The sequence below is a fragment of the Rhodococcus sp. NPDC056743 genome (assembly GCF_042790355.1).
Classification (GTDB): domain Bacteria; phylum Actinomycetota; class Actinomycetes; order Mycobacteriales; family Mycobacteriaceae; genus Rhodococcus_F.
In genome coordinates this window covers 1-113326 of the sequence record NZ_JBHTZI010000012.1, presented here as the reverse complement: position 1 = coordinate 113326, position 113326 = coordinate 1, and the positions used below count along the sequence as shown (strand labels likewise).

Annotated in this window: 112 protein-coding genes, 5 tRNA genes, 1 other RNA gene and 1 pseudogene (1 of these 119 cut by a window edge); 74 read left to right on the top strand and 45 right to left on the bottom strand. The window is 61.5% G+C overall.

The features are described from left to right. From ACFRFQ_RS26475 to ACFRFQ_RS26405, 15 genes are all read left to right on the top strand, one after another. Positions 1-473: the end of an alpha-hydroxy-acid oxidizing protein gene (locus ACFRFQ_RS26475; protein WP_378664457.1), read on the top strand. 772 nt of this gene lie to the left of the window's left edge; 473 of the gene's 1245 nt are visible here — the last part of the coding sequence; its start codon lies beyond the left edge, outside the window; it ends in the stop codon at positions 471-473. 205 nt (positions 474-678) lie between these two features. Further along, positions 679-1149, top strand: a complete 471-nt coding sequence (locus ACFRFQ_RS26470) for a MarR family winged helix-turn-helix transcriptional regulator (RefSeq protein ID WP_378664654.1) — start codon at positions 679-681, stop codon at positions 1147-1149. Positions 1150-1202: 53 nt separating this feature from the next. Further along, positions 1203-1292, top strand: a tRNA-Ser gene (locus ACFRFQ_RS26465). A gap of 577 nt (positions 1293-1869) precedes the next feature. Continuing rightward, on the top strand, positions 1870-3582 hold the full coding sequence (locus ACFRFQ_RS26460) for an ammonium transporter (RefSeq protein ID WP_378664455.1): 1713 nt from the start codon (positions 1870-1872) through the stop codon (positions 3580-3582). A gap of 19 nt (positions 3583-3601) precedes the next feature. Beyond that, positions 3602-3904 carry an urease subunit gamma gene (locus ACFRFQ_RS26455; protein WP_378664453.1) on the top strand — a complete coding sequence of 101 codons (303 nt, stop codon included), beginning with the start codon at positions 3602-3604 and terminating at the stop codon, positions 3902-3904. A 63-nt stretch (positions 3905-3967) separates the two neighbouring features. After that, positions 3968-4405: an urease subunit beta gene (locus tag ACFRFQ_RS26450; RefSeq protein WP_378664451.1), complete on the top strand. Its 438-nt coding sequence runs from the start codon at positions 3968-3970 to the stop codon at positions 4403-4405. Positions 4406-4440: 35 nt separating this feature from the next. Further along, complete coding sequence (locus ACFRFQ_RS26445; RefSeq protein WP_378664449.1) at positions 4441-6159, top strand: urease subunit alpha; 1719 nt, start codon at positions 4441-4443, stop codon at positions 6157-6159. Positions 6160-6168: 9 nt separating this feature from the next. Next, positions 6169-6828, top strand: a complete 660-nt coding sequence (gene ureE / locus ACFRFQ_RS26440) for an urease accessory protein UreE (RefSeq protein ID WP_378664447.1) — start codon at positions 6169-6171, stop codon at positions 6826-6828. Further along, on the top strand, positions 6812-7525 hold the full coding sequence (locus tag ACFRFQ_RS26435) for an urease accessory protein UreF (protein ID WP_378664446.1): 714 nt from the start codon (positions 6812-6814) through the stop codon (positions 7523-7525). Before ureE ends, ACFRFQ_RS26435 begins: the two co-directional genes overlap by 17 nt. A gap of 10 nt (positions 7526-7535) precedes the next feature. After that, complete coding sequence (ureG, locus tag ACFRFQ_RS26430) at positions 7536-8177, top strand: urease accessory protein UreG (protein WP_378664445.1); 642 nt, start codon at positions 7536-7538, stop codon at positions 8175-8177. Next, complete coding sequence (locus ACFRFQ_RS26425; protein ID WP_378664443.1) at positions 8174-9133, top strand: urease accessory protein UreD; 960 nt, start codon at positions 8174-8176, stop codon at positions 9131-9133. The genes ureG and ACFRFQ_RS26425 overlap by 4 nt, the downstream gene beginning before the upstream one ends. Positions 9134-9168: 35 nt before the next feature. Next, on the top strand, positions 9169-10212 hold the full coding sequence (gene yut / locus ACFRFQ_RS26420; RefSeq protein WP_378664441.1) for an urea transporter: 1044 nt from the start codon (positions 9169-9171) through the stop codon (positions 10210-10212). 104 nt (positions 10213-10316) lie between these two features. Continuing rightward, positions 10317-10838: a gluconokinase gene (locus tag ACFRFQ_RS26415; RefSeq protein ID WP_378664439.1), complete on the top strand. Its 522-nt coding sequence runs from the start codon at positions 10317-10319 to the stop codon at positions 10836-10838. Continuing rightward, positions 10835-11617, top strand: a complete 783-nt coding sequence (locus tag ACFRFQ_RS26410; protein ID WP_378664437.1) for an SDR family oxidoreductase — start codon at positions 10835-10837, stop codon at positions 11615-11617. Before ACFRFQ_RS26415 ends, ACFRFQ_RS26410 begins: the two co-directional genes overlap by 4 nt. Positions 11618-11665: 48 nt before the next feature. Further along, a complete protein-coding gene (locus tag ACFRFQ_RS26405; protein ID WP_378664436.1) occupies positions 11666-12592 on the top strand; it encodes a D-isomer specific 2-hydroxyacid dehydrogenase family protein in 927 nt (308 codons plus the stop codon). On the opposite strand, the gene nac is transcribed toward ACFRFQ_RS26405, so the two are convergent. Further along, the gene (gene nac, locus ACFRFQ_RS26400) at positions 12586-13509 is read right to left on the bottom strand and encodes a nitrogen assimilation transcriptional regulator NAC (protein WP_138871407.1); all 924 of its coding nucleotides are present in this window, start codon (positions 13507-13509) and stop codon (positions 12586-12588) included. The genes ACFRFQ_RS26405 and nac overlap by 7 nt on opposite strands. Before the next feature lie 176 nt (positions 13510-13685). Here nac and ACFRFQ_RS26395 point away from each other — a divergent pair, with 176 nt between their 5' ends. The 6 genes from ACFRFQ_RS26395 to ACFRFQ_RS26370 all read left to right on the top strand — a co-directional run bounded on the left by ACFRFQ_RS26395 (position 13686) and on the right by ACFRFQ_RS26370 (position 19495). After that, a complete protein-coding gene (locus ACFRFQ_RS26395) occupies positions 13686-14489 on the top strand; it encodes a LamB/YcsF family protein (RefSeq protein WP_378664433.1) in 804 nt (267 codons plus the stop codon). Then, positions 14486-15193 carry an allophanate hydrolase subunit 1 gene (locus ACFRFQ_RS26390; protein WP_378664427.1) on the top strand — a complete coding sequence of 236 codons (708 nt, stop codon included), beginning with the start codon at positions 14486-14488 and terminating at the stop codon, positions 15191-15193. Before ACFRFQ_RS26395 ends, ACFRFQ_RS26390 begins: the two co-directional genes overlap by 4 nt. Next, on the top strand, positions 15186-16259 hold the full coding sequence (locus tag ACFRFQ_RS26385; RefSeq protein ID WP_378664426.1) for a biotin-dependent carboxyltransferase family protein: 1074 nt from the start codon (positions 15186-15188) through the stop codon (positions 16257-16259). The genes ACFRFQ_RS26390 and ACFRFQ_RS26385 overlap by 8 nt, the downstream gene beginning before the upstream one ends. Further along, positions 16256-17590 (top strand): MFS transporter, encoded by a 1335-nt coding sequence (locus ACFRFQ_RS26380; protein WP_138871411.1) that lies wholly within the window; start codon positions 16256-16258, stop codon positions 17588-17590. The genes ACFRFQ_RS26385 and ACFRFQ_RS26380 overlap by 4 nt, the downstream gene beginning before the upstream one ends. A 94-nt stretch (positions 17591-17684) precedes the next feature. Then, positions 17685-18440 (top strand): SDR family oxidoreductase, encoded by a 756-nt coding sequence (locus ACFRFQ_RS26375; RefSeq protein ID WP_378664424.1) that lies wholly within the window; start codon positions 17685-17687, stop codon positions 18438-18440. An 11-nt stretch (positions 18441-18451) separates the two neighbouring features. Further along, entirely contained in the window at positions 18452-19495 is a 1044-nt protein-coding gene (locus ACFRFQ_RS26370) for an L-idonate 5-dehydrogenase (RefSeq protein ID WP_378664422.1), read from the top strand. A 59-nt stretch (positions 19496-19554) separates the two neighbouring features. Here ACFRFQ_RS26370 and ACFRFQ_RS26365 read toward each other — a convergent pair whose 3' ends face one another. The 4 genes from ACFRFQ_RS26365 to ACFRFQ_RS26350 form a co-directional block, all read right to left on the bottom strand. Continuing rightward, entirely contained in the window at positions 19555-20223 is a 669-nt protein-coding gene (locus ACFRFQ_RS26365) for a 4-carboxy-4-hydroxy-2-oxoadipate aldolase/oxaloacetate decarboxylase (protein ID WP_378664420.1), read from the bottom strand. A 25-nt stretch (positions 20224-20248) separates the two neighbouring features. After that, positions 20249-21457, bottom strand: coding sequence for an aspartate transaminase (locus ACFRFQ_RS26360; protein ID WP_378664418.1), 1209 nt, complete (start codon positions 21455-21457; stop codon positions 20249-20251). A 160-nt stretch (positions 21458-21617) separates the two neighbouring features. Continuing rightward, positions 21618-22022, bottom strand: coding sequence for a DUF4259 domain-containing protein (locus tag ACFRFQ_RS26355; protein ID WP_033235119.1), 405 nt, complete (start codon positions 22020-22022; stop codon positions 21618-21620). Between the two features lie 26 nt (positions 22023-22048). Then, complete coding sequence (locus ACFRFQ_RS26350) at positions 22049-22663, bottom strand: LysE family translocator (protein ID WP_378664416.1); 615 nt, start codon at positions 22661-22663, stop codon at positions 22049-22051. 351 nt (positions 22664-23014) lie between these two features. Between ACFRFQ_RS26350 and ACFRFQ_RS26345 the strand changes: the two genes are divergently transcribed. After that, positions 23015-23995 carry an alpha/beta hydrolase gene (locus ACFRFQ_RS26345; RefSeq protein WP_378664414.1) on the top strand — a complete coding sequence of 327 codons (981 nt, stop codon included), beginning with the start codon at positions 23015-23017 and terminating at the stop codon, positions 23993-23995. A gap of 4 nt (positions 23996-23999) precedes the next feature. Here ACFRFQ_RS26345 and ACFRFQ_RS26340 read toward each other — a convergent pair whose 3' ends face one another. The 3 genes from ACFRFQ_RS26340 to hisC form a co-directional block, all read right to left on the bottom strand. After that, the gene (locus tag ACFRFQ_RS26340) at positions 24000-24869 is read right to left on the bottom strand and encodes an MYG1 family protein (protein WP_378664412.1); all 870 of its coding nucleotides are present in this window, start codon (positions 24867-24869) and stop codon (positions 24000-24002) included. A gap of 36 nt (positions 24870-24905) precedes the next feature. Further along, positions 24906-26603, bottom strand: coding sequence for a bifunctional metallophosphatase/5'-nucleotidase (locus tag ACFRFQ_RS26335; RefSeq protein WP_378664410.1), 1698 nt, complete (start codon positions 26601-26603; stop codon positions 24906-24908). A gap of 100 nt (positions 26604-26703) precedes the next feature. Further along, positions 26704-27780, bottom strand: coding sequence for a histidinol-phosphate transaminase (gene hisC, locus ACFRFQ_RS26330; RefSeq protein ID WP_378664408.1), 1077 nt, complete (start codon positions 27778-27780; stop codon positions 26704-26706). 61 nt (positions 27781-27841) lie between these two features. Between hisC and ACFRFQ_RS26325 the strand changes: the two genes are divergently transcribed. The 3 genes from ACFRFQ_RS26325 (at position 27842) to ACFRFQ_RS26315 (ending at position 28901) form a co-directional block, all read left to right on the top strand. Next, on the top strand, positions 27842-28558 hold the full coding sequence (locus tag ACFRFQ_RS26325; RefSeq protein WP_378664407.1) for a dienelactone hydrolase family protein: 717 nt from the start codon (positions 27842-27844) through the stop codon (positions 28556-28558). A gap of 96 nt (positions 28559-28654) precedes the next feature. Next, positions 28655-28746: transfer RNA gene (locus tag ACFRFQ_RS26320), tRNA-Ser, on the top strand. 82 nt (positions 28747-28828) lie between these two features. Beyond that, positions 28829-28901: transfer RNA gene (locus tag ACFRFQ_RS26315), tRNA-Arg, on the top strand. A gap of 139 nt (positions 28902-29040) precedes the next feature. Here ACFRFQ_RS26315 and ACFRFQ_RS26310 read toward each other — a convergent pair. Beyond that, on the bottom strand, positions 29041-30276 hold the full coding sequence (locus tag ACFRFQ_RS26310; protein ID WP_378664405.1) for an amidohydrolase family protein: 1236 nt from the start codon (positions 30274-30276) through the stop codon (positions 29041-29043). Positions 30277-30645: 369 nt separating this feature from the next. Between ACFRFQ_RS26310 and ACFRFQ_RS26305 the strand changes: the two genes are divergently transcribed. The 3 genes from ACFRFQ_RS26305 (at position 30646) to ACFRFQ_RS26295 (ending at position 33441) form a co-directional block, all read left to right on the top strand. Further along, positions 30646-31464: a MurR/RpiR family transcriptional regulator gene (locus ACFRFQ_RS26305; protein ID WP_378664403.1), complete on the top strand. Its 819-nt coding sequence runs from the start codon at positions 30646-30648 to the stop codon at positions 31462-31464. Between the two features lie 80 nt (positions 31465-31544). Continuing rightward, complete coding sequence (locus tag ACFRFQ_RS26300) at positions 31545-32186, top strand: dihydrofolate reductase family protein (protein WP_378664401.1); 642 nt, start codon at positions 31545-31547, stop codon at positions 32184-32186. A gap of 67 nt (positions 32187-32253) precedes the next feature. Next, complete coding sequence (locus tag ACFRFQ_RS26295) at positions 32254-33441, top strand: cation:proton antiporter (protein WP_378664399.1); 1188 nt, start codon at positions 32254-32256, stop codon at positions 33439-33441. Here the strand turns inward: ACFRFQ_RS26295 and ACFRFQ_RS26290 are convergent. From ACFRFQ_RS26290 to ACFRFQ_RS26270, 5 genes are read right to left on the bottom strand one after another with little or no spacing between them, the layout of a single operon-like run. Then, positions 33438-34676 carry an alpha/beta hydrolase family protein gene (locus ACFRFQ_RS26290; RefSeq protein ID WP_378664397.1) on the bottom strand — a complete coding sequence of 413 codons (1239 nt, stop codon included), beginning with the start codon at positions 34674-34676 and terminating at the stop codon, positions 33438-33440. The genes ACFRFQ_RS26295 and ACFRFQ_RS26290 overlap by 4 nt on opposite strands. Positions 34677-34705: 29 nt before the next feature. Further along, positions 34706-35401, bottom strand: a complete 696-nt coding sequence (locus ACFRFQ_RS26285) for a DUF998 domain-containing protein (RefSeq protein ID WP_378664395.1) — start codon at positions 35399-35401, stop codon at positions 34706-34708. A gap of 9 nt (positions 35402-35410) precedes the next feature. Further along, entirely contained in the window at positions 35411-35815 is a 405-nt protein-coding gene (locus ACFRFQ_RS26280) for a very short patch repair endonuclease (RefSeq protein ID WP_378664393.1), read from the bottom strand. Between the two features lie 21 nt (positions 35816-35836). Next, positions 35837-36700 (bottom strand): hypothetical protein, encoded by an 864-nt coding sequence (locus ACFRFQ_RS26275; RefSeq protein WP_378664392.1) that lies wholly within the window; start codon positions 36698-36700, stop codon positions 35837-35839. Between the two features lie 30 nt (positions 36701-36730). Beyond that, on the bottom strand, positions 36731-37876 hold the full coding sequence (locus ACFRFQ_RS26270; RefSeq protein ID WP_378664652.1) for a DNA cytosine methyltransferase: 1146 nt from the start codon (positions 37874-37876) through the stop codon (positions 36731-36733). 248 nt (positions 37877-38124) lie between these two features. Between ACFRFQ_RS26270 and ACFRFQ_RS26265 the strand changes: the two genes are divergently transcribed. Further along, on the top strand, positions 38125-38712 hold the full coding sequence (locus ACFRFQ_RS26265; protein ID WP_138871429.1) for a putative glycolipid-binding domain-containing protein: 588 nt from the start codon (positions 38125-38127) through the stop codon (positions 38710-38712). 14 nt (positions 38713-38726) lie between these two features. Here ACFRFQ_RS26265 and ACFRFQ_RS26260 read toward each other — a convergent pair whose 3' ends face one another. After that, positions 38727-39698 carry a prephenate dehydrogenase gene (locus ACFRFQ_RS26260; protein WP_378664650.1) on the bottom strand — a complete coding sequence of 324 codons (972 nt, stop codon included), beginning with the start codon at positions 39696-39698 and terminating at the stop codon, positions 38727-38729. 48 nt (positions 39699-39746) lie between these two features. Between ACFRFQ_RS26260 and ACFRFQ_RS26255 the strand changes: the two genes are divergently transcribed. The 4 genes from ACFRFQ_RS26255 to ACFRFQ_RS26240 all read left to right on the top strand — a co-directional run bounded on the left by ACFRFQ_RS26255 (position 39747) and on the right by ACFRFQ_RS26240 (position 41229). Next, complete coding sequence (locus tag ACFRFQ_RS26255) at positions 39747-40286, top strand: tRNA adenosine deaminase-associated protein (RefSeq protein WP_378664390.1); 540 nt, start codon at positions 39747-39749, stop codon at positions 40284-40286. Further along, positions 40287-40748 (top strand): nucleoside deaminase, encoded by a 462-nt coding sequence (locus tag ACFRFQ_RS26250; protein ID WP_378664388.1) that lies wholly within the window; start codon positions 40287-40289, stop codon positions 40746-40748. Positions 40749-40890: 142 nt separating this feature from the next. Continuing rightward, on the top strand, positions 40891-41082 hold the full coding sequence (locus ACFRFQ_RS26245; RefSeq protein ID WP_138871432.1) for a CsbD family protein: 192 nt from the start codon (positions 40891-40893) through the stop codon (positions 41080-41082). 56 nt (positions 41083-41138) lie between these two features. After that, positions 41139-41229, top strand: a tRNA-Ser gene (locus tag ACFRFQ_RS26240). Between the two features lie 401 nt (positions 41230-41630). Here ACFRFQ_RS26240 and ACFRFQ_RS26235 read toward each other — a convergent pair. The 8 genes from ACFRFQ_RS26235 to ACFRFQ_RS26200 form a co-directional block, all read right to left on the bottom strand. After that, a complete protein-coding gene (locus ACFRFQ_RS26235) occupies positions 41631-43196 on the bottom strand; it encodes an AMP-binding protein (protein ID WP_378664385.1) in 1566 nt (521 codons plus the stop codon). Between the two features lie 226 nt (positions 43197-43422). After that, positions 43423-44856 carry an aldehyde dehydrogenase family protein gene (locus ACFRFQ_RS26230; RefSeq protein ID WP_378664383.1) on the bottom strand — a complete coding sequence of 478 codons (1434 nt, stop codon included), beginning with the start codon at positions 44854-44856 and terminating at the stop codon, positions 43423-43425. A 19-nt stretch (positions 44857-44875) separates the two neighbouring features. Continuing rightward, positions 44876-45979, bottom strand: a complete 1104-nt coding sequence (locus ACFRFQ_RS26225) for an NAD(P)-dependent alcohol dehydrogenase (RefSeq protein ID WP_378664380.1) — start codon at positions 45977-45979, stop codon at positions 44876-44878. Further along, positions 45976-47220, bottom strand: coding sequence for an NAD(P)/FAD-dependent oxidoreductase (locus tag ACFRFQ_RS26220; protein ID WP_378664377.1), 1245 nt, complete (start codon positions 47218-47220; stop codon positions 45976-45978). Before ACFRFQ_RS26220 ends, ACFRFQ_RS26225 begins: the two co-directional genes overlap by 4 nt. Beyond that, positions 47217-47411 carry a ferredoxin gene (locus ACFRFQ_RS26215; RefSeq protein WP_378540649.1) on the bottom strand — a complete coding sequence of 65 codons (195 nt, stop codon included), beginning with the start codon at positions 47409-47411 and terminating at the stop codon, positions 47217-47219. Before ACFRFQ_RS26215 ends, ACFRFQ_RS26220 begins: the two co-directional genes overlap by 4 nt. 30 nt (positions 47412-47441) lie before the next feature. Next, a complete protein-coding gene (locus tag ACFRFQ_RS26210) occupies positions 47442-48725 on the bottom strand; it encodes a cytochrome P450 (protein WP_378664374.1) in 1284 nt (427 codons plus the stop codon). 96 nt (positions 48726-48821) lie between these two features. Then, on the bottom strand, positions 48822-49979 hold the full coding sequence (locus ACFRFQ_RS26205; protein WP_378664371.1) for a thiolase: 1158 nt from the start codon (positions 49977-49979) through the stop codon (positions 48822-48824). Next, complete coding sequence (locus ACFRFQ_RS26200) at positions 49976-50389, bottom strand: Zn-ribbon domain-containing OB-fold protein (RefSeq protein ID WP_378664368.1); 414 nt, start codon at positions 50387-50389, stop codon at positions 49976-49978. The genes ACFRFQ_RS26205 and ACFRFQ_RS26200 overlap by 4 nt, the downstream gene beginning before the upstream one ends. A gap of 443 nt (positions 50390-50832) precedes the next feature. Here ACFRFQ_RS26200 and ACFRFQ_RS26195 point away from each other — a divergent pair, with 443 nt between their 5' ends. The 6 genes from ACFRFQ_RS26195 to ACFRFQ_RS26170 all read left to right on the top strand — a co-directional run bounded on the left by ACFRFQ_RS26195 (position 50833) and on the right by ACFRFQ_RS26170 (position 55228). Beyond that, positions 50833-51681 (top strand): MaoC/PaaZ C-terminal domain-containing protein, encoded by an 849-nt coding sequence (locus ACFRFQ_RS26195; RefSeq protein WP_378664365.1) that lies wholly within the window; start codon positions 50833-50835, stop codon positions 51679-51681. Positions 51682-51764: 83 nt separating this feature from the next. Next, positions 51765-52676, top strand: coding sequence for an SDR family NAD(P)-dependent oxidoreductase (locus ACFRFQ_RS26190; protein ID WP_378664362.1), 912 nt, complete (start codon positions 51765-51767; stop codon positions 52674-52676). A gap of 125 nt (positions 52677-52801) precedes the next feature. After that, on the top strand, positions 52802-53461 hold the full coding sequence (locus tag ACFRFQ_RS26185) for a TetR family transcriptional regulator (RefSeq protein ID WP_378664359.1): 660 nt from the start codon (positions 52802-52804) through the stop codon (positions 53459-53461). Positions 53462-53719: 258 nt separating this feature from the next. Further along, positions 53720-54403 carry a YceI family protein gene (locus ACFRFQ_RS26180; RefSeq protein WP_378664357.1) on the top strand — a complete coding sequence of 228 codons (684 nt, stop codon included), beginning with the start codon at positions 53720-53722 and terminating at the stop codon, positions 54401-54403. Between the two features lie 110 nt (positions 54404-54513). Further along, on the top strand, positions 54514-54864 hold the full coding sequence (locus ACFRFQ_RS26175; RefSeq protein ID WP_378664354.1) for a YidH family protein: 351 nt from the start codon (positions 54514-54516) through the stop codon (positions 54862-54864). Between the two features lies 1 nt (position 54865). After that, positions 54866-55228, top strand: coding sequence for a DUF202 domain-containing protein (locus ACFRFQ_RS26170; RefSeq protein WP_378664351.1), 363 nt, complete (start codon positions 54866-54868; stop codon positions 55226-55228). Here ACFRFQ_RS26170 and ACFRFQ_RS26165 read toward each other — a convergent pair. Further along, positions 55200-56135: a sterol desaturase family protein gene (locus ACFRFQ_RS26165; RefSeq protein WP_378664648.1), complete on the bottom strand. Its 936-nt coding sequence runs from the start codon at positions 56133-56135 to the stop codon at positions 55200-55202. The genes ACFRFQ_RS26170 and ACFRFQ_RS26165 overlap by 29 nt on opposite strands. Before the next feature lie 112 nt (positions 56136-56247). Here ACFRFQ_RS26165 and ACFRFQ_RS26160 point away from each other — a divergent pair, with 112 nt between their 5' ends. Continuing rightward, positions 56248-56703: an RrF2 family transcriptional regulator gene (locus tag ACFRFQ_RS26160; protein WP_378664349.1), complete on the top strand. Its 456-nt coding sequence runs from the start codon at positions 56248-56250 to the stop codon at positions 56701-56703. 17 nt (positions 56704-56720) lie between these two features. On the opposite strand, the gene ACFRFQ_RS26155 is transcribed toward ACFRFQ_RS26160, so the two are convergent. Next, a complete protein-coding gene (locus ACFRFQ_RS26155; RefSeq protein ID WP_378664346.1) occupies positions 56721-57833 on the bottom strand; it encodes a GGDEF domain-containing protein in 1113 nt (370 codons plus the stop codon). Between the two features lie 240 nt (positions 57834-58073). Between ACFRFQ_RS26155 and ACFRFQ_RS26150 the strand changes: the two genes are divergently transcribed. From ACFRFQ_RS26150 to ACFRFQ_RS26130, 5 genes are all read left to right on the top strand, one after another. Next, a complete protein-coding gene (locus ACFRFQ_RS26150) occupies positions 58074-58688 on the top strand; it encodes a TetR/AcrR family transcriptional regulator (RefSeq protein WP_378664343.1) in 615 nt (204 codons plus the stop codon). 56 nt (positions 58689-58744) lie between these two features. Next, positions 58745-61093 (top strand): MMPL family transporter, encoded by a 2349-nt coding sequence (locus tag ACFRFQ_RS26145; protein WP_378664340.1) that lies wholly within the window; start codon positions 58745-58747, stop codon positions 61091-61093. A 131-nt stretch (positions 61094-61224) separates the two neighbouring features. Next, positions 61225-62958, top strand: coding sequence for an ABC transporter ATP-binding protein (locus ACFRFQ_RS26140; protein WP_378664337.1), 1734 nt, complete (start codon positions 61225-61227; stop codon positions 62956-62958). Further along, positions 62955-64886 carry an ABC transporter ATP-binding protein gene (locus ACFRFQ_RS26135; RefSeq protein WP_378664335.1) on the top strand — a complete coding sequence of 644 codons (1932 nt, stop codon included), beginning with the start codon at positions 62955-62957 and terminating at the stop codon, positions 64884-64886. Before ACFRFQ_RS26140 ends, ACFRFQ_RS26135 begins: the two co-directional genes overlap by 4 nt. A 70-nt stretch (positions 64887-64956) precedes the next feature. After that, on the top strand, positions 64957-65700 hold the full coding sequence (locus ACFRFQ_RS26130) for an IclR family transcriptional regulator (protein WP_378664332.1): 744 nt from the start codon (positions 64957-64959) through the stop codon (positions 65698-65700). Between the two features lie 5 nt (positions 65701-65705). Here the strand turns inward: ACFRFQ_RS26130 and ACFRFQ_RS26125 are convergent, their stop codons facing one another. Both ACFRFQ_RS26125 and ACFRFQ_RS26120 read right to left on the bottom strand, forming a co-directional pair. After that, positions 65706-66887: a multidrug effflux MFS transporter gene (locus ACFRFQ_RS26125; RefSeq protein ID WP_378664329.1), complete on the bottom strand. Its 1182-nt coding sequence runs from the start codon at positions 66885-66887 to the stop codon at positions 65706-65708. A 7-nt stretch (positions 66888-66894) separates the two neighbouring features. Next, entirely contained in the window at positions 66895-67746 is an 852-nt protein-coding gene (locus tag ACFRFQ_RS26120) for an alpha/beta fold hydrolase (RefSeq protein WP_378664326.1), read from the bottom strand. A 101-nt stretch (positions 67747-67847) separates the two neighbouring features. Here ACFRFQ_RS26120 and ACFRFQ_RS26115 point away from each other — a divergent pair, with 101 nt between their 5' ends. The 15 genes from ACFRFQ_RS26115 (at position 67848) to ACFRFQ_RS26045 (ending at position 81563) form a co-directional block, all read left to right on the top strand. Continuing rightward, positions 67848-68333, top strand: a complete 486-nt coding sequence (locus tag ACFRFQ_RS26115) for a hypothetical protein (protein WP_378664323.1) — start codon at positions 67848-67850, stop codon at positions 68331-68333. Then, positions 68330-68728, top strand: coding sequence for an acyl dehydratase (locus ACFRFQ_RS26110; RefSeq protein ID WP_378664320.1), 399 nt, complete (start codon positions 68330-68332; stop codon positions 68726-68728). Before ACFRFQ_RS26115 ends, ACFRFQ_RS26110 begins: the two co-directional genes overlap by 4 nt. Positions 68729-68809: 81 nt before the next feature. Further along, a complete protein-coding gene (locus tag ACFRFQ_RS26105) occupies positions 68810-70099 on the top strand; it encodes a Rieske 2Fe-2S domain-containing protein (protein WP_007731634.1) in 1290 nt (429 codons plus the stop codon). A 122-nt stretch (positions 70100-70221) separates the two neighbouring features. Continuing rightward, entirely contained in the window at positions 70222-71565 is a 1344-nt protein-coding gene (locus ACFRFQ_RS26100) for a M20 family metallopeptidase (RefSeq protein ID WP_378664316.1), read from the top strand. Beyond that, complete coding sequence (locus ACFRFQ_RS26095; RefSeq protein WP_378664313.1) at positions 71565-72521, top strand: catechol 1,2-dioxygenase; 957 nt, start codon at positions 71565-71567, stop codon at positions 72519-72521. The genes ACFRFQ_RS26100 and ACFRFQ_RS26095 overlap by 1 nt, the downstream gene beginning before the upstream one ends. Before the next feature lie 29 nt (positions 72522-72550). Further along, a complete protein-coding gene (locus ACFRFQ_RS26090; RefSeq protein ID WP_378664310.1) occupies positions 72551-73423 on the top strand; it encodes an alpha/beta fold hydrolase in 873 nt (290 codons plus the stop codon). Positions 73424-73532: 109 nt separating this feature from the next. Continuing rightward, positions 73533-74489, top strand: a complete 957-nt coding sequence (locus tag ACFRFQ_RS26085; RefSeq protein ID WP_378664307.1) for an NAD(P)-dependent oxidoreductase — start codon at positions 73533-73535, stop codon at positions 74487-74489. Between the two features lie 204 nt (positions 74490-74693). Then, a complete protein-coding gene (locus ACFRFQ_RS26080) occupies positions 74694-75677 on the top strand; it encodes an ABC transporter substrate-binding protein (RefSeq protein WP_378664302.1) in 984 nt (327 codons plus the stop codon). Further along, positions 75674-76537, top strand: a complete 864-nt coding sequence (locus ACFRFQ_RS26075) for an ABC transporter ATP-binding protein (RefSeq protein ID WP_378664300.1) — start codon at positions 75674-75676, stop codon at positions 76535-76537. The genes ACFRFQ_RS26080 and ACFRFQ_RS26075 overlap by 4 nt, the downstream gene beginning before the upstream one ends. Beyond that, positions 76534-77370: an ABC transporter permease gene (locus ACFRFQ_RS26070; RefSeq protein WP_378664297.1), complete on the top strand. Its 837-nt coding sequence runs from the start codon at positions 76534-76536 to the stop codon at positions 77368-77370. Before ACFRFQ_RS26075 ends, ACFRFQ_RS26070 begins: the two co-directional genes overlap by 4 nt. 13 nt (positions 77371-77383) lie before the next feature. Next, positions 77384-78169, top strand: coding sequence for a class II aldolase/adducin family protein (locus ACFRFQ_RS26065; RefSeq protein WP_378664294.1), 786 nt, complete (start codon positions 77384-77386; stop codon positions 78167-78169). 150 nt (positions 78170-78319) lie between these two features. Further along, positions 78320-79330 carry an NAD(P)/FAD-dependent oxidoreductase gene (locus ACFRFQ_RS26060; RefSeq protein ID WP_378664291.1) on the top strand — a complete coding sequence of 337 codons (1011 nt, stop codon included), beginning with the start codon at positions 78320-78322 and terminating at the stop codon, positions 79328-79330. A gap of 3 nt (positions 79331-79333) precedes the next feature. Continuing rightward, positions 79334-79654, top strand: a complete 321-nt coding sequence (locus ACFRFQ_RS26055; RefSeq protein WP_279162962.1) for a DUF362 domain-containing protein — start codon at positions 79334-79336, stop codon at positions 79652-79654. Next, positions 79654-80478 (top strand): alpha/beta fold hydrolase, encoded by an 825-nt coding sequence (locus ACFRFQ_RS26050; protein WP_378664287.1) that lies wholly within the window; start codon positions 79654-79656, stop codon positions 80476-80478. Before ACFRFQ_RS26055 ends, ACFRFQ_RS26050 begins: the two co-directional genes overlap by 1 nt. 167 nt (positions 80479-80645) lie before the next feature. Beyond that, on the top strand, positions 80646-81563 hold the full coding sequence (locus ACFRFQ_RS26045) for an IclR family transcriptional regulator (protein WP_378664284.1): 918 nt from the start codon (positions 80646-80648) through the stop codon (positions 81561-81563). Between the two features lie 11 nt (positions 81564-81574). On the opposite strand, the gene ACFRFQ_RS26040 is transcribed toward ACFRFQ_RS26045, so the two are convergent. From ACFRFQ_RS26040 to ACFRFQ_RS26020, 5 genes are all read right to left on the bottom strand, one after another. Next, positions 81575-83098, bottom strand: a complete 1524-nt coding sequence (locus ACFRFQ_RS26040; RefSeq protein ID WP_378664281.1) for an AMP-binding protein — start codon at positions 83096-83098, stop codon at positions 81575-81577. A 15-nt stretch (positions 83099-83113) separates the two neighbouring features. After that, positions 83114-84061 (bottom strand): zinc-binding alcohol dehydrogenase family protein, encoded by a 948-nt coding sequence (locus ACFRFQ_RS26035; RefSeq protein ID WP_378664278.1) that lies wholly within the window; start codon positions 84059-84061, stop codon positions 83114-83116. Between the two features lie 49 nt (positions 84062-84110). Beyond that, entirely contained in the window at positions 84111-86447 is a 2337-nt protein-coding gene (locus ACFRFQ_RS26030) for a CoA transferase (RefSeq protein WP_378664275.1), read from the bottom strand. 119 nt (positions 86448-86566) lie between these two features. Further along, positions 86567-87538: an ABC transporter substrate-binding protein gene (locus ACFRFQ_RS26025; protein WP_378664273.1), complete on the bottom strand. Its 972-nt coding sequence runs from the start codon at positions 87536-87538 to the stop codon at positions 86567-86569. 26 nt (positions 87539-87564) lie between these two features. Then, positions 87565-88356 (bottom strand): enoyl-CoA hydratase/isomerase family protein, encoded by a 792-nt coding sequence (locus tag ACFRFQ_RS26020; protein ID WP_378664270.1) that lies wholly within the window; start codon positions 88354-88356, stop codon positions 87565-87567. A 193-nt stretch (positions 88357-88549) separates the two neighbouring features. Between ACFRFQ_RS26020 and tgt the strand changes: the two genes are divergently transcribed. Next, a complete protein-coding gene (gene tgt / locus ACFRFQ_RS26015; RefSeq protein WP_378664267.1) occupies positions 88550-89839 on the top strand; it encodes a tRNA guanosine(34) transglycosylase Tgt in 1290 nt (429 codons plus the stop codon). Here the strand turns inward: tgt and ACFRFQ_RS26010 are convergent. Together ACFRFQ_RS26010 and ACFRFQ_RS26005 are read right to left on the bottom strand one after the other, a co-directional pair. Next, positions 89830-90555, bottom strand: a complete 726-nt coding sequence (locus ACFRFQ_RS26010; protein ID WP_378664264.1) for a queuosine precursor transporter — start codon at positions 90553-90555, stop codon at positions 89830-89832. The genes tgt and ACFRFQ_RS26010 overlap by 10 nt on opposite strands. Positions 90556-90682: 127 nt before the next feature. Continuing rightward, positions 90683-91660, bottom strand: coding sequence for a hypothetical protein (locus ACFRFQ_RS26005; RefSeq protein WP_378664262.1), 978 nt, complete (start codon positions 91658-91660; stop codon positions 90683-90685). Positions 91661-91816: 156 nt separating this feature from the next. Here ACFRFQ_RS26005 and ACFRFQ_RS26000 point away from each other — a divergent pair, with 156 nt between their 5' ends. Next, positions 91817-92401: a DUF4190 domain-containing protein gene (locus tag ACFRFQ_RS26000; protein WP_378664259.1), complete on the top strand. Its 585-nt coding sequence runs from the start codon at positions 91817-91819 to the stop codon at positions 92399-92401. Here the strand turns inward: ACFRFQ_RS26000 and ACFRFQ_RS25995 are convergent. The 7 genes from ACFRFQ_RS25995 to ACFRFQ_RS25965 form a co-directional block, all read right to left on the bottom strand. Continuing rightward, complete coding sequence (locus tag ACFRFQ_RS25995) at positions 92398-93189, bottom strand: EAL domain-containing protein (RefSeq protein WP_378664256.1); 792 nt, start codon at positions 93187-93189, stop codon at positions 92398-92400. The two genes, ACFRFQ_RS26000 and ACFRFQ_RS25995, sit on opposite strands and share 4 nt — an antisense overlap. A 176-nt stretch (positions 93190-93365) precedes the next feature. Further along, a complete protein-coding gene (gene gluQRS / locus ACFRFQ_RS25990; RefSeq protein WP_378664253.1) occupies positions 93366-94337 on the bottom strand; it encodes a tRNA glutamyl-Q(34) synthetase GluQRS in 972 nt (323 codons plus the stop codon). Then, positions 94297-94902: a TetR/AcrR family transcriptional regulator gene (locus ACFRFQ_RS25985; protein ID WP_378664250.1), complete on the bottom strand. Its 606-nt coding sequence runs from the start codon at positions 94900-94902 to the stop codon at positions 94297-94299. The genes gluQRS and ACFRFQ_RS25985 overlap by 41 nt, the downstream gene beginning before the upstream one ends. A gap of 52 nt (positions 94903-94954) precedes the next feature. After that, positions 94955-95515, bottom strand: coding sequence for a TIGR03086 family metal-binding protein (locus tag ACFRFQ_RS25980; protein WP_378664246.1), 561 nt, complete (start codon positions 95513-95515; stop codon positions 94955-94957). A 121-nt stretch (positions 95516-95636) separates the two neighbouring features. Continuing rightward, a complete protein-coding gene (locus ACFRFQ_RS25975) occupies positions 95637-96059 on the bottom strand; it encodes a DUF6597 domain-containing transcriptional factor (RefSeq protein WP_378664243.1) in 423 nt (140 codons plus the stop codon). 194 nt (positions 96060-96253) lie between these two features. Next, on the bottom strand, positions 96254-96928 hold the full coding sequence (locus ACFRFQ_RS25970; protein ID WP_378664240.1) for a response regulator transcription factor: 675 nt from the start codon (positions 96926-96928) through the stop codon (positions 96254-96256). Between the two features lie 401 nt (positions 96929-97329). Further along, positions 97330-97417 (bottom strand) — tRNA-Ser (locus tag ACFRFQ_RS25965). Between the two features lie 135 nt (positions 97418-97552). On the opposite strand from ACFRFQ_RS25965, the gene ffs reads away from it, so the two are divergent. The 4 genes from ffs (at position 97553) to ACFRFQ_RS25945 (ending at position 101023) form a co-directional block, all read left to right on the top strand. Next, positions 97553-97652, top strand: an RNA gene (gene ffs / locus ACFRFQ_RS25960) — signal recognition particle sRNA small type. A 42-nt stretch (positions 97653-97694) separates the two neighbouring features. After that, positions 97695-98987, top strand: coding sequence for an aminotransferase class I/II-fold pyridoxal phosphate-dependent enzyme (locus tag ACFRFQ_RS25955; protein ID WP_378664237.1), 1293 nt, complete (start codon positions 97695-97697; stop codon positions 98985-98987). Between the two features lie 98 nt (positions 98988-99085). After that, positions 99086-100429, top strand: coding sequence for a glycosyltransferase 87 family protein (locus tag ACFRFQ_RS25950; RefSeq protein WP_378664235.1), 1344 nt, complete (start codon positions 99086-99088; stop codon positions 100427-100429). 18 nt (positions 100430-100447) lie between these two features. Beyond that, positions 100448-101023, top strand: coding sequence for an HhH-GPD-type base excision DNA repair protein (locus ACFRFQ_RS25945; protein ID WP_378664232.1), 576 nt, complete (start codon positions 100448-100450; stop codon positions 101021-101023). Here ACFRFQ_RS25945 and ACFRFQ_RS25940 read toward each other — a convergent pair whose 3' ends face one another. After that, positions 101024-101932, bottom strand: coding sequence for a LysR family transcriptional regulator (locus ACFRFQ_RS25940; RefSeq protein ID WP_378664229.1), 909 nt, complete (start codon positions 101930-101932; stop codon positions 101024-101026). Between the two features lie 101 nt (positions 101933-102033). Here ACFRFQ_RS25940 and ACFRFQ_RS25935 point away from each other — a divergent pair, with 101 nt between their 5' ends. Then, on the top strand, positions 102034-103086 hold the full coding sequence (locus ACFRFQ_RS25935; RefSeq protein ID WP_378664226.1) for a YeiH family protein: 1053 nt from the start codon (positions 102034-102036) through the stop codon (positions 103084-103086). A 5-nt stretch (positions 103087-103091) separates the two neighbouring features. On the opposite strand, the gene ACFRFQ_RS25930 is transcribed toward ACFRFQ_RS25935, so the two are convergent. Then, positions 103092-104120 (bottom strand): AraC family transcriptional regulator, encoded by a 1029-nt coding sequence (locus ACFRFQ_RS25930; RefSeq protein ID WP_378664223.1) that lies wholly within the window; start codon positions 104118-104120, stop codon positions 103092-103094. A gap of 203 nt (positions 104121-104323) precedes the next feature. Here ACFRFQ_RS25930 and ACFRFQ_RS25925 point away from each other — a divergent pair, with 203 nt between their 5' ends. The 5 genes from ACFRFQ_RS25925 to ACFRFQ_RS25905 all read left to right on the top strand — a co-directional run bounded on the left by ACFRFQ_RS25925 (position 104324) and on the right by ACFRFQ_RS25905 (position 109401). Next, a complete protein-coding gene (locus tag ACFRFQ_RS25925; RefSeq protein ID WP_378664220.1) occupies positions 104324-105298 on the top strand; it encodes a quinone oxidoreductase family protein in 975 nt (324 codons plus the stop codon). A gap of 26 nt (positions 105299-105324) precedes the next feature. Next, positions 105325-106215, top strand: a complete 891-nt coding sequence (locus ACFRFQ_RS25920) for a TauD/TfdA dioxygenase family protein (RefSeq protein ID WP_378664217.1) — start codon at positions 105325-105327, stop codon at positions 106213-106215. A gap of 48 nt (positions 106216-106263) precedes the next feature. Further along, positions 106264-107316 carry a 3-keto-5-aminohexanoate cleavage protein gene (locus ACFRFQ_RS25915; protein ID WP_378664214.1) on the top strand — a complete coding sequence of 351 codons (1053 nt, stop codon included), beginning with the start codon at positions 106264-106266 and terminating at the stop codon, positions 107314-107316. Between the two features lie 166 nt (positions 107317-107482). Continuing rightward, complete coding sequence (locus ACFRFQ_RS25910) at positions 107483-108829, top strand: MFS transporter (RefSeq protein ID WP_378664211.1); 1347 nt, start codon at positions 107483-107485, stop codon at positions 108827-108829. Continuing rightward, complete coding sequence (locus tag ACFRFQ_RS25905) at positions 108826-109401, top strand: RBBP9/YdeN family alpha/beta hydrolase (RefSeq protein ID WP_378664208.1); 576 nt, start codon at positions 108826-108828, stop codon at positions 109399-109401. The genes ACFRFQ_RS25910 and ACFRFQ_RS25905 overlap by 4 nt, the downstream gene beginning before the upstream one ends. A gap of 350 nt (positions 109402-109751) precedes the next feature. On the opposite strand, the gene ACFRFQ_RS25900 is transcribed toward ACFRFQ_RS25905, so the two are convergent. Then, complete coding sequence (locus tag ACFRFQ_RS25900; RefSeq protein WP_378664205.1) at positions 109752-110696, bottom strand: alpha/beta hydrolase family protein; 945 nt, start codon at positions 110694-110696, stop codon at positions 109752-109754. Between the two features lie 117 nt (positions 110697-110813). Between ACFRFQ_RS25900 and ACFRFQ_RS25895 the strand changes: the two genes are divergently transcribed. Together ACFRFQ_RS25895 and ACFRFQ_RS25890 are read left to right on the top strand one after the other, a co-directional pair. Beyond that, positions 110814-111413, top strand: coding sequence for a TetR/AcrR family transcriptional regulator (locus ACFRFQ_RS25895; protein ID WP_378664202.1), 600 nt, complete (start codon positions 110814-110816; stop codon positions 111411-111413). Between the two features lie 195 nt (positions 111414-111608). Then, a pseudogene (locus tag ACFRFQ_RS25890) lies at positions 111609-112369 on the top strand (AMP-binding protein); the annotation flags it as partial. Positions 112370-112508: 139 nt separating this feature from the next. Here the strand turns inward: ACFRFQ_RS25890 and ACFRFQ_RS25885 are convergent. After that, on the bottom strand, positions 112509-113326 hold an 818-nt coding region (locus ACFRFQ_RS25885), incomplete at its 5' end, for an NAD(P)(+) transhydrogenase (Re/Si-specific) subunit beta (protein WP_378664199.1).

Sequence of the window (113326 nt, the reverse complement as noted above, 5' to 3'; positions counted from 1 at the left end):
CGCTCTTCGGCAATCACACCGTCCGGATGGCGGATATCGCGAAACTTCGCCAGTGGACGTCACTTCCGATCGCAGTCAAGGGAATCGTTCATCCCGACGACGCTCGCGCCGCGGTAGCGGCAGGTGCCGACGGAATCATCGTGAGCAACCACGGTGGTCGCCAGGTGGACGGCGCGATATCGGCATTGGACGCGTTGGGGCCGATTGCGTCGGCCGTCGGACATGAAGCCGACATTCTGATGGATTCGGGTATTCGGTGTGGTGCCGACGTGATCATCGCGCTGGCTCTCGGGGCGAAGGCGGTTTTGTACGGGCGGCCGTGGGTATACGGCTTGGGATTGGCAGGCGCAGACGGCGTCCGTCATTCTTTGCGGAGCTTGCTTGCCGATTTCGATCTCACGATGGGACTGGCTGGGTTGTCGTCGGTGGGGGAAATCGACAGGTCCTCAGTGGTGGCCACTTCCGGACATTAGCGGCAATGGCCGGTTCAGGACTTCGGACCGATGAAGAAGACTGAATGTGGCCTATGCAGGTCTAAACTGGGGAGCCGTGACAACTGACACGACAACCGACGAGGCTCCAGCGGTGCGGGAGCCATCCAGTGTGCTGGCGGAGACGCCTACTGCGCAGCAAGAGATGTCCACTGCGCAGCAAGAAATGTCCACTGCGCAGCAAGAAATGTCCACTGCGCAGCAAGAGACTCCGTGGCTGACGCCCGCCGAGATGCGCGCCTGGCGCGGCTACATGGACGGCAATCAGCGGCTCATGGAGGTCTTGAACCGGGAGCTGCAGGACTCGCACGATCTCTCGTTGGCGGATTACCGCATCCTCGTGATGTTGTCGGAATCTCCGGACGGTTCAACTCGGATGAGCGACTTGGCGGACGGTGTCCTGTCTTCGCGCAGCCGCCTCACGCACCAGATCCGTCGGATGGAGTCCCAGGGCATCGTCGTGCGCACTACGTGCGCCGAGGACGGGCGCGGTGTGCTTGCACAGATCACCGATGAGGGGCGTCGACGGCTTGCTGCTGCCGCACCCACCCACGTTGCGGGTGTGCGCAAGAATCTCGTGGATTTGTTGACCCCGACGGAGCTGGAAGTGCTGGCAGACGTCTTCTCGAAGGTTGATGCGGCCATCGGCGATCGCTGAGTAACGGGGAGCCGTTTTCACAGTTCGCGAGTGCACCGGATAGTATCGCCCACGGAAGCGTGGCAGAGCGGCCGAATGCACTCGCCTTGAAAGCGAGCGTGGCGTTAAACCCACCGGGGGTTCAAATCCCTCCGCTTCCGCCAAGAGTCCCTCACCTGCTGATGCAGGTGAGGGACTTTCTTGTCTGACTGAATTTGTCGGTTATTTGTTGCAGCGTGCAACTTTATGGGATATTCCAAGAATAGGATTTCCGCCGCCGGTGAAATTGGCCGCGCCAGTGGAAATGAATGTATTTCTAAATATCCAATGAATGCTCAGGTGAACACTTGAGTCACTATTGACGGCAGTACCTGACCAATCGGTCAGGTATCGAGCGGGACCTTCGTAACTTTAAATTCGACCTCGATGTTTCGGAATCGAGAGCTTGCCGAGGGAGTGGATCCAGCTGATATCTCGCCGTGACGATGCTGATCGAAACTTGTTATCGATCGGTAATCGCAAGAGTGAAATCTACTCTGTCCGTTACTGTTTCGATGCCAATTTCAGGACGGATCCCTAAAACCGCGCAAACCCGCCATTCGGTACAAAATGTGCAACCATGACACCGACGCCTTCGGTTTGGACATTTGCTGTCGGTGTTAACCGCGCACCGTCGCTCATACGTATTACGAGAAATGTCGAGACCTGCTGCGGTCTCCTTACTCGGAGGTGGTTTTACCGATGCTTGCGGAAACGGTAATAAATAGTGGTGACACGGCCTGGGTACTTATTTCCGCAGGTCTTGTGCTCTTTATGGTCCCAGGTCTCGCGTTTTTCTACGCCGGATTGGTGCGCGGCAGTAGCGCGCTGGTGATGTTGCAGCAGAACCTGGTTCCGCTCGGCCTGGTGTCCATCACCTGGATAGTCTTCGGCTACAGCTTTGCGTTCAGCGGTGACTGGGGATCAGGCTTCCTCGGGGATCTGAAACTCTTCGGCTTGCAGGACATTCACACTGCCGCTGCGCCGGGCTTTCACTTGATCGAAGGTGCGGTCGCAGTCCCGACCTTGGCATTTGTGGCCTATCAGATGATGTTCGCGATCATCACGCCCGCTTTGATCACCGGCGCGACGGCTAACCGTCTCAAGCCGTTGGGTTGGGCTGTTCTCCTCGTTTTGTGGTCGATCATCGTCTACCCGCCGATTGCGCACTGGCTCTTCAACCCCGAGGGGTGGCTCGCTCTGCGCGGGGCGCAGGACTGGGCCGGCGGAATCGTCGTGCACGCCTCCGCAGGTGCTGCTGCACTCGCGATCTTGCTGGTTGTCGGTAAACGCCCCGGCTGGCCGAACGCGGAGGCCGTTCCGCACTCCGTCCCGTTGGCTCTGATCGGCGCAGGCATCTTGTGGTTCGGATGGTTCGGCTTCAACGCCGGCGACGGTCTGGCGGCGGATGGTGTTGCGGCGCAGGCCTTGATCAACACTCACATTGCCGCTGCGGGCGGCATGGTCGTCTGGCTGGTCATCGAGCGATATACCGAGGGCAAGGCCACGGCGATCGGCGGAATCACCGGCGCAGTGGCAGGTCTGGCGACTGTCACTCCTTGTGCCGGTTTCGTCAGTACATTCTCCGCCTTGGCAATTGGTGCGCTCGCCGGATTGATCTGCCACTTCGCGTTGGCCCTCAAGTCGATTTTCAAGTTCGACGATGCTCTCGACGTCATCGCCGTCCACTTCGTCGGCGGCATCCTCGGATCGTTGCTTCTGGGTCTGTTTGCGGAGAAGGCGATCAATCCGATCGGACGGGACGGACTCCTGTTCGGCGGCGGACTCGGATTACTCGGTGAGCAGGCCTTGGCCTTGGTCGTCGTCATCGCCTTCTCGTTTGTCGTGACCTGGTTGATCGCCACGGGAATCGAGAAGACCATCGGACTCAAGTTGGCTCCGAAAGACCAGGTCAACATCGATCGCCGTCAGCAAGGAATGGACGCGTACCGCTACAACGCGGCATTTGTCGACGCGGGTGGAGCGCCGCAATCGAGCGGGTTCGACGGGGGAGCCACGGTCGAGGGAGAGAAACTTGCTCCCAATCCCGGTGCGCAGAAACATGAACTCATCACCGCCGTCCTCCAGACCATCGAGTCCGAGAAGCTGCGCGAGGCGCTGCTGGCGGCGGGAGCGGAATCGATTGTCGTGTCGGAAGCGCATGTATCCGCGAGTGATTCGGATTCACTCAAGTTCCGCGGACAACGCAATGACGTTGTCTTCGCCGAGCGATTGCGGGTTGAAGTCCTTGCACCGTCCGACCGCACCCAAGCCGTGCTCGATGCAATCAATCGGCACTCCCTTGGAAGGAGGAGCGGATTCGTGCAGCAATCCGCGGAACCGTTGTCCGGGCAGCGCGCCCCGGATTCGGACGCTGACCCTTTCGACCCTGACCACACGGAAGTGAAGATATGAGCGAGAAGGAGTCGTCGGAATGCATCTGACACCGAGAGAACTCGACAAGCTGACCATCCTCATGTTGGCTGATGTCGCCTTGCGACGAAAAGCAAAGGGGCTCAAGCTTAATCACCCGGAGTCGGTGGCCGTCATCACGGCGGCGGCACTCGAGGGTGCTCGCGAGGGGAAAACTCTCGAGGAAGTCATGGCGGACGCGTCGCACGCATTGACGGTCGACGACGTCATGGAAGGTGTTGCGGACATGATTCCGCGCGTGCAGGTCGAGGCGGTGTTCCTCGACGGTAGCCGCCTTGTCACCGTGCATTCGCCCATCCAGTAGCCCGGCACACACTCCAGCACCACAGACACTCCAGCCCGGCAGACCAACTCAGGAGTATCGAAGATGGCATCGAAATCATCGAAGAAGGATTCCGGCGACAACAAGAAGGTTCCGGTCGGGGGATACGTCCTGCGGGATGAACCGATCGAGATCAACGAGGGCCGGCCGCGTCTGAAGTTGCGCGTTCGAAATACGGGTGACCGGCCCGTTCAGGTGGGCTCGCACTATCACTTCATGGAGGTCAATCGCGCATTGTCCTTCGATCGTGAACAGGCTTTCGGTTGGCGCCTGGACATTCCCGCCGGAACTGCGGTGCGCTTCGAACCGGGTGACGAGAAGGAAGTGACGCTGGTGCCGTTCGGTGGCAAGCAGCGCGCCCACGGTTTCAACAGTCTGGTGGACGGTTGGGCTCCCACGCATGCCGCGTATCGCCCGCGTCTGCCACGTGCCGTCGCTCTCGCAGACGAGCTCGGTTTCCTGTCCGAACCACAATCCGACTGATTCTCGTTGACGGCGGTCGAAGGAGCGCAATACCCATGACAAGCATTTCACGGCAAGAGTATTCGGGGCTGTTCGGTGTCACGAAGGGTGACCAGATCAGGCTCGGCAACACCGACCTCTACATCGAGGTCGAAGAAGATCTTCGCACCATCGGCGACGAGTCGATCTACGGCGGCGGCAAAACGCTACGCGACGGTATGGGTCAGGATCCGGCGTCGTGCAGTCGTGACGGCGCGCTCGACCTGGTGATCACCAACGTCGTGATCCTCGACGCCACGATCGGTGTCGTCAAAGCCGATGTCGGTATCAAGGACGGAAAGATCGTCGGGTGGGGCAAAGCCGGCAACTCGAGCACGATGGAGGGCGTGACGCCGGGACTCACGACGGGACCGGCAACGGATGCCATCTCCGGCGAGCAGTTGATTCTGACTGCAGCGGGTATCGATCCGCACGTGCACCTCGTTTCTCCTCAGCAGGCATACCACGCACTCAGCGGTGGTGTGACAACGCTGATCGGCGGCGGTATCGGGCCGTCCGACGGCACCAACGGCACCACCATCACCTCGGGCATCTGGAACATGGAGATGATGCTCAAGGCCAATGAGGGTCTTCCCGTCAACATCGCGATGTTGGGCAAGGGGAACTCGTCCGGCTACCCGTCTCTGATCGAGCAGATCAAGGCGGGGGCCGCGGGGCTCAAGGTCCACGAGGACTGGGGCGCAACACCGGCCGCGATCCGGGCATCGCTGCGTGCCGCGGACGAGATGGACGTTCAGGTTGCCATTCACACGGACACTTTGAACGAAGCCGGCTACGTCGAGGACACCATTGCGGCCTTCGAGGGGCGCACCATTCACACCTATCACAGTGAGGGCGCCGGCGGCGGTCACGCACCGGACATCCTGAGGGTGACCGGTGAGGACAATGTTCTTCCGGCGTCGACCAACCCGACGTTGCCGTACGGCATCAACACGCAAGCCGAGCTGTTCGACATGATCATGGTCTGTCACAACCTCAATCCCAAAGTACCGTCCGATGTTTCGTTTGCCGAGTCGCGTGTTCGCGCGGAGACGATCGGTGCGGAGAACGTGCTGCAGGATATGGGAGTCATCTCGATGTTCTCGAGCGACTCGCAGGCAATGGGCCGGGTCGGCGAGAACTGGCTCCGGGCGATCCAGACGGCCGACTGCATGAAACGTGCTCGTGGAAAGCTGCCGGAGGACTCGCCGACACACGACAACTTCCGGGTTCTGCGGTACGTCGCGAAGACGACGATCAATCCGGCGATGACGTTCGGGTTGTCCCACGTGATCGGATCCATCGCTCCGGGAAAAATGGCGGATCTTGTTCTCTGGGAACCCGCTTTCTTCGGTGCGAAGCCTAAAATGATCATCAAGAACGGAATGATCAGTTGGCACGCCATGGGAGATCCGAACGCATCACTACCGACTCCGCAGCCGGTGATCTACCGGCCGATGTTCGGCGGGTTCGGTAAGGCGCTCCCCGAGAGTTCGGTGTCGTTCGTGTCCCAGGCCGCACTCGACGACGGCATCAAGGACCGTCTTGGTCTCGAGCGTCAGGTTGTTGCCGTCGAAGGCACTCGCACCGTGACCAAACGCGACCTCGTGCGCAACTCGGCCACGCCGGAGATCAAGGTCGATCCGGAGACCTTCGCGGTGACGGCGGACGGCGTTCACGCCTACGTCGAACCCGCTGAATCCATTCGCCTGAACCAACTTTACTTCTTCAGTTAGGGGAGACCAGTGTCGGGAACAATCACGCATACGCACGGCGGCGACACGACGCCGCATACACACGCCGAGCCGCACGGCGAGATGACCGCGCCGACGGGCAAGCCGCTTCGCGTCGACGCGCTGCTCGGCAAGGAAACCGACGAGGAATGGGCGTCGCGCATCGAAAGCGCTGTGATCGACGTACTTTCGCTGGATCAGTGGGAGGCGCAGAAGAGCCGATTGCGGCGTACGACGCTCGGCGGTCGTGAATTGGCGGTCTCCCTCGATCGCGGGGTTCAGTTGCAGGACGGCGACATCCTGCTGTGGGACGAGCCGGAGAACACCGTCGTCGTTGCCCGGATCAACCTCAAGGACGTTCTCGAGATCGACCTCAGTGCATTGCTCGACGTGACGCCGGAGAAGATGATTCAGACGTGTCTCGAGTTGGGTCACGCTGTGGGTAACCAGCATTGGCCGGCAGTGGTGAAGGGTATGAAGGTCTATGTGCCGCTGACGGTAGACAAAGCTGTCATGGGTTCGGTGATGCGCACGCACGCGTTCGAGGGCATCGAGTACACCTTCATTCCCGGCGCCGAGGTCATTCCCTACATCGCTCCGCACGAAGCACGCCGATTGTTCGGTGCGGCAGCGCGCGAGGGTGAGGGCCATACCCATGACCCCCTCATGTGAAGGGTCGCAGCTGAGCATCAACCGTGCGATGCGGATGATGCAATTTGCCGATTCGATGTTCCCGGTCGGTTCCTTCTCGTTCTCGAACGGGTTGGAATCGGCCGTGGCACAGGGAATTGTCACGGACGGTCCGTCGTTACGGGAGTTTGTCCTCTCTGCCGCCCATCAGGGTGCAACGTGCGACGGTATTGCCGTGCTCGCTGCCCACCGCGGTGCATCGGACGGCGACTTCTCGACAATTCTGGCGGCTGATCATGCGGTGATCGAACGCAAATTGAACGAAGAGTCCCGAACGATGACCACCCGGATGGGAAAGAAACTGGCGGAACTCGGTGGCCGACTCGTAGGCGAGACGTTGTTCACCAAGTGGCTGGCGGCGATCGAGACGGGAGAGACTCCCGGTACGTATCCGGCGGGGCTTGGAATTGCTTTCGCGGAGATGGGCTCTCCGGAGCAGGATGCCTTTACCGTTCATCAGTACGGTGTGGCGATGACGCTTCTGGGTGCCGCACTCCGTATCGTGCGGGTAGATCACCTTGCCACGCAAGAGATTCTGTTCGAAGTGAATCAGACCGCCGACGGCGAGTATGCGGCCGTTCGCGAGTACGGGCTCGACGACATGTCCAACTTTTCCCCGATGATCGACATTCTGGCTGCGGTTCATGTCAAGGCGCATGTCCGAATGTTCATGAACTAGAAGGAGAATCATGAAGAAGACAACGCGCATCGGAATCGGCGGCCCTGTGGGTTCGGGCAAGACTGCCCTCATCGAGGCGATCACACCGGAATTCGTGAAGCGGGGAACCAGTGTTCTGATCATCACCAACGACGTGGTCACCACCGAGGATGCCAAGCATGTGCGTAAGGCGCTCAAAGGTGTTCTCGTGGAGGAACGCATCGTCGGCGTCGAGACTGGCGCGTGTCCCCATACCGCCGTTCGTGAGGACCCCAGCATGAATCTCGCGGCGGTCGAGGATATGGAGCGAACATTCCCGGACACCGACATCGTGTTCATCGAAAGTGGTGGTGACAACCTCACTCTGACGTTCAGTCCCGCTCTCGTCGACTTTTTCATCTATGTCATCGACGTAGCTGCGGGAGACAAGATTCCGCGTAAGAACGGGCCCGGGATCTCGCAGTCGGACATCCTGGTCATCAACAAGACAGATCTGGCGCCGTACGTGAAGGCTGACCTGGGGGTCATGGATCGGGATTCGAAGGGCATGCGCGGCGACAAGCCGTTTGTCTTCACCAATTGCATGACCGGCGAAGGTATCAAGGAAGTGGTAGACCTCATCGTGCACGGTGTCCTCTTCGACGAAGAGGAAGTGGGAGCGAGCGCGCAGTGAGTGCTCCCGCTGTTCCGGGAGGTGCGCGGTCGCTCCCGAGGCCGATCCCGACCATTCCGGAACTCGATCAGTACCAGGATCAGCCGAAGCAAGCCCCGGCCGGCAAGGTGGGCAAGACCGGGGTACTCGAGATGCGTTTTGTCGATCGTGGCGACAAGACGATTCTCCGGGACATGTACCGCAAGACACCGTTACTCGTTCAACAGGCGCTGTACTGGGACGAAGCGCTGCCGACAATGCCGTGTGTCTACATGATCTCGACGTCTGGCAGTGTGCTGCAGGGTGATCGGCTGTTTCTGACTATCGACATGGAGCCTGGATCCTTGGCGCACGTCACGACGCAGTCGGCCACCAAGGTGCATCAGATGGACGCGAATCACGCGTCGCAGTTGCAGAAGGTGACCTTGGCCGAAAATTCCTATCTCGAATTGATGCCGGGTGTCACGATTCCGCACCGCAATGCGAGGTACTTTGCGCGAACCGACGTCACAGTGGATCCTTCTGCAACGCTGCTATTTTCGGAAATCGTGATGCCAGGTCGCAAGTACTATCGGACTGCCCAGTCCGATACCGAACTGTTTGTCTACGATCTGTACTCCACCTTGATCAAGGCGCGGCGCCCAGACGGACAGGGTCTCTTCACCGAGAAACTGGTGATCGAACCGCAGCGGTTCCCGGTGCGACACAAGGGAATCATGAGCGATTACGACGTCTTCGGAAACGTCGTACTGCTCACTCCGAAAAATCATGCCGACGAGATACTGGAACAGGTCGTTCCAGGACCCGACGGGAAGGTCTTCTCGGGTGCCAGTCGACTGCCGAACGATGCCGGATTGATCTTCAAGGTCCTGGGCCCCGAGAGTGAACCTGTCAGAGCCAAGGTTCGTGATTTCTGGGCGCTCGTTCGAAAGTCGGTTCTGGATACCACTATTCCGCCCGTCCCGCTCTGGGGATGACGCGGTTCGCCGCGAAAAGGATTGAGGGACGTGCGATGACCACCATCACCAAACCCTGGGACGATATCGCGGACAAGAATGTCGTACTGCGGTTCGTCGACACCAACCTCAAAGGTTCCGGGCAGGTGATGTTTCAGGGCAATGCCCTGACGGGACTGCTGTTTCTCGTCGGCATTTTCTGGGGTGCGATAGCGGCCGACACGATCACCGTGGCGATCGGCGCGGTAGTGGGCTTGGTGGTGTCCACGGTGACGGGGATGCTGCTGCACTCGGATGACGATTCGATGCGCATCGGTTTGTACGGCTACAACGGAATCCTGGTCGGCGCAGCATTTCCCACGTTCCTCGCTGGTGGGGTGATGCTGTGGATCTACCTGGTTGTCGGTGCCGCGGCCTCCACCGTCGCCTTTCTCGCGGTTGCCAACGTCTTCAAGACGTGGGGCGTGCCGGCGCTGACGTTTCCGTTCAACCTCGTCAACTGGTTCTTTCTGCTCGCGGCCTTTCAGTTTCTCCGGATCGAAACGTCGGACCTCAGCGCCGCACAATTCCCGCAGCACATCGGGGATGCGTCGGTTCATGCCGATGTCACCGTGGGATTTCTCTGGGACACCCTGTTTCGCAATGTCTCCCAGATCTTCCTGATCAACAACACTATTACGGGCATCATCTTCGTAGTCGCCCTACTGGTCGCGTCGCGCTGGGCTGCGGTGTTCGCCCTTATCGGTTCCGCCGTCGCGATCGGGTCGGTTCTCGCGCTCGGCGCCAACACCGTCGACATCGGCAACGGTCTCTACGGGCTCAGTTCCGTATTGACGGCCATTGCCTTGGGTTCTGTTTTCTACAACCCGTCGTGGCGCGTGTTTGTCTACACGGTCTTCGGTGTGCTTGTCACCGTTGTCATTCACGGCACCCTCGTCTCGGCCTTCGCGCCGATCAGCCTGCCCGCCGGAACGGGTCCGTTTGTCTTCGCGACGTGGCTGTTCCTGCTGCCGAAGAAGAAGTTCGTTCCCGTCCAGCACGACACCATCAAGGGTGGAGCGGCCGAGGGCAAGGACTCGATCGTGAAAGCGAACGGATAGGGCTCGAACGGGCAGAAGGGCCTAGATCGTTCCGCTATGGCACCCTCGCGAACCGGTATCGCTCGAGTATTGCCTGGCCTGAGGTAGTCGGGCATGGTCGAAGTATGACGGTGCAGGTAGTTGTGATGGGTGTGGCGGGCGCTGGAAAGAGCACCGTGGCAGTAGGTCTCGCCGTGTCCCTCGGCGCAGACTTCGTAGACGGCGACGATCTGCATCCCGAGTCCAATGTCGCCAAGATGAGATCGGGCACGCCGTTGACCGACGAGGACCGAGCGCCGTGGCTCGACGCAATCGCCGCCTGGCTGTCCGAACGCGCCGATGCCGGCCGTACCGGCGTCGTTGCCTGTTCGGCTCTGCGAAAGCACTACCGGGACCGGTTGCGGCCCGACGGTCTCGACGTACAGTTTGTGCACCTGGACGGTGATTTCGAGACGATCGTGACCCGGATGCGTGCCCGCGCCGGTCACTTCATGCCGGAGAGTTTGCTCATCTCCCAGTTCGACGCCCTGGAACCGCTTACGGACGACGAGCGTGGGATCACGCTGAACGTTGTCTCGAAACCGAGCACACTGGTGGGCGAGGCAGCCGATTACATTCATACATCTCAGAGGAGCGTCACAGCGTGAGTAGCACCGTCAATCCCGGCCTGTTCGATATTTCCGGGAAGGTCGCCCTGGTGACGGGTTCGAGCCGGGGTATCGGTTCGGCACTGGCCACAGGACTTGCCGAGGCCGGCGCCGTGGTCGTTCTCAACGGTCGAAATGCCGAGGTGCTGGAGACGGAGCGTCGACGCATTTCCGAGGCGACCGGCGCGAGCGTGCATGCATACGCGTTCGACGTCACCGATTCGGCTGCCGTCCGCGACGCGGCGACGCGCATCGAAGCCGAGGTCGGTCCGGTCGAGATCGTCGTCAACAACACCGGCGTCCAGCATCGTGCCCCGCTGCTCGAATTCGGCGACGACGATTTCCGGCGCGTCATGGATACCAACCTGACCAGCGCGTTCTATGTCGGACGTGAATTCGCTCGGGCCATGGTCGATCGTGGGCGCGGCAAGATCGTCAACATCTGCTCCGTGCAGAGCGAACTGGGCCGAGCGGGTATCGCACCGTACGCGGCCAGCAAGGGCGGGCTCAAGATGCTCACCCGCGGAATGTGCGCCGACTGGGCGCCGTTCGGTTTGCAGATCAATGCGATCGCACCGGGATACTTCGACACCGAACTGACGTCCGCACTGGTCAACGATCCGGAGTTCACAGCGTGGCTCTCCAAGCGGACCCCCGCCGGACGCTGGGGTCGCACCGAGGAACTGATCGGATCGCTACTGTTCTTGGCGTCCCCGGCATCGGATTTTGTCAACGGTCAGATCCTTTACGTCGACGGCGGTATGACAGCAGTTGTCTGATCGTCCGCTGTTTGATCGCCCGTCACTCTCGAAACAGAAAGTACCCACATGACAGACGCCAGCGCCCCCCGCATCCACCTCGGTCCCGTCGAGGAGCCGCACCTTGCCGACGGAATACGCCGAGCCGGTGGAGTTCTCGTTCCGCTGGCCGAGGCAGAGGGCGTCGTCTGGGCTCAGGGTCCGGATACGTTCCCGTCGTCGCTGCCCGATTCGGTTCGCTGGGTGCAGTTGCCGTTCGCGGGCATCGAGCCGTGGTTCGACGCCGGGGTGATCGACGACAAGCGGGTCTGGACGTCTGCTGCCGGAGCGTACGCGGGCAATGTTGCCGAACATACGATGATGCTTCTCCTCGCCGGAGTTCGTTCTCTCCCCGAACAATTGGCGGCGCAGTCGTGGCGCAAGGAAGAGTTCGACCCGCGGGTGGGCACTTTGCAGGGCTCGACAGTGGCGATCATCGGTTGCGGCGGAATCGGCCGCGCATTGATCCCGTACCTCGCCGCATCCAAGGTCAAGGTCATTGCGATCACCCGTTCGGGAACTCCGGTCGAGGGCGCTGCCGAGACTCTCTCGGCTGACCGTACCGGTGAAATCTGGTCCAAGGCAGATCACTTCGTGATCGCGGCGCCGTCGACATCGGCGACCCGGCATCTGGTCGGCAAGGCTGAACTGGACCAGATGTCGGAGTCGAGTTGGATCGTGAACATCGCGCGCGGCACCCTGGTCGACACGGATGCACTGGTCGACGCTCTCGAGTCCGGTTCGATCGGCGGCGCGGCGCTCGATGTCACCGATCCCGAACCGCTGCCGGACGGACACCGGTTGTGGAAGCTGCCCAACGCGATCATCACTCCGCACGTCGCCAATCCCGCTACGACGCTCACCCGCGTTCTGGCAGATCACGTGGCCGCCAACGTCGCTCGATTCGCTGCGGGTGAGGACTTGGCTGCCGTAATCGATCCGTCGGCGGGCTACTGACCGCTCGCGTTGGTTCCCTTCACGTAGTCGGCCACGACGGTGCGCAGAACATCGCGCACCGCCTCGGCCGGCTTGGAGAGGGGCTGATTGGCCGGAGTGCCGAGGGAGACATGGACTTCGATGCCCGGCTCGATGCGTCGTAGCTCCAGGGCTTCGACGTCCATGACCCGACGGGCCACGGACCACGGCAGGACCGTCGCGCCCAATCCGGTGCGCACGGCCTCGGACAGCGTCATCACCGATTCCACTTCGGCCACGACGTTCGGTTGCTGCTCCGCCCGGTCGAAAGCCTGCTCCACCACTTTTCGGATGGTGTGCATCCGTCCCGGAAGCAACAGGGGCAGTTCGGTGATCTCGGACAGAGAGATGTCGGATCCCGATTCGCCTGCCAGTCCGGTACCGAACGGCGCGACCACCACCAATTCCTCGGTGAGCAGCCGTTCGAAGGTGACACCCTTGATCGGACCGGCGTCGTACAACAACGCCAGATCCATGCGGCCGGTCATCATTGCTTCGCTGAGCACGCCACCGAAGTTTTCGTTGATGTGCAACAAGATATTCGGGTGCTGCTCGCGCACGCGGGCCAAGAGCGGCAAGGCGATTGCCGTCGCGGTGCTGTACGGAGCGAGGCCGACGGAAACGCCGCCCGCGAGCGCCCGCCCGACCACGGATACCTCGGCCTGCGCACTCTCCACCTGACGCAGAATCACCTGAGCATGCCGATACAACGCATGCCCCGCATCGGTCGGTTCGACGCCCTGTTTGCTGCGGATCAGGAGTTGCTGACCGAACTGCGTTTCGAGCGACGTCATCTGCTGGCTCAGCGCGGGTTGCGCGATATGCAGAATGTCGGCGGCTCGGGTGATGCTGCCGGCATCCACAATTCGTACGAACGAGTAGAGCCTTCTCGTATCCATGGTGTGCAAACTACCAGCTCAGCCGACATATCGAATTCCGATCACCCCAACGCAAAATGGTATTAACAACCCTTTGGAGATCCTGAGTAGCGTCCCAGAAACACAAAAGGCAACACACAGGACAACGACGGGCAACGGCGCCCGTACGACTCCGCAAACAAACCGGGAGGACCGAAATGGCAACCAGTGTTGATCTTGTCGCCGATCTCGGCGAAGGTTTCGGCGCGTGGACCATGGGCGCCGACGAAGCTTTGCTCGATACTTTGACGTCGGCCAATATCGCCTGCGGATTCCATGCGGGTGATCCGCGCACGATGGATTCCACGGTTCGCGGCTGCGTGGCCCGCGGAATCGGAATCGGCGCGCACCCGAGTTTCCCGGACCTCGCCGGGTTCGGCCGTCGCGCGATGGATCTCAGTGAGAACGAGGTGCGCACCGATGTGCTGTTTCAACTGGGTGCACTCCATGCTTTTGCGGTCGCGAACCGAACATCGTTGTCCCACATCGCTCCCCACGGCAAGCTCGGGAATCTTGTTGCCGTACGCCAGGATTACGCCCGCGCTGTGGTCGATGCCGTCACGGCCTTCGATCCGTCGTTGATCGTGCTCGCTCAGGACGGAGCGTTGGCCGACGAGGCGAACGCCCGAGGGTTGAGTGTCGGTATCGTCGGCATCGCGGATCGTGCATACAACGCCGACGGAACGCTTGTGGCCCGCAGCGAGCCGGGAGCGGTGATTCACGACATCGACGTTCTGGTCGAGCGGACTGTTCGCATGGTGGTCGAGGAAGTCATCGAAGCGTTGGACGGCACCCTGATCCCGGTTGTCGCCGATACAGTCCTCGTGCACGGTGACAATCCCGGCGCCGTCGCGAACGCAAAGGCGATCCGCGCCGCTCTCGAAGCCGCCGGTGTCACCATCGCGCCCCTGGCCCAGGTCGTGGCGTCACGCCGTGCACGTGATGTCGGGTGTTCGGCGTGAAGACCGCCGTCGACGACTGCGGTGACGCCGCAGTCCGGGTCTGTGTCCGAGGCGGAACCGTCGAGCAGAACTGGGACACCGTCCGCTCGATCGCAGCACGCCTCGACCCCAGCGCGGACGGCATCGTCAGCGTTATTCCGACGTACGACGCCCTGCTCGTCGAGTTCGACAACCTCCTCACCGACCACGACGCCGTCCGCGCACTGGTGTCCGATGCAGCGGCAGCCCCCGAGCCACGGTGGGGCGCACCCCGGACGTTCGAGATCCCCGTCGTCTACGGCGGCGAGTACGGACCGGACCTACGCGAGACGGCACAGTTCCTCGGCGTCTCCGACACCGAAGTGATCCGTCTGCACTCCGAGGCTCCGCTGGTCATGCGTTGTTACGGCTCACCCGGCGGCGCTCCGATGCTCGACGGCCCGGCGTTCGGCCTTCCCATCCCGCGTCGATCGAGCCCGCGGCCCCGCGTCGCGGCCGGTTCGGTTGCGGTGGCCGGACGTCAGGCAGTCGTTTCGGCAAAGCCGGCACCCGGCGGTTGGGCCGTCATCGGCCGCACCCCACTCACCTTGGTCGATCCGACGGCGGAGCAGATTTCTGTCTACCGCCCGGGCGATCTGTTCGTCTTCCGCGCGATCGATGCCGATCGCTGGGACGAATTCGACGGACGCTCGCTCCTGCCGGCCGGAGGCGATTCCCATGGCTGAGACCATCACCGTCCTGACACCCGGAATCAGTTCCGTGCAGGATTTGGGCCGCGGATCGGCGTCGCAGTTCGGTCAGGCGACGGGCGGCGCAGCCGACCAGATCAGCGCGGAGATCGCCAACGTGTTGGTGGGCAGCAGGCGCGAGGCTCCGCTGCTGGAGCTGACGGCGCTCGACTTCGCCGCGTCGGCGTCCACGGATCTGCTGATCGCGGTCACGGGTGCACCGGCAACGGTGACCGTCGACGGCCATCGGCAACCGCAGTGGGAGCCGATCGTCTGGCGCGCCGGTCAGCGGCTTGCCGTCACCGGAATCCACGACGGGCTGCGCGTCTACATCGCCGTCCACGGGGAGTTGACGGCCGACTACCTGCTGGGGAGCTGCGCTCCCGACCAGGTCCTCGGATTCGGCCATCACCTGACTGCGGGGGAGTCGCTCGTCATCGACGCCGACTGCCCGCCGATCGACCACCCGGTGTTCCGGCTGCCGGTGTTCCGGCTGCTACCGGACCGGCCCGCCTTCGGGAATGTGTGGACGCTCGACGTGACGGACGGCCCCGACATCGAGGACTTCGGCGACAGCGTTGCCGCGCTCTTCGACACCGAATTCGTCGTGGGCGATCAGAGCAACCACATCGGGCTGAGGCTGGCGCCTACCGATCAGCGACCGCTCCCACAGCGCACCAGCACCGGTGAGGTCCTTTCCCGCGGCGTCCCCATCGGCGCCATCGAAGTACCCGCAGGCAACGAACTTCTGGTCCTGCATCGAGGTAGAGGCGTCACCGCCGGCTATCCGGTGCTGGCCGTCGTCACCACAGTTTCACTCTCACAGCTGGGACAGGCCCGACCAGGGCACCGTGTCCGATTCCGGAACTGCAGCGTCGCAACGGCCGTTGCAGAGCACCGTGAACAGCAGCACCGCATCGCCTTGCTGAGGCGGCGTGTGGAGAACGTATTCACCACCCTCCGGATACCTCTTCACACCTCGGAAGCCCGAGTACCGAGCCACGTCGGCACCACACGCCCCGCGAGCGCTCCGCGCCGCGCGTCTATTTTGGAGACAGCATGACCAACACCATCGAAGCGGTAGACGGCCAGGTAGCCGACCCGCGCAAGGTCCGGAAAGTCGTCGCAGCGGGCTGCGTCGGCATCTTCGTCGAGCTCTACGACAACGGCGTCTTCGCATTCATGGCGACGGCGCTGGCGATCGTGTTCTTCGACGTCTCGAAGTCGAGCGACGCTCTCATGCTGGTGTTCGCCGGCTACGCGGTCTCGTTCTTCGTCCGGCCTCTCGGCGCGGTGGTCTGCGGCATCCTCGGCGACCGGATCGGCCGACAGAAGATGTTGGTGTTCGTCATCATGCTGATCAGTGTGGCTACCGCCGGTATCGGCTTGCTGCCCACCTACGCGGCCATCGGCATCGCGGCACCGGCGCTACTGATCTTCCTGCGGATCGTGCAGGGATTCTCCGTCGGTGGTGAAGCAGCCGGCGCCATGACGTTCCTCGCCGAGCACGCCCCGGAAGGCAAGCGCGGCCTGATCACGAGCTACGCGCAGATCGCGTCGTTCCTGGCACTGCTGACCGGAACGATGATCGCGTTTGCCATGTCACCGTGGCTCAACGCCGAAGCCATCAACGGCGGCGGACTCGCATCGTGGGCGTGGCGCATCCCGTTCCTCATGGCCATTCCGATGGGAATCATCGGCTGGTACATCCGTCGCGCGATCTCCGATACCCCGAACTTCGAGCGGCTCAAGGAATCCGGCGGCTTGTCGCGCAATCCGCTCAAGGAAGCGTTCTCCACTCCCGAGCACCGTCGCGCCATGATTCTCGCCCTGTTCATCCCGCTGATGAACGGTTCCGGCTACTACGTTCTGTTCTCATACATGCCCACGTTCCTCAAGGGCGATCAGATCGGATTCTCCACCAGTACGGCACTTCTCGTCACCGCCTCCAGCCTCGTGGCGATCTGTCTCGCGATCCCGTTCATGGGTGCCCTTTCCGACCGGATCGGCCGTAAGAAGGTCATCGCCGGTGCTGCTGCGGCAATGGCGATCGGCGCGATCCCTTGCTACGCCATGATCGTGACCGGCAATATCGGACTCGCTGTTCTCGGTGCCTGCCTCATGGCGGTGATCTTCGCCGGACACACAGCCGTCATCCACATCCTGATCGTCGAACTGTTCCCCACTCGGGTTCGCTACTCCGCCTACGGTTTGGGATACAACATCTCGTCCGCACTCTTCGGTGGTACTGCGCCGCTGCTGATGACGTGGCTGATCCCCGAATTCGGTATCTACGTTCCCGCGTTCTACGCGGTCATCACCGCAGTCGGCACCCTGATCGCGGTCAGCACCATCACCGATCGCGCCCACGTTCCGCTGCGCGACACTCTGTGACTTCAGTCGTGAGTCACTCCTGATCCGGCCCGGTGGTCGCCTGCAGTTGCGGCGGCCGCCGGGTCATACCAATTTCTTCCTGTAGGAGCACACAATGCCTTTCTCCGATTACCGCACAGCACTCGTCACCGGCGCCAACACCGGGATGGGCGCCGCAGTCACCGAGATGTTCACCAAGCGTGGACTCACCGTCTACGGCGTCGCCCGCAATGCCGACAAGCTCGGTGAGGTCGCCGATCGCACCGGAATGATCCCGCTGCCCGTGGATATCACCGACACCGCCGCGCTCGCCGAAGCTGTTGGCGGACTGGAGATCGACATCCTGGTCAACAATGCCGGAGTGTCCGCCACGGGAAACATTCTCGACGCCGAAGAAGCGTCCGTCGACGCGATGGTGGACGTGAATCTTCGTGCCGTGCTGCACCTGTGCCGCATTCTGCTGCCGGGAATGGTGGAGCGCGATCTCGGCCACGTCGTCAACATCAGTTCCATCGCCGGCCTGTACAACTTCTACGGCCACACGGCCTACCACGCGACCAAGGCTGCGGTGCACCAGATTTCGCGTCAGCTTCGCAACGACTGCATCGGCAAGCGGATCCGAGTGACCGAGATCTGCCCCGGCCGGGTCGAGACCGAGATCTTCGGCCGCAACCTCGGTGGCACGCCCGAAGCCATGAAGGAAGCATGGGAAACCTTTTACGAGGGTTATGAATCCATCACCACCAAGGACATCGCGGATACCGTCGAGTTCGCGATCGACGCTCCCGGCCATGTCAACCTGGGTCTCATCGAGGTGCTCCCCACCTTCCAGGTTCCCGGTGGCCTCGACTTCATCCGCCGCAACGACTGAGAGAGCGCATCATGAGTTTTGCACTACCGGATACGACGCTCGGAGTGGTGGCCCACGCGGCCGGTGACCTGCGAGTTGAGCAACGTGCGCTGACCGCGCCGACCGCCGAGCAGGCAGTGGTCGAGATCGCCTACGGCGGCGTCTGTGGATCGGATCTGCACTACTGGACGCACGGCGCGGCGGGGGAGTCGATTCTCGAGGCTCCGATGCTGCTCGGCCATGAGGTAGTCGGCACGGTCGTGGCGGCCGCCGCCGATGGAACCGGGCCGGCAGTCGGAACTGCCGTAGCCGTACACCCCGCAACGCCCGGCGGCACCACTCCGCGGTTCCCGAGTGATCGGCCCAACCTCTCGCCCTGCTGCACATACCTGGGCAGCGCGGCGCAATACCCGCACACCGAAGGTGCATTCGTGAAATACGCGGTGCTCCCGACGCGCATGCTCCGCGAACTGCCCGAGGGGCTGGACCTGCGGACCGCGTCGGTGGCCGAGCCGGCAAGCGTTGCCTGGCATGCTGTTTCGCGAGCGGGAGACGTTCGCGGCAAGAAGGCACTGGTCGTCGGTTGCGGTCCCATCGGCGCCCTGGTCGTAGCCGTACTCAAACGGGCAGGCGCGCAGTCGATCACCGCGGTCGACATGCACGACGTTCCGCTGCAGATCGCGTCGACGCTCGGTGCGGATCGGATTCTGAAGGCCACCGACGCGGATGCCGTCGCCGCATCCGATGCCGACGTCGTCATCGAGTGCACCGGTAATCATCGGGGGCTCGAATCCGCTATCCGCGGGGCGACGCGAGGTGGACGGGTAGTCATGCTCGGGCTTCTTCCGTCCGGTCCCCAACCGGTACACATCTCGCTGGCGATCACGCGAGAGTTGGAGATGGTGGGCTCATTCCGCTTCAACGACGAAATCGACGAGGTGCTTCTCGCACTCGCCGACGGTTCCCTGGCTGTTGATGCTGTTCTCACCCACGAATATCCGGTGGCGGAGGCTTTGGAAGCCTTCGCGGTGGCCAAGGACGCTTCGGTGTCGGGGAAGGTGTTGCTGAGGTTCTAAGGCCTTCGGCCCTGTGCGCCTTTATTAACGTCGGGCGGTTAACAAAGGCGCACAGCAGGTTATTCGACTACCAAGCCCTTGGCTTCCAGGAGCGCTGTCAGATTGCTTACCTCGAGCGGGGTTTCGCCCTGCTTGTAACGCTCGATGTACCCGGCTTCGGCTTCGTCGCGGGCGCGCGAGAGTTCGATCGCCTCGGCAACCTCCTCGCGGCGGATGACGACAACGCCGTCGCAATCGCCCTTGACGACGTCACCGGGGTAGATGACCTGATCGCCGAAGACGAGGGGATGGTTGATCGGGCCGAGTGATTCCTTGACGGTTCCCTCGATGTACACGTGCTTGGAGAAGACGGGGAATCCGAGTTCTCGGATCTCGCGGGTATCGCGTACTCCGCCGTCGGTGACCAGAGCGGTAATACCTCGTGCCACACAGGCATTGGCCAGGACGTCGCCGAACTGGCCGGCTGCCTGATCACCCGACGAGACGATCAGAACGTCGCCCGGCTGGGCGTAGCTGATCGCAACCTGCAGCATGAGGTTGTCGCGAGGATGGCACTTGACGGTGAAAGCTGAACCGCAGAACTTCATGTCGCGATCGATCGGCTTGATCGCCGGATGCAGCGAACCTTTGCGTCCCTGTGCCTCGTGAATCGTGGCCGCGGAGAACGTCCCCAGTTCGGCAATCAGGTCTTTGTCCGCGCGGTCGATCTTGGTCTTGACGTGAATCATATTGTACTCCAGAAGGTATGGAAAATCAGGAAAGGCGTTCGACTGCGTCGGCGATCTGTGCCGCGGCCTTTTCGAGGACAGCCTCCGACGTGGCGAAGGAAATACGGAAGTACGGCGATGCGCCGTAGGCCGAACCCTGAATGGTGGCAACCGACGCTTCGTCGAGGAGGTAGAGGACCAGATCCTGGTCGGACTCGATCACGGTGCCGCCCGGTGTCTGCTTGCCGATCAGGCCGGCGCAGTTGACGAAGAGGTAGAACGCGCCCTGCGGAACGACGGGTTCGAGTCCGGGGATCGCACCGAGGAGCCGAGCCGAGAGATCGCGTCGAAGGCGGTAGCTCCGAACGGATTCGGTGAGAAAGCTCTGGTCGCCGGTAAGAGCTTCCACCGCTGCAGCCTGGCTGATCGAGGATGGGCAGGAAGAACTCTGCCCCTGCAGTTTGTTGATGGCACCGATCAGACCGGAATTACCGAGACCGTATCCGAGCCGCCACCCGGTCATGGCGTGAGACTTCGAAACGCCGTTGGTGACCAGCACCTGATCGCGAAGGTGCGGGGCGACCTGCAGCAGACTCGGGATCGGAGCGTCGCCGAAGTTGATCTCGTCGTAGATCTCGTCGACCAGCACACTGACGTGGGGGTTAGCCTCGATCACGTCGGCGATGGCCTGCAACTGCTCGCGGGTGTACACCGATCCGGTGGGGTTGCCCGGGGCATTGAGGATGACCCACTTGGTATTCGGGGTGATCGCAGCGGCGAGAGCTTCGGGGGTGAGAAGGAAGTTGTCGGACTCCTCGCAGTTGACGATCACCGGAGTTCCGTCGTGTGCGAGCACCATATCCGGGTACGAAACCCAGTACGGCGCGGGAACGATGACCTCGACGCCGGCTTCGACCGTCGCCATCAAAGCGAGGAAGATGACCTGCTTCGCGCCGCCGCCGACGGTGATCTGGTTGTCCGCGTACTGGATTCCGGTTCGCGAAGCCGCGCGCGCTGCGATCGCCTCGCGTAGTGCCGGGATGCCGTTGACTGCCGTGTACTTGGTCTGGCCGGTGTTGATGGCTGTGATCGCCGCCGACTTGATGTTGTCCGGTGTGTCGAAGTCGGGCTCACCGACCGTGAGGTCGAGTATCTCGCGGCCCTGCGCCTTCAGCTCGCGCACTCGTTGTGCGGCAGCCACACTCGGCGACTCCCTGATTCTGTCGACGCGCGCAGCCGGAACGAATGTCGCCATGATGGTCTGCTCCTGGGTCCGGGGTGAGCGTGGATTCCCGTCGTCGACGAGTCACAATTCTCACTCGGTGATCCGTTCGACCATAGGGGTCTACCAGGGCATCTGACCAAGACCGAACCGTTGTGGCCCGATAAGCAAACGTGATGGAGCGCCGCCGAAATCAGACCGACAGCACGCGCAGATCTTCGAGACCGTCCACGACGGGTATCCGCCAGGCCGCGAGCTCTTCCGGCCCCTGCTCGTCCCACAGCTCGAACAGTTCCGAATCGGTCGACGCGATGGTGCGTTCCACCATTTCGATCAGCCACGTGAGCCGCTCACTGGTCAAGGCGTCGGCAAAGGCGTCGAGATCAAGTTCCTCGACGGCAGGATCGCGTTTGCGATCGGCGCGCACGATCAGCACCAATTCGAGCAATGCGACGGCGATCTGACCGCCGTCCACCTCGAGGTAGTCGTCCTCGAATGCCCATTCCACGGACTCGAAGGTGAAATCACCGTGCCCGATGGATGCAATCAAATCCCCCGCACCGTCGTTCTCGAACGGTCCCGATCCCCACGCGCCCACTGTCTGCTCTTCTCCGATGTGTCGACTCAGCGCGCTTCGAGCGCGATCTTCGCTCCGAATCCTAGAAGAACCGTGCCGGTTATGCGCTCCAGTGCCTGCCGCACTTTCGGCTTCTCGAAGGTGCTACGGGCCCGGGAGAGCAGCACGACGTAGGCACTGAGCCAAGCGATGGAGATTGCGGCGTGGATGAGGACCAACAGCGCGAGTGACGGACCCGTCGGCCATCCCGCAGGAACCAGTTGTGGCAGCAGGCTGGTGTAGAAGACCGCAATTTTGGGGTTGAGCAGGTTGGTGGTGAAACCGGTTTTCCAGGTCCCGGCCTTCTGCGAACGTGGAAGACTCTGTTGCATCCGCGACGTGCGGCTTCCCCACAGCGCTCGCGCACCCAGATAGATCAGATAGGCGGCGCCGGCCAATTTCACGGCGGTGTATGCCTCCGCGGAAGCAGCCAGCAGGGCCGACAAGCCGAGCACGGTCAGCAAACCCCACACGAGCAGTCCGCTGATGATGCCAACCGCTACCCGGAAGCCGGACGATCGACCGCCGGTCAGCGATGCCTGCGTTACGACGGCCATGTCCGGTCCCGGCACGAGTGTGAGGAGCGCCAGAACGGCGGCAGCGGCCAGGAGGGCGGAGATCATGCACTCAGTATGGGGAGTTGCCTCCTTGTGAACAAATCATGTCGCGTTGAGTCGGAACTGCGTGGACACGCCCGAAACGGCAACGTTTCGGCGAATCCGAGGACAAAGTTATCCACACTGTGTAGAACCCTGTCAGTCGAGGTAGGTGGAATAACCTCGATGTAATTCAGGTGGTTGTGCACAGGTTATGCACAGTCATGGGCGGGATGTGAATGAAGTTATCCACACCTGTGTGTGCATCGGTGGAGAACTAGCCAACAGTGACGCATACCCGGCGTGCGATCCACTCAAACGAGGGTTGCCCACGGTGCGATCAATCGGATCGGGCGGTATGTGAGAAGGTGCTCACTTATGCGGACGTCAGTGGCATTCGGAGTGGTTCTCTCGTTGTGTGCAGTCGGCGTAGTCGGCGCCGCCCAAGCAGCCCATGCAGAAACAGTCGCTCAGATCGATCGGATCGAACAATTGACGCCCACCCGCAGTGCAGTCTTCGTCGACTCCCCGTCGATGGGTCGCGAAGTTCAGGTTCAGGTTCTGCATCCCGTGAGCGCTCCGGGCACTCGGCCCACGTTCTATCTCCTCGACGGGGTCAGCGCCGGTTCCGAATCGGAGTACACCGAAAGCACGTGGACGCAGAACACGGACATCGAGGCATTCTTTGCCGACAAGGATGTCAATGTGGTTCTGCCGGTGGGAGGTACCGGCAGTTTCTATACCGACTGGCGCAGCAACGACCCGAACCTCGGTGTGAACAAGTGGGAGTCGTTTCTGGCCCGGGAGTTGCCTCCCCTCATCGACGAGGCCTTCGACGGAAACGGTACCAATGCCGTCGGCGGTGTATCGATGGGCGCGCTCGGTGCGGGCAACCTGATTACTCGGAATCCGGACTTGTACACGGGATTGGCTTCGTACAGTGGATGTCTCGACACCACGCAGTTGTATTCGCAGGACTTCGTGCGTGCGACGGTGGCCAGCAAGGGCGGTGACGCCACGAATATGTGGGGGCCGGCCGGGGATCCGGATTGGCTCAGTCACAATCCGTCGAACAACGTAGAGGCGTTGCGCGGCAAAACGATCTACAGCTCGGCGAGCACCGGACTGCCCGGAGCGCACAACACAGCACTCACCCTCGATGGAGTGACAGCGATAGTCAGGGGCGGACCACTCGAAGCGCTCGTCAATTCATGCACCCAGTCCTTCGAGAGCAAGCTCGAAGGACTGGGTGTCGCGGGAGTGTTTGCGTACCGGGACAGCGGAACCCATTCGTGGCCGTACTACCAAGACGCACTGCATGATTCCTGGCCGACGCTGCAAACCGCGCTCGGTCGCTGAGGGTCTACGCGGCGAGAGCCAATTCCAGCAGCTTCATGGCATCGTCGCGAGTGTGCGCGGCAGCGATGAATCCGGCCTTGTGGCAGAACACGGACGAGTCGACGCCGGTTTCGGCCGCCAGATCCGAACCGTTGAGGCCGCGCCACCCCTCCGGCAGCAGCTTTCGCGAACCGAACTTGGAATCAGCCGGCTTGACGGTCTGAATGGACCAGCCGCCGTTGGTGTTCGGGAAGATCGTGAACAGCAGCTCCGGCTGAGCCGACGCTGCGCGGCCGTGCGGAATGAAGCGTTCCAGCACGACGAACCGCGGATCCGAAGCCTTGGCGTACGTGTCGGCGAATTCCTTTTCGGCCGCTGCGTCACCGGCGTACTTGGCGCGCAAGCGAATCAGGATCTGCGTTGCGAGAACAACCGCGAGCTCGAATTGCGTGTCGAACTCCTCGTCCGTGGACGAGATGGGATTGAACAGATCCAGAACCGACGACAAGTCGAAAGGCTTGGTACCGAAGTCGTTGAGGGTGTAGATCTCCTGGCCGTTGTCGACGGCGTCGATGCCCTCGACCAGGCGGCCGTCGATGCGGCGGCACACGGACTCGTCGCCGTTGCAGAACTTCAGGCCGTATTCCTGCCACAGCAACCCGAAGGCCGAGTACAGGATGCCGTTGCTGCGTTCGCCCGCGCCGCGCTGATGGTGGTCGAACCGGCCGGCTGCCGGCTCGTAGCGTCCGCCGACGTCGAGCACGATGTCTGCGCTGTTCAGGACGTCCTCGTCACGGGTGCGGACGACGGTGGCGTCGGGGTACAGCTGCTTCAGGAGCGATACGCCGAAGACGTCGTCTGCGTGGAACTTGCCGTTATGGGTCGCGATGATCACCAGTCGAGACTAGGCAATCGGCTCGCTGATGCCTATTCAGCCGACTGCGCGGATGCGATCGGTGGCCGGCGCCGAGACCGGTGAGCCGGAGGTGAACAGGGCAACCAGGGCGTCGAGGTCGGTTCCTGCTCCGGCCATTTCCGTGGCGCTGCGAAGGGCAGTGAACCCGTCGCCGCCTTCGGCGAGGAACTTGTTGACGGCAACACGATAAACCGCGTCTGGGTTGATGTTTTCCCCGTTCAGGCGCATATCCGAGATTCGTGAGCCTGCGGGAGCCTTGCGATCGAGGGCGTACGTGAAACCAGCTGACGGGGCCAGGATTCGTTCGAACGCCGCGTATTCCGGCGAGAATTGAAACTGCTGTTCCAAAGTGTTTTTCAGTACGGCGCCTGTGATCGACAGCACCTCGAGGCTGTTGCCGAACGGTTGCACCGCGTGAGCTTGGCGGTACGTCACAGTTCCGGCATCCAGGTCTTCGCGCATTCCACCGGGGTTGGTCAGCGCGATCTGTGCCCCTCGCGGAGCACCTGCCGCCAGTTGAGCGTCGGCAACAAGATTGCCGAGGGCGGATTCACCGCTGGGAACCTGGTCACGCGTCAGGTCGGCAGTGCTTGTCCCGACCGGACGTTGCGCTACTTCAGCGGCCGCATCCCACGCTTTTTCGGCTAGGGCCGCGGTATCGGGGTCCGGCGAAATATCGTGTGTCACTATCTGATTGAACGACGATGTCTGATCTCGCAGTACGTCCCGAGTGGTGCGGTCGATCACGACGTCCGCGACGGAGACGATGCGACCGTGCGACGCGCCCTGCATCACCACGCGGGGATTTCCGGCGGGGTCGGGATATTCGCAGTTGTACTGCTGATGACTGTCCGCGGTAAAAATGACGTCGACTTTCGAGGATGCGCGCAATGCGATGTCGCGAGCCGGGCCCGACGTGACATTGCAGTCGTTGGGGCCACCCGCGATGTCTGGTTCGTCGCCGCGGTGCAGCAACACGGTGATGGCTTTGACGCCGAAGAAGTCGAGGACGTCTGCGGTGCGATCGATTGCCTCGACCTCGTCGCCGAATTTCAGGTTCGAGACGCCGTCCGGTGCCACGATCTGAGCTGTGTTGCTAGCAGCAATCGCGATCACTCCGAGGGGAACGCCGTCCACGATGTTGACCGTGAAGGGCAGCGTTGCCGGTGTGCCGTCGGCGTACGTCATGTTTGCGGCCATCAGCGGGAAGTTGGCTCCGCCGAAGGACGGACTGAAGGTGCACGCGTTGTCCGCCGAGCACCCGCCCGATTCCATCCGGCGGAATTCCGCGAGCCCGTCGTCGAGTTCGTGATTACCGATCGCCGACGCGTTGATCTGCATGCGGTTGAGAAGTTCGACTGTCGGTTCGTCGTTGAACATCGCCGATTCCAGCGCGGACGATCCCCAGTTGTCACCGACCGAGTACAGCAGCGAATTCGATGCCTGGCCCCGCAGCTGGGACACGTACGCAGCGAGGTAGGCGGCGCCGCCCGCGGGGGTGTGCGAACCGTCGGCCTGCATGATCTTGCTGCGTTCGCCTTCGGGTGGCAGCAGCGAGCCGTGGAGGTCGTTGAACGCGAGCAAGCGGACGGAGAGGGTATCGGTGCCTTGAGTCCTAACTACATCGGCACCGGCCACACCCAGGGAGGTAGCGGTTGTTGCGAGGAGAGAAGTCGCGAGCACAGCACAGGCGCGTGTGATGCCTCGCGTCATACGTCGTGCTCCTTCGTCCGGACCGGTTTTGAGCCTTCCTGAGTGTGCCTGGCCGTGAGAACGAATTCTAGGGCTGGGCGTAACAGTTATGTATCAAGTGTCACGCGCTGACGCCGATTCCCGCCAAACGCTTTGCTTCTTCCGTCAAGGCGAAGGCAAGGAAGGCGTCGTTCTCGTCCGGGTCGCCGATGGTCATGCGGACGCCCTCGGTGCCGTACTGGCGGATCAGGATGCCCGCTTCGGTACTTGCGTCGGCATAACCGGGGGAGAGTTCACGGAGCGGTAGGTAGACGAAATTCGCCGACGATTCGGGAACCGTGTAGCCGGCCTCGATCAGCGCGGCTCGAACGCGAGTCCGCTCCGCGATGACGGCGTCGGTGCGGGCGAGGAGCTCGTCGGCAGCAGCCAACGACGCGATGGCGGCGGTCTGCGCGAGCGCGCTCACCGAGAACGGTGTGTGGACCTTGCCGAGCGCGACGATGATTTCCGGATGGGCCACCGCGTAACCCACCCGAATCCCGGCCAATCCGTACGCCTTCGAGAACGTGCGCAGTACAACCACATTCGGGCGATCGCGGAAAAGCTCGATGCCATCGGCATCGGAACGGGAGTACTCGTAGTACGCCTCGTCCAGCGCGACGACGACGCGGGGCGGGACGGCGTCGAGGAACTTTTCGAGTTCCTTCTTCGACAGCGCGTTGCCGGTCGGGTTGTTGGGGTTGCAGATGAAGATCAGGCGCGTGCGGTCCGTGATCGCGGCAAGCATCGCGTCGAGGTCGTGCCCGAAATCCTCAGCCAGGGGAACCTTCACGGACACCGCGTGGCCAACCTGAGTCACCACCGGGTAGGCCTCGAAGGAGCGCCACGCGTAGATGACCTCGTCGCCCGGATCGCACGTGACCTGCACCAACTCCTGGCACAGTGTCACAGAGCCGCAACCAGCAGCGACGTTTGCCGGTTCGACGTTCAAGAATGACGCCAGCGTCTCGATCAATGCCACCGCGCCGTTGTCGGGGTAACGATTCGCGTGCCCGACGGCCTCGGCGACGGCATCGCGGACGCTGGGCAACGGGCCCAGTGTCGTTTCGTTGCTCGCGAGTTTGATCGCGCCCGGAAAATTGCGTCCGGGAACGTAGGCGGGGATCGAAGCGAGGTCGGGGCGAATGTGTGGGGTCACAGTCCGATTATGCGCGCTCGCATTCGGTGCGCTCGAGCCGTCCACGTGTCAGAGTAGGAACATGTCGGGAATGTTCCGAGATGCCGCGAATCTGCGGGTGGCCGACGGCGGCGTCGCCACTGTGCCACTGACCGTGGTGGAACCCGACGGCCCGACCCGTGGCGCGATCGTCGTATTGCACGAAGCGAGGCAGTTCAGCAAAGCGCTCCTGGAGTTGATGGCGGCCCTCGCTCTCGACGGCTGGTTGGCCGTCGCCCCGCATCTGTTTCACCGCGAGCCCGAGCACATCCAGGGCGACGTTTTCGGTGACAACCTTTTTGCCGACGTCGATGCGACCCTCGATTGGCTGACGGGCCGGGACGTGCCGGCCGATACGGTCGGAGTCCTCGGCTTCGATGCGGCCGGCACCGCGGCCATGCTCGTCGCAACCAGTCGACCTGTAGGTGCCGCTGTGAGTGTCGCTGCCCGCGGGATCGTCGAATCCCTGTCCGTCGACGCGCAGGCATTGGTCGACGCCGCACGGTCTCTGCAAGCTCCGTGGCTCGCACTCTTCGGCGAGGACGACCCCGACACCCCGCCCGAGCACGTCAACCGATTGAGGGAAGCGACGGCCAAGGCCGACGTGGCGACCTTGGTGGTGAGTTACACCGGGCTGTCGCATCGAGCCGACGAACCACCCCAGGTGCCGGAAGGCCGGGACGAGGACGACCCGTGTGCAGCCGCGATCATCGACGCCCGCACCCGGATCTTCGACTGGTTCGACGGCAACCTGCGATAACGCCAGCTGTCGGGCCTCTGACCACTCGTTTTGCCTTTGGTGGTGAGAAGTGTGTAATCTTTCGTCCCGGCGGTCCGAAAGGATCGGAACCCCCAGGGAGGCGTGCCAGAGCGGCCGAATGGGACTCACTGCTAATGAGTTGTCCCTTTTACGAGGGACCGGAGGTTCAAATCCTCTCGCCTCCGCCACGCCGGTGATTTTGACCGGCGGGTAAGAAATGATAGAAAGTACGACGGCAAGACACGCAAGACCAGCAAGACAACAGAACATGCGCCCGTAGCTCAACGGATAGAGCACTTGACTACGGATCAAGAGGTTAGGGGTTCGAATCCCTTCGGGCGCACAACAGAAAGCCCCTCACCAGCAGGTGAGGGGCTTTCTTGTATCCTCTGAACCTTGTAGTCTCTGAACACTTTCACACGGGTTCAGTCGCTGTTATGTCCGTCACTTCGACACGGTACGTCCGACGAGTTCCGATTCAGTTACCGAGTTGTCGCGATATCGGTCACACCGCCGCCGTGGATCACGTGCCGCAAGTACCGCTCCGGAGTGGTGAGGACAGTGAGATCCTCGACTGGGTCCCCGTCCAATACGAGGAGGTCCGCGTGAGCACCCGGGGCGAGTGTGCCGATCTCGCCTTCCATGCCGAGCAGGCGAGCAGCAGTGCTGGTGGCGCTGCGGATCACATCGAGGATCGGCTGAACGCGCGCGCGGATCGTGAACTCTTCGAGTTGTCGCGTCTGCAGATGCCCGAGCAAGTCGGTGCCGTAGACGAGATTGACTCCTGCCCGGTGGGCCTGTTCGAGCGCACTGACGGCCGCTGTGCGAACCTCGTCGAGCTTCTTCAGTGACCCTGCGGACAGGCCGGATGCGGCACCGGCCTCGTGCATCGCCTTGTACGTGATGATCGTCGGTACCAGGAAGGCGTCGTTCTCGACGAGCAGGCGGATCGACTCGTCGTCGATGAGGTTGCCGTGCTCGACGCATCGCACTCCGGCCCTCAGCGCTTGATTCACCGAGCGTGGGTGGTAGGCGTGCACCGTGACGTACCGATTGTGGTTCTCGGCCTCGATGACAGCCGCACGTATCTCTTCCTCCGTGTACTGGACAGCTGAGATCTCGTCAGTCGGGGATGCGACCCCACCGGAGACAACAAGCTTGAGGTGATGCGCGCCCTTGCGAAACTCGTCCCGGGCCGCGTGGCGGACGGCATCGACGCCGTCCGCGATGCGGCCGAAGTCGGGTTTCAGCTGACAGCAGGGCGCAGAGGTGTCATTGAGAGAGCGGAAGTCTCCGTGGCCACCGGTCTGCGAAAGTGCTTTACCTCCGAAGATCAGTCGCGGCCCAGGCACCAAGCCTTCCTGCAAGGCTCGGGCCATTCCGTGGTCGGCGCCACCGACATCACGCACGGTCGTGAAACCGCGTCGGAGCATGTCGCCCGCTGAGCGCAGCGCTCTCGAAGTCGTGTAACTCGGCGCCCAGCCGGCAATTTCGGAGGTATTTGTCGTCGTCACCAGTATGTGCACGTGGGCATCGACCAAGCCGGGCATGACGGTGCCCCCACCGGCATCGATGATTCGAATGTCACCGTGCGAAGCGGGCGGCTGCCCCACTCCGCTGTCGACGATCCGCCCGTCGGCGATATCGATCCACGCATTCTTCTGCCGCTCGCCCGTCGAGGGTTCGAGGGCGTGGGCGTTTACTACCCGAGTATGCATAGTCTCTCCTTGAAAATGCTTGATTGTTGCCTGTGAGCTGCGGGAATTCTCTCGTCGAGGCTGGGTCGCAGGTTGGTGCATCGAAGTTTGCGACCACAGCCACGGCCAGAATGCGTGCAACATTAGATGCTTAATCGTGATTCATGCAACACTTTGTTTGTCGCTCGCGGCCGGACCACAGCGACGACGTTCGTCGCCGGCACGAAGCGCTCGACTGCGCCCGCGCGAGCCGAGTTTTCTCGAGAAGTCCTGGGAGTTGTGGGTGATAGCGTGACTTCGATCGGTGAGGTGTTTCAGGTCGTCATCGACGCTTGATGCCCGTGTATCAGATGCAGCGAAAAGAGGCACTTCGAGGTGACGGTGGGGACGATGCTCGCGCAAAGGGCAGAGCGCGCGAACCTCGGAGCTCAGGCCGATCGAGTCCTGCAGGTTCTTGCGCAGATGCCGCAGTTCGCCTCCTATGCATCCGGCCGCGAAGTCGCCGAGCGCGCTGGGGTGAATGTCTCCACTGTCGTGCGGACCGCGCAGCAGCTCCAGTTCGAGGGGTGGAGCGATCTTCGTCAAGCGCTCCGGACCGAGTATCTCGACTCACTCGTAACAACGAATCCCGAGCGTCCCGAATCAACGGAGGCGGCGGCGCACATGCTGAGGCAGGACGTGTCAAACATCGCCGCCGTCTCGTCCGCGGCCAACGTCACCGCCATCAAGAGCGTTGCCGACGCGATGAAGGCGGCCCGCCGAATCGTGGTGATCACCTCCGGATCCGGTGCGGGACCCGGACAGATACTCAGTTACCTGGCATCCATTTACGGATACGACATTCACCTCGCTGCAGGATCCGCAACGTCGCAGACGGTTCACGTGTCACACCTGGACGAACGCGACTGCGTCATCGTCATCAATGTTTGGCGCCTCACTCGTTCGTTGCGTGGACTGACCCGTCTTGCGCACGAGCGGGGCGCGACTGTTGCGGTTCTCACCGACCTCCACTCGTCACCCCTGAACGCAAACGCCGATCACGTCGTGATCACTCCGATCGAGGGGGTCTACGTGACCCCATCGCTGACAGCCATGGTCGCCGTCGTCCAGGCCATCCTCGCCGAGCTCGAAAGCTCCGATTCCCGTTTTTCGGCCGGCCGCATCGAGCAGGCTTGGGAGACGCTCAGTCTCATGGACGATCAGGCTTGATGCATACGCCGCGATGAGTTTGACCTCTCCGCCGAGTCTGAACACAGGTATCACCATCCTCGAGAGTGTGGGAGCGCACAGTGAATCAGCTACTACGGGTCCAGAACTTCAACATCTCCAGCGACGGAGTCGCCGCGGGTGAGAACCAGAGTTTCGAGAGTCCGTTCGGGTTCGACCATTCCGATATGTTTGCGTGGGCCGGAGCCACGGCCAGCTGGCCGAATCGAACCGATCCCGGCGGCAGCCGCGGCCTCGACGACTACTTCACTCGCGACTTCGCGCAGAACATCGGTGCCGAAATCATGGGCCGCAACAAATTCGGATTCCAGCGTGGACCCTGGAAAGACCTCGAGTGGCAGGGATGGTGGGGCGACGAGCCGCCGTTCCACACGCCGGTATTTGTCATGACCCACCACCCGAGGCCGTCGTTCACTCTGTCCGACACCACTTTTCATTTTGTCGACGCAGACCCGGCGACAGTGCTCACGCAGGCCCGTGAGGCCGCGCAGGGCAAGGACGTCCGGCTCGGCGGTGGTGTGACCACAGTCAGGGAGTTTCTCGACGCGGATCTTGTCGACACCATGCACGTCGCGGTTTCCCCGCTCGAACTCGGATCCGGACTCCGTCTCTGGGATTCACCGGACGAGTTGCGCGACCGCTTCCATCTCGAGATCGTGCCGAGCCCGAGTGGGGTAACCCACCACCTGTTCTGGCGGAAGTGACCCATGGTGGTGACGCGCCGTTGACGTGATCGCAGGCACATCTGTCCTAAATGCCCGATAATGATCCGTGCCTTCAATTGCCTCGTCGCTGTTCTGGATCGCGCTGATCGCCGCGCTCGCGCCCTTTGTCGCGGGCCTGTTCCCGCGGCGCCTGGTGCCGGAAGTTGTGCTGCTGTTGGTCGCCGGCGCGGTTGTCGGGCCGTTTGCGCTCAACCTGGCGGCGGACAGCGAGGCCATCGAGATCCTCCGGGAACTGGGACTCGGCATGCTGTTCTTGCTCGCCGGCTACGAGATCGACCGCAAGGAATTGAGCGGTGCTGGTGGTCGGCGAGCGCTGTACACGTGGCTGTTCTGCCTCGCTCTGGCGTTTGCGATTGTCGCGCTACTGGGGGCGCAGGGTGTGATTTCCGCAGAAGCGGCGGTAGCGATCGCGATGACGTCGACGGCGTTGGGTACCTTGCTGCCGATTCTCAAGGACAACAAGATCCTCGACACCAGGCTGGGGCGAACGGTCCTCAACCACGGCGCTGTCGGCGAACTCGGCCCCGTTGTTGCGATGGCCGTATTACTCGGTGCGCGTGGCGCTGTCCTGTCACTACTGGTCCTCGCGGCATTCGCGCTGATCGCGGTGATTCTTGCGGTGCTGCCGACAAAGCTGATTTCGCGGGGATCGTGGACGCACCGGCTTGTCCGTTCCGGTGAGGACACCACAGCGCAGACGACGGTTCGCCTGACGATCTTGCTGCTGGTCGGATTGGGCGTGCTCTCGGCCGTGTTCTCTCTGGACGTTGTCCTCGGCGCCTTTGCGGCCGGATTTATTCTGCGACGCCTGATGCCCGACGGTGACGAGCGACTGGAGATCAAGCTCGACGGTATCGCTTTCGGTTTCCTCATTCCGATCTTCTTCATCACGTCCGGTATGGCAATCGACGTGTCGGCGGTCGCGGAAAATCCCACTGCCCTGCTGGCTTTCCTGGTTCTCATCGTCGTGGTTCGCGGTGTGCCAGTGTTCCTCACGACGAAGTTCGAAAAGGTTGAACCACCCTTCAGCGCCAGGGAGAGTGCGCAGGTCGCGCTGTACGGGGCTACCGGTTTGCCGATGATCGTGGCCGTCACCGGAGCTGCTGTCAGTGCCGGTCAGATGTCGTCGGCCAACGCGTCGATTCTGGTGGCCGCGGGCGCGATCACCGTTCTGTTGCTCCCGATGTGTGTAACGCTCCTGAATCGTCCGGCGAAGGTCGGTGTGGCGGTCTAGAGCCCCAACTGCTCGTCGAGCCAATCGAACATGCGTTGGTCGGTGAGACGTCGGGCCATCGGCTGGCAGTGAAAGCTCGCGCCCTCGGCGGCCGTGAACGGAACCAGCGTGGTGGGCCCGCCGGACAACGAGGCGAGGCGTTGCGATTGCCCCGGCCAGAACTGTTCGTGTTCGGGATCGGTAATCAGCAGGGGAGTGGTGATCGAGCCCGCAACATGTTCGAGGCGGTACTTCCGAACCTCGGCGAGAGTGTTGTAGTACCCGTCAGTCAAGTACGGCCGGGCTCGGAAACGCCAAATACGAGCCGTTTCCTTCGACGCTCGCAACCCCATCGCCATGTCGCGGTCGAAGGCGTCCGCCTTGCCTTCTTCCAGCAAATTCTGCATGCCGCGCGGGATGTGGACGAGCCACGACGCGGATACGTCGACCACACCGGGGTCGGCGATTGCCGCGGCGATCCGATGCTCGAAGGCCAAAGACTGCGGCACCCAGTAACCACCTTGACTGACGCCGTACATCGCCAACTTCGACGCGTCGACGTCCGGTCGGTCGATCAGGAAGTCGACGACAGGGGTGATGACAGCTTCCCAGTCGTGGCGGAACGGAACATTGTTCTCGAACAGCATGGACTGCTGGCCCGGTCCGTCGAACATCAGCACGTTGTAGCCGCGTTCGAGTGCGCCGGCGCCGCCGTTGACCCACATCGAACTGATGGGGCCGTCGCTGCCGTTCACCAGGATGAGCGTCGGGCGTCGTACATCTCCGGGCGGGCGGAAGAAGTACCCCGGCATCGTGGTGTCCTCGTACGGAATCCGCACGCGCTCCACGGGTTGCGAAGTGGTGTCGACAAACCCGTCCCACGCGGCGCGGTGGTGGCGGAAGGTGGGAACAAGAACCGAATCGTCACGCAGTCCGTCGACGGCGTTGACCGCAACACCGAAGTACGACGCCGCCCGCAAGTACGCACTCGACGCGCTGCGCGGGTGTCCGGCACGGGCGGACTCCTCGGCTTCCTCGAAGATCCGCGATCCGAGGTCGAACCACGCGACGTACCAACCTTCGTGGTCTTTGTCGCCGACTTCAGCGATGGCAGCAAGCACTTCTCCGGTATCGGAGCCGCCGTACGTTGCATGGCCGAGGAGGACTCGCAGTTCGTAGTCGAAGGACTCGTTGCGATAAAACCCCGTGGTAAACGCCTGATGCGGGTGGGAGAAGAACGTCGACGCGAGTGACATGGGCACACCCTTCGGTAGGTCCGTGTATGTCAGGATCGCCCGAAATCGCTGTTCAAAAACCTTTCCTGTTGCCGCACTACCGCACAACCCAGGGTGCACAGCCACAAAGACATTCCCAAAACCTGTGCACGTTGGGCGATTCCCAAGCCCAGGTTACCTCCGCCGGCGAGCGCAATACCGTTAGTTGTCAACATCCACACCGTCGCAAGGGAAGTCACGATCAGAAGGCCCAATCCGACGGTGCGCAGTAACGGATGCTCGCGATAACGGAAGGCGCCGACGGTAAATGCGATCATCGTGGTGAAGATGGCAAAGACCGCTACGCTGCTGGTCAGGGCATGAACGTGATGCAGTTGCGGCAGCAGTCCGCCGGGTGCGCTTGCCTCACAATCGGGTCCAGAGCAGTCCAGCGGAAACGACGCGTCCGCGATGGTCGCCATACCGAACACCGCCAGCGCTACCCAGCCCGTCACGTAAAGCCTGCGTCGCTGCGTAACCAGTAGCCCGAGCGTGGCGGCCACCAACAGCAAGACCGCGGAGACGATGTCGGCATTCCCGAATACGTCGCGGTACTTCTGATTTGCCGCGTCGAGTTCGCTGAGGAACGACGTCACGGGGTCGAGTCCGGTGTCGAGGAAGAACTCCAGAATCCACGACGAGTACACGATTCCGCCGAGAATCAGTGCCACAGCCAAAACCCACCGAGCCCCGTTGCGTTCCGTCACGCTGAAAGCTTACGGAGCCAGAAGGGTGTTCCGGACGCGTTCGGCTGCCGTCAGCGGATCTTCGTGCTCCCAGATGCGGATGACGGTCCAGCCCTGTTCGGCCAGGCGTGCGTCGGTGTCACGGTCTCGCGCCACATTGGCGGCCAACTTGTCGGCCCACCACTGCGCATTGTTCTTCGGGTATGTCGCGTGTATCGGGCAGCAGTGCCAGAAACAGCCGTCGACGAACACGGCCACCTTCCGCCGCGGAAACACCAAATCGGCCCGTCTGCGAACACCTTTGACGGGAGCCCGATCGACGAAGTACCGCAACCCGCTCCGATGCAGTTCGCGCCGGATCGCGATCTCGGGTTTGGTGTCGCGTCGACGTTGCGCGCTCATCCGGGCGCTGGTTGTCGGATCCGTCGCGGGCACGCTCATTCACCTTCGTCGGGCTCAGCTGTCGGAGTCGTCGCTGTCATCCGGGTCTGACCACGTGGGAGCAAACCTGTTGCGACGCTCCACTTCACCGTGCACTATGGTGACAAAATCGTCAAACGAGAGTGTTTGGGTCTCGGTGGGGCGACCGTTGCGGGGAGGCGGCTCGTCGACGTCGAAAAAGCGTACGGCGCCATCGGTTTCGTACAGTCCGATGAACACCTTCTCGAAGAGGTCGTAGCGTGTGTCCTCGGCACCCAGATCAACCCACGCCTTACCCGGAACGCCGACGACGGCACGCTTGCCGCGGCCGGAACGCTTCGACAGCGTGGTGACATGGTGGGCGAACGAGGATTTTCCGGTGTCGCTGGTCTTGGTGGGGTCGCCGTCGTCGCACGTGGAATACGGCTCGAACATCACGGCGACCAGAACGCTGTACGGCTGGCGTTGATGCAAAACCATTGCCTCGCCGCGTAATTCGTGATCATTGCGGACAATGTTCTTGGTCCAGCGGCCGAGTTTTCCGCTGCGAGGACTGTAGTCCTGGAAGTTGTACGTCTTGATCGACACGCACAGGATCAAGCCGAGGGTGGGGTCGAGCGCCTTGACGTCCAAGCGCTTTCGGCCCTTGGCGACATCCACCGTTGCTTCCTGGCCCTCGCCCGTCGCGGTGGGGGTGATATTGGGGTACAACGGGCGCAAGGCGTCGGCCACGGTCTGCGCGAGTTGATTGGAAAGCCGCTGGGCGTAGTTCTTCTTCTCGCCGCGATCGGCGTCTGCGGCAGGTTTGTCGCCCGCGAGTCGCAGTGCGTCCCACAGTGGTTCGTGCTGGGGTTCCGGAAACAGGGTCTCCGGTTCGGGGAAGAGTGAGTCCTCGATCATGTAACTGCCCCGCTCATGCAACTGCCCCGCTCATGCAACTGCCTCGGGATATCCGCCCATCCGCTCGAGATGGCTTTCGACGTCCTCGATGAATCCGGGGATGAAGCGGAGATTGCCCATGCGTGCGCGTTTGAGGAAGCCCGCAGTGGCCCGGGCGGACAGCAACCGGGTGTCTTCGAGGAATCCGCTCAGATCCTCGTAGTCGTGTTGAACGGGCCACGTCGAGGTGTGGACGCGGAACGCTTGGCGGTTTCGGCCCCATGCGGCGCTCGGCCAGGCGTCGCCAGGTTCGAGGGGCGTCTCGCTGTCGGCGTCGTATTCGATGGGATCGCCCAGACGGCTACCCACCCACGACGCCATTCGCACGCTCACGGCATTGCCGACGAGCTTCCAGCGATGGCTGTGTCGTAGGCCGGGAACGTCGACGGCCGGCAGTGTCCAGTCGGGATCGAAACCCTGCAGTCGTTCCGCGTCGACCAGGCCTGGTGTGACGATCTCACCGGACGGCAGCCGCACCGCCGGCTGGCTGGGGATTCCGACGGAAGATCCACCCTTGAGCGTCGGTACGGCGTTGACTGCCCAACCGAGTCCCCGGGTGCCTTCGGTCCAGTAGAAGCCGCACGGGAAATCTGCCGGGTCGCCGCCCAGTCGTTCACCGGCATCTTGGCCGAAGAGGATTTCGCGGGGATCTTCGGTACGCGATGCCAGCATGATGACGCGCTGGCGGCGCTGCGGCAGGCCGAATGCCCGGGCGTCGACAACGCGGTACGCCCACGTGTAACCGAGGTCTTCGAGGGCGTCGGTGATGTGGCGCATCGCGGCGCCCTTGCCTAGCTGCAGCATGAAGGGAACGTTTTCGATGACCAGCCACCGCGGACCCTTTTTGCGCTTGACCAGTCGGAATACCTCGTCGACGAGACCTGAGCGGGCGCCGGTGATGCCCGCAGTCTTGCCGGCCTGAGAGAGATCCTGGCAGGGAAAGCCGGCAGCCACCAAGTCGATGTCGGCGGGGAGCGCGCGCAGTTTCGTGACATCGCCGTGCAACGGGACATCCGAGAACCGGGAGCGGAGAACAGCTTGGGCGCCTGGGTCGATTTCACACAGCAGTTCGGTGTTCCACCCGTGCTCCGACAGACCCAACTCGAGCCCGCCGATACCGGCAAACAACCCCACCATGCTTTGCGACGACGTCACAGCACCCTTCCTCACGAACCGACTTGTAAGCACGTTACTCGAGAAGTCCGACAGCTTTTGCCACAACTTTTTGCGTACCGGCATTCCGCACGTATCGGCCGCCGAATTGGACTGTGAATCGCCTTACACACGCAGTCCCAGGTCACCGACGCCGCCGAAAAGGTCCCTGATCGCGGTAATAATCACCAGCCAGCAGTGCTCTCGAGGGCATCGTCCATTACCGTGGTCGGGTGAGCATCCAACCTTCCGATAGCGCATCCTGGCCTGCGGTATTGACCTGGCAGGCGCACAACGCTCCTCGCATGGAGTCGGTACGTGTGCAGTTGAGCGGCAATCGCATCAAGGCGTCAGGCCGGATCATCGGTGGCGCGTGCAGCGAACATCCCGCATTCAGTGCGTCATATGACCTGGTCACAGACGAGGCGGGCATCACGCGCCGGTTGTCGGTGCGAACCGCCCTCGCTGCGGGTGAGCGTCAGATGTCGATCAGCCGCGACGAAGAGGGAACCTGGATGGTGGAGAACGGCGCCAACCACCAGCGCTCCTCATTTTCCGGTGCGCTCGACGTCGACGTGATCCTCAGCCCGTTCTTCAACACCCTTCCCATCCGGCGCTTCGGCCTGCAGAACGACACCGAAGACGTCGAGGTGCCGGTGGTGTACGTCAACCTTCTGGACCTGCGCGTCGAGGCCGCAACGATCACTTACAGCAGCGGTACCGACGGCATCAGCGTGCTTTCGCCCGTATCGAGTGCAACGGTGACCGTCGACCACGAAGGATTCATCCTCGATTACCCCGGACTGGCCGGCCGGATCTAGCCAGCAGCGCAGATTTACCGGCGTCGCCGGATCACGCCACCACGGCGGCCGGCGTCGCGCATCTGGTCGATCCAGTCGGCTTCTCCGACGCTCACATCGGTGATGTCCCAGCGTTCATGCGATTCGTAGGCTCCGCGGGCCGCGAATCCCGCATCGACGAGTTCCGCTGTCGAACCGTGCGCGTGCAGTTCGCTTCGCGCGCTCTGCAATAGGGCAAGAGCCTCGTCCAGTGCGACCAGGAGGGCGTCGCGGTTGCCCTCGCACATCGCCCGCACCAGAGATGGGGCACTGCCGGCCACGCGGGTGCCGTCGCGGAACGATCCCGCAGCCAACCCGAGAGCGAGTTCACCACCGGCAGCGCCGGTAATCGCCAACGATTCGGCGAGAAGGTGCGGCAGATGCGAAATCCGGGCCACAGCCCGGTCATGCTCGAGAGACTCGGCCGGAACGACGACGGAACCGCAGTCCAGAGCAAGGTCCGCTACTTGCGTCCACACCTGCGCGTCGACGCCGTCGTCGGTGGCCACGACCCACACGGCGTCGGCGAACAGATCTGCATCGCCGACAGCCCAGCCTGACGCCGAGGTTCCGGTCATGGGATGGCCGCCGACAAATCGGGCATTCAGGCCACGACGCTCGACGGCTGCCTTCACCTCACCCTTCACACTCACGACGTCGGTGATCGGGTTGTTCGGGGCATGTGCGGCAATGGCTTCGAGGGTGGCGTCGACAGCGGGCATGGGCACGGCGATCACGATGATCGCGCCGGTCTCGTGAGCTTTCCGAAGAGTGAGCGCCAGATCGGTGTGTGCTTCGAAACCGTCGGCACGCGCCGCGTCCGCCGACTCGCTCGAACGGTTGTAACCCCACACCTCACGTCCGGCGCGGGCAGCGGCGCGCAGCAGCGAACCACCGATCAAACCGAGGCCGAGGACGCAGACGGGAGGGGCAGAATCGGTCGCAGACACACGTTCAGGTTGGCATATCCGGACTCGGACTTCTCTCACGGGCACTAGCCGGGCTACCGTTGCGCCATGGGTGCACAGCGCGCGAGTAACAAGAGCGCCTCCTCGAACCAGTCGGAGGAGTTCGAAGGCTTCGGCGTGGCGGTGGTACGTGACGAAGGCAGGTGGACGGTCAAGGCGTTGACCTCTGCGGCTCTGACGTCGTTGGCAAGCGCCGAAACCGAACTCCGTGAGCTTCGTAGCTCAGGTGCCGTGTTCGGCCTCCTCGACGTCGACGAAGAGTTCTTTGTCATCTTGCGTCCCGCGCCGACGGGAACGCATCTGCTGATTTCCGACGCGACCGCAGCGATCGACTACGACATCGCAGCGGACGTCCTCGATGCATTGAACGTCGAAATCCCCGACATCGATCCGGATGAGCTCGACAGTGTGGAGCCATGGGAAGAAGGGGATTTGTCGGTCCTGGCTGATCTGGGGCTACCGGAACCCGTCCTCGCGGTGATCGCTGCCGATACTGATCTGTATCCCGACGAGCAGTTGGCGATGATTGCGCAGCGACTCGGATTCGAATCCGAGTTCTCTGCGGTGCTCGACAAGCTCCCGCGATAGATGTCACTCGCTGACGATCAGCGCATGATCCGTGCGGCCATCGGTGCCGCGCGCAGTGCATCGGACGCCGACGTTCCTGTGGGCGCAGTGGTATTCGACGCAGACGGCGTCGAGGTTGCCCGTGCAGCCAATGCACGGGAAGCGTCCTCCGATCCCACCGCCCACGCCGAAATTCTGGCCCTGCGGGCGGCGGCACGTGTCTACGGCGACGGTTGGCGACTGGAGGGTGCGACGCTCGCCGTCACCCTCGAGCCGTGCACGATGTGCGCCGGAGCGTTGGTTCTTGCCCGCGTCTCGCGGGTCGTTTTCGGAGCCTGGGAGCCCAAAACCGGTGCCGTGGGGTCGCTGTGGGATGTCGTTCGGGACAGAAGATTGACGTACCGTCCGCAGGTGCGTGGTGGGGTGCTCGAAGACGAATGCGCTGGGCTTTTGGAGGATTTCTTTCGCGGCCAACGAGCCTGATTTCGCTATTCCCGATCGAGATGGATTCCACATCGGGGTGGCAGTAACCGGCAGACGCAGGCATCGTGGAGGGCAGATGCCGTCACGGTATCTGCGAATTGCCGGAAGGTGATTTGTTTCGCGTTCACTCAAGGGAGTACTCGTGGGAATCGCAGACAAAGCTCAGAACAAGGCAGAAGATCTCGGCGGTAAGGCCAAGGAAGCTACCGGCAGTGTTACCGGTGACAAAGACCTCGAAAACGAAGGCAAAGGCGACCAGGTGAAATCTGCGGTCAAAGACGCTGGTGAGAAGGTCAAGGATGCGGCTTCCAGCATCAAGGACAAGCTGACCTAGCGATCCGCCACCAGGCGATTTCGGTCTCGGGCACACCATCCGGTAAAGTCACCAACGGTGGCGTGTCCGAGCGGCCTAAGGAGCACGCCTCGAAAGCGTGTGACGGGTAACCCCCGTCCGAGGGTTCAAATCCCTCCGCCACCGCCAAAGCTCCCCACCTGTTCACACAGGTGGGGAGCTTTTTTGTAGGTGGGTCCATACGCGCCGAAGCCGGCGAAGGCTCGACATGTAGACCTGATCGGCAGCCGGGCGGATCCGTCGCTCCGAACGTATTGCGGAATCAAGAAACAACTATTCGGATTGGGCAGAAATCCGTCGATAGGACGAGAGCGGCTCCCGACCTCAGGGGAGATCGGGAGCCGCTCTCGTTCTCATAGGGAGGGCACGCCCCAGTCGCGATGTAAAACCCGCTCAACGACAAGCCGTCCGTGCCTTCGACGGTTGGGACCGTTGTCGTTCTCCTGGGGATCTGTTTCTGTCGGGCGGCCCTACCTGTGTTCTGAGAAACTGAAAAGCCTGTGGGACTGAAAAGCGCTGCCGGACAAGCACTACTGACCGTTGGCGAGTTCCCGCAGTTTTGCGCGAGACACCTTGCCGGCGGCCGATCGCGGAAAGTCCTGGACGAAGATGTATTCGCGCGGTCGTTTGAATCCGGCGATCTGATCACGTACGTGCTGGTCCAGCGCAGTGCGAAGGTCGTCGTCGCCGTTGAATCCGGATGCCAACTGGACAACCGCCACCACTTTCTGGCCCCACTCCGGGTCGGCCACGCCGATGACTCCGACATCGTCGACTCCGGGATGCTCGAGCAGTGCGCCCTCGACCTCCGCCGGGTAGACGTTCACGCCACCTGTGAGAATCAAGTCTGCACGGCGATCCAGTACGTACAGGTAGCCGTCGTCGTCGAAGCGTCCGACGTCTCCGGACGTGGCGAAGTCGCCCCAACGCGCCGCAGCGGTCTTCTCCGGGTCACCCAGGTATTCGAACGGGTTGGACTTGAAGTAGATCGTGCCCTCTTCCCCTGGGGGAGCCTGTTCTCCGTCCAGTCCCCGGAGCACTACGGCGCCCGGCGCCGGGCGCCCGACAGTGCCCGGATGTTCGAGCCACTCTTGCGTGGAGCATGTGGCGGCGTGCCCCTCCGTGGAGCCGAGATACTCCCACAGAACCGGCCCGAACCACTCGATCATGGCGCGCTTGGTCGCCGCCGGGCACGGAGCGCCGGCGTGAAGTAGAGCCTGCATGCTCGAGACGTCGGCACCGACACGGACGCCGGCCGGTAAATCGAGGAGTCGTTGGAAGTGCGTCGGAACCATGTGGGAGCTGGTGATTGCGTTTTCGCTGATCGACCGAAGAACATCTTCGGCTTTGAAGCCCGGCAAGATGTACAGCGTGTGGCCGGCATGCAGAATCATCAGCGAATTGCCGCCGGGCGCAGCGTGATACACGGGCGAGCAAACCAAATGACGTCCAGGTGTCCCCGGGGGAATCCCGACTGTGGACAAATGCTGGGCACCCGCGTCGAGAGAACTCTCAGGCGTTGCATCGGGTAGCGGTCGGCGTACGCCCTTGGGTCGCCCAGTGGTGCCGGACGTGTACATCATCAGCGAACCGAGCGACCGTGCGGCGGGAGTGTCGTCCGAGACGTCGGTGAAGGATTCGTAGCTGGACCAGTCGGCCGGCGCGCTACCGACAACCACGCGGTGCGGCACGGCGTCCTCGACCCGGCCGACAACCTTGTCGGCGAGTTCTGCGTGCGCGATGATTACGGACGCGTTGGAATCGCGCACGATGTATTCAACTTCGGGCGCAGCGAGATGGGTATTGATCGGAACGAAATACAAACCACTCTGCATGCAGGCCAGGGCAATTTCGTAGTACTCGGCACCGTTCAGCAGCAGACCCGCGACGACGTCGCCTTTGCTCAGGCCCACAGCGGTGAACTTGTTGCTGAGCTGGTTGACCTTGCTGATGAGCTCGCCGAAAGTTTTTGTCCTGCCGTCGATTACGATCGCGGGCCGAGTGGGGTCCCGTTGGCCCAGAAGCCAGGCCCCAAGCGTTGAAGGATCAGGCGGTTGTTGGGGATCCTCGCGCTCGCTGTTGACCACGGTAGACATGAGTGTCCTCTTTTCTGGAGGGATTTTGGTGACTAGTGCGAAGTGTTCGTAATTTCTCGAGTGTGTGCGTCGTCGGTGCCGCAAACGTGTTCTGATCACCCTCACCACTGGAAGTCCGATGGCAACCAACGTCCAACTCTCTGGACGTTGGTTGCCGAGGGCTGACCGATCGCCGCATCTTTATCGATCGATCATCCGGTTGACGATCAGAATGGGAGGCATGCCGCTACTGGCGTGAGGGGCCGGCGATCACCTGTAGTTCGGTGAAGCTGTGGAGACCCCAAGGGCCGTTTTCCACTCCGATGCCGCTGTGCTTGTGTCCGCCGAAGGGGAGGTGAGGTACGACACCTGCGCCGTGCACGTTGATCGAGACTTGCCCGGCGTCGAATTGCGGTGCGAGCTGAGCGGCGTGGTCGGCATCGCCCGACCACACGGATGCGGTGAGGCCGTACTCACTTCGGTTGGCGCGGACGATGGCGTCGGCTTCGTCTCGGAACGAGATGATGGGAAGCACGGGGCCGAATTGCTCTTCGTCGACGATGCGCATTCCGTCGTCGACCTGGTCGAGGATGGTCGGCTGATGAAAGTAGCCGTCCCTGTCAATTGCGTTGCCGCCGGCGGTGGCCCGTGCACCGTTGCTCACCGCGTCCGCAATCAATTCCTTGACTCGTTCGAACTGCGGCTTGTTGTTGATGGGCCCGAGATCTGTTCCTTCGACGGTGCCTTCGTCGACCTTGACGGATCTGGCGATTGCACTGAGTGCCTCGACCAGTTGGGGCTGGATACTTTCGTGTGCGTACACGCGCTTGATCGCGAGGCAGATCTGTCCGTTGTTGGTGAATGCGCTTCGGAAGAGGCTGGGCGCGATCTTCTCCACGTCCACGTCGCCGAGAATGACGGCGGGATCGTTTCCGCCGAGTTCCAGAGTGACGCGCTTGAGGTCGTCGGCAGCCCCGAGTGCAACCTTTCGCCCAACTGCGGTTGATCCGGTAAAACTGACTTTCCGCGGAACGGGGTGTGAAACCATCGTTGCGCCAAGAGGATCAGGTCCGGTGACCACGTTCAGCACACCGTCGGGGAAGGTGCCACGGAGAATTCGGGCGAGGGCAAGTGTTGCCAGCGGTGTGTACGGCGAGGGTTTGACGACGATCGTGTTGCCCGCCCGTAGTGCCGGCGCAATTTTCCACATCGCGAGCGTGATCGGAAAATTCCACGGAGTTATGGCACTGACAACGCCCAACGGTCGACGGGTGACCTCCTCGAAGGCCTCTGCGTCGTTTCGGATGATTTCCCGCGGGATCTCGAGATCGGCGTAGTAGCGCAGCCACGTCGCCGCAATATGGAATTCCATCGTGGAGTCGGCGAGCGACTTGCCCTGTTCGAAGGTCAGGATCGGGGCGAGTTCGCTGATCCGACTTTCGATGACGTCTGCTGCTTGGCGCAATGCGTCACGACGGTATTCCTCGTTGATCCGCCAGGACGTGTACGCATTCTGAGCTGCGGCGAACACCTCGTCGAGCTGATCCGGTGTGACGGACGGAGCCTGTGCGAATACCTCGCCGGTCGCGGGGTTGATCACGCCGAAGGTGCCGGTGGTGAGGAGATCGCGTCCATTCGATGTTGCTGCCGCCGATAAAGCTAGCGAATCCGTTGAGGTCATTCTCGATCCCATTTCGTGGTCAGTGTTGTGCCGGCGTCAGCACCGGCTTGATTGTCTTGCCGGAGAGCGCATCCTCCACGGCCTGATTGATCTGTTCGAGCGGGTAGGTCTGGACGAGCTTGTCGAATGGAAACCAACCGCGCTGCCACAGATCTACGAGCTGGGGAAGGAAGACCTGTGGGATCGAACTTCCTTCCAGGGCGTACGTTACGGTCCGGCCGGTCAACAACATCGGTTCGATCTCGATTTTCGCGACGCCTCCGCCCACCAGCACCGCCTTACCCGGCATGTCGAGGACTTTGATAGCTGTCGTGATCACCGAGGCCACGGCGGTTGTCTCGAAGGAGAAGTCGAGTCCGCGTCCGCCGTTCTTGATGGCTTCGACGAGGTCAGGTGTGTCGCCGCGGACGGTTCGGGTAGCGCCGACCTCCAACGCCGTTTCGAGCCTGGCGTCGACCAGGTCGACGACGACGATGTCGCGGGCGCCTGCAGCCTTGGCAGCCATTACAGCAGCAAGGCCGACGCCGCCCGCTCCGAACACTGCAATGCTCTGTCCGGCAGCCAGTTTCATCTCGTTGAGGACTGAACCGGCTCCGGTCTGCAGTCCGCAGCCGAGAGGGCCGAGAAGCTCGAGTGGGAGCGCCTTGTCCACGACGACCAGATTGCGCTCGGTTGCGATGGCGTGCGTGGCGAAGGAGGACTGTCCGAACCACCGGTTCGCCAGCGGGAGGCCGTTCTGATCGACTGCGCTCGTGCTGAGGTCCGGGCGGCGCCCCGTGACATTGCGAGGCATGAATTCGTCACAGTAGGACGGTATTCCGGATCGGCAGTTGCGGCAGTGACCGCAGGAATCGTAGCTGATCAGCACGTGGTCACCGACCTCGATGCCTCTGACAGCGCTGCCGACCTCTTCGACGATGCCGGAACCTTCGTGGCCGAGGATGATCGGCCCCATCTGCTCGACCAAATCGGGATTCAGTATGTGAAGGTCGGTGTGACACATCCCGGCGCCGACTACCTTCACGAGAAGTTCGTCCGATGCCAGCGGCCCGAGCTCGATCTCCTCGAGTTCGAACTTGCCGTCGCCGTTGCGCAGTACGGCGGCAGTTGCGGTAGTGGTCATGATTTCTTCTCCGTGGGGTTGAGGAGCTCGAGCGCATCTGCCCAGGTGCCCTTTTTGGCAATAATGCGGCGCAGCTTCATGATCTTGCGTTGTTCATTCAGCGTGGCGGCGCCGACCAGGCGGTCGCCCGAGCGGTACAGCGCTACGAATTTGTCAGCCTCCGGATCGCCGGAAGCGAAGACAACTTCGTCGGCGACTGCGGTGCCTACGAACTGGATTCGGCTCTCGTACCAGTCGCTCCAGAAGTAGGGCACGGTCTCGTAAGGCTTGGCGTCCTCTGGCGCGACGGCATTGACAGCCGCCTGATTCGCCTGATCAGCAGCATTCGTCCAGTTCTCCAGCCGCACCGAGAGTCCGTCGAACGCGGGGTTGGGCCAGTGGACCACATCGCCTGCCGCATAGACGTCTTCGAGCGAGGTTTGAAGGAACTCGTTTGCCATCACCCCGCCGTCCACTGGATGTAGTTCGATGCCCGAATCTGCCAGCCACCCGGTTGCGGGAGCCGCTCCCACACCGACGACGACGAGTTCAGCGGGCAGCGAAGTGCCGGTACTGAGCCGGACGGCCTCGACATGGGTGGTGCCGATCAGCTCTTCGACCTGGACGTTGCACAAGAGCGGAATTCCGTTGCGTTCGTGCAACTTCGCGAGTGCCTGGCCGACGGTCTCGCCGACTGCGCGGACCAGTGGAATGGGCGCAGCTTCGACGATCGTCACGTCTGCGCCTCGGTCTCGGGCGGACGACGCTAGCTCGGACCCGATGAATCCGGCGCCGACTATCACGAGCTTTGTTCCGGGGCGCAGTCTTTCGCGGAGTGCGAGTGCGTCATCGATCGTGCGAAGCCCGATAACGCCGTCCAAATCCGGTGCGTGGGGCAACGAGCGGGGTGACGCACCTGTCGCAATGATCAACTTCTGGTAGGGAATCCAGTCGCTGTCTCCGACACGCACGCGGTGCGATGCGGGATCCAGTCCCGTCGCCGGTGCCCCGAGGCGAAGTTTCACATCCAGGGAGGCGAGCTCCTCGGCGGTGGTGTGAAAGTCGACCTCGGCGCCGTCTTTCAGGAACTGCTTGCTCAGGGGTGGGCGGTCGTAGGGAAGGTGGAATTCGTCGCCGACCAGAGTGATCGGTCCCTCGTACCCTGCCAGACGGGCAGACTCCGCGGCCCGCAGACCGGCCAGTGACGCTCCGACGACAACGAGCCCCGCACCGCGATCGATATCTGTTGCGCTCACGATCATGTCTCGTCGAGGGTCAGTGCTTTGGCCGGGCACGCACGAACGGCTTCCCGGACGAGGTTCTCGTCGCCGGCATCGACCAATTCCTTGTGAAGAATCAGTGATCCGTCGTCGGCGACCTCGAAGTAATCCTCGGTTACGGATTCACAGATTCCGATTCCTGTGCACCGTCCGCGATCGACAATGATTTTCATAGCGCCGTTCCTGTTCTTTACTGGGGTTTGTTACACGCGCACCGGGAGGTGCTTGATCCCGTTGATGAATTCGCTGAAGAGGTACACCGGCTCGCCCACCTCCATGGCGGGGAGTTTGGTGAGTATTTGTGAGTACAGTGCTCGCAGTTGGGCTTTGGCGACCATGTGGCCAAGGCAGTAGTGGACCCCGCCACCGCCGAAGGCAACATGGTTGTTGTTGGGGCTGCGCTGGAGGTCGAACCGATGAGGATCGTCGAAGGTGTCCTCGTCACGGTTGCCCGAGCAGTAGAACATGACGAGCTTGTCGCCCCTGAGGATCTGGGTTCCACCGACCTCGACGTCCGCAGTGGCCGTGCGCGCAAATTCCTGGACGGGCGAGGCGTGGCGAATGAACTCCTCGATCGACTGCGCGATGCGGCCGTCGAAGTCTTCTGTCAGCCATCGCTTCTGGTCCGGATGCTTGGCCAGTGACATGGCGGTGTGGCTGGTGGTCTGCTTGGTGGTGTCGTTGCCGGCGACGCTGAGCAGGAGCATCATGGAACCGACTTCGAGCTCGGAGAGCGGTTTACCGTCGAATTCGGTGTTGGCCATGGCCGTGGCGATGTCGTTGGCCGGGTTCTTGCGACGGAAATTGACCAGGTCGTTGCCCATCTCCGACAAGATCGCGATCTGTTGCACCGTGAACTCGTTCGGGGACATTGCCTCGGGGCACACCTCGGGGTCGGCGGCTCCGACGAGGTTGTCGCCGGCCTTCGCGAATTCTTGGACCAGGCTTTCCGGGACGCCGACGAGATCGGCGATCGTGAGCATCGGCAGCTTCGACGCGACTTCGGTGACAAAGTCGAATTCGCCCGCGCCGACTACTCGATCGACGATTTGTTCGGCGCGTTCTTCGATCTTGTCGCGCAGACGCTTGACAGCTTTCGGCGTGAACCCGGAGCTGATGATCTGGCGGTATCGAGTGTGATCGGGCGGATCCATCATCACGAAGTTCGGGGCCCCGTATATTTCCGGATCGTTCGGTGCGAACCCCACTCCCCGCCACCGGAGCGGATCGGAGCTGAAGATTTCGTGGTTCTGACTGATGAACGCGATATCCGCACTCTTCACGACAGCCCAGAACCCGGGTTCGCCGTGGTCGGGCTTGAAGTGCGGGCGGTCCAGCGGCTTGTGCCAGCTCACCGGGGCATTCTTGCGCAGCCATTCGAATGTCTTGTCCCGCTCGGCGAAGGGCCGACTCCAGAACTCGACGCTGGTGATATCGATGTCCGGCGCTGTAAGCGGGTGCTCGGTGGATGGAAGTGAGGTGGTCATGCAGGTACCTTTCTGTGGCCCCAGCGGGGTGGGTGGTTCAGTCGACGACGTTCCTGATCGTCGGGTGCAGCGGTCGGCTCGCCGAAGATTCCCGCTTTACGGACGCCGGTTCGAGAGGACCAAACTGCCCGCGGCACCGAAGTAGAGCCCGACTCCTTGGACGAAGCTGATTTCGACGTCGGGAACCTGCTCGCACGCTTCCCCGCGTAGTTGGCGCACAGCCTCCTGGATGGCGAACATCCCGTACATACCGCTGTGGGTGTACGACATCCCACCGCCGTTGGTGTTCATCGGAAGTCGACCGCCTTTGGATGTATGTCCTTCGGCGACAAAGTCTCCCGATTCGCCGAAGCCGACAAATCCGAGATCCTCGAGCATGTAGAGCGGGACGTGGGCGAAGGCGTCGTACGCCATCAGATGATCGACGTCGGCATGAGTGATTCCCGCGGTGGCGAAGGCCTCGGCGCCTGCGCGACGGAATCCGCCGAACGATCCGGGATCCTGCAACTGCGAAACCATTGGAGCTTCGGCGGATTCACCGGATCCGAGTAGGTAGAGATGCCGATCGGATCCCGGCATATCTGCTGCTCGTTCTGCACTGGTGAGGATCAAGGCGCCACCGCCGTCGGTGAGCACACAGCACATGTCACGGGTGAACGGGTACGCCACGCGCGGACCGGCCAGCACTTCGTCTACCGACGTCGGCTTGCGGCGGAAAGCCCGGGGATTGTCGAGCGCCCAGTTACGCTGCGAAACAACCAGTTCAGCCATGTGTTCAACGGTCATTCCACGCTCGTGCAGAAAGCCAAGGGCAGGAAGAGTAAAGGTCGAATACGGCATGGTCGCGCCGTAGACATTCTCGAATTGACCGGTCATGGAGCTCAAGGTCAGCGGCCATGGTGGCGTGCCGACGCGGGACCTGCCGGACTCTCCGTGGGTCACGAGGATAACGTCGGCGGCACCAGACGCAATGGCGGCCGCCGCATGGCGTACATGCAGCATGAAACTGCAACCGCCGACGCCTGTTCCGTCCAGCCAGCGAGGGGTTATGCCCAGGTGGTGAGAGACCTCGAGGGACATCAGTCCGGTGGTGGCGACGCCGTCGATGTCCGACGGTGTGAGACCGGCGTCGGCCATTGCGTTGCGGGCGGCGTTGGCATGTAGATCGAGGACGGACATGTCCGGCAAGACACCGATTTCTGTGGTCTCCGACGCGCCGACGATCGCAATGTTTCCGTTGTGCATTGATGTCATCGGGCCGACTCCTGCAACGGCGTGAACATAGGGAGTTTCATGTCTCCACGTTCGACGAACGTGACTTCGAGCTGTAGGCCGATCGGAAGGTTCTCAGGCTCGGGATCCACCCCGATCACGTTGCTCATCACTCGAGGTCCCTCCTCGAGTTCGACCAGGGCGACGACGATGGGAGTCTCGGGGTCGAAGGGGGGAGTCGGTCGATAGTTGATGACGTAGGACACCAGTCGGCCTCGGCCGGTGACGGGGGTCCACACCACGTCATCGGAGTTGCAATACGGACAGAAGGGCCGTGGATAGAAGTAGTGCTGGGTACACGACTGGCATTGTTGAATGGTGAGTTCCTCCCGCTGCGCACCCTCCCAATAGGGAGCGGTGGCTGGGGTCGGAACCGGTAGAGGCCCTGTCAAGGGACAGTCCTTTCGTCTGGTGGCTCTGCGATGGGTCATCAAGGCTCTCAACGGAATACGTTCCGTTAAGTTCGTTTCGACGGATATGTTCCGTAACGTCGTTTAAAAGGAACGCGTTCCGTTGGGCTACTTCAACGGAATACCTTCCGTTACGTCTTTTTTGATCCGAACGGGTTCTGGGTAGTTCGCTTAAACGGAACGCGTTCTGTCAGGATTAGAGTGATCCAGTTCATGTCGGATGTCAAGGTCTGGTCGAAAAGTCCGAAAAATCCGTTTGATCACTTTCGGTGGGAGGCTTGCCAACCACATACGTAACGTGTTCTCTTTAAGTGTAGTAAGTTGTTGGACAACGCTTTCCGACCATATGGACGGAATTGCACAAACCGTCCGGTAACCCCGCTTCGCTCCTGCAAATACCTACTTGGATGGAATTGAGGTCCTACATGCCGATCGATAGCTCACTCGTCGGACTCACCAGCAAGCCTGTCTGGAAGACGTGGACGTCGACAGACGCACTGCTGTACGCCCTGGGCGTCGGCGCTGGTCAGGCCGACCCGCTCGACGAGCTGGAGTTCACCACGGAAAACAGTGAGGGCATTGCGCAGAAGGTTCTCCCGACGTTCGCCAATGTCGTGTTCTCGGGCGGCGGAGACGGCCCCTCGCTACCCGACGATGTCGACTACAGCAAGCTCCTGCATGCGTCGCAGGCGTTCAACCTGACGGGCCCGCTCCCGACTGACGGTCGCGTGGAAACCACTCGCACGATCACCGGCGTATACGACAAGGGATCCGGTGCCTTGCTCGTGACGGAAATTGTTGCTCGCGACTCTGCCGGCCAGGTAGTGGGAACCATCGAGTCCGGGTCGTTCTTCCGAGGTTACGGAGGGTTCGGCGGCGATCGCGGGCCGTCAACCACCTGGGAATTGCCGACCCACAAGCCGGATCACGTTGTCACATACACAACTCGGCCGGACCAGGCGCTGCTCTACCGACTCAGCGGCGACCGGAATCCCCTGCATTCGGACCCGTCCTTCAGCGCCCGCGGCGGGTTCTCCACCCCGATCCTGCACGGCATGTGCACCTATGGCTACGTCGGTCGGGCTCTCCTGCACGCTGTGGCCGATTCGGATCCGACCCGTTTCACGGGGATGTCGGGGCGGTTCACCAAGCCTCTGCTGCCCGGACAGGCGATCACAACCTCGATCTGGGTTGACGGTAGCGGTGTTCGGTTCCGGACGGTCGACGACATCGGTGACGTGGTCATCGACCACGGCACAGCCACAATCCACTGACGGCACCGCCGCAATCAACTGACACTCCACCCCGTTACAGACTCGTCGCGATGTTTGTCGTGGCCTGAACAAAGGAAAGATTCATGGGTTCACTCGAAGGTCGCGTAGCGATCGTGACCGGCGGCGGCCGAGGCATCGGCGCGTCGATCAGCAGATTGTTCGCCGCCGAAGGCGCAAAACTTGTCATCAACGACCTCGGCTCGTCTACGGACGGTCAGGGCGGGGACCAAGGGCCGGCGCGTGATATCGCTGCCGAAATCGTTGCCGGTGGCGGCGAGGCCGTTTCGGACGGCGGTGACATCGCCGATGTCGCAACCGGTCAACGCCTGGTTGATCTCGCGCTGGAGCATTACGGCAAGCTGGATATTGTTGTCAACGTTGCGGGAATTCTGCGTGACAAGATGATCTTCAACCTCCCGGAAGAAGACTGGGATGCAGTCATCCGAGTTCATCTACGTGGCCACTTCAGCACCATCAAGCCGGCGGCAGCCTATTGGCGATCGCAGCGAAACCCGGAGGGCCAGTACCGCATCATCAACTTCACCTCCGATTCCGCGTTGCAGGGCTCGCCGGGCCAGCCGAACTACGCCGCAGCCAAGATGGGCATCATCGGTTTGACTGCGTCCACGGCCAACGCTCTCGGGCGATACGGCGTTACGGTCAACGCTATCGCTCCCGGCGCCGTTACCCGTCTGACGCAAACCGTGCCCGAGGAGAAGAGCATGGGAGGTGGCCTCGACGACTCCGTCTCGCCGGACAACATCGCGCCCATCGTCGCGTACCTTGCCGGTACGAGTTCCGATTGGCTGTCCGGCCGTACGATCGGCGCCATGGGCTACGACGTCAAACTGTGGAACAACCCCGAGATCGTCTCCACGGTCACCTCCGATGGACCGTGGAACCTCGACGACCTGGCCGCAAAGGTAGAGAAGGACTTCCGTCCACTGGCTGACGGTCTGCACCCGTCCATCTTCATGGCCCAGGTTCCGTCCTGATTCGTGAATGCCTGATGAAGGGGAAGTTGCTGCCCTGAGTGCGTGTGCTGGTGTCGGTGCTGGGGCGATATCGTGGTGTCTGACATGACAGTGTCAGCTTCGGTACATGATTGGGGAAAGACTGGATGGCCGCAGTGAAGGTGAATGGCCGTACAGCCGAGGCCAAGGCATTCCGCGTCGAGCGAGTCGTGAAAGCGACCCGCGAGTTGGCATCCGCAGGTGGCTACGAGGCCGTGCAGATGCGGGAAGTCGCTCGCGTTGCCCAAACCGCCCTGTCGACCCTGTACAAGTACTACGCATCGAAGGACGAACTGATCACTGCAGCCGTTCAGTCGGAACTGCATTCCCTGGCTGAGGATCTACTCCGCCGTCCGCCGAGACAGCGGACGGCGGAGGGCCGGGCCGGAGAGGTCTTGGTCCGGGCATTCCTGGGGATGGTCCGGGATCCAGGGTTCGCCCACGCTGCGATGTCAGTGCACAAAACGCTGCGCGAGTACGACCCCGATCGCGTCGAGCGTCCTGCAAAAGAGAACCAGATAGCGCAATGGTCCATGCCCTTCACCCGTATTGCTGCGGCTCAGGCGTGGGGCCCCGATCATCCTTCCACTCCGATGCAGTCACGCACACTGGGCATGCTGGAAACCCTGTGGGGCGCCAGCGTTGTCGGGTGGCTGAATGGGGACACGTCAGTCGACGAGGTGAAACGGCGCCTGCGCCTAGCCACGAAGCGCTTGCTTTCTGCGGATCCTGCTGTCCCGAAAGGTAATTCGGTAAGCGACAACTGATCATCCGGCCCGCGAGCAACGTGATTGCTCGAGGCCCGAACGAGTAGGCAGGATTGCGGCCCCGACTTCACTCGAGGTCGAGGCCGCAACCTTGTCTTGGCTCTGGCATCTCGCGATCCGGATCGGATTTGTGAGCGAGCTTTCGGGAACGATTGGTGCGAACTACCTCGCGTTTTCAGGCAGTGCGGAGCGCATTCACAGAGTTCCCACAGCGCGCAACCCCTGACATCCGTTGAAGCTGCAACTATCGTCGAACATATGAAAAAGATCTGGTGGATCGGCGGAGCAGTAGTTGTGGTCGTGCTTGCCCTGCTCGTGGGGCCGTGGGCGTACGGGAAGTTCATCGCAGAAGATGACGCTCCCGCAGCCGTGGTGTCTACGGAAGGTGCCGAGGCGGCGTCCGGGTCGATCGACGGTGCCTGGACCGTCGTCGCTGGACAAGGGGACAACCAGACAGCAGCCGGATATACCGTGCACGAGATTCTCAACGGATCGAGTGTCACTGTCGTAGGTACCACAGGAGAGGTGAGTGGTAATGCGACCGTCGACGGTGAAAAGCTCACGGCCGGCGAAGTGACCGTGCAGGTAGCGAGCATCAAGACCGACTCGGACCGGCGTGACAGCCAGTTCACGGGCAACGTGATGGACACCAGTACCTACCCGACGGCGACGTTCACGATGGATTCGCCGGTGGATCTGTCGTCGGTGCCGACGGATGGGACAACCGCGACGGTGACGGTGCCTGGCACCCTGACGCTCAAGGGTCAGTCCAAGCCCGTGTCCGTCGACATGACGGTTCTGCACTCCGGTGACTCATTGATCGCGTCGGGTTCCATCCCGGTGACGTGGACCGACTTCGGTGTGCAGCCTCCGTCCCTCGGATTCGTGACTGTCGACGGCAGTGGCAGCGTGGACTTCCTGGTATCGCTCGACCAGTCCTGATCAAGCCCGGATGGCGGTGCATTTCCGCTACCGGGGAAGATTAAGGACATGAACTTGAATTCGTGGTGTGTGCTCGGGTACGAGTGTTGTCTTGGTGGACGGTCCCACTAATGCGATTGTGGAAGCCGTTCCGGTCAGGTGAAGACCCGGATCCACGGTTCACACTCGCGAACGAGCGGACGTATCTCGCTTGGGTACGCACCGCGACGGCGTTCATCGCGTCGGGCGTCGGCCTGGAGGCTTTCGGCGGCGACATCCTGAACGAGAACGTCCGCGCCGGCTTGGCGGCGCTGCTTCTTGTCGGCGGAGCGCTGATCGCCGTCACATCTTTTGTCCACTGGATCAGTGCGGAGCGCGCATTACGTGCCGAACGCTCACTACCGGTGCCTCTCATGGCGCCGGTAGTGGGAATCGTTCTGGTGATCTGCGCGACCGTCCTCGTGGTCGAGGTTGTGAGCTAGCTTGACCACCGTAGAGCCGTCCGATGCATCCAGTCCTCCGGGCACAGGCGCGATCAGTCCTCCGGACAAGGGTTTACAGTCCGAACGCACATCGCTCTCCTTCGTAAGAACCAGCCTGGCCATCCTCGGCTTGGCTGTGGCGTGCCTGCGCTGGTTGCCGCCGTTCGGTTCGGTAGCGCTGATCGGCCCGGCGATCGCGGCCGTGCTGATTGTTGTGGTCACGATCTACGAGCGACGGTCGAGGCGCACGCGGCTCGAGCTCTTTGCGCGGGAAAAGGCAACGCCCGCATTGGGTATGGGGGCCGTGCTGGCGGTGAGCCTGCTGCTTCTCGCGGCTAGTGGCTTGTGGATTCTGGTGAGCTGAGTTCAGCTTTCGGCGACCACCCGGGCGGCCCGAACACGTAGCCTGCGCGATCGCGCCACGATGTCGACGCCTTCCAATCGCGGGCAATGGCAGCGTATTCGCGCGTTTGCAGTTTCCAGATGTTGTAGGTGCCGACCGGCGTCGTGAGTCCGTATGTCGGCCGTTGTTTTTCAGCGGTAAAGCTACCGAACATCCGATCCCAGATGATGAGGATTCCGCCGTAGTTGCGGTCCAGGTATTCGGCGTCGGATCCGTGGTGAACGCGGTGGTGTGATGGCGTGTTGAAGATGAATTCGATGGGACGCCAAAGTTTTCCGACTCGCTCGGTGTGTACGAAGAACTGGTAGACGAGGCTGACGGAGAAGCCGACGAAGACCATCCACGGCGGAATTCCGAGGAATGGCAACGGTAGCCACATGATGATTTCGCCGCTGTTGTTCCACTTCTGTCGCAGGGCGGTGCTGAAGTTGAAGTATTCGCTCGAGTGGTGCGCTTGATGCGTTGCCCAGATAACTCGAACGCGGTGTGCGATGCGGTGATACGCGTAGTAGAGGACATCGATTCCGAGCAACAGGATCACCCAGGTGTACCAGGCGCTCGGCGAGAGATGCCACGGTGCGAGGTAAACCCAGATGGCGGAGTATCCGATCAGGGCGAGCACTTTCCAGAAGGTGCTGGTTGCGATGGAGACCACTCCGAGCAGGATGCTGGTGCGGGCGTCGACGGCGCGGTAGCCGCCCTTTGCGGGGTGCGCTCGGCCATCGGCATGGTCGGGATGATTTTCGAGTGTGCGTGCTGCTGCCCATTCGATCGCGAGGAAGAGGACAAACGCGGGGATGGCCAGGGTCACCGGGTCGTGAAGTGGTTCCAGGAGAGACTTCCAAGATTCGAGGAGGGTGTCCCACACGCTATTTGTCCTGTCGCTCACGGGTCCGTCGTTACATTATGCATGAGTGTGTAACGATAGGGAAGATGCATTGCCCTTGCACCTTTCCATAGGGGAATGGTAGGAATTCTCGGTGCACATCACCGCGAAGGTGGACTACGCCGTGCGAACGTTGGCGGAACTCGCAGCAGCTGGTCCAGGCCCGGCCAAAGCTGAGTTTCTCGCAACGTCGCAGGTGATCCCCCATAAGTTCCTGGAAGCTGTTCTGTCGGATCTCCGACGCGGCGGCCTCGTGATCAGCAAGCGTGGCCCGGAGGGCGGTTACTGGCTTGCCCGTCCCGCGTCGGAGATCACGATCGCCGACGTCATCCGTGCGGTGGAAGGGCCGTTGGCGTCGATTCGCGGCGAGCGCCCCGAGGATGTCGATTACACAGGTCCGGCGACGCAGCTCAAGGATGTCTGGATAGCGGTCCGCGTCAATCTTCGAGCGGTGCTCGAGAACGTCACGATGGCTGATGTGGCAGACGGTACGCTTCCGGATTTCGTGAATGAGTTGACGGCGGATCCGGGAGCCTGGAAGCGGCGCTGACGTTAAGTGCCGGCGTCTCATTGCATGCGGTCGAAGCGTGTCATATCGAGTGGGGCGGTATTGGCGGAGTTCCCGCCGGATGATTTTGCGTCGTACATCAGATGATCGGCGTGGACTATCGCGCGTGAGAATGCGGTGTAGTCGAATTGCTCCAGGTGTGGGGTGAACGGCATCGTGGAGGCGCCGATGCTGACTGTCGCCAGGGGTGTGTCCGTTGCTTCGACAACTGCGCGGGGCAGTGTTGCGATGCGTTTGCGTAGTCCGTAAGGGGTTCCGATCATGACGAGCGTGAATTCTTCTCCGCCGGTGCGTGCTGCATATCCGAAGCCGTTGACGTGTTGTTGAAGCCGGTTGCCGGTTCTGATGATGACGGTGTCGCCGACTTCGTGTCCGTAAGCGTCGTTGACGGCTTTGAATTTGTCGATGTCCACGACAGCGACCGCAACGTCGACGCGGTTGGCGTGTGAGATCGACCAGACTCGTTCGGCCATGTCCCACAGTCCGCGCCGGTTGAGGAGGCCGGTCAGGGCGTCGACTTTCGATCCGGTGGCGCGCGCGAGTAGTTGTCGCCAGGCGAATTGGATGGTGGCGGGGATGAAGATGACGGCGCACAGGATGACGTCGGTGCGTGCGATGACACCGGCAGTGGGCAGCGTCCCGCGAGTGACGGCGAGGATCGCCAGAGAAATGATGAACGTGCAGGAGAAGGCAAGGTGGAAGGCGAGCCATCGAAAGTTGAGGAAGTACGTGAAGTAGGCGCCGGAGGCCACGAAGAGCACTGCGCCGAAGAGTGCTGCATCGTGGCTGATGAAGGTGATGATGACGGAGGCAGTTCCGAGATCTGCCCAGATTCCGAAGAGTTTCAGGGCCCGCGACCCACGAACCTTTCCGAGAAACCAGAGAACGGTGGGGGCGAGGTTTGCTGTCGCGAATGCGATGAGCCAGGTGCGGGCGGACTGGCGGTCGGGGCCTTCGCCGCTGATCAGGAACAGATACGCAACCAAGGAAAAGTTGAGTGAGCAGAATCCGATGGTGAAGTTGACGAGCCGCAGCATTGAACCGGGGCCGTTCTTCGATCCCCACAGCATGGCCGAGGGCGGCACCGGCCAAGTGTGTAGGAGTGGGTCCATGAAATTCCTCAGTCGCTGTCTATCTGGTGGTTGAGCCGCAGCCGGTTAATTGATGGCAACCGTACTGACCATTGTCTAGTGTGTACGTGACTTTTGTCGAGGCGGTGCCGAGGTGGGTGTGTCGGCGCCTGTGGCGGGATGTGATCTACCGGGCATTGGCTTTTCGGGTGTGTCGCAATCCACAAATTTGCACGACTCTGCAAACTTGCAGATGTCTGCAAGTTCCGTAACGTGGTTGGAGTGACAACTGAGCCAGGTCTTCGAGACCGCAAGAAGGCGGCAACCCGTGGTGCCCTCAGCACTGCGGCGGCACGACTCGCTCGAGCTCTTGGAATCGAGTGCGTCACCGCTGACGCGATTGCCGCCGAGGCAGGCGTGTCGACGAGGACATTTCACAACTACTTCTCCAGCAAGGAGGAGGCGGTCCTCGCCAGCTTCGAAGATTCGGTAACTCGCTGGATCGAGGCGCTTGCGGCTCGGCCCGCGGACGAACCCATTCTCGACGTGCTCGAGGATCTTGTGGTCGAAATCGTGACTGATTCCGATCCGAGCGTGACAGAGAAAGCAAACATCTGGATGCTGTCGGATTCGAGTCCCGCTCTCTACCGGGATGCGGCTGACATGCACCAGCGGATCAACCGTGCAGTCACTCGGGCATTGGCCGAACGAACCGGCACGGACGCCGAACGGGATCTGTACCCGACACTTCTCCTTGGAGCGGTGGCCGGCGCCTGTAAATCGGTGATCGACATCTGGACCGGCGGAAAGTCGGAGGCTTCCGGTCCGGAAGAACTGGTCCACGACGCTTTTCGTCAAATTCGCGCGGGGTTTCCAGCGCCGCCACCGCGTATTTGAGAACTCACACGTAACACCTGTCCACGTACACGCACCGAAACAGCAAGGAGCCCGTCGTGGCCACCTATCTTTATCGGATCGGCAAGTTCGCCTACCGGCGAAAAGGCGCGGTCCTGAGCGTTTGGTTGATAATCCTGGTTCTGATGGGCGTCGGGGCTGCGACACTGTCCGGCCCCACCAAGGACTCCTTCAACATTCCGGGGACTCCCGCGCAGCAAGCTCAAGACCTGATGGCCGAACGCTTCCCGGACGCCCCCAACTCGATGGATTCGTTGAGTGCCCGATTTGTCCTTCAGGCGCCTGAAGGTACGACGCTGGCCGATCCGGCAAATGTCAAGGCCATGGACGACATGCTCGAGCAGATCCGCAAGATCGACACGGTCACCGACGCGGCCAAGGTCGATCCGGCGACGGCGACTCCGGAACAGGCCGCGAAGGCGTTGGTCAATCCGGTTACCGCCAACGATTCGATGACGGCGATGTTCCAGGAAAAGGCCGCTGCTACCGGCACATCCGAGGCAAAGGCAAGTTCCGACGCCGCCGCACTGTCGCCGCTCAGCGCGGACGGCACGGTCGGATACATCGAGGTGCCCTTTGTCGGTGCTGTCACGGATGCCGATGAGGCGATGCGTGATTCGATCAATGCCGCGGCCGATGTGGCGCGGGCCGAAGGACTCAACGTTCAGGTCAGTGGTACTGCGGCACAGGAAGCGGAGATGCCCGGTGGGCTCACCGAGTTGATCGGTATTGCCGTCGCTGCTGTTGTTCTTGCCATCACGTTCGGTTCGCTTGTGGCCGCTGGGCTTCCGTTGATCACCGCGATCATCGGCATCGCGATCGGCAGCCTCGGTATTACCGTCGCTACGGGATTCATGGACCTCGGGTCCATGACACCGACGTTGGCGATCATGATCGGTCTGGCAGTGGCGATCGACTATTCACTGTTCATCATGTCCAGGTTCCGGCACGAATTGACGTTGACCGACGACCGGTCGGAAGCGGCCGGACGAGCAGTCGGAACCGCCGGTTCCGCAGTGGTATTCGCTGGTCTGACGGTCATCATCGCCCTCGTTGCGTTGCGTGTCGTCGGCATTCCGTTCCTGTCGGATATGGGTGCAGCAGCGGCATTTACAGTGCTCATCGCAGTTCTCATCGCGTTGACGTTGCTGCCCGCGATCCTGGGTATCTTCGGCCGCAAGGCTTTTGCCGGCAAGATTCCATTCCTCAGTAAGAAGGCTGAGGAAACCGACGATTCGGGTAAGCCCACGTTGGCTTTGCGCTACATCAGCGCCATCGTGCGACGCCCGCTCGTTCCGCTGATCGGCGGCGTTGTACTTCTGGGTGCTTTGGCTTTGCCGGCAACGGGATTGAGCCTGTCATTGCCGTCGGAGGCGACGGGTGATCCGGCAACAAGTTCACGTCAGGCGTACGACCTGATCGACCAGGGCTTCGGTGGCGGTAAGAACGGTCCGCTGATCGGTGTCATCGACGCGAAGGATGCAGACGTTCCGGCCGGCGAGGCCTTCGAGAAGGTTGTCTCCACGATCTCGGGACTGAACGGAGTTCAGAACGCACAGATCATCGACGTCAACATCGCAGGCGATACCGCGCGGATGTTGATCACCCCGACAACCGGTCCTACTGATCCGGCCACGATGGAATTGGTGGGCAGCCTCCGCAGTGCCGAAGCGGGACTGGCAGATTCGATCGGTGTGAGTTACGGAATCACAGGTCAGACTGCGCTCGAGGGCGACATCTCGGATACCTTGCAGGACGCATTGGTGCCCTACCTTGCCGTAGTGGTCGGTCTTGCATTCATCTTGCTGCTCTTGGTGTTCCGCTCGATCCTGGTTCCGCTGACCGCAACGTTGGGCTTCTTGCTCAGTGTGCTCGCGACATTCGGTGCCACGGTTGCGATCTTCCAGCACGGTTGGTTGGGAATTATCTCGAACCCGCAACCGCTCGTGAGTTTCATGCCGATCTTCCTGATCGGTGTGGTGTTCGGCCTCGCGATGGACTACCAGGTGTTCCTGGTGACGCGTATGCGTGAGGAGTACGTCCACGGAGCTAGCGCCAAGCAAGCCGTGACTATCGGCTTCAATCACGGTGCCCGCGTGGTCAGCGCTGCAGCGATCATCATGATCTCCGTGTTCGGCGCCTTCATCGCAGAGCCGAACTCGTTCATCAAGTCGATCGGTTTCGCGCTCGCTGCCGCTGTCTTCTTCGACGCCTTCATCGTTCGGATGGTGATCATCCCGTCGGTCATGGCGCTGCTGGGCGACAAGGCGTGGTGGTTGCCGAAGTGGCTGGACAAGATTCTGCCGAACGTCGACATCGAGGGTGAGAAGCTCAGCAAGGTCCTCCGCGACGACAACGAAGCGGAACTGCAGTCCACATCTGCTTAGTCAGGTAAGGCTTACCCGCGCGTGCCGCAATCGATCTCAGGTCGGTTGCGGCACGCGCGTTTTCGTGTAATTCCCGCCGACCGAAATAACCAGCGGCACTTGTCGGCAGAGATTGGTAACCTTCGCTCACTATGCTGATCAGGCTGCTGCGCACTTATCTCGAGCCGTATCGTGGCGAACTCACGGGCGTTGTCGTCCTACAGTTTATTTCGACTATGGCTGCTCTTTACCTTCCAAGTCTCAATGCCGACATCATCGACAACGGCGTGACAAAGGGGGACACGGGCTACATCCTGTCCACGGGCGGGGTGATGCTCCTCGTGACGTTGACGCAGATCCTGTGCTCCGTGGGCGCGGTGTACTTCGGTGCTCGTGTCGCCATGGGTATCGGGCGCGATCTACGCGCGTCGGTGTTGCATCAGGTCGGCACGTTCTCGGCCCGCGAGGTCGGCTATTTCGGTGCGCCGTCCCTGATCACCAGAAATACCAACGACGTCCAGCAAGTGCAGATGATGGTGGTGATGAGCTGCACCATCCTCGTGATGGCTCCGATCATGTGCGTCGGCGGCATCATCATGGCGCTGCGTCAGGATCTGAACCTGTCCTGGATTCTAGGCATCAGCGTTCCGTTGCTGGCGATTTCGATGGGTTTCCTGATCGCGCGGATGGTTCCCGGATTCCGGCTCATGCAGGGCCGTCTCGACGCGGTCAACCGCGTTCTCCGTGAACAGATCACCGGTATCCGGGTGGTCCGCGCGTTTGTTCGCGAGCCGTCCGAGGTGAAGCGTTTCGGTGTGGCCAACGACGAACTGACCGAAACGGCACTCGGTGTCGGAAAATTGATGGCGGTGATGTTCCCGCTGGTGATGCTGATCAGCAACATCACCAGCGTCGCGGTCATCTGGTTCGGTGGGCATCAGATCGACAGTGGCGCCATGGAGATCGGCTCGCTCACCGCGATGCTCAGTTACATCATGCAGATCCTGATGGCCGTCATGATGGCTACATTCATGGCCGTCATGCTGCCGCGCGCGTCGGTCTGCGCAGAACGTATTTCCGAGGTTCTCGATACCGCGTCCTCGGTCATTCCTCCGAAGAACCCGATTCGGGAACTGGACACCCCGGGTGTCGTCGAACTTCGCGGCGCGCAGTTCCAGTTCCCCGGCGCCGAGGAACCGGTATTGCGCGACATCACCTTCCGTGCCGAGCCAGGCAAGACCACTGCGATCATCGGCGGCACCGGATCCGGTAAGACCACGTTGCTCAATCTGATCCCACGACTCATCGACGCCACGTCAGGTTCGGTATCCGTCGGTGGTGTCGACGTCCGCGACATCGACACCGACCTGCTGTGTTCCGTCATCGGACTTGTACCGCAGAGGCCATATCTGTTCTCGGGAACCGTCGCGACCAACCTTCGCTACGGAAACCCCGACGCCACCGATGAGTGGCTGTGGGAATGCCTCGAGGTCGCTCAGGCTGCAGACTTCGTCCGCGCGATGCCGGAAGGCCTGGACACTCCGGTGTCGCAAGGCGGTACGACGGTTTCCGGTGGACAGCGTCAGCGTCTCGCCATTGCGCGGGCCCTGGTGCGCAAGCCGCAGATCTATTTGTTCGATGATTCGTTCTCGGCCCTTGACCTCACGACGGACGCGAGACTGAGAGCGGCGCTGCAGCCCGTCACCCGAGATGCTTGCATCATCGTTGTGGCGCAACGTATTTCCACCATCGTCGAAGCCGATCAGATCATAGTGCTCGACGACGGTGCCATTGTCGGTGTCGGCACCCATGACGAACTGCAAGTCAGTTGTCCCACTTACGGCGAAATTGTCGCCTCTCAGCTAGCCGTACAGGACGCATCATGAGTAATCGACCGAGTTCCTCGCCTCCGATCGGGCCTCCTGGTGGTGGGGACCCCACCAAGAAAGCCATGAATTTCGGCCCTTCGCTGAAGCGTCTGCTTTCCCGGCTCAGCCCCGACAAGCCGGCTGTCATCCTGATTTTTGCACTGGTCACGGTCAGTGTGGTGCTGTCGTCGATCGCCCCGAAGATCCTGGGTAATGCCACCAACCTCATCTTCGACGGCATCATCGGTAAACAGCTTCCCGCCGGAATCACCAAGGATCAGGCGGTGGCTGGTCTGCGCGAGCAGGGGCAGAATCAGTTCGCGGACATGGTGTCCGGCATGAACGTGGTCCCTGGCACCGGGATCGATTTTTCCGAGGTCGGCCGAGTTCTGATGATCGTGCTGCTGCTGTTCGTCTGCGCGTCGCTGTTCAGTTGGTTGCAGGCGTACCTGCTCAACATCGTGGTGCAGCGCACGGTTCGCCGCCTCCGTGAGGATGTCGAGCAGAAAATCCATCGACTTCCGTTGCGGTACTTCGACACTCATGCGCGTGGCGACGTCCTCTCGCGCGTGACCAATGACATCGACAATGTCGCGCAGAGCCTTCAGCAGACTCTCAGTCAGCTCGTGACATCCGTGATGACGGTGATCGCGATCCTCGTGATGATGCTGGTCATCTCACCGATTCTGGCTTTGATCGCGATCGCGACGGTTCCGCTGTCGATCATCGTCACGGCGGTCATCGCCAAGCGCTCGCAGAAACACTTCGTTGCGCAGTGGAAGAGCACTGGTGGCATCAACGCGCAGGTCGAAGAAGCGTTCACCGGACACGAGTTGGTCAAGGTGTTCGGCCGGCAGAACGAGGTCGAGGAGCGCTTCCGCACGCAGAACGAGAAGCTCTACCAGTCGAGTTTCAAAGCGCAGTTCATCTCCGGTCTGGTCATGCCTGCTGTCATGTTCCTCGGCAATCTGAACTACGTTGCCATCGCTGTCGTCGGCGGTATGCGCGTGGCGTCCGGCACCATGACGCTCGGCGACGTGCAGGCGTTCATCCAGTACTCACGCCAGTTCACGCAACCGCTCACACAGATCGCGTCGATGACCAATCTGCTGCAGTCCGGTGTTGCGTCCGCCGAGCGGGTGTTTGCTCTCCTCGACCAGGAAGAGCAGTCTGTCGATCCCGCCGACGCTCAGTCTCCGGTCGTGTCCAAGGGCCGGGTGGCCTTCGAGGACGTCGCGTTCAGTTACAAGCCGGAACAGCCTCTCATCGAGGATCTGTCGTTGGTGGCCGAGCCCGGCCAGATGGTTGCCATCGTCGGCCCCACCGGTGCTGGTAAGACCACGCTCGTCAATTTGATTTTGCGTTTCTACGAACTCAATTCGGGCCGCATCACTCTCGACGGTATCGATATCGCCACGATGACGCGCGACGATCTGCGTTCACGCATCGGCATGGTTCTGCAGGATGCCTGGCTGTTCGGCGGCACGATCCGGGAGAACATCGCCTACGGCAAGCCGGGCGCCACCGAAGAGGAGATTCAGCGCGCCGCCAAGATGAGCTACGTCGACAAATTCGTGCATTCCCTGCCCGAGGGATACGACACCGTCATCGACGAAGAGGGCAACAACATCAGTGCCGGTGAGAAACAGCTCATCACCATCGCGCGAGCGTTCATCGCGCAGCCGTCCATCCTGATCCTCGACGAGGCCACCAGTTCTGTCGACACACGAACAGAGCTGCTGGTTCAGAGTGCCACGGCGGTTCTGCGCAGTGACCGCACAAGTTTTGTTATCGCTCACCGTCTTTCGACGATTCGTGATGCAAACCTGATCGTGGTCATGGAAGCCGGCCGCATCGTGGAGCAGGGCAGTCACGAGGAGTTGCTGCTCGCGCGTGGTGCGTACTACCGGCTCTACAACAGTCAGTTCGTGGGCGCAGAGATCTAGTGCCTTAGTACACTGGAGCAGACTTGGTCCGCTGGGTGGACCACAATCTGTGTACTGGAGGCGCTCGGCGATGCATTCGTTGCTGGGGAAAGCGCGCCTGATACTCGATTCCTTCGATGCGGACTCGGGCGCGCTGTCGCTGACCGAACTTGCGAATCGCAGTGGTGTCGCGAAGGCGACAGTGCATCGAATAGCCGGTGAACTGGTGTCTCTTGGTCTACTGGAACGGGTCGGCACCAAGTACAGGTTGGGGTTACGGCTCTTCGAACTGGGGCAGTTGGTTCCTCGTCAACGGATTCTGCGCGAGGTGTCCTTGACGTACGTGCAGGACCTTCACGCGGCGACCAAGGAGACGGTTCACCTCGCGATTCGCGACGGTCTCGATGTTCTGTACATCGACAAGATTTCCGGTCATCACGGGGTGGACCTGCCGTCGCGGGTGGCCGGCCGGTTGCCGATGTATGCGACGGCCACCGGCAAAGCGATACTCGCGTACTCACCCGACTCCGTGTTTCGAGCGGTGACAGGCAACGGGTTTGTCGAGTTCACCGACCGGACGGTGAACTCGGAAGACGGGTTACGCAGGCAACTCGACGCCGTTCGTTCGGAGCAGGTGGCGTTCGAGACCGAAGAGGTTCGCCTGGGAACATCGAGTATCGCTGCCCCGATCTTCGGCGGACACGGTGAAGCAGTTGCCGCGATCGGTGTGTCGAGTCCGCGGTACCGAATGGATACCAAGCGCTTTGCCGAACCGTTGCGCGCCGCGGCCGCGGGAATCAGCCGGAAGGTATCGGTTCTCGAACGCTCGGCATAACCGTTTTATCGACGCACGCAGAGCAGGGCGATCACGCCGAGAACCGAAGCCCCGGTCATGGAGATGGCTACGGCAAGACTGGTGTTGCCGAGAAGGCCGACGATGGGCGCAACCACAGCGGCAGCGCCGAACTGCGCAAATCCGATCAGCGCGGCTGCTGAGCCTGCAGCTTCTCCGTGACGGGACAGTGCAACCGCCGGTGCGTTGGGCATGACAAAACCCGTTGCGCAGAGCATCAGCAGGATGGGGACGGCAAACCCGACGAAGCCCCACGAGTCGGTGGCGGCAACAACAACAAATGCAGCGCCGACGGCACTACTGCCCCACATCGCCCAGATCGTGATGGAATTCGGCGACCACCGGCCGAGAAGCACGACGTTGAGCTGGGACGAACCGATCAGAACGACGGCACCGCCGGCGAAGGCAAATCCGTACGCTGTGGCGCTCAGTCCGAACTGTTCCTGCATCACGTAGGACGACGCGGCGATGTACGACCACAAAACGCCGCGGCCGAGACCGCACACGAGCACCAACACCATGAAGTGGGCATCGCGGCCGAGCGCAATGTAGTTTCGCGCGATGGCACCGATGCCCTTGCCTGACCGATTCTCGGGTGGAAGTGTTTCCGGCAGCGACACTGCCGCGAGCGCGATCATGGCGATGCCCAGGAGGAAGAGAGCGAGAAAGACTCCGCGCCACTGCGTTACGGACATCAGTGCCCCGCCGATGGAGGGGGCCAGGATGGGCGCTACGCCCATGACCAACATCAGTCGCGAAAGTACCACCGCTGCATCGTGTCCGGTGAAGAGATCGCGAACGATCGCCATCGCGATCACGCCGGTCGCGGCGGCGCCGAAACCTTGAAGGGTCCGCAATGCGGTGAGGACTTCGATGGACGGAGCAAAGAAGCAAGCCAACGACGCGCCGACGTGAATTACTGTGCCCACGAGCAGGGGGCGTCGACGTCCGTAGATGTCGGACAGTGGGCCGATGAGCAACTGACCGAACGCCAGGCCGAGCAGTGTGCCAGTCAGGGTCAGCTGAACCATCGTGTCCGACGTGCCGAATTCCTGCGTGATCTGCGGCAGCGCAGGAAGATACATATCGACGGTGAACGGCCCGAGGGCGGTGAGAATTCCGAGAAGCAGTACCAATCGGATCCGTGCACCGCCCGTCGGCGCGATCACCGTTCGTTCAGTTGTGCTGTTGGTCAAGGAAACCCGAAACTACACTGTAGTAGTCGTATGGTCGTTCTTCCTGAAGATGATGTGACGCCTTGTCCATGATGTAGAGGTGGCCATGGGGAATCATCCGCGCCAGCATGAGCGGGTAGTCCGGGGTGAGGAACGCGTCGTGCATGCCCCAGGCGAAGAGCGTCGGCGCCTGGATCTGGCCGAGTTCAGCTGTGAGATCCTGCCAATCTCCCCGAGGTGAGTCCGCCGAGGCAGCCAGGGCCATTTCTTCGGGGTCGAGGCTTTGCTCGTACCGCATCTGGAGGGTTTCGGCGGGCAACTTCGATCCGTCGAACCATTCGAGGCTGGTGATCAAGGTGCGAAGCTTTTCGAGCGTGGGACCGGTGCCGCCGTAGTAGACGTCGCGGGCGTTGCGGCCACGACGGCCATCCTCGGGGAGCGGCGCGAGTGGTCCGTAGAAGACGGGCATGCTGCCAGTGATCACCAGGGACCGAACGCGTTCCGGGTACTTTGCCGCAAGATTGAGCGCTATGGTGCCGCCCCACGAGTTGCAGACGAAGTCTGCGCGTTCGATTCCGAGCTCGTCGAGCAGGGCAATCATCTTGGCGGCGTGGAAGTCCCACATGGGTCCGGTGATGGTGCACTTGTCCGACCGGCCGTATTGCAGGAGATCAACGAGAATCGCTCGTCGATCCGAGGCGAAGAGCGGTGCCACCGGCCCGAAGTCGGACCATGCAGTGCAGCCGGGGCCACCTCCGTGCAGGAAAATCGTGGGGTCGCCCTCGCCGAGGTCGTAGTAATGGAATGTGACGCCATCTGCTTTGGCGTACAAGCTCTTCGGTTGATCAGCCATGGCTATACCTGACCTCGAGGTGAGCGGTATGGGAAGTATTGCGGTCCGGCAGGCGAACCCGGTTCGTGGCTGCAGCACTCCCGAATGCCTAGCGTGCTGGCATGAGAACAGAACTCGAGCACGCGCGTGAGCGCGCAGAGGCGATGATCGGTACGCGGGAAACGCGAGAGTTGGGAACGGTACGTCCGGCGGAGTCAGTTGCCTTTGCGGTTGCCGCCGCCGAGACGGACGCCCGGTTTCTGGACCCCCAGCACCCGGAATTTGCCATCCATCCGATGTATCTGCCTTCGCTGTTGCGAGGTCCGCAAGGCGGCTTCGATCGAGAGTACCGAGCAGACGGCATGTTTCGTGACGAAGTGCCGGGCACAGACGGTATCGACGTGCGCTTGATGGCCGGCGGGCAAAGTGTGACGTTCTTGCTGCCGGCCCCGCTGGGTGAGGACGTCGTGGTGGGGCGCGTACTCGATACCGTGACGACCAAGGGCCGGGCTCCGGACGAGTTTCTGCTGCTCTCGGTCACCAAGACCTATCGGGGTGCGCAGTCCGGCGCATTTGCCGAGGTCGTCGAGAAGTTCATCGTCCGATGACCGAAACAACAGTCGTGGGCACACCGATCGAATCGGTGACCTTGGTCTGCGATCCGGTTCGGATCCTTCGATTCGGGGCGTCGACGCACAATTCGCACCGTATTCACTACGACGCCTCCTATGCGCAGACGGAGGGGTTGTCCGCACCGGTGGTCATGGCCCAGTTGCAGGGCACGCTGTTCTTTCGTGCCGCGTCACAATTTGCCGGTGGATACCAAGGAGTTGTGTCCGTCTCCTGGCAGAATCGTGCGCCCGCGCCCGTCGGAACCACGCTCGAGGTGTCGGGTGAAGTGTCCCAAATCGACAGTGAACAACTGACTTTGGCGTTGCGTGAGCATTCGGGCGATGGCGTGCTGTGTGCCGTCGGAACAGCTGTGGTGGTCCGGGTCTGCTGAGCGAACCGAATCCGTTGGCGTAGACCGCATTGTCACCCAAGATCTGTTTCATTCAAACGTTCAGTGTCGAGAGGACTTCACATGACTGGTGTCGAGGCGTCGGAAGCCACGTTCGCGCTGCCCGAGCGGCCACGAGCGGCCGGTCGGCAGGATTGGACGGCATGGCCGGGTTACAACGCAGCCGGCAGCGGATACCGCGGTTACTGGTACCCGGTCACGTGGTCGAACCACATCACCAAAGACCCCAAGAGCTTCACCATCTGTGGTGAAAAGCTGGCGATCATCCGCGACGCAGGCAAGGCCTATGCCCTGCACGATCGGTGCCCGCACCGCGGCGTTCCGTTGTCCGAGGGCGATCAGCAGTTCCCGGGAACCGTCAGCTGCCCGTACCACGGCTGGACGTACCGGCTCACCGACGGCAAGCTGGCCGCGGTCATCACCGACGGTCCGGATTCCAAGATCTGCGGCAAGCTGAACGTCCAGACCTATGCGATCGAGGAGCGACTCGGTCTGGTGTGGGTGTACATCCCGATCGCCAACGAGCCGGCGCCGTCCATCGACGACCAGTTGCCGCGTGAGCTGGTCGAGAACAAGGGTATCGTCGGTGGTCGTATTCAGCCCCGAGAAGGCAACTGGCGCTTCGCATGTGAGAACGGTTTCGACGAGGGACATGCGAAGTACCTGCACCGCACCGCATTGTGGCGTCTGTTCAAGCCGATGCCCACGTGGAACATCACGAGCATCGTTCCGGAGGGACGCTGGATCTACCGCGTGCAGGAAGAGGTGTACTGGGAGGCGGAATTCCCGGGAGTGGGAACCTGGACGAACAAGCGGTGGTGGAAGAAGAAGCCGGACGAGACCCAGATTTCCCAGATCGGAAACGTCGGCGCCGGTCTGGATGTCAATCCTGTGATCGCAGCTCAGAACTTCCCCGGTTTTGCTTCACTGTCCATGCCGGGTGTCCTGCGCATCGCGTATCCCAAGTTCATTCACTACGAGTTCTACGTCCCGGTGGACGAAGACAACCACAAGTACGTCGGCCTCATGGTCAACTTTGTTTCCGGCGCAGCAAAATTGGGCTTCTACGCCAAGTACCTCGGCGCGATCCGCTGGCTGTTCCACGGTCAATTCTCGGGACAGGATGCGTGGATGGTCGAGGTCACCGACGCGCCGCCGGAGAAGCTGTACCGACCGGACGTGTCGCTGACCACGTGGCGAAACCTGGCAGAGGAAGAGTACGCCGAGAAGATCGCCGACGCGGCCAAGCACACCCCCAAGGCGCCGGTCAGACCCACCCGAGAGCGACGGACGCCAACGCCCCGCTCGGCCCCTGTCGCCGACGCTCAGATTCCCACCGGCACCAGCGAATAGGAGAGATACATGTTCAAGATTCTGACGGCTGTTGCTATCGGTGCCGCTGTTGCCGTGGCAGTTCCCAAGCTGTGGCAGTTGGCCGGCGAGCACAGCAATACTCAGGTCCATCAGGTCAATCCATGACCACTGCGAGGGCCGACGCTCTCGCAGGCCTGGATGACGAGCGGCGGGAATGGGTCGAGCGAGCCTGCGCCCACGTCGATCGAGCGAGGTTGCGGGATCTCGCCACTTCGGTAGTGAACATTCCCAGCCCGACGGGTGACGAAGCACCGCTGGCCCGCCACATCACGGCGGTCTTGGCAGCGTCGGGCATCGAGGCCCACACAATGGATCTCGATGATCGGCAGGCGAACTCGTGGGGAAGGCTCCGCGGTGACGGGTCCGGACCGGACCTGCTGCTGTACGCGCCGATCGACACCGTCACGACGGGCGATCCGGTGGAAGACCTGCCGTGGGTGGGGAACGAGCTGCGAGCGGATCTGACGCCGCACGCTCAGTTCGACGAGAACTACGTGATCGGATTGGGTGCGTCGAACCCCAAAGGCCACGCCGTCTGCATTGTCGCGGCGGCCGAAGCAATTGCCGCAGCCGGTATTCCGCTCCGCGGTGATCTAGTGCTCGGATTCGGCGCCGGCGGTATGCCGACCAATGCCCGCCCCGGTGTCGGAAACCCCCGACGCAACACCGGCCAGGGCGTCGGTTGCTCGTTCCTCCTGGAACAGGGAGTGTGGGCGGACTGCGCGTTGATCGCCAAGCCCGGCTGGACGGTTTCCTGGGAAGAAGTGGGACTGGCCTGGTTCGAGATCACGGTGCACGGTCTGCACACCTACGTCGGCTCGCGCCACCGGTTGCCGTACCGCAACGCGATTACCGCAGCCGGCGAGGTGGTCGCCAAGTTGGAGGAATGGTTCCCGAAGTACTCGGCGGCGCATCAGGACGGTTTGGTTGCGCCTCAGGGGATCGTTGCCAACATCCGCGGCGGGTGGGAGCGAACAGCGTCGTTCACCCCCGAGCAGGTGCGCCTTACCGTTGATCTGCGGCTCAGCCCGCGGACGACGCCCACCGCAGCCAAGCGTGAACTCAAAGCCGTCGTGGCGGAGATCGCACAATCGCTGGATCTGCAGATCGACGTCGAACAGGTTCTTGCCATCCCCGGTGAGGGTTCCGACCCTCGAATGTGGTTGCGCCGCGCCGCAGTCGACGCGTGGGAAGCTGCCGAAGGAGAGCCGCATCAGGACTTCTTCGACGCCAGTGGAGCCACCGACGCAAACATCCTGCGCAGCCGCGGCATCCCGACGATTCGGGTGGGCATGCCCAAGGTGGTCGACGCACCGTTCGAGGTGGACTTCGCGATGGGGATGAACACTGTGGATCTGGCTGCGGCGGAGAGGTTTACGAAGTATCTGATCCGAGTGGCCCTCGACACCGTCACCCGCTCGCTCGAGGAAGTAGGAATCGACTGATGGCGAAGATAGTTCTGGGTATCGGTGCCTCCCACAGCACCTTGATGAACACCCATTGGGAAGAGACGACGCACAAGGCGGAGGCCGAACGCTTCCGGGACGCGCTGTATCTGAGCCGGGAGAAGATCGCGGCGTCGAAACCCGATGTTGTCTTGATTCTCGGCTCCAACCACTTTCGCGGTTTCTGGCTGGATCTGATTCCGGCCTTCACTCTCGGTGTCGGAGAGTGCATTTCCAGTGGCGAGTCAGGTACACCCAAGGGCCCGCAACCGGTCGACGTGGAGTTCGCCAGGCACCTTGCAAACGAACTGATCGAAGGTGGCCGGTTCGATCTTGCCTACTCGGCGCGATTGCAGATCGATCATGGTCAGTCTCACGCGATTCAGTACCTTCTCGACGGAATCGACGTTCCGATAGTTCCGTTGGTGGTCAACGTATTCGCGCCACCTCTCCCGACATTCAAGAGATGTGAGGAAGTGGCGAAGGCCCTGCGGGATGCTGTTGCGTCGTATCCGGCGGATACCCGCGTCGTGGTGATCGCGTCCGGCGGATTGTCTCATCGTCTGCCCTGGCCGGACTGGCGTGATCCGCACGGTGAGGACGAGGATTTCATGGTTCAAGCCTGGCTGGACGGCCGGGAGAACTGGTCAGACTACGACGTCCGGCGACGCCAGATCATCCGCGCAGCCGATGCCGCGATCACTCCGGAGTTCGATGACCGAATTCTTGACCTGTTCGCCAGCGGCAAGGCAAGTGAGCTTGCCGAGTTCACGACGGAGCAAGTCGAAGACGAGGCCGGCAACGGTGCGCAGGAGCTGCGGACCTGGCTCATGATGGCCGCGATGCTCGACTACGTTCCGGGTGAACGCCTTGCCTACGAAGCGATTCCCGAGTGGCTCACCGGTATGGGTGTCACGATTCTCGATCCAGCTGGAACAGCCAGCGCAACAACATAATCTGCACCTTCAGCAAAGGAATTTCTCTGATGACAATCTGGAACGAACTTGCCGGGCTCGATTTCGAGTTGACGACCGTCGACGCCGGCGGTGTACCCACGCGCTCGCTGCAGGCAGGATCCGGTGACGAGGCCGTGATCTTCCTGCACGGCACCAGCGGACACCTCGAGGCATTTGCACGCAATATTGCACCGCATGCCGAGTCCTACCGGGTTCACGCGATCGACATGCTCGGCCATGGTTACACCGGCAAGCCTGATTACCCGTACGAGATTCCGCGTTACGTCGAGCATTTGGTGAACTACCTCGACGCCGTCGGACTGGATCGTGTGCACTTGGTGGGCGAAAGCCTCGGTGGTTGGGTCGCTGCCTACCTGGCCAGCGAGCAGCCCGAACGTGTGCTGTCGCTGCAGTTGCTGGCAGCAGGCGGAACAGTCGCGAACCCGGTGGTCATGGAGCGCATCAAGACGTCGACCGCGAAGGCCGTCCAGAGCGACGACATCGAATTGACCCGCGCTCGCATGCAGTTGCTCATGCATGATCCGGTCAACGCGACGGAGGAACTGGTTCAGGCTCGTCACCGGATCTACCATCAGCCCGACTTCGTCGCCAACATCCACAACCTCCTTTCCCTGCAGGAGATGGAGGTTCGCCAGCGGAACCTGCTACGTCCGGATCGAATGGCACTCATCAAGGCGCCGACGCTTGTGGTCTGGGGTCAGGAAAATCCGTTCGGTGATGTTCCGGAAGCGAAGAAAATGGCCGAGGATATTCCGGGCGCTCAGCTCGAACTCTACTCGGAGTGCGGTCACTGGCCGCAGCACGAGCAGGCAGCGAAGTACAACCCGCTGAGCCTCGAGTTCTTGGCAAAGGCATCAGCCAGTGCGAAGGCAGCTATCTGAGTAGTTCCTGCCAAACATATTGCCGCGTAATGGAGCCGGCCTCTCGATCGGGAGGCCGGCTCTCGCGTTTTCGAAGCTACAGTCATCGCCTTATCCCGAAGGAGTTTTCGTGAGGAAAGTACTTCTGCTGACGGCCGACGCCGACAACGGACTCGGTACCGCAATCCGTGACGCGGTCGGAGGCGAGGCGGAGGTGGTTCGATTACCCGAGCGCACCACGGAAGCGCTCCGTGCGGAGTTGCCGACGTGCGACGTCGTGGTGGGGGACTGGAGTGGCGATCTGCCACTGGGCCAGAAGGAGGCAGAGCTCGGCCGGAATGTGCTCCTCGTCCAACAGCCCGGTGCCGGAACCAATTTCATCGATGCGGAAGCCTGGCGCGCCGCCGGAGTGCCGGTCGCGAATACCCCCGGTGCAAACGCGAACTCGGTTGCGGAGTGGGCAGTGCTGGCGGCAGGTGCGTTGTGCCGCTCCATGTTCTGGGCGCACAACGAGGTTGTCGATGGTCGCTGGCCACAGGAATCCATCCTGACGCGAGATTGCCGCGATCTGGCGCAGCGCCGGGTCGGAGTAGTAGGTATCGGTTCGATCGGCCGCCGGTGTGCAGAATTGTTTGCCGCCTTCGGTTGCGACGTCTACGTCACCGCGCGTTCGACACCGCGTGACACTGTGGCTGCGACGTTTGTGTCGCTCGAGGAGCTTCTGCCTCTCGCGGATGTCCTGGTGTTAGCCGTCCCGCTTACGGAATCAACTCGGGGACTGATCAGTTCCCGTCGAATTGCGCAGTTGCCCACTGGAGCGATCGTTGTCAATGTGGCGCGCGGCGCTGTCATCGACGACGCGGCATTGGCGCGTGCCCTGCGTTCCAGGCATGTCGGCGGCGCTGCCCTCGACGTGTTCGACGTTGAACCACTACCGATTTCGAGTCCGTTCCGTGGATTCGATTCGACCCTCCTGAGCCCGCACGTCGCCGGCGGCAGCGCCGGAGCGCGTGCGTCGATCTACTCGATGACGGCGCAGAATGTCGCCAGTGCGCTGCGCTCGCAGACAATTCGGTGGACATTGTGATTCGGGGGACATTGTGATCGAAGGCCGTGTTACCGCAGTATTTCGGCCCGCACGTTCCTCCAGGTGCAGTGTTTCGCCGAGGTAAGTTCCTGTCCCCGGTCCGCACGGTGGACCCGGTTGGTTCTCGGGTGTAGGTACACACGGCTAGGTTTGCTCTCCACGACCCGCAACTGCGGCACAGATCACAAACAAAGGTGTGAGTAGATGGCCTCGCTGTCAAAGTTTGGAAGGACTGCTCTTGTTTCGGCTGCGCTGCTGCTGACCGTTGCAACCGGCGCATGCAGCCGCCCGGCGACGCAAAGCACAGCTGATTCCGCCGGAAGTGGACCATTGCGTATCGCAGTCGGAATCGATGCTTCCTATGCTCCGTTCTTCGTGGCGGATCAGGAAGGCATGTTCGATGCTGCCGGTCTGGACGTCGAACTGGTCCAGTTCGGTCGTGGTGGCGAGGCCGTCGACGCACTCTCGACCGGGCAGGTCCAGATCGCCGGTAGCTCCGATACGACAACGATCGCCCAGTTGCGTCAGAATCCGTCGTTGCGCGCGATGTACTCGTACGAGGCGTCGGGTGACTACATCAAGGTCGTGCTACGCAACGGTGTCGACTCACCGGCTGCGATCAAGAAGATGGGCATCGTCCCGGGTCTCAGCCAGATTTCGACGGACAAGTACCTCGCTGCCAACTCCATTGCCCCTGGTTCGGTCGAGATGATCTCGGCGACTCCGACGGACATGCCCGCGCTGCTCAGTCGCGGCGACATCGACGGGTTTGTTCTGTGGGAGCCGTGGCCGGCCACCGCTCTGGATCAGGGAACCGGCCACGTGGTGGCAGTTACCGGAGACTACGGCTGGTTCTATCATCATTGGGCGATTACGACGGCTCCGTGGTTGTCGGCCAACGAAGAGACAGCGCGAACCGTTGCGAAGGTGCTCGACGAGGCAACGCGCAAGGTCGAGTCGGATCCGGGCGTGGCATCGTCCGCGACCAAGGCGGCGGTGAATGTCAGCGAGGATCAGACTATTGCCGCGGTGGACGAGATCGACTTCGCCGTGGTGAATCTCGAAGCTGCGGATGTCGAGTCGGCGCAGTCGATCGTAGATTTCTACAAGTCGATCGGTGTTCTCAGCGACCAGCCGGATCTCGAATCGGCAATGCTTCTGGATTGGTACAAGGATGGTGCACAGTGAGTATCGCAACAAGTAGTTCGACGTCTAGCTCGGCAAACAGTGCGGGGGCAGGTAGCTCCGGCAAGAAGAACACCGGTGTTGCCATCGACGTGGTCGACCTCGGAATCAGCTTCGGGGCGGCGGAGATCGTCGCCGGAATCGACATGCACGTGCAGCCAGGCGAATTCGTCTGTCTGCTCGGACCGAGCGGCTGCGGCAAGTCGACGCTGCTCTCGTCCATGGCCGGTTTCGTGGAACCCAGCGCCGGCGAGATCGTGTGCGACGGAGATGTCGTCGACGGAAGTAACCGCCACGCAGGCATGGTGTTTCAGAGCTCCGAAGCATTGTTCGAATGGATGACCGTGAGCCAGAACGTGGCCTACGGCCCCAGGATGCGTGGAGCGAACCGCAGCGAGCAGGCCGGTATTGCGGCCGAGTACCTCGCGATGGTCGGCTTGCCCCACGCGGGTGCGAAGTTCCCCTCGCAGCTGTCCGGTGGTATGCGGCAACGTGTTCAGATCGCACGAGTTCTTGCCAACCAGCCGTCGTTGGTTCTCATGGACGAGCCGTTCGGTGCGTTGGACGCTCAGACACGTCAGGTTCTGCAGACCGAACTCGACCGTATCTGGCGGCACACCCGATGCACCGTGGTATTCGTGACCCACGATATCGACGAGGCGCTGACGTTGGCTGACCGTGTGATCGTGATGTCGGCCGGCCCGCGGGCCCGGATCAAGAGCGTCTACGAGGTCAATGCGGCTCGTCCGCGAGACCGTAACGATCCCGAGGTGATCGAGCTCTACGAGAAGCTGCGGGACGACATTCGGGCAGAAGTGGTTGCGTCGCTGCGGAACCAGGGAATTGAGGAGGACGAGCTGTGACGGCTGTAGTGACCGGCGGTTCAGCCGGCGTGAGGACAGCGAAGGTGACGCAGACGCAGAAGCGTTCGTCGGCGCGGCGATCCAAGATTGTCAAAGCCACGCTGATGTACGCAGCCTCGGCGGCAATCGGTCTGGGTATCTGGTCGTTCCTGGCATGGTGGTACGGACCGACCACCATTGCATCACCGGCCGAAGTATGGTCGGCGGCACAGGAACTGTGGGAGAGCGGCGTTCTGTGGTCGTCGATCACCGCCTCGGGTCAGCGAATTCTCATCGGCTGGTTCCTGGGTGTCGTGATCGGTGCTCCCGTCGGAATTCTGATGGGCCGCATTGCCATCGTGCGACAGCTCCTCGATCCGTATATCGAGTTCTTCCGGTTCATTCCGCCTATTGCGTTTGTCACCCTTGCCGTTGTCTGGTTCGGCATCGGTGAGACGTCGAAGGTTGTTCTGATCTTCTACACCTCGGTATTCATCGTCACGGTCAGCACGATTGCCGCGACTGTTGCGATCAGCGAGAACAAACTGCAGGCAGCGGCGAATCTTGGCGCCAACAAACTTCAGATCATGAAGACGGTGGTCTTGCCCTCGTCGATCCCCGGCATCGTCACCGGCGCTCGCCTGGCGATGGGCAACAGCTTCCTCACCATCGTGTCGGCGGAGATCGTCGCCGCCGACCAGGGCATCGGTTCGATGATCTGGCAGGCTCGAAACTACGGCCGGATCGACTGGACGTTTGTCGGCATCATCGTTCTTGGCATCATGGGCTTCATCTTCGACAGGATTCTCCGCATTCTGTCCTCGCGATACCTCTCCCGCTACGGCGTCAAATAGTCAGGAGCGCAGCATGAATCACCCGCTGAGCATTGCCGAGCAGGCTGGAATTCCGGGACCCCCCGAGTTCGCCGATGTCGAGAGTGAGCGGCGTCGACGCAAGACCGCCGTCATCGGCGGGTATCGGATCCTGTCGAAATTCGGTTTGGACGAGGGAATTTCGGGACATATCACCGCCCGTGACCCGGAAGACCCGCAGACGTTCTGGACGGCGCCGTTCGGGCGGCACTTCTCCCAGGTCCAGCCGGAAGAATTGCTGCATGTGGCGTCGGACGGCACGGTCATTTCCGGAAACGGACCGCTCAACCGAGCAGCGTTTGTCATCCACAGCAAGGTTCACGAGGCTCGTCCCGACGTGATCGGAGCGGTTCACGCTCACGGTTTGAACGGTAAGGCGTTCTCTTCGCTGCACACGCGGCTTACGCCGATCACTCAGGACGCGTGCGCCTTTCACGAGGATCACTCGATTTACGAGGAGTATCACGGGGTGGCGCTGGACGAAGAGGAGGGGATTCGCATCGCGGATGCCCTCGGATCGAACAAGGCTGTGATCCTCACCAATCACGGTCATCTGACCGTCGGAACCTCCGTGGAAAGCGCGGTGTGGTGGTATGTGTCGATGGAGCGATCGATGCAGGCGGAGTTGACGGCGCGAGCCGCCGGTGATCCGGTTGTCCTGCACGAAAAGATCGCGGCGCAGACTTACGAGGCAGTCGGCACCGAGAAGGTGGGGTGGTTTGCGTACTCGACCATCATCCAGAAGATCGCAGCAGACGAACCCGAGGTATTCGCGCACTGAACTTCTCGTGCACTGAATTCTTGTGAGCATTGGGCCCGTCGACCGAGAGGTCGGCGGGCTCTTTTCGTGTTGTCCCGCAACCGTTACCGAGGTCTGTTGAGCGGACCGGTTTCATTTGCGGGAGTCCGTCGGCGCAATACCGTATCTGGTGTGAACACAACGTCTTCCACGGCGACCGACAACGAGATCGGCGTCGATATTCTGATCATTGGTGCCGGCCCCGCCGGGCTCTACGGCGCGTACTACGCAGGCTTCCGCGGCCTCTCGGTTGCCGTGATCGATGCCCTTGCGGAACCGGGGGGACAGGTCAGTGCGATGTACCCGGAGAAGGCGATCCTCGACATCGCAGGATTCCCTTCGGTCAAGGGGCGCAATCTTATCGAGGGTTTGATGGCGCAGGCTGCCCCGTTCGATCCGGTGTACCTTCTGGGCATGCAGGCTCGTGAGCTGTCGCATGACGACGACGGCCGGGTGCGGATCACCACCAGTACGGGCCAGGTAGTGGTGGCCGGCGCGGTTGTCATCACCGGCGGCATCGGAACCTTCACCCCGCGTCCGTTGGCGAAGGGTTCGGAGTTCATGGATCGGGGGCTGAGTTACTTCGTCCCGGATTTGTCGGCGCACACCGGGAAAGACGTTGTCATCGTCGGTGGCGGCGACAGCGCGTTCGACTGGGCCGTTCACCTGGAACCGATTGCCAAGTCCGTCACCCTGGTTCACCGGCGAGATCGTTTCCGCGCGCACAAATCCACAGTTGCCAAGGTGCAGGAAAGCAGTGTCCAGGTTCTCGTCAACGCCGATGTCTCGGCGGTACGTGGAAACGGGTGGATCGGCGAGGTCGACATCACCCACAAACAAGACAAGAGCACGTCCACGCTGCCCGCTCAATCCGTCATTGCTGCATTGGGATTCACGGCCGACCTCGGTCCGATGATGGAGTGGGGAATCGAGATCGACAATCGCCACATCGCGGTGAATACACGGATGGAGACGAATGTTCCGCGTGTGTATGCCGCCGGGGACATCACGGATTATCCCGGCAAGGTCCGCTTGATTGCCGTCGGTTTCGGTGAAGCCGCTACCGCGGTGAACAACGCTGCGGCAGTGCTGGATCCGGAAGCGGAGATCTTCCCTGGACACTCCACCGAACAGGAGGGTTAGGCCATGGCATTTGTCATCGGTGAAGCATGCATCGACTACACGGACCGATCGTGCATGGAAGAATGCCCTGTGGATTGCATCTACGAGGGTGATCGCAAGCTCTACATCAATCCGAACGAATGCATCGACTGCGGCGCCTGTGAATTGGCCTGCCCGGTGGAGGCGATCACCGTCGACCGGAAAGCAGACCCGGATTTCAAGGAAGACAACAAGCGCTTCTTCCTCGAGATCTTGCCTACCCGTAGCGAGCCCGTCGGCAATCCGGGTGGTTCGGCAAAGATCGACATCGTGGGCGTCGATACTCCGATGGTTGCGGCCTTCTGATGGCTAGTGGCCTGCGACTCGGATACGTGGATTCGTCCTTCGGGCAATTGCATTACGCCCAGCAAGGTTCAGGAGAGACGATTCTCCTGCTTCATCAGGCGCCGCGTTCGTGGGACGAGTTCCGCGAGCTCATTCCACTTCTTGCCGACAACTTCCGCGTCGTTGCGATGGACATGCCGGGGTACGGCAACAGCGCTCCGGTGCCCGGCCCGCAGACCATCGAGACCTATGCGCGAGGCGCGTGGGAATTGCTCGACGCCCTGGGCGTCGATCGAGTGACGGTCATCGGCCACCACACCGGCGCGGCAGTGGCGCTCGAGATGGCGGCATCACGCCCCGAGAGGGTGCACGCTGCCGTGCTCTCGTCGTGCCCGTGGACCGACCGCAACTACCGTGAGGGGCACTCGGGACCCGGTGGGATCGACTGCGTCGACCGGGCCGCAGACGGTAGCCATCTCACCAGGCTGTGGGAGATGCGTCGCCCCTACTACCCGGAACCAGGCACCGCGCTGCTCGACAGGTTCATCCGAGACGCGCTTGCCTACCGGGTCGATCCGGCGGAGGGGCACAAAGCCTGCGCCCGCTATGTCATGGAGGCGAGAATCGGTTCGGTGACTGCGCCGGTTCTGCTGATCGGCGCGCAGAAGGATCCCTTCTCGATGCCTAACGTTGCGCCTTTGCGTGCACACCTGACGGGTGCGGCAGTCGTGGAAACGGAGATCGTCGAATCGGGGACCGTCGCGCTCGTCGAGGAGCACGCCCCGCAGATTGCAAATGCCGTCCGCATGTTTCTGAAGAATTACGCAGGTAGACGCCCCGTGTAAACTCTGCGGGACGGGTTCACTGAGCGGACCGTGTGGCGTGCGTCTCATCGTATGATCACCATAGTGTCGGTTCCGAAAGCACCTGCACCCATCGAGCACCCCCGACTGATTCGGTCGCTGTGGCGCTCGGACTGGCAGGCTGTCACAGATCGTTCAGGAGGACACTCATGGCCGCTCCACAACAATCCGTCGGGTTCGGATCAGTACTGCCCATCGCGCCCAGAACTGCTGCGCCGATGACGGCTGCACCGGCGCAGCCCGCCGGGGAACTGTCCTCGGTTCTGGGCAAGGCTCGAATGATCCTGGACGCTTTCGACACCGACCACAGTGACCTTTCTCTGACGGAGCTCACTCGGCGCAGTGGGGTCGCAAAAGCGACGGTTCACCGGTTGGCCGGCGAGCTGGTCGAGTGGGGTTTGCTCGAGCGCGCGGGTACCAAGTACCGGCTCGGCCTGCGATTGTTCGAGCTGGGCCAATTGGTGCCGCGTCAGCGGATTCTGCGCGACGCGGCGCTGCCGTACATGGAGGACCTGCTGCTGGCGACGCAGGAGACGGTTCACTTTGCGGTTCGTGACGGCATCGACGTCCTGTACATCGAGAAGATCATCGGACACCGCGGGCTCAATCAGCAGTCGCGAGTGGCCGGTCGGCTCCCGCTGTACTGCACCGCCACCGGCAAGATCATCCTTGCCTTCTCCCCGCAATCGGTCTTCGACGAGGTAGTCGAGCAGGGTTTCACAGCTTTGACCAGTCGAACGACGATGTCCGTCAGCGTGCTGCGCCAACAAACCGAGCGGATGCGTAAGGAACAACTCGCGGTGGAGGTCGAGGAGACACGGCTCGGGTACATGAGTGTCGCAGTACCGGTGTTCAGCGGCCCGCGCACTCTGGCCGGCGCGTTGTCTGTGACAGCGCCGACGGCTCGCCTCAACGTCAGCCGCATCACCGGGGCCCTGCGCACTGCGGGCGCCGGAATCACCCGAAAACTCCATGCCATGAAGTGCACACATTCGCCGAGCGACCCGCTGGCCCTGCGCACGATCTGCAGTCCGGTGATGTGTTCGTTCAACGGTTGCGGCAAGTAGCAAGGCGCGGTTTACCGCCGGGCGCGGAACACGCTCTTCTCGCAGTCCCAGGTGTGTGGGCCGACGCCCCTCTCGCGTAGCACTGCTTTCTGTACCTTCCCGGTTTCGGTGAGTGGCAACGTGTCCACGACGTCGATGTACCGGGGAAGGGCAAAGTACGGCAGCTGTTGCTGGGAGAACTCCAGAATCGAGATGGGGTCGAAAGATACTCCGGGGCGCAGTATTACAGCTGCCATGACGTCGTCCTCGGCCAGGTCCGACGGTACCGGGAAGACGGTAACCTGGCCGACCGACGGATGCAGCGCCAGAACGGTTTCCACCTCGGCCCCGGAAATATTTTCGCCGCGGCGTCGAATCACGTCTTTGATGCGATCGACAAATCGGAACCAGCCATCTGCTTCCCGAATCACTCTGTCGCCGGTGTGTATCCAACTCTCGGGCGCCGGGATCTCCTCGCCCAGATAGCCCAGTGAACAGGCGCCGGGGACCGTGCTGCGGACCACCAGTTCGCCGGGCTCCCCGTCAGCGGCAGCAGTACCGTCGTTGACGACTGCGGCGTCGTAGCCGCTCATCACCCGGCCCATGTACCCGGCCCGCCGATCTCCCGGAAGCGTGCCGATCACGAGATTGGTTTCGGTACTTCCGAATCCGTCCACGAGTTCCACACCGAATCTCTGGGAAAACGGTTCGATCAGATGCGCCGGCGTTGCGGGGGCAAGGGCCACGCGGACGCTGTGCTGGCGGTCTTGCGGCGAAGGGTCCGCGTTCATCAACATGGCCACCATCGCACCCAGCAGGTAGTCGACAGTTGCCCCGATCTTGCGAACGTCGCGCCAGTGATTGCGGACCGAAAAGCGCTGTCCCAGGAAGTAAGTAGATCCGGCCCAGAGGGACTGGACAAAGGCATTGAGAGCATTGGTGTGAAACAGCGGCAGGCAGTTGTACAGCACGTCGTCCCCGGTGAGCCCGAGTGAAGCGCCGACACCTTTGCCCCACTGCAGGAACTGCGCGTGCGGGCATCGGACGCCTCGGGGCAGACCGGTTGTGCCGGAGGTGAAGAGTATCGCGGCCAGGTCGAGCGGATCGAGGGTCTCGGGCTCACAGCCCGGACGTGAACCGGCAGTGGGAACGTTTTGTTCGCCCATAACCCACACAGTGCCGTCGAATCCGGTTATAGCGCCGGAGTATTCGGGTGAAACCAGGATTCGTTGCACGCCAGCTTGTTCGAGTGCGCTGATGACACTGTCGGCGCGGAGGGCAGTATTGAGGGGGACGACAACCGCACCGATCCACGCGCATCCGAGAACAAGGTCTGCCAGTTCGATCCTGTTGCCGGACAGTGCCGCCACACGCTCCCCGCGCCCGACACCGTGATTACGGAGATCCGCCCCCATCGACGCTGCACGATCCCGCAATTCGCGGTAGGTGACCGTGATCCCGTCGACGACGAGGGCCGGGTGCTCCGGACGCTCCGAAGCTCGCCTCCGGATCAGATCCGGAAGCGAGCGTGGAATGGCATGTGCGTCGTGGGGCATGGGTAATTGTATCCCTCAGGGTACGACGACGGCCCGGCCGGCAACCTTGCCCTCACCCATCAACTGCAGTGCCGTGGCGATGTCATCCAACGGAAACTCCTGCACTGCAACGGAAATCTTCCCTTCGATGAGCAGCCGGATCATTTCGGGGGCCAGCTCGGCTTGCCGCGCAGTCTTGCGAATCATGTTGACGGGCAGGATCCGGACGTCGCTGAGCAACCAGTTCGGCAAGTCCAGGGTGAGGCTCTTACCCAACGTGTATCCGATCAGGGCAGCCCGGCCACCGGGGACAACACTCGCCAGAAGGTGCGGCAAGCCGTCGCCGCCAAGCGTGTCGATCACGGCGTCGACGGAAGGCTCGGATCCCAGCACTCCGGCAAGTTCGTCGCCTTGCCCGACGACGGGACGCACACCCTCCGGAAGCAAGGCAGCCTGATCCTCGCGCGGTACAACACCGATAACCTCGGATGCTCCGGCCAGCAGAGCGAACTGTGCTGCCATCGATCCGACAGCGCCGGATGCTCCCGCGACGACAACTCGTTCGCCGGGAGCGACGGCGGCAACGTCGTTGACGGCAACATAGCCGGTTGTGCTGGGCAGGAAGAAGGTTGCGGCGACGGCCGGCGACAGTGCGGGATCAAAGGGTGTGAACGCCTTGTCTGCAGCCACCAGATACTCAGCCCAGCAACCGTTCTTGAACAGGCCGACTCCGCCGCCTCGGACCAGAAGGCGGGTGCCAGGCTCATAGGTGTCGGATTCGATCACCGTCGCAGCTCCGTCTGTTCCGCCGATATGCGGAAGGTTCGGCTTGACTCCGAAATTTCCGCTCGCGACGGTGATGTCGAGATGGCCGAGCGCGGCAGCGTCGATGCGCACCAGCGTCTGACCGGATTCGCGTGGGGGAATGTCGATGTCGTCGATTACCGGTGAAGTGCCGAACTGATGGAGCCGGGCCGCGCGCATTGTGTCTCCTAGTAGCGATCTGTGAATGGATGTACTGAATTGAGTGCGGTCAGGACAGGATCGACTGGTCGCGAAGTTCGGCGATCAGTTCGTCGCTGTAGCCGAGTACCGACTTCAGGACGTCGTCGGTGTCTGCGCCCAGTACCGGCGCAGCGCGGCGGATCGAGCCTGGTTCGGAGTTCCGGCGAACGGGGATGCCCTCGTGGAGGAATGTTCCGGCGAGGGGATGTTCCTGTGCCGAATAGAAACTGCGCGCCCGAAGATGTGGATCGCTCTCGACCAGGTCGCGTCCGTCCTGGACGGTGCCGGACGCAATACCCGCCGATTGCAAGCGGTCCATGACGGTTTCGGGTGACAGAGTCCGGGTCCAGTCGGCGATGGCGTCGTCGATACGCTCGTGATCGGCTTGGCGACTTTCCGCACTCGCGAAGTCAGGGCTGTCGATCCAGTTCTCCGCTCCGATGATGCGGCACAATGCATTCCAGTCCGTGGTATCGCGAACGGCAATCGAGCACCAGCGGTCGCTGCCGAGGCACGGGTACACGCCGTGTGGTGCCAGTTCGTGATGGCTGTTGCCGATCGGATCGGGGGACTGTGACCGAGCGGCTCGGAGAACGCTGGTACCCATGTGCGCTGCCATGGCTTCGAGTTGTGACAGGTCTACATGCTGTCCCCGGCCGGTCCGGTCGCGGTAGTCGAGGGCTGCCAGCATTGCGACGCCGGCTTGCAGTCCGGCGACTATGTCGCCGTGGCCGTAGATGACGCCGACAACGTCATCGGCGTTCCAGCCGGTCAGTGAGGTCAATCCGGTACTTGCCGAAACGATGTCGGCATAGGACACCCAGTCCTTGCGGGGGCCGGTGTGACCCATCCCGGACATCGACACGTAGATGATGTCCGGGTTGAGCTCCCGCAGTTGTTCGTAGCCGAGCCCCATCTTGTCCATGACCGACGAGCTGAAATTCTCGACCACGACGTCGGAGTTCCTGATCAGGTCGCGCAGTACCGAAAGGCCCTCTGCGGATCGGGTATCGAGTGTGATGCTGCGCTTGTTGCGGTTGACGTCGTTGAAGTACCCGCTGGTGTTCGGATTGTCGTGCGGTCCACGCGAGAGATGCATGAACGGTGCAAAGCGAGTCGGGTCCGGGCGTCCGATCGATTCGACCTTGATGACCTCGGCACCGTGGTCGGCAAGGATTCTGGTGCCGTACGGGCCCGCCAGCACCCACGTGAGATCCAGGACGCGGACACCTTCGAGGCTGGGCGTGCTGTCACCGCTGAACTCGTGGGTTTCGTTCACTGCCACAGGCGAGGTGGCCTTCAAGAGTTCCTGATGCTGGCCCAACCGGGCAGCCTCGAGCGTTCCGATGCGCCGGCCTTCGGGGAAAGCGAAGCCGAACCCGAGATCGCGGTAGGTACCGTGATCGCCGGTCACGTCGGTGAAGAAGTCCCGGTCGTTGAGTTGCGGGTTACGCAGCAGTTCTTCGGGTCGGTCGACCGCTGCCCACGGCAACTTGCGTGACTGCGCGCTGACCGCGAATTCTTCCTTCGGCCACTTCGCGATGAAGGCGGACAGAACGTCGAAAATGTGTTCCTGATGCGTCTTTCGGTAGACAGCGTCGGACCATTCCGGTTGATCGAGATCGTCCTGAGCATCGTTGTCGATCAGCCAGGCCAGCATGCCGTCCCACATGCGGGGGCTACCGCCGAGGCCGCCACCGACATAGCCGTCGGCGGCCTGGAACAGTCCGTGCGGAACGAGCGGATGTACCCGGCCCGGACGCGGCGGGACGCGGTCTTCGTGAATGTAGGCAAGAGTGCCCGCTTCCAGCGCGGCGGCAACACATTCCTGAGCGCTGATCTCCAGCAACGGGTTCTGGCCCTTGGACCGCGAACGCAGTCCGAGAAGCACGCCGATTGCGGCATTGATTCCGGCGAGTTGCTCAGCCTGGAGTTCGGGGAGCAGCAGTGGAGGGTGCTCGGGGTCGCCGACCTGGGCCATCATCCCGCCGAGTGCCGCGACAGTCAGATTTGTTGCCTTCCAGTCACTTCGCGGTCCGGTTGTGCCGAAGGGTGTCACTCGTACGTGAACGAGAGATCCTCGGTTGTCGAGTAGAGTGCCGGCCGGGCTGCCGTCGAGCAGGACGTCGGCACTGCGCAGCAGTGCTTCGAACGCGGGGCGATCGTTGCTGTCGTCGATATCGAGGACAACGGACTTCTTGCCCGCATGCCAATGCAAGTACGAATCACCCTGGGACTCGGTGCGACTGGGGTCACCGGTGGGTGGTTCTACCAGAATGACCTCGAAACCCAGCCCGACCAGGATGCGCCCGGCGAATCGCGCAAACGGACTGGAAATCTCTACGACCCGTACCGGGGGATGCACCACAACTACTCCGTTTCAATCGAAAGATATCGCCGAACCGACTGGTGTCGAACGTAGTTCTGCGGGCCGGTGGGCGACATGATTTCGGTCTGCCCACCGGACCCGTTCTCACTCTCCGCTCAGGCGGCGTTCTGCTCGAACCATCCCGAGAGGAGGACAGCGGACGGATCGATGTCCGCGGAGATCTTGCCCTGCTCGCGGAAGAACGCAACAAGTTCGTTTGCACGCTCCACGTCGTCATCGGTGAATCCGCGTCCACCGAAATCGATTTGGGTCACCCGGTCTGCGGCTTCGGCCGGGTCCATCTGGATGGCCGCGGCGATTGCGGTTGCAGCCCGATCGGGATCCGAGTTCACGATTGCCGACGCTTCGGAGATCACCTTGAACACCTTGCCTGCGGTTTCTTCGTTCGCGGACAACCAGTTGTCCGAGGCGATAATCCACTGCGCGTACTTGGCGCCGAAGTCGCCGGTCGTGGCAACAACGCGTCCACCGGTATTGACACTCTGCGTCACCCAGGGGTCGAAGGACAGGAAGCCGTCGATGTCACCGCGCGCCAGCAAAGCAGGCTGTTCGGGCGGGCTTGTGCTCACGAGTGTGACCGTCGTGGGGTCGATGCCGAGACTGGCCAGGTACTGGTTCGTGAAGTAGAGACCGATGCCGGGGAAGACGCCCATGGTCTTGATCGACTTCGGTTCGACGCCATTCCTCAGCACGACCTGGAAGTACCGGTCGGATTCCTGAAATACGCCCAGCGCCCGCAGGCTCGGATTGGCGGCCATGACGGACAGTGCCGTCGAGTCGGCATTGCCGGAGAGTTCCGAGGTTCCGGCTACGACGTTCTGGGCGCCGGCTGCCCCGCCTTCGGTCTGGATGACCTGGACGTCGAGGCCGGCGGCCTCGAACATGCCCTCGTGGTCGGCGAGGAAAATCGGGGCGTACGACGGGTCTACACCTACCGCGATCCGTACCAGGCCGCCACTTTCCGCGGAGTTGTCGGTAGCGGGGCGGGTGCATCCGCTGACGGCGATCGTCAGGGCGGCGAGAGAAGCGACTGCGCCCACCCATTTCTTCTGAAATCTGTTGAGCATGATGGCCTCTCGGTAAATGGGAGCTTTCAGTGTCCAGTGAAGGTGGGGGGCCGCTTGTCGAGGAATGACTGAAGTCCCTCAGCAGCGTCGTCCGTCTTGATCAGGTCGAGCACGGCATCGAATTCGAGGTCCAGTGCTTGATCGAGTGGCAACGACATGCCGTCGTCGACAATGCGTTTGATCATTCCGATGGTGGCAGTGGGTTTCGACGCGAGGTCGCGCGCAAGGTCGGCACAACGTGCATCGAGGTCGGCGTCTGCAACGACGGTGTCGACCAGGCCGATATCGAGTGCATGCTCGGCGCTGAGTCGCTTGCCTTCGATCATGAGCACTTTGGCTCGGTGAGCGCCGATGAGGCGTGGAAGTCGTTGGCTGCCACCGGCACCCGGAAACAGCCCAAGGTCGATCTCGGGGAAGCCGATGGTCGCCGACTGCGCCATGATGCGGAAGTCGCAGGCCAACGTCAGTTCTGCTCCGCCGCCGAGTGCGTGTCCGTTGATCTTCGCGACAACAGGTTTGGGAGCCGTCTCGAGGATCCGCTGTACGTCGACCCACGGACGCATTGCGCGCTGAGTTTCTTCCGTCAGCTCACGCATCACGGTGATGTCCGCACCGGCGACGAAGAACCGTCCCGTGCCCGTCATGACAATGGCGCGGACGGTCTGGTCCGACGCGAGTACCGGCAGTATCTCCAGAAGCTCGGCGATCAGGCTGGGATTGAACGCGTTGGCTGGAGGTTTGTCGATAGTCACGGTGGCAATCGAGTCTGTGACGTCGACGGTGACGAAGTTGTAGGTCTGGCCGGTCTGTCTCGTCAAGTGAGCTCCTGTCAGCGGGTTGGCGGGGTACACCGGTCGAGCCGGGGGATGTGTAGTGGGAAGTATGGTGTGGGACTCTCACGCGGCGGTACCGCTCGGGTTCGGTCAGTAGACCAATGTCAGATGGTGATCGCGTAGGACTTTTCTTTGCTGTGATCACGGCGATATTTGCTCCTGTGACAGGATTGAGTCCGTGACTTCTGCAGTTCCGACCCAGCCCGAGCCCGCTGTCGACAAGCGTCCCGAGTCGATCTTCACGATAGGGACCAGGCTCGAGGACCAGCTTGGGCGTACCGGCACCATCCACACGCCGCACGGCGACATCGCAACGCCGTCGTTCGTGGCCGTCGGAACCAAGGCGACGGTCAAGGCCGTTCTGCCCGAGTCCATGAAAGAACTCGGTGCGCAATCGCTGCTCGCCAACGCGTACCACCTGTACCTGCAGCCGGGACCTGACATCGTCGACGAGGCCGGTGGACTGGGCAAGTTCATGAACTGGGATGGACCCACCTTCACGGACAGCGGCGGCTTCCAGGTCATGTCGCTGGGCGTCGGCTTCAAGAAGGTACTCGCGATGGAGGCCGTCGGCGTGCAGTCCGACGACGTGATCGCGAAGGGCAAAGAACGTCTTGCGACGGTCGACGACGAGGGCGTCACGTTCAAATCGCACCTCGACGGCAGCAAGCATCGCTTCACCCCCGAAGTGTCGATGCAGATCCAGCACCAACTCGGCGCCGACATCATGTTCGCGTTCGACGAACTCACCACCCTGCTCAATACCCGCGGCTACCAGGAGCGATCGGTCGAGCGCACACAGGCGTGGGCGATCCGCTGCATCAACGAACACGAGAAGCTCACCGCGGAGCGAGCAGACAAGCCCTATCAGGCTCTCTTCGGCGTGATCCAAGGCGCGCAGTACGAAGATCTGCGTCGCCAAGCCTGCCGCGGCCTCGAATCGATCGAGGGCGAGAACGGCTACGGATTCGACGGCTACGGCATCGGCGGTGCCCTCGAGAAGCAGAACCTCGGCACGATCGTGCGTTGGTGCAACGAGGAACTGCCCGAGCACAAGCCGCGTCACATGCTCGGAATCAGCGAACCCGACGATTTTTTCGTCGCAATCGAGAATGGCGCAGACACCTTCGACTGCGTCAATCCGTCGCGTGTTGCGCGCAATGCCGCGATCTACGTCCGTTCCGGCCGATTCAACATCAACACCAGCCGATTCCGTCGTGACTTCACACCCATCGACGACGAGTGCGACTGCTACACCTGCGCCAACTACACCCGCGCGTACATCCATCACCTCTTCAAAGCGAAGGAAATGCTCGCGTCGACGCTCTGCACCATCCACAACGAGCGATTCACCGTGAAGCTGGTCGACGACATCCGAGCCAGCATCGAAGGCGGGTACTTCCACGACTTCAAAGCCGACATGCTCGGAAAGTTCTACGGCCCGAAGGCCCCGCAAACTCAGGTGTAAGTCGGTTCGCGCTTCTTCACGTAGGCGATGACGCGGTAGGTGATCGGCATGACCAGAACCTCGACAAGGGTCTTCCACAGGAAGCCGACCAACACGTAGTTGATGAAGTCTTCCCACGTGCTGATACCGATAACGCCGGCTGCGATGGAACAGAAGATGAGCGTGTCGGCGAATTCACCGACGACGGTCGAGCCGATCAGACGCGCCCACAGGTGCTTTTCCTGCATGCGCTTCTTCATCATGACCAGAACCAGGGAGTTCAGTAGCTGTCCGACGAGGTAGGCGGCCAAGCCGGCGACCAGGAGTCGGGGAATGACACCGACGACGGTTTCGAGGGCGGCCTGGTTCTCGTAGAACTCCGCCGACGGCAGTTGCACAGCGATCCAGAAACATGCGGCAGCAAGAATCAGTGCGCCGAAGCCGAGATAGATCGCGCGGCGGGTGGCCTTGAAGCCGTAGACCTCACTGAGGACGTCACCGAGAACGTACGCGAGTGGGAAGAGGAAGAACCCGCCGTCGGTGATGACGGGCAGAATCTGCAATGGCCCGAGCGAGAACTCGGAATCCGCGAAGAAGGCGACCCCTTTGGTCGCCGCCACATTCGAGATCAGCAGCGTGGCGGTGAACAACGCAACAATCGTCGGGTAATAACCCGTGCTGACGTGCGCAAATTTGGTCTCGTGGGCGGTTGAGTCTTGCTGATCCTGAGCTGTCACGTCCGCAATCCAAGCACCTCAGGGCGTCTTGAAGCGAGTTGGCGACCGTCCAGTTGCCGTAGAACACACAAACGCCCGGTAGTTCCGCGTGGAACTACCGGGCATTGAGGCAGTGTGATCGAACAGGTCAGATCGCGGCTACGAACCGACCGGTGAGGACGCGGTATGCGTAGGTCGACGCGATCAGTGAGACAGGCACGGTGACCAACAAGCCGATGCCAAGCAAGATTGCTCCGACGATGTTGATGCCGATCAATGCGAGTGCCAGCAGTAGCAGTGGGCCCACGTTCTTGGATGTGATTCCGTAGCTGGACTTGAGGGCACTGACTGCGTCCTGATCCTGGTCCACGACGAACGTCAAGGCGTAATAGGTCAGGAAGATGACTACCAGGCCGGGGATGACGCACAGGACCAGGCCGATGCTCGAAGCAATACCGATGATGACACTTGTGAGAACGATAGCTCCGACGTTCGTGAACTGGGTGAACGATCCGAAGGCAGGTTTGTTGCCGTCGACCTCATGCAGGGCGCCACGAATAAAAGCTGCCTGGATGAGATAACTGACGACTATCGAGATGAGGCTCCCGAGTGCCGCAACAACCGAAGAATTCGGAATGTTGAAGATGAATTGGATTGCGAGACTGACAATGACGGCAGCCAGCACCATCACAACCCAGACCAGCGCGTTGTTCTTGAAGCGCTCCCAGCCGTAGGTCAATGCTGCTCCGACAGAAAGCTGGGGTCCACCGAACCCGGCGCCGTAGTCGTTTGCGGGCGGCGGGGGAAAGTATCCACCCTGCGGCGGGACGTTGCCGGGAGGCGGCGGATATCCACCGGGCGGCGGGTAGTTCCCCTGCGGCGGGGGATAGTTGCCCTGCGGCGGCGGAAAATTCCCCTGTGGGGGTGGGTAGTTGCCGGGCGGCGGGTAATTCCCCGGAGGCGGACCGGCAGGAGAGCCTCCCGTCGGCTGGTATCCACCACCGGGAGGTGTGACTGGCGGTGGGTAGCTACCTGGCGGCGGTGATTGAGGCTGACTGTACGGATCTTGTGGTGATTGGTTTCCGTCGTTCGGATTCTTGTTGGGGTCGTAACCGCCGGTTGTCATTGTTTCCCCTCAGTCGTGAAAGCGCGTCGAAGCGTTCGAGCCAGACAGTGCATTCGAGTGTGACAGTGATTACGACCTTAACCGCCACTAGCGATAGATGTTGGTGTCACTTGTGCACTCGTGTGTCGTTGTCACCTGTGGTTTAGGCTGCGTTTCATGACGAGTTCCGGGGAGAACGGCGAGATATCTCCAGATGAATACGTGGCAAAGCCCGGATATGGCGAGGTTCCCAGCCTCCCGCCGGAAGGTTACGGAGATTCCGCGGGGCAAACGCAGTCGTATCGGGAGGCTCCGGCGACACCGTTGCCCACCGAGCAGTACCCGGGTTACCCGCCGCCGTCGTACACCCCGACGCCCGAGTCGCCAGTGCAGTATCAACAACCGCAGTATCAACAACCAGCGTCGTATCAGCAGTTCCAGCAGCCACCGCAGTTCCAGCAGCCACCGCAATTCCAACAGCCACTGCAGTACGGACCGCCGAATCAGTTCGGCGGGTACGTGCAGCCGGTGGGAACGAACGGGCTGGCGATTGCCTCGCTGGTGACGGGGATAGTGGGTGGCTGTTTTTATGGTCTCGGCGCAATTGTCGCGATAATTCTGGGGATCGTCGCGCTCAATCAGATTAAACAAACAGGGCAGGAGGGGCGTGGGCTCGCTATTGCAGGTATTGCCATCGGCGCCTCGATTATCGCCGTGTGGGTGATATTCGTGATTTTTATAGTGGCGGTTAATTCTGTCTAACGCCAGCGTCGATGCTGCGCGGGCGATGCGACTGCCAGCGGTGGTTCCTGAATTGCCGTGGTGTGAGCGTCGGCTGGGAGTGGTTTGCCGAAATAGTAGCCCTGGCCTGTGGTGCACCCCGCACGAATGACCGCTGAAGCCTGGTCCGCAGTCTCGACGCCTTCGGCGATGGACTCCATTCCGAGTTTGTCGGCGATCGCGGCGATGGATTCCATCACGATGAATGCTCGTTCGGACGAGTGCTCCGAGTCACTGAGAGCCCAGGTGAGGCTCTGATCGATCTTCAGAATATCGAGTGGCAGTTCCGACAGTGCCGCAAACGAGGCAAAGCCGGCTCCGAAATCGTCGAGCGCTATCCGGATGCCTTCTTTATGCAGCGTCGCGAGCGTCGCGGCGGCGTTCTGGCCGACGACGCCGAGTTCGGTGACTTCTACGATGACTTTGTTATGCGGTGTGCCGGATCGGTCCAGGGTGTCGAGTATTTCTCGGGCAGCTTCGTTGGTTGACAGCTGGCGTGGCGAGAAATTCACCGCGATATTCAACTGATCATCCCAGTGGGAGATGTGGGTACAGATCAAGTCGAGGGTTTGCAATCCGATAGGAATGATCAAGCCGGACAGTTCGGCTGATCGCATGAAATCTTGCGGTTCGATGACTCCGCGAAGGGGATGGCGCCAGCGGAGGAGGGCTTCGTAGCCGGTAATAACTGAGGTTTCCAGGTGCACCTGGGGTTGGTACAGCACTTCGAATTGATGGTCGTCGAGTGCCTCGCGAAGCTCGCGAACCATGCGGATTCCTTTTCGTCCTGTTCCCGCCCACCGCACTGTTGTGCGGTTGCCCCAGCGGGTGCTTTGGTCATGTCGAGGGCAAGCCCCCGCTTGTAACCTGCCCAGGGTTAGCCGTCCTGGTTCCCTTCACCTATGCCGAAACGGTACTTCACTCGGCGACAATTGCCAATGATTAACTATTGTCCGGATTGTTCGACGGGGTCCAAGGGATCTGCATATCTGAAGATCCAGGGGTCGCGCGGAACCTTCTGTGGATCGAAGCGATCAGCTAGTTCTATCGGTGAAATTACTTCGCCGGGTTCGGCTAATCCGATACTCGACGCAATCAGAGTCAGAACTTCGGCTGGGGTGCGACCGCGCTCGCGTTGATCGGAGAGCGTGACCGCCCCGTCCCGTTTGGCCAGACGCTTGCCTTCGGAGTTGAGTGCGAGGGGGACGTGGGCGTAGGTCGGCGGTGTAATGGCGAGCAGTGTTGCCAGGTAGGCCTGGCGCGGTGCTGATGTCAGGAGGTCGTCGCCGCGGACAACCTGGTCGACATTCTGGGCACCGTCGTCGACTACTACTGCCAAATTGTAGGCGGGAACTCCGTCGCCGCGGAGTAACACCACATCGTCAACCGCTCCGGATACGTTGCCGTGCAACATGTCTCGCACGGTGAATGACGTCGTCTCGGCGCGCAGGCGCAGGGCCGGTTTTCGGCCGGAAGCCAGCTTGGCGGCTTGCTCGGAATGCGTGAGATTCCGGCATGTTCCCGGGTAAGCCCCATCCGGTGCATGGGGTGCGGACGGCGCCTGCTGAATTTCCTTGCGCGTGCAGAAGCAGGGATATGTCAGCCCGCGATCGGTCAGCGCTGTGATCGCATCTGCGTACCGCGGCAGTCGGTCGGACTGTTTGACTATGTCGCCGTCCCAGTCGAGACCGAGTGCTCGCAGATCGTCGAGTTGACGATCCATGGCGCCTGGCCGCACACGATCCAGATCTTCGACGCGAATGAGAAAATCGCGACCGGTGGTCCTGGCAAACAGCCAGGCAAGGAGGGCTGTGCGGAGGTTCCCCAGATGCAGATCGCCGGAAGGGCTCGGTGCAAATCGTCCTGCTCCTGGCACGTCAGCCCTCAGATCCGAGAGCGTCGTGAATTTCCATGTCATGGAGGGTGAGCTTTATCTGACTTTCCAGGGCGTACTCGAGATAGTGCGGCGGGTACATCCCGGGATTTCCTATCGCGTCGAGTGCAAGTCCGTCGACGGTTGCGAGCAGAAGCGCCGCGCGAGTTTCGGCTTCAGGCAACCTGATTCCGATCAGAACTGCGCAGATGCCGGTGCGAATAGTGAACAGCAGTGTCCGGCGAATGTCCGCCAACGAGTCGCTGGTGACAGCCCGGATGGCAAATGCGGCAAGGACGTGTGCTTCGCGGGTGCGCTGCTCGTCCAAGGGAAGCAACTGTGACAATGCCTGGAAAAGCACAACGTGAGGATCGGTGCCGGCAGGAGGTCGAGTGAGTCGGCTCAGTATTCGCTCGGCCAGTGTGCGCAGAGCGAAGGTGAGCATCTCGTCCTTGGTCGAGAAGTGATGCTGCACGGCACCGATCGAGACGTCGGCGCGTTTTGCCACCTCGCGGACACTCGCATTCTCGAGTCCGGATTCAGCCGCAACGTCGAAAAGTGCCGTGGCCAGCAAGTCCGGGTTGGTGGCTGATTTCCGACGTTCAGGCATGCGACGGACATTACCCGCGTAACGAAACAATTCGCACGTCAGGGGAGGTTTTTCAGACGGTTCGGCCGAGATATGCGAGGAGTTTGGTTGTCTTGTCGGCATCATCGGCCACTGAAATCTCGGGGCCGCAGACACCTTCCATCCGAATCGAATCGCCTAGGCCGGCGGCCACCTGCGACACCCACTCCACGTCCTTTTCCGGAATCGAGGTGTCGGTGCCGGTGGCGGCGGCGAGATCCCAGCCGTGCACGACCAGATCGAAGCACAGAAAGCCGTCGACGGTGGCCCCGAGGTTGGTTCGGCCGAAATGACCGTCGTATTCGAGGGTCGACTTTTCCGGATTGTCGAGAATTTCCTGCATCGAATCGCGTACTGCCGCCCAGGCCGCGGACGGGTTGTCGTCGACGGACGGTCCTGGCGCCAGTTCGAGGCCGACGACCTTGACCATGTCGCGTTCGCTGTCGATGACGTGCCGGACAACGTCGCGAGCTGTCCACCCTTCGCACGGAGAGCTGTTGTCCCACCGGTCCTCGGGTACTGCGTCGATCCGCTGGGTGAAGCCGGCGGCGAGGTCACGGTAGCGATCTGCGGGGGAGATATCGGCTGTAGTCATGCCACTGATTCTTCAGGATGACCCCGCGACCGCGATTGATTATTTCGGACATTTTCCGAGAACGTGACCACTGACCCTGGACCGTGCCAGTCGAGAGCTTCACTACGAAGTAGTTCTGGTGTCATCGACGAAATGCGGCGGCAATCGCGTGAAAGGTGAGCCTGGTCGCTGTACCCCGCGAGGGCGGCGAGTCCGGCGAGGGGGATCGAAGAGCGGCGGCGTCGACGCTCCACGAGTGGTGAGCCAGAGTGGCGCTGACGGCGGACGCCACCGGATCCGGTGATCGAGTGCTCCGGTTCCAGGATCTGACCATGTCTTCGAGGACGGCCACACGCTGAGTGGCTGGAGCATTTTCCAAGCGGTCCAACAGGATTCGTGACGTTCGGCTGCCGGTCAGATCGCTCAGTTCGGCTCGGGTGTTGCGTAGATCCGACGCCGAAATTCTCAGAAGTGGAGTTGCAGAACCCGGGCGGAATCGAACGCCGACCGATTCGGTACCGGAGGGAAGCGTGAACGACCAGGCCGAGGTTTCGGGGCCGCACACACGGATTCCTACCCCACGAATCCACAGGACGTGTATGCACGCGTCGGGGACAAGAAGGTGTTAGCCCTCGGCGCGGGCGGTCCACCCGCAGACAAGTACGTCAGCCAAGTCCGTCGCGCGGCTTGTGGCAGGTACCAGCTCATTTCGCGAGCCTAGCCAGGGCTACCGACACCTTGGGATCCTGATGGTTCTTGTCAGTCGATCGGACCGAACCTGTATCCGAATCCGCGCACGGTTTTGATGTACTGGGGATTGGCCGGGTCGGATTCGATTTTCGACCGCAAACTTTGAATATTGGCGTCGACGGCGCGAGTTTTGGTCGAACTCGTTTCACCCCACACTTTTGCGAGAAGCTGAGTTCGGGAGTAGAGGTGGCCAGGGTGTGTCGACATTTCGAGGAGCAGGCGCAATTCGGTTCGCGTGAGGTCAAGACGTCGACGTCGGATGGTGGCGGTCATGGATCGGCGGTCGATCGTCAACTCGCCGTGGCGCTCTCGCTTGTCCGTCTGCGGTGGGGGTGTACTGCGGAGGAGGCTGGTTATCCGAGAATCGAGGCTACGAGCGTCGAGTGGGTTGATGGCGTAGTCCGACGCGACCTGTGGTGGGGCGTCGTCGATGTCTTCGGGGGACTCGACAATCATGATGATCGGAATCTCGCTGCGGAGCCGGATCTGGCGGGCTACTTCGAAGCCGTCGATGTCCGGGAGTGAAAGATCGAGAACGGCAACGTCGAAGTTGTCGGTGCCGAGTGCGTCGAGGCTGTTTCGTCCGGACGCGAACAGATGAACGGTGTGGCCGACGCGCTCGAGTTCGACGCCGAAGGTCTGGGCTAGCTCGGGTTGGTTTGTCGCCGCGAGAATCACGCTCATGTAGTGCTGCCCCGTTGCTGCTCGTCTCGGTAACCCGTCAATCCCGACGTCAGTCAGTGTTGCAGATCACTGTTGACCCAGCCACTTCGGGCGCATGGCCTGCCGCGATTGTTCTCGACCGGCAGCGTCGGTGAACGGCGTTGATGCATCGCGAGGACGGGGTGGAAGGCGAACCTGCATGGGCAGCCGTCGATACCGAGACCAATACCGGTGTCCTGTGAGCGCAGTGATCGTCGAGGAAAAGAAAATAGAGGAAAACGAGTGTGCTGGGAGATTTGCCGGCCCGCGCCGAAGCGGTGGGTGCAGTCTCCCGGCCAGGCTTGTCGAGGTCGGCAGCGCGGGCTTCGGACGGAGAGTGACATAAAAAAGTCCCCGACCAGATATCTGGTCGGGGACTTCCCTGGCGGAGGATAGGGGATTTGAACCCCTGAGGGCGTTAACCCAACCCGCGTTCCAGGCGAGCGCCATAGGCCACTAGGCGAATCCTCCGTGGAGAAGCATACCGAAGAGAAAGCCTGAAGCGTTAAACGGGTGTCTGATCTGCGGTTATGTGGCGGCAATCCGGCTGTTGACCGAAACGCGGCGGGTGGTGTCCCATGGCTCCGGAAGGCCGTCTACACTGTTCATTGGATCCCGCGCGGCGCGCATCCTGTGAACTCCCCCAGGGCCGGAAGGCAGCAAGGGTCAACGGGCTCTGCCGGGTGCGCGGGGTCCTCTATTTTTTCACATATCCCGACCCCGCCTCGTCGGTGAAAGGCCGCTCCGGATGCCTATCCAAACCCAGATCGGGTTGATGAGCCATGAAGAACTCACCTCCGAGCATGAGAGCCAGAGCGCGAAGTACTCGCAGCTCCAGGCCCAGAAGCTCGTCCTCGATCTGACTCGCGGTAAGCCTTCGCCGGAGCAACTCGACCTTTCCGCAGCGTTGTTGGCGCTGCCGGGCGACGGTGATTTCCGCGACGGCAGTGGCACCGACTGCCGCAACTACGGTGGCCTGACGGGTCTGCCGGAATTGCGAGCGATTTTCGGTGAGCTGCTGGGCATTCCTGTTGCCAACCTTCTCGCAGGCAACAACGCGAGCCTCGAGATCATGCATGACAACGTGGTGTTCTCCTTGCTCCACGGCACTCCAGATTCGACTCAGCCGTGGGCGCGTGAAGAGAAGATCAAGTTCCTCTGCCCGGCTCCCGGTTACGACCGCCACTTTGCGATCACCGAGTCGTTGGGCATCGAGATGATCGCGATCCCGATGAACCACGACGGTCCTGACGTTGCGAAGATCGCGGAACTGGTTGCGGCTGATCCGCAGATCAAGGGCATGTGGGTTGTTCCGGTGTACGCCAACCCGACCGGCGCGGTGTATTCGGAAGAGATTGTTCGTGAGCTGGCGTCGATGCCGGCGGCTGCTCCTGATTTCCGCTTGTACTGGGACAACGCGTACGCGGTTCACCCACTGTTCGGTGAGATCGCGCCGTCGTACGACGTTCTGACGATGGCTGCAGAAGCCGGACATCCCAACCGTCCGCTGGTCTTCGCGTCGACGTCCAAGATCACCTTTGCCGGTGCCGGTGTCAGTTTCTTCGGCGGTTCCGCCGAGAACCTTGCGTGGTACCAGAAGTATCTCGGTAAGAAGAGCATTGGTCCGGACAAGGTCAATCAGCTCCGTCACTTGCGATTCTTCGGTGATGCGGACGGCGTTCGCGCGCACATGGAGAAGCATCGTGAATTGCTCGCGCCCAAGTTCGAGTTGGTTCTGAAGATCCTCGAGGACCGGTTGGGTGCGTCGAAGGTCGCGTCATGGACCGAGCCGAAGGGCGGCTACTTCATCAGCCTCGACGTTGTCGACGGCACGGCAAAGCGCGTCATCGAACTCGCGAAGAATGCCGGTATCGCGCTCACTGCTGCTGGTTCGGCCTTCCCGTACAGCACGGATCCGGATGATCGGAACATCCGACTTGCCCCGAGCTTCCCTTCGCTCGGGGATCTCGAGGTTGCCATGGACGGCGTTGCGACATGTGTGCTGTTGGCGGCAACAGAATCGCGGCTCACCGAGAACTGAACCGCCGCAGGCGGCGTGCCCAGACTGCGTCTGCGGTCGCCCTCTTGTAGCGTTCGATTCGCGAGTTGACGACATCGGCGCACATCCGGAGGTTGTAAGTGACGGGCGCGATCAATGCTTCGGGAAGTGCTGCGGTCGAGATGAGTCCAGAGGAAGCCGAATTGCCGGGGGAGACTCCGCAGCGAAAGCTGCGCGTCGGGGTGATCGGATTTGTCGTGCTCGCTGCGCTTGCGATCGCTTCTGTCCTGATGGTCCTGTTCGGTGTGCCGATGGACGTGATCTATTGGGGCATTTTCCACAATTTCCTTGATCTCGACGTCTACCGCCATGGCGGCAGTTTTGTGGTGCAAGGACTGCCGTTGTACGACGGTCCGGTACTCCAGGGAATGATGTTCACGTACACCCCGTTTGCAGGGATCCTGTTCACGGTGTGGGCGGTGCTCACGTTTCAACAGGCGATCGTGGTGTGGACGGTTCTCAACGTTCTCGCACTTCTTGCGGTGGTCGTGCTGTGCTGGAAATATCTCGGCTACCGCCTCGACATCAAGACATATGCAGTGAGCGTGTTGGCCACGGTCATTTTCCTGTTCATGGAACCGGTACGCACGACGCTGTGGCTCGGCCAGATCAACATTTTTCTGCTGTTGTTGATCGTGTGGGATCTGGGCCGGGACGAGAAAAGTCGTCTACGGGGTATCGGCGCCGGGATCGCGGCGGGGGTCAAACTGACTCCGGCGTTCTTCTGGGCGTATCTGTTCATCACGAAGCAGTGGCGCGCCCTGGCGACTGCGGTGATCACATTCGCGGCGACAGTGGCTCTGGGTTTCATCGTGATGTACAACGATGCGTTGACGTACTGGACAGGCACTCTCTTCGACAGCGACCGCGTGGGACGAACCGATTCACCGAGTAATCAGTCGGTGTCGGGATTGATTGCTCAGCTGACGCATACACCGACGCCGTCGAAGGTGCTGGTTCTCGGGTGCAGCGTGGTGGCCGTTTGTCTCGGGCTGGGAGCTGCGTGGATTGCTCACCGCCGCGGACAGAAGTTGCTCGGCCTGACCATGACCGGGCTCACCGCCACAACCGTGTCCCCCTTCTCATGGGGCCACCACTGGGTGTGGTTTGTGCCGCTGGTGATTCTGGCTTGTCATTACGCGATGGCGTCGAAGAAGATCTGGGCCTGGGTCGTGCCGATCGTATTTCTTCTTCCCGTCCTGAACTGGTCGCACACGTGGCCGATACCCGCGGCGGACATGCCGGGCACCGACCGCTTCATCGGCATGGGAATGTTCATGTTGCCCTCTCCCGACTACCTGCGAATCGCCATGGTGTCCGTCTATCTGTGGGTGTTCGTCGTGGCCGCTGCCATGACGCTGATCGTGTTCGGTTGGAAGAAATGGACAGTGCCGAATCTGGAAGCTGCAGACGCACCGGCCTGACATGGCAGGATCGAAGGTATGGCACTTCATCTGAACCTCGTCGGTGACCCCGAAGCGGATGCTCTCCTCTCCGAGGATCCGTTGGCCTTGTTGCTCGGAATGTTGCTCGACCAGCAGGTACCGATGGAGACGGCGTTCCTCGGGCCGAAGAAGCTCGCGGATCGGATGGACGGTCTCGACATCCGACGCATTGCGGACATGGACACGGACGCATTCATCGAGATTTGCGCGCAGACTCCGGCTGTCCATCGTTTCCCGAAGTCGATGGGCGAACGTATCCAATCCGTGTGCCAGTTCATCGTCGAAAAGTACGACGGCGACACCGCTGCGATCTGGACGTCTGGTGATCCGAACGGCAAGGAAGTGCTCAAACGACTCAAGGCGCTGCCCGGCTACGGCGATCAGAAGGCCCGAATCTTCTTGGCGCTCCTGGGCAAACAAATCGGCGTCCAGCCTGACGGCTGGCGCGAAGCCGCGGGGGATTACGGACTCGAGGGATCTCGGCGGTCCATTGCCGACGTGGTCGACGAGCAGACGCTCCTCGAGGTTCGCGAGTTCAAGAAAGCGGCCAAGGCCGCCGCAAAGGCTAAATAGTCAGTCGAGCTCGGCACCGCTCGTCCGCACCAGTTTCACCAAGTCGCCTGCCGGCCCTTCGAGTTGCCGCGGCGGCCGCCAGACGGCTCGCAAGGTGCGGGCGAGGTCGAGACCGTCCACTTCGATAACCCGCAGGTCGCCCGATTTCACCTGCTCTCTGACTGCAAGAGTGCTCAGTACCGCTGGTCCGACACCACCGAGGACGCTGGTGCGGATTGCGGCCGAGCTACCGAGTTCGAGGAGCGGTGCCGCGCGCTCGTACTCGGCAAGCGCGACATCGAGAGTTGTCCGAGTGCCCGATCCGGGCTCGCGTACCAGCAACGGCGTCATGGCCAGTTCGCCGATGGTGAGTGGTTTACGCCGACGGGCCCACACGTGTTCGGGGTCGACGACAACGACGAGTGAGTCGCGAGCGACGGTGATGCTGTGTAGGTGCCTGGGCACCGTCGGGGATTCGACAAATCCGAGATCGCACATTCCCACGTCGATCGCTTCGATGACGCGCGTCGAGTTGTACACCTGGAGATGCACGGTCACCTCGGGGTGTAGTCCGCGAAAAGTACCCAGCCACGCCGGAATCAGGTGTTCGGCCACGGTCATGCTGGCGCAGACCGTCAACTCCGCTGATCGTTCGGTCCGCATTCCTTCGGCTACGTCGAGTAGCTGTGTCGAATTGGCCAGGACACGGCGGGCCCAGTGAACGATCACGGTGCCTTGTGGCGTCAACGTTGCCCCGGTTGATTTTCGGTGGATCAGGGGCATACCGAGTTGGCGTTCCAGTGCTTTGATCGCACGGCTGGCATTGGGCTGAGCTATGCGCGCGAGACGGCTTGCAGCGCTGAGGCTTCCGTGATCATCGACGCCGACGAGTAGCTCGAGAGTCGTGAGGTCCGGCCAGCGGCGAGTCATGCGCTCAGGCTATACCTAACGGGCAGAACATATCATATTGATATACCGTGATAGCAGAAATCACGCTACCGTGTCGTCGCTGTCTGACCGACCCTGGATGAGTGAACAGTGATGTGAAGTCCGTGGCCGACAAATCGGCCGTTGCCTCGCCGGTGCCCGTGCGGCGGTGGGCGAGTATCACTGCGCTCGTGCCAGGCGTGGCGCTGTGCGCCTTCGGTGCGGCCATCGCACTGGGAATCGGGCGGTTTGTTTCCGCTGTCAGCCCGCTGCTGATTGCCATCGTCGCCGGCGCGATCGTGGCGAATCTTGTCACGCTACCAGCGAAATTTCAGCCGGGACTGACATTTTCGTCCAAACGACTACTGCGCATCGGGATCGCACTACTCGGCCTGCAATTGATGTTCAGCGACATTGTCGGCCTGGGGTGGGGCGTCATCGGTGTTGTCGTGGCGATTGTTGTTCTCGGAATCGTCGGAACAATGTATGCCGGAAAGCTTTTGGGTCTGTCATGGACTCAGCGAATACTGATTGCCTGTGGTTTCTCGATTTGTGGCGCTGCGGCGGTGGCCGCAGCAGATGGCGTGGTGAACGCAAAAGAGGAAGAGCTACTGACCGCGGTTGCGCTGGTCGTTATTTTCGGTACGTTGATGATTCCGACAATTCCGTTGTTGGCCAATAGCTTCGGACTCAGTGATGTCAGTGCTGGTATGTGGGCCGGTGGGTCGATTCACGAGGTCGCGCAGGTTGTTGCCGCCGGCAGTGCTCTTGGCGCCACCGCATTGGGTGTTGCCACCATCGTGAAACTCGCGCGAGTGCTGATGCTGGCTCCGGTCATGGCATTCTTGAGTATTCGCCAGCGCGCAATGTCCGACAATTCGAATCCGCATACGAAGCGGCCACCGCTGGTACCCCTGTTCACCTTGGCGTTCATCGGATTCATGGGACTGCGTTCAACCGGGATTCTCCCGGAAGAGTTTCTCGGCGTGGCCAAGACGGTACAGACGGCATTGTTGGCTGCCGCGATGTTTGCCCTCGGACTTGGAGTTCGATTGAGTGTGATTCGCGGAGTCGGCGCGCGACCCTTCGTGTTGGCTGCGCTGTCGACGGTCTGGGTGGCCCTGATCGCCTTGGTCGGTGTTGTGCTGGTCAGTTGATCGCCTCACCCGCGGTGCTGGGCTTTCCATTCGCTGGGGCTCATCGAAAACTGAGTGCGAAACCACCGTGAAAAACTGCCCTGTGTAGAGAATCCGAGGTGTACGGCAACGTCGGTCAACGAATAGCGTGGGTTCGATACAAAACGTTGCGCGAGGCTGCTGCGTACCGAGTTGAGAACGGCTGTGAAGGTCTCGCCGGACTCTGCCAAGTGGCGATGCAGTGTTCGCCGGTCGAAGCCGAGGCTTCGGGCCACATGTTCGACGGAGCATCTTCCGGTGGGGAGTAGAACTTCGATCAATTCCCTTGTGCGGCTCAGGGTATCGGAGGAATCTGCGGCTGGAAGCGAGTCGAGGAACGTTCGCGCGTATGGCCGCAGCAACTCGTCGGAAAGTTCGTTGCGTGAGTCGAGGTCGCTGGAGTAGAGCACTATCCCGGTGAACTCGTGATCAAAATCCACTGCGGTGCCGAGAATTCGTCGATGGGTACTGGTGTCGTGCGGGGCACTGTGCGTGAATCCGACGCTCACCGGTTGCCAGGTCGGCCCGAGGAAGCTTCGCAGGATCTGCACGGTTGCGCCGACGGCGAGTTCGACGGTCTGCTTGGTGTTGACGGAGTCTGTGGTAGGCCTCGTAGTAGCGGGGTCGCCGACCTCCAGCCCGATGCGCAGGGTTGCCAATCCGCTGACTTCGCTCATACGGATGCGAAGCGCCTCGTTGTAGGTGTGCTCGTACCGGATCAGGACATCAAGTGCGCTCCTGACGTCGGGTTCTTCCCTGATGACCAGGCTGAGCGGTCCGAGATTGGACAACCTCCGGAGTTCGGCAAGGAGGAGACCGAAATCCTCGCGTCCGGATTCCGCTGCGGACAATTCGAGGAGTGTGGCAATCGAGGCTGCGGGCACCCACTGATCGGGGTTGGCGAGACTTGCGGGAACGAGGCCGACGCTCCTCATCAGAGCAACGGCGTCGATGTTGACCGAGCGGCACAGGTCGACGTAGCGATTGAGCGAGGCATAGCGCGCGAGTGGCTTCACTGGAGCTCCTTGAATTTCTTGACCCAATGTCCCGAAATGTTGTGCTTCGTGTCTCGTACAGTTAAGCATGTGAGCGGGATCTCACCTAGTGTTGTTCTCATCAGATCGCGACCCCGAAGCCGTAGTTGACTTCTGGAAGTTGTTGCGTACGAACATCGCTCGACCGGATCGGGTCGAGTATGCCCACAGAATTGGAGAGCATCGTGGCACACGCCATTCGATTCCATGAAACTGGTACCCCGTCTGTCATGCGTTGGGAAGAGGTCGAGGTAGGTCAGCCCGGTACCGGTGAGGTCCGGATTCGTCACGGCGCCGTCGGACTCAACTTCGCCGACACGTACTTCAGAAGTGGCCTCTACCCTGCGCAGTTACCTGCCGGCATGGGTGTCGAGGGTGCCGGAACTATCGAGGCGATCGGTGCGGGCGTTGCCGATTTCAATGTGGGGGATCGTGTGACGTACACCGGTAGCCCACTTGGCGCGTACAGCACCGAGCGCATCATGCCTGCTGCCGACCTGATCGCGCTGCCCGACGGTATCGATTTCGAAACTGCAGCCGCGATGACCATGCGTGGCCTTACAGCGGCTTACCTTCTGCGACGTATCTACCCTCTGAAGGCAGGGGATACCGTCCTGCTTCATGCTGCGGCGGGTGGAGTTGGTTTGATCTTCACGCAGTGGGCAAAGCTGCTGGGAATCAAGGTGATCGGCACGGTGTCCACTGACGAGAAGGCAGCTGTCGCACTGGCGCACGGGTGCGACGAGGTCATCATCTACACCCGCGAAGATGTTGTCGGGCGGGTCAGGGAAATCACCGGTGGCGTCGGTGTGCCGGTTGTCTACGACAGCATCGGGCAGTCCACGTTCGAGGTCTCACTCGATTCGTTGGCGCGCCGCGGACTGCTGGTGTGCTTCGGCACGGCCTCGGGGCCGACCCCACCGATCAATGCAATGCAGTTGGCGGTCAAGGGATCTCTCTTTGTCACCCGACCGGCCCTGGCCGACTACATTGCCGATCCGGCGGAGCGCGCCGAAATGGCCGCCGAACTCTTCTCTCACGTCGAAGAGGGGCGGATCAAGATCGGAATCAATCAGCGGTACGCACTCGAGGATGCGGTGCGCGCGCACCACGATTTGGAATCCGGTCGCAGCATCGGTTCTTCCGTCTTTACTGTCTGACGCCAGCCGTCGAAAGAGAAACCGCCATGAATAACACTGCAACGCTGATTGATACGGCTACACGTTCGATCACCGTCGAGAAGTTGACCTGTTCCATCGGCGCCGAACTCTCCGGAGTGGACCTCGGCGTTGTCGCTCGCGACGAGGAATTGTTTGCCCAGATCAAATCGCTCCTGCTCGAGCACAAGGTTCTGTTCTTTCGTGACCAGGACTTCAGTCGGGCGCAGCACGTCGAACTTGCACAGCGTTTCGGCGAACTCGAGGATCATCCCGCGCTGGGTAGCGATCCCGACCACCGCGGTCTGGTTCGCATCTACAAAGACCTCGACAGTCCGCCGGAGCATTTCGAGAATGCCTATCACTGTGACGCGACGTGGCGTGTGAACCCACCTATGGGATGTGTACTCCGTTGTGTGGAAACACCTTCCGTCGGAGGTGACACCATTTGGGTGAATATGGCACTGGCATACGAGAATCTGCCTGCCGGCATCAAGGAACAGATCAAGGGCCTCAAAGCTCGGCACAGCATCGAATCGAGTTTCGGCGCCAGGATGCCGATAGAGCAGCGTCATCAGCTGAAGGAGCGTTTTCCGGATGCCGAACATCCCGTTGTGCGAACGCATCCCGAGACCGGCGAGAAGATTCTCTTTGTCAATTCGTTTGCCACGCACCTCGTCAACTACCACACACCGGAGAACATTCGATACGGCATCGACTTCGCTCCGGGTTCGAGTAACCTGCTCAACTACCTCGCAAGTCAGGCCCAGATTCCCGAGTACCAGGTTCGCTGGCGCTGGACCGAGAACAGCGTTGCCATCTGGGACAACCGTTCAACGCAACACTATGCGGTTCAAGACTATTGGCCCGCAGTTCGAAAGATGGAGCGCGCCGGAATAGTCGGCGACGCACCGTTCTGATCGTCCACCCCCCAATTTTGTCAGTCCTCATCTGATTGGAGTTCTGTTATGCATTTTCACGATGACGCCCTGTTCCCCGAAACCCAGGAAAAGCTTGTGATTACGGTTGCGCCGTATGGTCCGGAGTGGGAGCCGGATGATTTTGCGGAGGATCTGCCGTTGACGATGGACGAGCATGTTCAGACTGCGGTGGATTGCTACAACGCGGGTGCGACGGTGCTTCATATTCATGTTCGTGAACTCGACGGTAAGGGTTCGAAGCGGCTCTCGAAGTTCAACGAGTTGTTGGGCCGCTTGCGTGAGGCGGTGCCGGAGATGATTTTGCAGGTCGGCGGATCGATTTCGTTTGCTCCGGAAGGTGAAGGGGCGGATGCGAAGTGGCTCTCCGATGATGTGCGGCATATGTTGGCGACGTTGGATCCGGCTCCGGATCAGGTGACGATTGCAATCAATACGTCGCAGATGAACATCATGGAGTTGATGACTCCGGATGATATTGCGGGGACGTCGATGGAGCGTCCGGAGTTGGCGAACACGTATCGGGAGATGACGGTTCCGGCGGGTCCGGAGTGGGTGGCGGAGCATTTGCGTCGGTTGCAGGAGGCGGGTATTCAGCCGCATTTCCAGTTGTCGAGTATTCCGCAGCTCGAGACGGTGGAGCGGTTGATTCGTCGTGGGATTTACACGGGCCCGGTGAATCTGACGTGGGTGGCGATCGGTGGTGGGTTCGATGGTCCGAATCCGTACAACATGATGAATTTCGTGTCGCGGGTTCCTGATGGTGCATGTTTGACGTTGGAGACGTTGATGCGCAGTGTGTTGCCGGTCAACACGATGGCAATCGCGATGGGGTTGCATGCGCGGTGCGGTAACGAGGACACGATCTGGGGTCGTAAAGGCGAGAAGATGACGTCGGTGCAGCAGATCGAGCAGTTGGTGCGTATTGCGGGTGAGTTGGGTCGTGAGGTGGCGACGGGTAAGGAAGCGCGCGATATTTATCGGATCGGCGAGAGGTATGCCGATGCGGATGAGACATTGGCGAAGTTGGGGTATGCGCCGAATCGTCGTCCGGGTCAGTTGGGTTTCACCCACCACACCTGATTGAAATCTTCGGGGGCATGAGCTGTGACAGTTCATGCCCCCGAGTCATCCCCAGAACCTGTCGGTACTGAACTCCGAACCTTCTGTCCATCAGGCGATTTCCGAACACTTTTCGTTAACCAGGGTTCCGCCGTCGTCTTCTTCCTCGAATGCTCCAAGGAGAATCATGGGATTACAAGCTTCATCCACGCTGAGCGTGGACACCGCACGCAGCAGCGGAGGACGACGAAAGATATACCCCTGGATCGTTTTTGCGCTGGCCTTTGGCCTCTTGCTCTCGGATTACATGTCGCGGCAGGTCCTCAGCGCGGTTTTCCCGATCCTGAAAGCGGATTGGGATCTCTCCGACTCGCACCTGGCGTCGTTGAGCAGTGTCGTTGCGTTGATGGTCGGATTGCTCACTTTTCCGCTCTCGCTCCTGGCTGATCGTTGGGGGCGTGTCAAGAGCCTGATCCTGATGGCGGTGTTGTGGAGTGTGGCTACTTTGCTGTGCGCGATAGCCCAGTCCTATGAACAGATGCTCGGTGCGCGCTTCCTCGTCGGTGTCGGAGAAGCCGCGTACGGCAGTGTTGGTATTGCTGTGGTACTCAGTGTGTTTGCTCCGCGGGTACATGCAATGCTGGCCGGCGCCTTTATGGCTGGTGGTTCGTTCGGTTCTGTGATCGGTGTTGCGATCGGTGGGTTCATCGCTGTTCAGTTCAGTTGGCGGTGGTCTTTTGCGGCCATGGCGATCTTCGGCCTCATCCTCGTGGCGCTGTTCCGTGCTCTGGTCACCGAGAAGAAGTTGGCTGCTTACGCTGTCGAGGGTTCGGATGGTGCTGCAGTGGAACCTGACGGATACCGAGCGCCGGTATCGACGTTGTTCACCAATCCGGCGGTGCTGTTCGCCTACATCGGCGGTGGGTTGCAGATGTTCACCGCTGCAGTGCTTCTGGCATGGTTGCCGAGTTTCTTCAACCGCTACTACGACCTTGCTCCGGACAAGGCCGGTGTCATGGCCTCGGTGTTCGTTCTCCTGGTCGGCAGTGGCATGGTGGTGTGCGGATTCATCACCGACCGGTTAAGCAGTGGCAACCCGGCAACGAAGTGGACAACGGCGATCGTCTACTGCCTGATTTCGCTGGTCTCCTTGGGCGTCGGCTTGCGCTTGGGCACGGGCACAGCGCAACTCGTCCTTCTGGGTATAGGCGCATTCTTCTCCGCCGGCTGTTCGGGCCCGACGGCGGCGATGGTTGCCAACCTCACGCATCACTCGATCCGTGCGTCGGCGATGGGAACACTCACGGTCGCCAACAATCTTCTCGGGTTGGCGCTCGGTCCTTTTGTCATCGGCATACTTGCCGATCATCTGGGACTCCTTAGGGCGCTGCAGCTTTCGCCATTGGTCTACATTGCCGCTGTGGTTGCCCTTGTTGCGGGCAAGCGTGCCTATCCAGCCGGTATGCGACGCTTGGAGAACCTACAGAAGCACGGACGGCCGACCGAAACAAATGATGCCAGGAGTTCCTCATGATCGAATCACCCACGGTAGTACTGGTTCCGGGTCTTCGTGACCACGTCGAAGACCATTGGCAGACGCATCTCGAAAAGAAACTCGACAAGGTGCGGTCGGTTCCGCCCCTCGAGCAGAACAAGCTCAGCCGTCAAGCTCGGGTGGCCGCTCTGGACGAGGTGTTGACGGATATCTCCGGACCTGTTGTCCTGGTAGCGCACAGCGCCGGCGTCATGATTACGGTCCAGTGGGCTCGTGAACATAGTCGACCGATTGCCGGTGCACTTCTTGTCACGCCACCGGATTTCGACTTTCCGTTGGCGGGGCCGTACCCGACACCCGAAGAGTTGGATCGGAACGGCTGGATGCCGATTCCGCGGCAACGATTGCCCTTTCCTAGCACTGTTGCGGCAAGCAGGAATGATCCTCTGGCCGGTTATCGTCGAGTGGCGGGCCTGGCAGAGGGGTGGGGGAGCCAGTTGCTTGATCTCGGTGAGGTGGGTCATCTCAACCCGGCTGCGGGGTACGGCTATTGGCCGCTCGCAGAGGAGTTGGTGCAGGACCTCGTCGAGAGCTCGATGGTCGATCAGTGACCGGAAGGGGCGGGTGTCGGGCAGCATCAAGTGCTGTGCCAAGCGTCGAAAAGTGCGTAGCCTCCGATCCGCTGACGTGAAATAGACATGCTCAATTTCGCTGTTCTGCTGGAAGATTCCGCCCGGCGGCATCACAGACGTTCTCGACGCAGCACTTTCGCACGACGAAACGATCGTGACCGCTGCGGAGTTCGACCCGGAGCAGACCGCCGCCGATGTCGTCGAACGAGTCAACAGAGCGTCGAGAAGGACACGGTTCACCGCGAGGCGAAGGAGCGCAACGGGGCGGCCAGCCAGTCCCTTAGTCGTCCTCGGATGGAATACGGGGCGGGAGGTCCAACCGTTTTGCATTACTTACTGTCGACGTGGCCGATCGGATCCGTGCTGTCGCCGAATTCGGCGCGGGCAGCGGGCCAGCTGGTCTCGTCGACGTGCAGGGCGGTTCGAAGGTAGGCAGTGCTCATCCGCTGGATGACGGCGACCCGCTCCGGATTCTCGTCGGTGGTTTCGGCGACTTCGTATCCGACGATCCCGCCAAGCGCATGCTCGGCGCCGTAGAAGGTCAAGAGGTCGGTGGCTCCGGGGCTGTACGTATAGGCATCGGTGAACCAGTCCGGTCCGCGGCTCGACATCTTGGACTGGTCGTGGTCGCCGGCGACCACGAGTGTCGGCGTGGTCAGTTCTTGGAAGGAGGGGCGCATGAACGGGAAGTTCGCCTGCGCGAACGGATGCAGGTGCTCGCCGCCGACGCCAGTTGCAGCGAACAGGATGCCCGCGGTCACCCGGCTGTCGGACATGTCCTCGCCGACCTGACCCGCCTCATCGAGAATCCGTGCACCGAGGAGCGACTGAGCGGTCTGCCCACCCCAGGAATGACCGGTGGCGGCAATTCGACTGCGGTCGATGCGGCCGGCAAGTCCGGGCACGGCACCTTCGATGGTGTCGAGCTGGTCAAGGATGCGTGTGAGATCCGAGATCCGCTCGGTCCAGATCGTCGGGAACACCGGGTGATCGAACCCGAAACCGTTCCGGCGTGAGTCAAGGTGCGTGGGCTGGATTACCACGAAGCCGTGGGAGGCCCAGAACGATGTGAGTGGCGCGTATCCGTCGAGGTTCCACCCGTTGCCGTGGGAGAACACCACAACGGGGAGGTTCGTGCCGGTTGCGGGGGCAGAGACTCGCACTTCCAGCGGGACTGGTCGATCGGGTGCGAACAATTCGACGGGGGCAACGGAGACGGCCGGAGTGCGGGCGCCGATGACGGCGTCCAGTGTGTCGATCAATGATGAGGTCATCGCAAGTTCCTTGCTGAGGCTGCGCTCTGCGATACTTATTATCGGAGCGTCGCTCCGCAACATTACGGAACGATGTTCCGTAATGCAAACATTGTCGCGAGCTGGTGAGGAGGGCACATGGCTGATGCCGAGAGTGAGCAGCCGCGCGCCGCGCGGTCCAAGCAAGTAGGTCGTCCACGTCGAAGCGAGCAGGAACTACTCGACGCAGCGGCAGCGGTGTTCGTGCAGTCCGGGGTCGACGCTCCGGTTCGGGAGATTGCGGCGCGGGCCGGTGTAGGCATGGGGACGATCTACCGTCACTTCCCGACGCGTCCGGAGCTCGTGGTCGCGGTGTACCGGCACCAGGTCGAGGCGTGCGCGGACGCCGGCCCGCGGTTGCTCGCGGAGAGCCCTACGCCCGAGGCGGCCTTGCGGGCATGGGTGGCATTGTTCGTGGAGTTCCTGGTCACCAAGCATGGGCTGGCTGGCGCACTGCACGGAGACAGTGCAGGGTCCGACGCTCTGCATACCTACTTCGTTGGCCGTCTCGTACCGGTATGTGGCTCGCTCCTCGATGCAGCGCTCGAGTCCGTTGACACAGCTTCGCCGGTCGATGCGTACAACGTACTTAAAGGCATCGGGAACCTTTGTATTGGTGCAGCGGCCGACGCGCAGTACGAAGCCGATGTTCTCGTGCAACTACTCATCTCGGGCGTACTTGCCCGAGGAGTTCACTGACGCGCTACTCAATTCAGATTCGCTGCCCCGCAAGACATCCCAGGGGGAAGGCCTCCCGGCGAGAGACCGCATCAACGACCTACTCGCCGCGCCGGATCACAGTTCCAACTCGTCGGCACGAGCACTTCGATCGCCTCAGTGGATTCGCACCACTCCACGATGTCAGAGTGGCGCTTACCGCCGAGCGCGGAAGCGTGGGGCTTGCTCGGCGCGCTCGACTCCGGTGTGGTGGATGTCGAGAAGATTGCAGTATCTATGCGCAAGCGATTTCCGGCGGTTCCGCATTACCTGTCGACATCTTGACGCGTTTCGCGGAGCGCTTCGGCGTTCAGATTCTCGAAGGGTACGGACTGTCCGAGACCTCGCCGCTGGCATTGTTCAGTGATCCCGAGCGTGATCCGCGTCCAGGATCGATCGGGGTACCGGTCTGGGGCGTCGAGGTGCGTCGTGTCGACGGGGACTGGAATACGGTTTCCGGTCAGGATGCAGTGGGAGAGATCGCTATTCGAGGTCATAACATCATGAAGGGCTGTTGCAATCGTCGTGAAGCAACTGCGGAGGTCATGCGCGACGGCTGGTTCCGTACGGGCGACTTGGCGCGAGTCGACGCAGACGGCTTCTACTACATCGTGGACCGGGCAAAAGACATGATCGTGCGAGGTGGCTTCACCGTGTATCCCCGCGAGATCGAGGAGGTTCTCTCGAGTCACGAGGCCGTGTCTCTCGCCGCTGTCATCGGAGTTCCGTACGACCGTCACGGTGAAGAGATCGTGGCCTTTGTAATTCCCGAGCCGAGTGCGCAGATCACCGAAGCAGAACTTGTCATGTGGGCGAAGGAGCAGATGGCGGCCTACAAGTATCCGTGTCGTGTGGAATTCGTTGCGACGCTTCCGATGACAGCTACGGGCAAGATCCTCAAACGTGAACAGGGTGCAGTACCGGCATTGCTTTTGTAGTCGTGGTCTAGTGCGCCGGTTGTGCAAGAAATCGAACTTCGAACACTGATATCGCTGTCGATGAGGTACCGCGCATGTAAACCGAAAGGGCGCCTACTCGCGATTGCGAGTAGGCGCCCTTTTTCTGAAGCAGAAGAACTTACAGGGCCTTGAGTTCTTCCGTGACCTCGGCGACGGACTTCTTCGCGTCACCGAAGAGCATGGAGGTGCCGTCGGCGAAGAACAGCGGGTTGTCGATGCCGGCGAAGCCGGAGTTCATCGAACGCTTGAGCACGATCACGGACTTCGACTGATCGACGTTCAGGATCGGCATCCCGTGAATCGGCGAGTTCGGATCGTTGCGGGCCGACGGGTTGGTGACGTCGTTCGCGCCGATCACCAAGGTGACGTCGGTGCGGGAGAACTCGTCGTTGATGTCGTCCATTTCCTTCATCGCGTCGTACGAGACATCGGCCTCGGCGAGAAGAACATTCATGTGACCGGGCATGCGACCGGCGACAGGATGGATCGCGTACTTGACCTCGACGCCCTTCGCCTCGAGCAACTTCGCCATGTCCTTGACAGCGTGCTGAGCCTGCGCCACAGCCAAACCGTAACCGGGAACCACGATCACCTGATTGGCGTACGCCATCTGGATAGCGGCATCGGCTGCCGAGGTGGCCTTCGCGGTACGCACCACCCCGTCGGAGGAAGCGGCTTCTGCGCCGCCGCCACCGAAACCGCCGGCAACGATCGCCGGGATGGACCGGTTCATAGCCTTCGCCATGAGGTTGGTCAAGATGGTGCCGGACGCACCGACGATCATGCCGGCCACGATCATGGCCTGGTTGTCGAGCGCCAAACCTGCAGCAGCAGCTGACAAACCGGTCAGCGCGTTGAGCAGTGAGATCACCACCGGCATGTCGGCGCCGCCGATCGGCAGCACCACCATCAGCCCGAGGATGCCCGAGAGCACGA

Excerpts from the sequence above, each read along its gene's own strand:
- ACFRFQ_RS26045 (WP_378664284.1), top strand. The coding sequence starts at position 80,646 with ATGGCCGCTCCACAACAATCCGTCGGGTTCGGATCAGTACTGCCCATC.
- nac (WP_138871407.1), bottom strand. The coding sequence starts at position 13,509 with ATGGATACGAGAAGGCTCTACTCGTTCGTACGAATTGTGGATGCCGGC.
- ACFRFQ_RS26205 (WP_378664371.1), bottom strand. The coding sequence starts at position 49,979 with ATGACATCAATGCACAACGGAAACATTGCGATCGTCGGCGCGTCGGAG.
- ACFRFQ_RS26405 (WP_378664436.1), top strand. The coding sequence starts at position 11,666 with ATGACAGACGCCAGCGCCCCCCGCATCCACCTCGGTCCCGTCGAGGAG.
- ACFRFQ_RS26080 (WP_378664302.1), top strand. The coding sequence starts at position 74,694 with ATGGCCTCGCTGTCAAAGTTTGGAAGGACTGCTCTTGTTTCGGCTGCG.
- ACFRFQ_RS26155 (WP_378664346.1), bottom strand. The coding sequence starts at position 57,833 with ATGGACCCACTCCTACACACTTGGCCGGTGCCGCCCTCGGCCATGCTG.
- ACFRFQ_RS26065 (WP_378664294.1), top strand. The coding sequence starts at position 77,384 with ATGAATCACCCGCTGAGCATTGCCGAGCAGGCTGGAATTCCGGGACCC.
- ACFRFQ_RS26110 (WP_378664320.1), top strand. The coding sequence starts at position 68,330 with ATGACCGAAACAACAGTCGTGGGCACACCGATCGAATCGGTGACCTTG.
- ACFRFQ_RS25940 (WP_378664229.1), bottom strand. The coding sequence starts at position 101,932 with ATGACTCGCCGCTGGCCGGACCTCACGACTCTCGAGCTACTCGTCGGC.
- yut (WP_378664441.1), top strand. The coding sequence starts at position 9,169 with ATGACCACCATCACCAAACCCTGGGACGATATCGCGGACAAGAATGTC.
- ACFRFQ_RS26255 (WP_378664390.1), top strand. The coding sequence starts at position 39,747 with ATGGGTGCACAGCGCGCGAGTAACAAGAGCGCCTCCTCGAACCAGTCG.
- ACFRFQ_RS26370 (WP_378664422.1), top strand. The coding sequence starts at position 18,452 with ATGAGTTTTGCACTACCGGATACGACGCTCGGAGTGGTGGCCCACGCG.
- ACFRFQ_RS26120 (WP_378664326.1), bottom strand. The coding sequence starts at position 67,746 with ATGGCTGATCAACCGAAGAGCTTGTACGCCAAAGCAGATGGCGTCACA.
- ACFRFQ_RS26140 (WP_378664337.1), top strand. The coding sequence starts at position 61,225 with ATGCTGATCAGGCTGCTGCGCACTTATCTCGAGCCGTATCGTGGCGAA.
- ACFRFQ_RS26235 (WP_378664385.1), bottom strand. The coding sequence starts at position 43,196 with ATGTCTACCGTGGTCAACAGCGAGCGCGAGGATCCCCAACAACCGCCT.
- ACFRFQ_RS26450 (WP_378664451.1), top strand. The coding sequence starts at position 3,968 with ATGGCATCGAAATCATCGAAGAAGGATTCCGGCGACAACAAGAAGGTT.
- ACFRFQ_RS26220 (WP_378664377.1), bottom strand. The coding sequence starts at position 47,220 with ATGATCGTGAGCGCAACAGATATCGATCGCGGTGCGGGGCTCGTTGTC.
- ACFRFQ_RS26215 (WP_378540649.1), bottom strand. The coding sequence starts at position 47,411 with ATGAAAATCATTGTCGATCGCGGACGGTGCACAGGAATCGGAATCTGT.
- ACFRFQ_RS25900 (WP_378664205.1), bottom strand. The coding sequence starts at position 110,696 with ATGACCTCATCATTGATCGACACACTGGACGCCGTCATCGGCGCCCGC.
- ACFRFQ_RS26395 (WP_378664433.1), top strand. The coding sequence starts at position 13,686 with ATGGCAACCAGTGTTGATCTTGTCGCCGATCTCGGCGAAGGTTTCGGC.
- ACFRFQ_RS26035 (WP_378664278.1), bottom strand. The coding sequence starts at position 84,061 with ATGCGCGCGGCCCGGCTCCATCAGTTCGGCACTTCACCGGTAATCGAC.
- ACFRFQ_RS25955 (WP_378664237.1), top strand. The coding sequence starts at position 97,695 with ATGCCTATCCAAACCCAGATCGGGTTGATGAGCCATGAAGAACTCACC.
- ACFRFQ_RS26460 (WP_378664455.1), top strand. The coding sequence starts at position 1,870 with ATGCTTGCGGAAACGGTAATAAATAGTGGTGACACGGCCTGGGTACTT.
- ACFRFQ_RS26305 (WP_378664403.1), top strand. The coding sequence starts at position 30,646 with ATGCTCGCGCAAAGGGCAGAGCGCGCGAACCTCGGAGCTCAGGCCGAT.
- ACFRFQ_RS26270 (WP_378664652.1), bottom strand. The coding sequence starts at position 37,876 with ATGGTGGGGTTGTTTGCCGGTATCGGCGGGCTCGAGTTGGGTCTGTCG.
- ACFRFQ_RS25895 (WP_378664202.1), top strand. The coding sequence starts at position 110,814 with ATGGCTGATGCCGAGAGTGAGCAGCCGCGCGCCGCGCGGTCCAAGCAA.
- ACFRFQ_RS25980 (WP_378664246.1), bottom strand. The coding sequence starts at position 95,515 with ATGACTACAGCCGATATCTCCCCCGCAGATCGCTACCGTGACCTCGCC.
- ACFRFQ_RS26175 (WP_378664354.1), top strand. The coding sequence starts at position 54,514 with ATGCGATTGTGGAAGCCGTTCCGGTCAGGTGAAGACCCGGATCCACGG.
- ACFRFQ_RS25945 (WP_378664232.1), top strand. The coding sequence starts at position 100,448 with ATGGCACTTCATCTGAACCTCGTCGGTGACCCCGAAGCGGATGCTCTC.
- ACFRFQ_RS26380 (WP_138871411.1), top strand. The coding sequence starts at position 16,256 with ATGACCAACACCATCGAAGCGGTAGACGGCCAGGTAGCCGACCCGCGC.
- ACFRFQ_RS26190 (WP_378664362.1), top strand. The coding sequence starts at position 51,765 with ATGGGTTCACTCGAAGGTCGCGTAGCGATCGTGACCGGCGGCGGCCGA.
- ACFRFQ_RS25985 (WP_378664250.1), bottom strand. The coding sequence starts at position 94,902 with ATGCCTGAACGTCGGAAATCAGCCACCAACCCGGACTTGCTGGCCACG.
- ACFRFQ_RS26210 (WP_378664374.1), bottom strand. The coding sequence starts at position 48,725 with ATGACCACCTCACTTCCATCCACCGAGCACCCGCTTACAGCGCCGGAC.
- ACFRFQ_RS26055 (WP_279162962.1), top strand. The coding sequence starts at position 79,334 with ATGGCATTTGTCATCGGTGAAGCATGCATCGACTACACGGACCGATCG.
- ACFRFQ_RS26050 (WP_378664287.1), top strand. The coding sequence starts at position 79,654 with ATGGCTAGTGGCCTGCGACTCGGATACGTGGATTCGTCCTTCGGGCAA.
- ACFRFQ_RS26250 (WP_378664388.1), top strand. The coding sequence starts at position 40,287 with ATGTCACTCGCTGACGATCAGCGCATGATCCGTGCGGCCATCGGTGCC.
- ACFRFQ_RS26185 (WP_378664359.1), top strand. The coding sequence starts at position 52,802 with ATGGCCGCAGTGAAGGTGAATGGCCGTACAGCCGAGGCCAAGGCATTC.
- ACFRFQ_RS26100 (WP_378664316.1), top strand. The coding sequence starts at position 70,222 with ATGACCACTGCGAGGGCCGACGCTCTCGCAGGCCTGGATGACGAGCGG.
- ACFRFQ_RS26180 (WP_378664357.1), top strand. The coding sequence starts at position 53,720 with ATGAAAAAGATCTGGTGGATCGGCGGAGCAGTAGTTGTGGTCGTGCTT.
- ACFRFQ_RS26350 (WP_378664416.1), bottom strand. The coding sequence starts at position 22,663 with ATGATCTCCGCCCTCCTGGCCGCTGCCGCCGTTCTGGCGCTCCTCACA.
- ACFRFQ_RS26455 (WP_378664453.1), top strand. The coding sequence starts at position 3,602 with ATGCATCTGACACCGAGAGAACTCGACAAGCTGACCATCCTCATGTTG.
- ureG (WP_378664445.1), top strand. The coding sequence starts at position 7,536 with ATGAAGAAGACAACGCGCATCGGAATCGGCGGCCCTGTGGGTTCGGGC.
- ACFRFQ_RS26310 (WP_378664405.1), bottom strand. The coding sequence starts at position 30,276 with ATGCATACTCGGGTAGTAAACGCCCACGCCCTCGAACCCTCGACGGGC.
- ACFRFQ_RS26375 (WP_378664424.1), top strand. The coding sequence starts at position 17,685 with ATGCCTTTCTCCGATTACCGCACAGCACTCGTCACCGGCGCCAACACC.
- ACFRFQ_RS26470 (WP_378664654.1), top strand. The coding sequence starts at position 679 with ATGTCCACTGCGCAGCAAGAGACTCCGTGGCTGACGCCCGCCGAGATG.
- ACFRFQ_RS26445 (WP_378664449.1), top strand. The coding sequence starts at position 4,441 with ATGACAAGCATTTCACGGCAAGAGTATTCGGGGCTGTTCGGTGTCACG.
- ACFRFQ_RS26000 (WP_378664259.1), top strand. The coding sequence starts at position 91,817 with ATGACGAGTTCCGGGGAGAACGGCGAGATATCTCCAGATGAATACGTG.
- ACFRFQ_RS26435 (WP_378664446.1), top strand. The coding sequence starts at position 6,812 with ATGACCCCCTCATGTGAAGGGTCGCAGCTGAGCATCAACCGTGCGATG.
- ACFRFQ_RS26335 (WP_378664410.1), bottom strand. The coding sequence starts at position 26,603 with ATGACGCGAGGCATCACACGCGCCTGTGCTGTGCTCGCGACTTCTCTC.
- ACFRFQ_RS26130 (WP_378664332.1), top strand. The coding sequence starts at position 64,957 with ATGCATTCGTTGCTGGGGAAAGCGCGCCTGATACTCGATTCCTTCGAT.
- ACFRFQ_RS25905 (WP_378664208.1), top strand. The coding sequence starts at position 108,826 with ATGATCGAATCACCCACGGTAGTACTGGTTCCGGGTCTTCGTGACCAC.
- ACFRFQ_RS25910 (WP_378664211.1), top strand. The coding sequence starts at position 107,483 with ATGGGATTACAAGCTTCATCCACGCTGAGCGTGGACACCGCACGCAGC.
- ACFRFQ_RS26115 (WP_378664323.1), top strand. The coding sequence starts at position 67,848 with ATGAGAACAGAACTCGAGCACGCGCGTGAGCGCGCAGAGGCGATGATC.
- ACFRFQ_RS26415 (WP_378664439.1), top strand. The coding sequence starts at position 10,317 with ATGACGGTGCAGGTAGTTGTGATGGGTGTGGCGGGCGCTGGAAAGAGC.
- ACFRFQ_RS25970 (WP_378664240.1), bottom strand. The coding sequence starts at position 96,928 with ATGAGCGTGATTCTCGCGGCGACAAACCAACCCGAGCTAGCCCAGACC.
- ACFRFQ_RS26225 (WP_378664380.1), bottom strand. The coding sequence starts at position 45,979 with ATGACCACTACCGCAACTGCCGCCGTACTGCGCAACGGCGACGGCAAG.
- ACFRFQ_RS26345 (WP_378664414.1), top strand. The coding sequence starts at position 23,015 with ATGCGGACGTCAGTGGCATTCGGAGTGGTTCTCTCGTTGTGTGCAGTC.
- ACFRFQ_RS26290 (WP_378664397.1), bottom strand. The coding sequence starts at position 34,676 with ATGTCACTCGCGTCGACGTTCTTCTCCCACCCGCATCAGGCGTTTACC.
- ACFRFQ_RS26095 (WP_378664313.1), top strand. The coding sequence starts at position 71,565 with ATGGCGAAGATAGTTCTGGGTATCGGTGCCTCCCACAGCACCTTGATG.
- ACFRFQ_RS25995 (WP_378664256.1), bottom strand. The coding sequence starts at position 93,189 with ATGGTTCGCGAGCTTCGCGAGGCACTCGACGACCATCAATTCGAAGTG.
- ACFRFQ_RS26325 (WP_378664407.1), top strand. The coding sequence starts at position 27,842 with ATGTCGGGAATGTTCCGAGATGCCGCGAATCTGCGGGTGGCCGACGGC.
- ACFRFQ_RS26090 (WP_378664310.1), top strand. The coding sequence starts at position 72,551 with ATGACAATCTGGAACGAACTTGCCGGGCTCGATTTCGAGTTGACGACC.
- ACFRFQ_RS26195 (WP_378664365.1), top strand. The coding sequence starts at position 50,833 with ATGCCGATCGATAGCTCACTCGTCGGACTCACCAGCAAGCCTGTCTGG.
- ACFRFQ_RS26385 (WP_378664426.1), top strand. The coding sequence starts at position 15,186 with ATGGCTGAGACCATCACCGTCCTGACACCCGGAATCAGTTCCGTGCAG.
- ACFRFQ_RS25920 (WP_378664217.1), top strand. The coding sequence starts at position 105,325 with ATGAATAACACTGCAACGCTGATTGATACGGCTACACGTTCGATCACC.
- ACFRFQ_RS26005 (WP_378664262.1), bottom strand. The coding sequence starts at position 91,660 with ATGACAACCGGCGGTTACGACCCCAACAAGAATCCGAACGACGGAAAC.
- ACFRFQ_RS25915 (WP_378664214.1), top strand. The coding sequence starts at position 106,264 with ATGCATTTTCACGATGACGCCCTGTTCCCCGAAACCCAGGAAAAGCTT.
- ACFRFQ_RS26230 (WP_378664383.1), bottom strand. The coding sequence starts at position 44,856 with ATGACCTCAACGGATTCGCTAGCTTTATCGGCGGCAGCAACATCGAAT.
- ACFRFQ_RS26360 (WP_378664418.1), bottom strand. The coding sequence starts at position 21,457 with ATGGCGACATTCGTTCCGGCTGCGCGCGTCGACAGAATCAGGGAGTCG.
- ACFRFQ_RS26025 (WP_378664273.1), bottom strand. The coding sequence starts at position 87,538 with ATGCTCAACAGATTTCAGAAGAAATGGGTGGGCGCAGTCGCTTCTCTC.
- ACFRFQ_RS26275 (WP_378664392.1), bottom strand. The coding sequence starts at position 36,700 with ATGATCGAGGACTCACTCTTCCCCGAACCGGAGACCCTGTTTCCGGAA.
- gluQRS (WP_378664253.1), bottom strand. The coding sequence starts at position 94,337 with ATGACATGGAAATTCACGACGCTCTCGGATCTGAGGGCTGACGTGCCA.
- ACFRFQ_RS26135 (WP_378664335.1), top strand. The coding sequence starts at position 62,955 with ATGAGTAATCGACCGAGTTCCTCGCCTCCGATCGGGCCTCCTGGTGGT.
- ACFRFQ_RS26365 (WP_378664420.1), bottom strand. The coding sequence starts at position 20,223 with ATGATTCACGTCAAGACCAAGATCGACCGCGCGGACAAAGACCTGATT.
- ACFRFQ_RS26040 (WP_378664281.1), bottom strand. The coding sequence starts at position 83,098 with ATGCCCCACGACGCACATGCCATTCCACGCTCGCTTCCGGATCTGATC.
- ACFRFQ_RS26105 (WP_007731634.1), top strand. The coding sequence starts at position 68,810 with ATGACTGGTGTCGAGGCGTCGGAAGCCACGTTCGCGCTGCCCGAGCGG.